The 115,343-nt window shown below is 32.5% G+C and carries 100 protein-coding genes and 1 pseudogene (1 of these 101 running past the window's edge); 71 read left to right on the plus strand and 30 right to left on the minus strand.

All coding sequences use genetic code 11. From position 1 onward, the window contains the following. The first annotated feature begins 714 nt into the window (after positions 1-714). From LB076_RS11980 to LB076_RS12075, 20 genes are all read left to right on the plus strand, one after another. Complete coding sequence (locus LB076_RS11980) at positions 715-1,269, plus strand: hypothetical protein (RefSeq protein WP_070786797.1); 555 nt, start codon at positions 715-717, stop codon at positions 1,267-1,269. A 204-nt stretch (positions 1,270-1,473) separates the two neighbouring features. Continuing rightward, complete coding sequence (locus LB076_RS11985; protein ID WP_070786798.1) at positions 1,474-1,773, plus strand: nucleotidyltransferase family protein; 300 nt, start codon at positions 1,474-1,476, stop codon at positions 1,771-1,773. After that, positions 1,766-2,113 (plus strand): HepT-like ribonuclease domain-containing protein, encoded by a 348-nt coding sequence (locus LB076_RS11990; protein WP_070786799.1) that lies wholly within the window; start codon positions 1,766-1,768, stop codon positions 2,111-2,113. Before LB076_RS11985 ends, LB076_RS11990 begins: the two co-directional genes overlap by 8 nt. Positions 2,114-2,347: 234 nt before the next feature. Beyond that, on the plus strand, positions 2,348-3,475 hold the full coding sequence (locus LB076_RS11995; RefSeq protein WP_070786800.1) for a hypothetical protein: 1,128 nt from the start codon (positions 2,348-2,350) through the stop codon (positions 3,473-3,475). Positions 3,476-3,806: 331 nt separating this feature from the next. After that, entirely contained in the window at positions 3,807-4,361 is a 555-nt protein-coding gene (locus tag LB076_RS12000; protein ID WP_070786797.1) for a hypothetical protein, read from the plus strand. A gap of 1,398 nt (positions 4,362-5,759) precedes the next feature. After that, positions 5,760-6,623 (plus strand): hypothetical protein, encoded by an 864-nt coding sequence (locus tag LB076_RS12005; RefSeq protein ID WP_070786801.1) that lies wholly within the window; start codon positions 5,760-5,762, stop codon positions 6,621-6,623. 766 nt (positions 6,624-7,389) lie between these two features. Then, on the plus strand, positions 7,390-8,709 hold the full coding sequence (locus LB076_RS12010; protein WP_066331823.1) for a S41 family peptidase: 1,320 nt from the start codon (positions 7,390-7,392) through the stop codon (positions 8,707-8,709). A gap of 792 nt (positions 8,710-9,501) precedes the next feature. Next, positions 9,502-10,158, plus strand: coding sequence for a hypothetical protein (locus LB076_RS12015; RefSeq protein ID WP_157776688.1), 657 nt, complete (start codon positions 9,502-9,504; stop codon positions 10,156-10,158). A gap of 2,627 nt (positions 10,159-12,785) precedes the next feature. Continuing rightward, a complete protein-coding gene (locus tag LB076_RS12020; RefSeq protein WP_066336511.1) occupies positions 12,786-13,448 on the plus strand; it encodes a hypothetical protein in 663 nt (220 codons plus the stop codon). 194 nt (positions 13,449-13,642) lie between these two features. After that, complete coding sequence (locus tag LB076_RS12025) at positions 13,643-14,569, plus strand: glycosyltransferase family 2 protein (protein ID WP_078055253.1); 927 nt, start codon at positions 13,643-13,645, stop codon at positions 14,567-14,569. A 2,617-nt stretch (positions 14,570-17,186) separates the two neighbouring features. Further along, positions 17,187-18,221 (plus strand): T9SS type A sorting domain-containing protein, encoded by a 1,035-nt coding sequence (locus LB076_RS12030; protein WP_157776689.1) that lies wholly within the window; start codon positions 17,187-17,189, stop codon positions 18,219-18,221. A 2,643-nt stretch (positions 18,222-20,864) separates the two neighbouring features. After that, a complete protein-coding gene (gene cmk / locus LB076_RS12035) occupies positions 20,865-21,488 on the plus strand; it encodes a (d)CMP kinase (RefSeq protein ID WP_066335159.1) in 624 nt (207 codons plus the stop codon). Next, positions 21,485-22,750 (plus strand): B12-binding domain-containing radical SAM protein, encoded by a 1,266-nt coding sequence (locus tag LB076_RS12040; protein WP_066335156.1) that lies wholly within the window; start codon positions 21,485-21,487, stop codon positions 22,748-22,750. The genes cmk and LB076_RS12040 overlap by 4 nt, the downstream gene beginning before the upstream one ends. A gap of 1,377 nt (positions 22,751-24,127) precedes the next feature. Beyond that, positions 24,128-24,850, plus strand: a complete 723-nt coding sequence (locus LB076_RS12050) for a hypothetical protein (RefSeq protein WP_070786804.1) — start codon at positions 24,128-24,130, stop codon at positions 24,848-24,850. A 756-nt stretch (positions 24,851-25,606) separates the two neighbouring features. Beyond that, positions 25,607-25,912 carry a hypothetical protein gene (locus tag LB076_RS14000; RefSeq protein ID WP_066337155.1) on the plus strand — a complete coding sequence of 102 codons (306 nt, stop codon included), beginning with the start codon at positions 25,607-25,609 and terminating at the stop codon, positions 25,910-25,912. After that, positions 25,909-27,102 (plus strand): S41 family peptidase, encoded by a 1,194-nt coding sequence (locus LB076_RS12055; RefSeq protein ID WP_198402044.1) that lies wholly within the window; start codon positions 25,909-25,911, stop codon positions 27,100-27,102. The genes LB076_RS14000 and LB076_RS12055 overlap by 4 nt, the downstream gene beginning before the upstream one ends. A gap of 174 nt (positions 27,103-27,276) precedes the next feature. Then, positions 27,277-27,933, plus strand: a complete 657-nt coding sequence (locus LB076_RS12060; protein WP_157776688.1) for a hypothetical protein — start codon at positions 27,277-27,279, stop codon at positions 27,931-27,933. Positions 27,934-28,147: 214 nt separating this feature from the next. After that, on the plus strand, positions 28,148-29,161 hold the full coding sequence (locus tag LB076_RS12065) for an IS30 family transposase (RefSeq protein ID WP_070786782.1): 1,014 nt from the start codon (positions 28,148-28,150) through the stop codon (positions 29,159-29,161). 258 nt (positions 29,162-29,419) lie between these two features. Then, on the plus strand, positions 29,420-29,602 hold the full coding sequence (locus tag LB076_RS14190) for a hypothetical protein (protein WP_425598072.1): 183 nt from the start codon (positions 29,420-29,422) through the stop codon (positions 29,600-29,602). 1,102 nt (positions 29,603-30,704) lie between these two features. After that, positions 30,705-31,265: a hypothetical protein gene (locus LB076_RS12075; RefSeq protein ID WP_070786806.1), complete on the plus strand. Its 561-nt coding sequence runs from the start codon at positions 30,705-30,707 to the stop codon at positions 31,263-31,265. Between the two features lie 1,461 nt (positions 31,266-32,726). Here the strand turns inward: LB076_RS12075 and LB076_RS12080 are convergent. After that, on the minus strand, positions 32,727-33,122 hold the full coding sequence (locus LB076_RS12080) for a rhodanese-like domain-containing protein (RefSeq protein WP_066337181.1): 396 nt from the start codon (positions 33,120-33,122) through the stop codon (positions 32,727-32,729). 146 nt (positions 33,123-33,268) lie between these two features. Here LB076_RS12080 and LB076_RS12085 point away from each other — a divergent pair, with 146 nt between their 5' ends. From LB076_RS12085 to LB076_RS12175, 19 genes are all read left to right on the plus strand, one after another. Continuing rightward, complete coding sequence (locus LB076_RS12085; RefSeq protein WP_066337170.1) at positions 33,269-34,168, plus strand: LysR family transcriptional regulator; 900 nt, start codon at positions 33,269-33,271, stop codon at positions 34,166-34,168. Beyond that, on the plus strand, positions 34,156-34,605 hold the full coding sequence (locus LB076_RS12090; RefSeq protein ID WP_066337172.1) for a GNAT family N-acetyltransferase: 450 nt from the start codon (positions 34,156-34,158) through the stop codon (positions 34,603-34,605). Before LB076_RS12085 ends, LB076_RS12090 begins: the two co-directional genes overlap by 13 nt. A 255-nt stretch (positions 34,606-34,860) precedes the next feature. Then, the gene (locus LB076_RS12095; protein ID WP_232505655.1) at positions 34,861-35,070 is read left to right on the plus strand and encodes a hypothetical protein; all 210 of its coding nucleotides are present in this window, start codon (positions 34,861-34,863) and stop codon (positions 35,068-35,070) included. Beyond that, positions 35,070-35,387 carry a type II toxin-antitoxin system RelE/ParE family toxin gene (locus tag LB076_RS12100; protein WP_070786807.1) on the plus strand — a complete coding sequence of 106 codons (318 nt, stop codon included), beginning with the start codon at positions 35,070-35,072 and terminating at the stop codon, positions 35,385-35,387. Before LB076_RS12095 ends, LB076_RS12100 begins: the two co-directional genes overlap by 1 nt. Before the next feature lie 167 nt (positions 35,388-35,554). Beyond that, positions 35,555-36,196: a hypothetical protein gene (locus LB076_RS12105; RefSeq protein WP_066337179.1), complete on the plus strand. Its 642-nt coding sequence runs from the start codon at positions 35,555-35,557 to the stop codon at positions 36,194-36,196. A gap of 1,396 nt (positions 36,197-37,592) precedes the next feature. Continuing rightward, entirely contained in the window at positions 37,593-38,318 is a 726-nt protein-coding gene (locus LB076_RS12110) for a leucine-rich repeat domain-containing protein (RefSeq protein WP_066337169.1), read from the plus strand. 178 nt (positions 38,319-38,496) lie between these two features. Then, a complete protein-coding gene (locus tag LB076_RS12115) occupies positions 38,497-39,531 on the plus strand; it encodes a hypothetical protein (RefSeq protein ID WP_066337166.1) in 1,035 nt (344 codons plus the stop codon). Between the two features lie 188 nt (positions 39,532-39,719). After that, positions 39,720-40,994: a hypothetical protein gene (locus LB076_RS12120; RefSeq protein ID WP_141672852.1), complete on the plus strand. Its 1,275-nt coding sequence runs from the start codon at positions 39,720-39,722 to the stop codon at positions 40,992-40,994. Beyond that, entirely contained in the window at positions 40,991-41,992 is a 1,002-nt protein-coding gene (locus LB076_RS12125; RefSeq protein WP_066337162.1) for a DNA-processing protein DprA, read from the plus strand. Before LB076_RS12120 ends, LB076_RS12125 begins: the two co-directional genes overlap by 4 nt. Before the next feature lie 210 nt (positions 41,993-42,202). Then, entirely contained in the window at positions 42,203-43,216 is a 1,014-nt protein-coding gene (locus LB076_RS12130) for an IS30 family transposase (RefSeq protein WP_070786808.1), read from the plus strand. Positions 43,217-43,378: 162 nt separating this feature from the next. Then, a complete protein-coding gene (locus LB076_RS12135) occupies positions 43,379-43,981 on the plus strand; it encodes an immunity protein Imm33 domain-containing protein (protein WP_066335181.1) in 603 nt (200 codons plus the stop codon). 231 nt (positions 43,982-44,212) lie between these two features. Next, complete coding sequence (locus tag LB076_RS12140) at positions 44,213-44,515, plus strand: nucleotidyltransferase family protein (protein WP_066335178.1); 303 nt, start codon at positions 44,213-44,215, stop codon at positions 44,513-44,515. After that, complete coding sequence (locus LB076_RS12145) at positions 44,505-44,843, plus strand: HepT-like ribonuclease domain-containing protein (protein WP_066335175.1); 339 nt, start codon at positions 44,505-44,507, stop codon at positions 44,841-44,843. Before LB076_RS12140 ends, LB076_RS12145 begins: the two co-directional genes overlap by 11 nt. Before the next feature lie 94 nt (positions 44,844-44,937). Continuing rightward, on the plus strand, positions 44,938-45,240 hold the full coding sequence (locus tag LB076_RS12150) for a hypothetical protein (RefSeq protein ID WP_066335172.1): 303 nt from the start codon (positions 44,938-44,940) through the stop codon (positions 45,238-45,240). 47 nt (positions 45,241-45,287) lie between these two features. Continuing rightward, entirely contained in the window at positions 45,288-45,689 is a 402-nt protein-coding gene (locus LB076_RS12155; RefSeq protein ID WP_066335167.1) for a DUF4288 domain-containing protein, read from the plus strand. A gap of 203 nt (positions 45,690-45,892) precedes the next feature. Beyond that, a complete protein-coding gene (locus tag LB076_RS12160; RefSeq protein ID WP_070786770.1) occupies positions 45,893-46,276 on the plus strand; it encodes a helix-turn-helix domain-containing protein in 384 nt (127 codons plus the stop codon). Further along, on the plus strand, positions 46,228-47,136 hold the full coding sequence (locus LB076_RS12165) for an IS3 family transposase (protein WP_083319333.1): 909 nt from the start codon (positions 46,228-46,230) through the stop codon (positions 47,134-47,136). Before LB076_RS12160 ends, LB076_RS12165 begins: the two co-directional genes overlap by 49 nt. 320 nt (positions 47,137-47,456) lie before the next feature. Continuing rightward, entirely contained in the window at positions 47,457-47,861 is a 405-nt protein-coding gene (locus LB076_RS12170) for a hypothetical protein (protein ID WP_066337115.1), read from the plus strand. Between the two features lie 380 nt (positions 47,862-48,241). After that, positions 48,242-48,478 carry a hypothetical protein gene (locus LB076_RS12175; RefSeq protein WP_066337116.1) on the plus strand — a complete coding sequence of 79 codons (237 nt, stop codon included), beginning with the start codon at positions 48,242-48,244 and terminating at the stop codon, positions 48,476-48,478. 226 nt (positions 48,479-48,704) lie between these two features. On the opposite strand, the gene LB076_RS12180 is transcribed toward LB076_RS12175, so the two are convergent. The 4 genes from LB076_RS12180 to LB076_RS12195 are packed head-to-tail and all read right to left on the minus strand — an operon-like array spanning position 48,705 to position 55,017. Then, positions 48,705-49,562, minus strand: coding sequence for a DUF7281 domain-containing protein (locus LB076_RS12180; RefSeq protein ID WP_066337122.1), 858 nt, complete (start codon positions 49,560-49,562; stop codon positions 48,705-48,707). Next, on the minus strand, positions 49,562-53,260 hold the full coding sequence (locus tag LB076_RS12185) for an ATP-binding protein (protein ID WP_066337125.1): 3,699 nt from the start codon (positions 53,258-53,260) through the stop codon (positions 49,562-49,564). The genes LB076_RS12180 and LB076_RS12185 overlap by 1 nt, the downstream gene beginning before the upstream one ends. Beyond that, complete coding sequence (locus LB076_RS12190) at positions 53,244-53,816, minus strand: condensin complex protein MksE (RefSeq protein ID WP_078055328.1); 573 nt, start codon at positions 53,814-53,816, stop codon at positions 53,244-53,246. The genes LB076_RS12185 and LB076_RS12190 overlap by 17 nt, the downstream gene beginning before the upstream one ends. A 4-nt stretch (positions 53,817-53,820) precedes the next feature. Then, positions 53,821-55,017: a hypothetical protein gene (locus tag LB076_RS12195; RefSeq protein ID WP_066337133.1), complete on the minus strand. Its 1,197-nt coding sequence runs from the start codon at positions 55,015-55,017 to the stop codon at positions 53,821-53,823. A 1,238-nt stretch (positions 55,018-56,255) separates the two neighbouring features. Here LB076_RS12195 and LB076_RS12200 point away from each other — a divergent pair. Continuing rightward, positions 56,256-57,185 (plus strand): dihydrodipicolinate synthase family protein, encoded by a 930-nt coding sequence (locus LB076_RS12200; protein ID WP_232505656.1) that lies wholly within the window; start codon positions 56,256-56,258, stop codon positions 57,183-57,185. A 108-nt stretch (positions 57,186-57,293) separates the two neighbouring features. On the opposite strand, the gene LB076_RS12205 is transcribed toward LB076_RS12200, so the two are convergent. Both LB076_RS12205 and LB076_RS12210 read right to left on the minus strand, forming a co-directional pair. Further along, the gene (locus LB076_RS12205) at positions 57,294-58,277 is read right to left on the minus strand and encodes an ISAon1 family transposase (protein ID WP_070786672.1); all 984 of its coding nucleotides are present in this window, start codon (positions 58,275-58,277) and stop codon (positions 57,294-57,296) included. After that, positions 58,258-58,623 (minus strand): ISAon1 family transposase N-terminal region protein, encoded by a 366-nt coding sequence (locus LB076_RS12210; RefSeq protein ID WP_066334588.1) that lies wholly within the window; start codon positions 58,621-58,623, stop codon positions 58,258-58,260. Before LB076_RS12210 ends, LB076_RS12205 begins: the two co-directional genes overlap by 20 nt. A 357-nt stretch (positions 58,624-58,980) precedes the next feature. Here LB076_RS12210 and LB076_RS13700 point away from each other — a divergent pair. From LB076_RS13700 to LB076_RS12225, 4 genes and pseudogenes are all read left to right on the plus strand, one after another. After that, positions 58,981-59,103 (plus strand): annotated as a pseudogene (locus LB076_RS13700) (transposase); the annotation flags it as partial. Positions 59,104-59,174: 71 nt separating this feature from the next. Beyond that, the gene (locus tag LB076_RS12215; RefSeq protein ID WP_070786662.1) at positions 59,175-59,537 is read left to right on the plus strand and encodes an ISAon1 family transposase N-terminal region protein; all 363 of its coding nucleotides are present in this window, start codon (positions 59,175-59,177) and stop codon (positions 59,535-59,537) included. Between the two features lie 13 nt (positions 59,538-59,550). After that, positions 59,551-60,504, plus strand: coding sequence for an ISAon1 family transposase (locus LB076_RS12220; RefSeq protein WP_198402045.1), 954 nt, complete (start codon positions 59,551-59,553; stop codon positions 60,502-60,504). Further along, a complete protein-coding gene (locus tag LB076_RS12225) occupies positions 60,497-60,778 on the plus strand; it encodes a transposase (protein ID WP_078055321.1) in 282 nt (93 codons plus the stop codon). The genes LB076_RS12220 and LB076_RS12225 overlap by 8 nt, the downstream gene beginning before the upstream one ends. Positions 60,779-61,267: 489 nt before the next feature. Here the strand turns inward: LB076_RS12225 and LB076_RS13705 are convergent, their stop codons facing one another. Together LB076_RS13705 and LB076_RS14195 are read right to left on the minus strand one after the other, a co-directional pair. Further along, positions 61,268-61,930, minus strand: a complete 663-nt coding sequence (locus LB076_RS13705) for a nucleotidyl transferase AbiEii/AbiGii toxin family protein (protein ID WP_078055320.1) — start codon at positions 61,928-61,930, stop codon at positions 61,268-61,270. A 3-nt stretch (positions 61,931-61,933) separates the two neighbouring features. Then, positions 61,934-62,167 carry a hypothetical protein gene (locus tag LB076_RS14195; protein ID WP_078055319.1) on the minus strand — a complete coding sequence of 78 codons (234 nt, stop codon included), beginning with the start codon at positions 62,165-62,167 and terminating at the stop codon, positions 61,934-61,936. A gap of 220 nt (positions 62,168-62,387) precedes the next feature. On the opposite strand from LB076_RS14195, the gene LB076_RS13715 reads away from it, so the two are divergent. Further along, positions 62,388-63,119: a cupin domain-containing protein gene (locus tag LB076_RS13715; RefSeq protein ID WP_078055318.1), complete on the plus strand. Its 732-nt coding sequence runs from the start codon at positions 62,388-62,390 to the stop codon at positions 63,117-63,119. A 450-nt stretch (positions 63,120-63,569) separates the two neighbouring features. Here LB076_RS13715 and LB076_RS14140 read toward each other — a convergent pair whose 3' ends face one another. Beyond that, positions 63,570-63,704, minus strand: a complete 135-nt coding sequence (locus LB076_RS14140; protein ID WP_257785934.1) for a hypothetical protein — start codon at positions 63,702-63,704, stop codon at positions 63,570-63,572. 201 nt (positions 63,705-63,905) lie between these two features. Between LB076_RS14140 and LB076_RS12255 the strand changes: the two genes are divergently transcribed. From LB076_RS12255 to LB076_RS12290, 8 genes are read left to right on the plus strand one after another with little or no spacing between them, the layout of a single operon-like run. Next, entirely contained in the window at positions 63,906-64,298 is a 393-nt protein-coding gene (locus tag LB076_RS12255) for a single-stranded DNA-binding protein (RefSeq protein ID WP_066336850.1), read from the plus strand. A gap of 44 nt (positions 64,299-64,342) precedes the next feature. Next, entirely contained in the window at positions 64,343-65,416 is a 1,074-nt protein-coding gene (locus LB076_RS12260) for a DUF932 domain-containing protein (protein ID WP_066336847.1), read from the plus strand. A 50-nt stretch (positions 65,417-65,466) separates the two neighbouring features. Beyond that, complete coding sequence (locus LB076_RS12265) at positions 65,467-65,661, plus strand: hypothetical protein (protein WP_066336844.1); 195 nt, start codon at positions 65,467-65,469, stop codon at positions 65,659-65,661. 11 nt (positions 65,662-65,672) lie between these two features. Further along, on the plus strand, positions 65,673-66,281 hold the full coding sequence (locus LB076_RS12270) for a PRTRC system protein E (RefSeq protein ID WP_066336841.1): 609 nt from the start codon (positions 65,673-65,675) through the stop codon (positions 66,279-66,281). A gap of 17 nt (positions 66,282-66,298) precedes the next feature. Then, positions 66,299-66,517, plus strand: a complete 219-nt coding sequence (locus LB076_RS12275) for a PRTRC system protein C (RefSeq protein ID WP_066336833.1) — start codon at positions 66,299-66,301, stop codon at positions 66,515-66,517. A gap of 16 nt (positions 66,518-66,533) precedes the next feature. Then, complete coding sequence (locus tag LB076_RS12280; RefSeq protein WP_066336830.1) at positions 66,534-67,709, plus strand: hypothetical protein; 1,176 nt, start codon at positions 66,534-66,536, stop codon at positions 67,707-67,709. Continuing rightward, complete coding sequence (locus LB076_RS12285; protein ID WP_066336827.1) at positions 67,706-68,428, plus strand: PRTRC system protein B; 723 nt, start codon at positions 67,706-67,708, stop codon at positions 68,426-68,428. Before LB076_RS12280 ends, LB076_RS12285 begins: the two co-directional genes overlap by 4 nt. Further along, the gene (locus LB076_RS12290) at positions 68,428-69,234 is read left to right on the plus strand and encodes a PRTRC system ThiF family protein (protein WP_066336825.1); all 807 of its coding nucleotides are present in this window, start codon (positions 68,428-68,430) and stop codon (positions 69,232-69,234) included. Before LB076_RS12285 ends, LB076_RS12290 begins: the two co-directional genes overlap by 1 nt. Before the next feature lie 341 nt (positions 69,235-69,575). On the opposite strand, the gene LB076_RS12295 is transcribed toward LB076_RS12290, so the two are convergent. The 14 genes from LB076_RS12295 to LB076_RS12360 form a co-directional block, all read right to left on the minus strand. Further along, positions 69,576-69,965 (minus strand): response regulator transcription factor, encoded by a 390-nt coding sequence (locus LB076_RS12295; RefSeq protein ID WP_066336822.1) that lies wholly within the window; start codon positions 69,963-69,965, stop codon positions 69,576-69,578. Between the two features lie 285 nt (positions 69,966-70,250). After that, positions 70,251-70,442, minus strand: coding sequence for a hypothetical protein (locus LB076_RS13925; RefSeq protein ID WP_066336820.1), 192 nt, complete (start codon positions 70,440-70,442; stop codon positions 70,251-70,253). A gap of 172 nt (positions 70,443-70,614) precedes the next feature. Then, positions 70,615-70,902: a molybdenum ABC transporter permease gene (locus LB076_RS12305; protein WP_066336818.1), complete on the minus strand. Its 288-nt coding sequence runs from the start codon at positions 70,900-70,902 to the stop codon at positions 70,615-70,617. Between the two features lie 128 nt (positions 70,903-71,030). Further along, positions 71,031-71,480, minus strand: coding sequence for a DUF3872 domain-containing protein (locus LB076_RS12310; RefSeq protein WP_066336816.1), 450 nt, complete (start codon positions 71,478-71,480; stop codon positions 71,031-71,033). 11 nt (positions 71,481-71,491) lie between these two features. Continuing rightward, positions 71,492-72,052 carry a conjugal transfer protein TraO gene (locus LB076_RS12315; RefSeq protein ID WP_066336814.1) on the minus strand — a complete coding sequence of 187 codons (561 nt, stop codon included), beginning with the start codon at positions 72,050-72,052 and terminating at the stop codon, positions 71,492-71,494. Between the two features lie 21 nt (positions 72,053-72,073). Continuing rightward, positions 72,074-72,970 carry a conjugative transposon protein TraN gene (gene traN / locus LB076_RS12320; RefSeq protein WP_066336808.1) on the minus strand — a complete coding sequence of 299 codons (897 nt, stop codon included), beginning with the start codon at positions 72,968-72,970 and terminating at the stop codon, positions 72,074-72,076. Between the two features lie 24 nt (positions 72,971-72,994). Further along, entirely contained in the window at positions 72,995-74,311 is a 1,317-nt protein-coding gene (gene traM / locus LB076_RS12325; RefSeq protein ID WP_066336803.1) for a conjugative transposon protein TraM, read from the minus strand. Beyond that, positions 74,298-74,585 (minus strand): nitrogen regulatory IIA protein, encoded by a 288-nt coding sequence (locus LB076_RS12330; RefSeq protein WP_066336801.1) that lies wholly within the window; start codon positions 74,583-74,585, stop codon positions 74,298-74,300. Before LB076_RS12330 ends, traM begins: the two co-directional genes overlap by 14 nt. An 11-nt stretch (positions 74,586-74,596) precedes the next feature. Beyond that, positions 74,597-75,220 (minus strand): conjugative transposon protein TraK, encoded by a 624-nt coding sequence (gene traK, locus LB076_RS12335; protein WP_066336799.1) that lies wholly within the window; start codon positions 75,218-75,220, stop codon positions 74,597-74,599. A gap of 21 nt (positions 75,221-75,241) precedes the next feature. After that, positions 75,242-76,237, minus strand: a complete 996-nt coding sequence (gene traJ / locus LB076_RS12340; RefSeq protein ID WP_066336797.1) for a conjugative transposon protein TraJ — start codon at positions 76,235-76,237, stop codon at positions 75,242-75,244. Positions 76,238-76,240: 3 nt separating this feature from the next. Continuing rightward, the gene (locus LB076_RS12345; protein WP_066336795.1) at positions 76,241-76,873 is read right to left on the minus strand and encodes a DUF4141 domain-containing protein; all 633 of its coding nucleotides are present in this window, start codon (positions 76,871-76,873) and stop codon (positions 76,241-76,243) included. 27 nt (positions 76,874-76,900) lie between these two features. Then, a complete protein-coding gene (locus LB076_RS12350) occupies positions 76,901-79,405 on the minus strand; it encodes a TraG family conjugative transposon ATPase (RefSeq protein WP_066336793.1) in 2,505 nt (834 codons plus the stop codon). Continuing rightward, entirely contained in the window at positions 79,402-79,734 is a 333-nt protein-coding gene (locus LB076_RS12355; protein ID WP_066336790.1) for a DUF4133 domain-containing protein, read from the minus strand. Before LB076_RS12355 ends, LB076_RS12350 begins: the two co-directional genes overlap by 4 nt. Positions 79,735-79,745: 11 nt before the next feature. Next, entirely contained in the window at positions 79,746-80,051 is a 306-nt protein-coding gene (locus LB076_RS12360) for a DUF4134 domain-containing protein (RefSeq protein ID WP_066336788.1), read from the minus strand. 271 nt (positions 80,052-80,322) lie between these two features. Here LB076_RS12360 and LB076_RS12365 point away from each other — a divergent pair, with 271 nt between their 5' ends. The 6 genes from LB076_RS12365 (at position 80,323) to LB076_RS12390 (ending at position 88,635) form a co-directional block, all read left to right on the plus strand. After that, a complete protein-coding gene (locus LB076_RS12365) occupies positions 80,323-80,844 on the plus strand; it encodes a hypothetical protein (RefSeq protein WP_066336786.1) in 522 nt (173 codons plus the stop codon). Positions 80,845-80,908: 64 nt separating this feature from the next. Beyond that, the gene (locus LB076_RS12370) at positions 80,909-81,526 is read left to right on the plus strand and encodes a hypothetical protein (RefSeq protein WP_157776691.1); all 618 of its coding nucleotides are present in this window, start codon (positions 80,909-80,911) and stop codon (positions 81,524-81,526) included. Positions 81,527-81,595: 69 nt separating this feature from the next. Further along, on the plus strand, positions 81,596-83,143 hold the full coding sequence (locus tag LB076_RS12375; RefSeq protein WP_066336782.1) for a type I restriction-modification system subunit M: 1,548 nt from the start codon (positions 81,596-81,598) through the stop codon (positions 83,141-83,143). Next, positions 83,140-84,330, plus strand: a complete 1,191-nt coding sequence (locus LB076_RS12380; RefSeq protein ID WP_066336780.1) for a restriction endonuclease subunit S — start codon at positions 83,140-83,142, stop codon at positions 84,328-84,330. The genes LB076_RS12375 and LB076_RS12380 overlap by 4 nt, the downstream gene beginning before the upstream one ends. A 1-nt stretch (position 84,331) precedes the next feature. Beyond that, positions 84,332-85,522 carry an AAA family ATPase gene (locus LB076_RS12385; protein WP_066336777.1) on the plus strand — a complete coding sequence of 397 codons (1,191 nt, stop codon included), beginning with the start codon at positions 84,332-84,334 and terminating at the stop codon, positions 85,520-85,522. An 8-nt stretch (positions 85,523-85,530) separates the two neighbouring features. Continuing rightward, a complete protein-coding gene (locus LB076_RS12390) occupies positions 85,531-88,635 on the plus strand; it encodes a type I restriction endonuclease subunit R (protein WP_066336776.1) in 3,105 nt (1,034 codons plus the stop codon). 145 nt (positions 88,636-88,780) lie between these two features. On the opposite strand, the gene LB076_RS12395 is transcribed toward LB076_RS12390, so the two are convergent. Genes LB076_RS12395 through LB076_RS12405 form a run of 3 tightly spaced genes read right to left on the minus strand, consistent with a single transcriptional unit; the run spans position 88,781 to position 90,632 of the window. Then, a complete protein-coding gene (locus LB076_RS12395; RefSeq protein ID WP_066336774.1) occupies positions 88,781-89,416 on the minus strand; it encodes a conjugal transfer protein TraD in 636 nt (211 codons plus the stop codon). Between the two features lie 3 nt (positions 89,417-89,419). Continuing rightward, positions 89,420-89,860 (minus strand): DUF3408 domain-containing protein, encoded by a 441-nt coding sequence (locus LB076_RS12400; RefSeq protein WP_066336772.1) that lies wholly within the window; start codon positions 89,858-89,860, stop codon positions 89,420-89,422. A 4-nt stretch (positions 89,861-89,864) separates the two neighbouring features. Beyond that, on the minus strand, positions 89,865-90,632 hold the full coding sequence (locus LB076_RS12405) for a ParA family protein (protein ID WP_066336769.1): 768 nt from the start codon (positions 90,630-90,632) through the stop codon (positions 89,865-89,867). Between the two features lie 698 nt (positions 90,633-91,330). On the opposite strand from LB076_RS12405, the gene mobA reads away from it, so the two are divergent. Together mobA and mobB are read left to right on the plus strand one after the other, a co-directional pair. Further along, positions 91,331-91,768 (plus strand): conjugal transfer protein MobA, encoded by a 438-nt coding sequence (gene mobA / locus LB076_RS12410; RefSeq protein ID WP_066336766.1) that lies wholly within the window; start codon positions 91,331-91,333, stop codon positions 91,766-91,768. Positions 91,769-91,770: 2 nt separating this feature from the next. Further along, positions 91,771-93,054, plus strand: a complete 1,284-nt coding sequence (mobB, locus tag LB076_RS12415) for a conjugal transfer protein MobB (RefSeq protein WP_066336763.1) — start codon at positions 91,771-91,773, stop codon at positions 93,052-93,054. A gap of 24 nt (positions 93,055-93,078) precedes the next feature. On the opposite strand, the gene LB076_RS12420 is transcribed toward mobB, so the two are convergent. Continuing rightward, positions 93,079-94,458, minus strand: a complete 1,380-nt coding sequence (locus LB076_RS12420) for a hypothetical protein (RefSeq protein ID WP_066336761.1) — start codon at positions 94,456-94,458, stop codon at positions 93,079-93,081. 183 nt (positions 94,459-94,641) lie between these two features. Here LB076_RS12420 and mobC point away from each other — a divergent pair, with 183 nt between their 5' ends. Further along, positions 94,642-96,642, plus strand: coding sequence for a conjugal transfer protein MobC (gene mobC, locus LB076_RS12425; protein WP_066336759.1), 2,001 nt, complete (start codon positions 94,642-94,644; stop codon positions 96,640-96,642). A 73-nt stretch (positions 96,643-96,715) separates the two neighbouring features. On the opposite strand, the gene LB076_RS12430 is transcribed toward mobC, so the two are convergent. Both LB076_RS12430 and LB076_RS12435 read right to left on the minus strand, forming a co-directional pair. Next, entirely contained in the window at positions 96,716-102,103 is a 5,388-nt protein-coding gene (locus tag LB076_RS12430; RefSeq protein ID WP_066336756.1) for an N-6 DNA methylase, read from the minus strand. Continuing rightward, positions 102,090-102,527 carry a DUF1896 domain-containing protein gene (locus tag LB076_RS12435; RefSeq protein WP_066336754.1) on the minus strand — a complete coding sequence of 146 codons (438 nt, stop codon included), beginning with the start codon at positions 102,525-102,527 and terminating at the stop codon, positions 102,090-102,092. The genes LB076_RS12430 and LB076_RS12435 overlap by 14 nt, the downstream gene beginning before the upstream one ends. A gap of 441 nt (positions 102,528-102,968) precedes the next feature. Between LB076_RS12435 and LB076_RS12440 the strand changes: the two genes are divergently transcribed. The 9 genes from LB076_RS12440 to LB076_RS12480 form a co-directional block, all read left to right on the plus strand. Continuing rightward, entirely contained in the window at positions 102,969-103,331 is a 363-nt protein-coding gene (locus tag LB076_RS12440; RefSeq protein ID WP_066336752.1) for a hypothetical protein, read from the plus strand. Between the two features lie 322 nt (positions 103,332-103,653). Then, positions 103,654-107,475 (plus strand): efflux RND transporter permease subunit, encoded by a 3,822-nt coding sequence (locus LB076_RS12445; RefSeq protein ID WP_066336744.1) that lies wholly within the window; start codon positions 103,654-103,656, stop codon positions 107,473-107,475. Further along, a complete protein-coding gene (locus LB076_RS12450) occupies positions 107,468-108,691 on the plus strand; it encodes a TolC family protein (protein WP_066336742.1) in 1,224 nt (407 codons plus the stop codon). Before LB076_RS12445 ends, LB076_RS12450 begins: the two co-directional genes overlap by 8 nt. 34 nt (positions 108,692-108,725) lie before the next feature. Then, on the plus strand, positions 108,726-110,435 hold the full coding sequence (locus LB076_RS12455) for an efflux RND transporter periplasmic adaptor subunit (RefSeq protein ID WP_066336740.1): 1,710 nt from the start codon (positions 108,726-108,728) through the stop codon (positions 110,433-110,435). A gap of 11 nt (positions 110,436-110,446) precedes the next feature. Next, positions 110,447-111,175, plus strand: coding sequence for a DUF3347 domain-containing protein (locus LB076_RS12460; protein WP_066336739.1), 729 nt, complete (start codon positions 110,447-110,449; stop codon positions 111,173-111,175). Continuing rightward, complete coding sequence (locus LB076_RS12465; RefSeq protein WP_066336735.1) at positions 111,176-111,628, plus strand: heme-binding domain-containing protein; 453 nt, start codon at positions 111,176-111,178, stop codon at positions 111,626-111,628. A 21-nt stretch (positions 111,629-111,649) separates the two neighbouring features. Then, positions 111,650-112,195 (plus strand): DUF3347 domain-containing protein, encoded by a 546-nt coding sequence (locus LB076_RS12470; RefSeq protein WP_066336733.1) that lies wholly within the window; start codon positions 111,650-111,652, stop codon positions 112,193-112,195. A 465-nt stretch (positions 112,196-112,660) separates the two neighbouring features. Continuing rightward, the gene (locus tag LB076_RS12475) at positions 112,661-113,140 is read left to right on the plus strand and encodes a DUF305 domain-containing protein (protein WP_066336864.1); all 480 of its coding nucleotides are present in this window, start codon (positions 112,661-112,663) and stop codon (positions 113,138-113,140) included. A gap of 79 nt (positions 113,141-113,219) precedes the next feature. Then, on the plus strand, positions 113,220-115,343 hold the 5' portion of the coding sequence (locus LB076_RS12480; protein ID WP_066336731.1) for a multicopper oxidase domain-containing protein. The gene runs 297 nt beyond the window's last position; only the first 2,124 of its 2,421 coding nucleotides appear in the window; its start codon is at positions 113,220-113,222; its stop codon lies beyond the right edge, outside the window.

A 115,343-nucleotide genomic window follows, 5' to 3' on the forward strand; every position in this document is an offset into this window, starting at 1 on the left:
TTAATTGTATATTCGTTATGAAGAAAAACATCCGTATCCAAAGCCTGCAAACTAGTTAAGGCGGGAACGTTATGGGCTAGTTTTGCCCATTTTGCGCAGATAAAGCCGTTTTTGCAAGAAAAAACTGTTTATAATTTTAAGGTTTAGAGTTCTAAATTCCTAAAAAAAAGCGCAAAAAAACTGGATTCTTAAAAGCCAAAAAAAATATTTTGTTGTTTAAAGAGTATTACTAAAAAACAGAAAATAACTCAAAACAAAATAATGACATAAAACAGCGTGATTTGTAGTTTAAAGAGTAAATCTGAAAATAAAAAAAATCCCAAGTTGAAGCGCAAACGGCATTTTATCAGCGTGACGGAAAAAATTAAATGAGTGTAATTTGTTCCTTACAAAGTGATTAACCAAATAAGAAAAATCTCGGATTTAAATCTTAAAAAAAAAGCGAAAATTAAAAAACTAAAATAGAGTGATTTGTTGTTTACAAAGTGAGTATCTAAATAAAAAAAATCTCGAATTTAAAGCCAAAAAATGTTTGCGTTTTTAGGTTTGTGAAGAAAAAACCAGCCCATAACAATCGTCTTAACTAATTTGCAGATTCTGTGGAATTACCGTTTTTAATTGTATATTCGTTATGAAGAAAAACATCCGTATCCAAAGCCTGCAAACTAGTTAAGGCGGGAACGTTGGCAGTAATACTAAAAATCCGAAATAGAAATGACGAAAGTAGTTTTTAAAGAAATTGAAATTAATAATTGGATTGAATATATCGAACTTAAATTTGCTGACAAAAATTACTTCGAAATTGAAAAAAACACAAAAGAAGAACAAGAAGAGTTTATAAAAATTAACAGTAAAACAAATAAAACGAAAATATGGTTTAATGGACTTCATGGTGAAAATTTAATACTTTATGATTGTCAATATTCAAGTGAAGAAACTCAAAGTTGGAGCGGAGAAAGTTGTGCTGCCGACCCAGAAAAGTATGGGGTTTTTAATCAAGAAAACTTAAATAAAATAAATGACATTTTAGAAATTCCAATTTACAAAGGTTGGTATTCCGAAGAATACTATTTATTTGGTGATTTTTACAAAGCAATTAGTTACAAAGACAAAACTAAAAAAGAAAAAATTCTAACTTATTATGGTTCAAATTATGGTTGTATATCAATAATCTTATTTCCTATTTTTATCCTTATTAACTTACTAACGAGATTTGGATTATTTGGAAATAAGATTGTGAAAAATATAAAACCAATAATTGAAATCTAAAAAGTACTACTGCCAACAGCCGTTTCTCGCAATTGCGAATTTTGTGGTAAGTTCACGTTTTCGTTTCGCAAGAATTTTTATCTTTAACAGAAAATATAAAGTTCCGAAGTTCGCAACTGACGAGAAGCGGCGGAACGTTGGCAGTAATTATAAAATAAACGAGGCGAATTCAGCAATATATCGAAACTTTTGCTAAATTTGAAGATGATTCTAATTGAAAAAAATATTGACCGCCTAAAAATGATTTGTTCAACATACAATGTGGACAAAATGTACTTATTTGGTTCTGCATTAAATTCAAATTTTAATGACAAAAGTGATATTGATTTTTTAGTGAAGTTCAAATCTTTTGAATTATCTCAATACTTTGAGAATTATATAAATTTAAAAGAAAATTTAAAAACCTTGTTTGGAAGAGAAGTCGACTTACTTGAAGAGCAAACACTTAAAAACCCAATTTTAATAAACTCAATAAATAAATCAAAAGAACTTATTTATGGATGAGAGAATATTAAAATGGTTGTTTGATGTTAAAATGGCTATTGATGAAATTGATAGTTATTTTATCGACGAAGAAAAAGACTTTTTTAAATATCGAAGCAACTTGATGTTAAAAAGGGCAGTTGAAAGAGATTTAGAAATTATTGGAGAAGCAATAAATCGAATTATTACTCGTGATAAATATTTTGAAATTAAAATAACAAATGCAAAAGCTATTATTAGTTTGAGAAATCAAGTAATTCACGCTTATGATAATATTTCAGATGAAAACATTTGGTCAATACTTACAAATCATCTTCCTAAACTAAAAAAGGAAATTGAATATCTAATTGACGAAAAATAACTACTGCCAACAGCCAGTTTGAACTAGCTGGAATTTAGTGGAATTACCGTTTCGTTTCAAGTTTTCGTTAAGCAGAAAATTGAGCAGTTACGAATTTCCAGCCATCTCAAACTGGCGAGACGTTAGCGGTCAGTTTAGTCTAGGATCGGAGAATATAATACTTTAAAAAAAAGAATTACAATTCATAAAATGATCCAAATAAAAAATAATTAAGTCTGCATAAAAATTTTAAATATGTATATCCCTAAATATTATCTACTCATAATTTTTATTGTGGTTTTTATAATTTTACTATTAAAATACAAGGTAAAACCCTACTTATCAATTTTAAGTGTTATTAAAAGATTTTTCGTAAATCACACTTATATTCTATTGTTATTTTTTCCATTACTTATCATACTTAATAAAAGTTTTATATCAGCTAGTGAATATGAAAATAATGAATTTGTAAAGTTTCTTCTTAATAACGAATTTCTTAAAAATTTATCTTATGCTTTTGTAATAACAGGTAGCGGTATTGGAGCTGCTAAGTATCTTGGAAATTTACATTATTTCAAAAATCAAATAGATAGTATCTTAAGTTCTGATAAATTTCAAAATATATTATTTGAAAAAATATCAGAAGCAAATTTTTCTCCAGAATATCTTTCAAATTTAAGCAATATTGATCAAAAATGGAAAGCATTAACTTTATGCAAATATCAGAAAAAATTCCCTGAATTAATGCCTAAAATTGAACCGCTATTAGAAAACGAATTATTTAAAGATAATAATCTTGTTTGTTATTATAATAATTTTAGAATATTAATCGAAATTGAATTATTAGAAAATAATATTGTAAAAATTATTGAAAAAAACTTTTTTTATGTAAAGCCAACTTCAAACGAAAAAGTGCCACTAACATTTTCAATAAGTTCAATACCAGATGATTTAAATAGTAAAACATACACAAAACTAGATGAAGAAAACACAAAGATTGACAACATTAGTTTAAAAGATTTAAAAGCTAAAGATAAAGACTGTTTACAAGAAATAATTAACAATACGATAAATAACAATAATCAAAATTATACGCTTTACCTCGGAGGAAAAGAGATTTACTATATTGAACGAGTAATTGAAATGAGACAAGATTTAAGTATAGACCGCCTATCTTCATTTTCAAGTAGTAAAATAATTGACCATTTGAATATCGAAATAAAAACTTGTGAAAAAACAGATGTTTTTTTTAGTGGAGCCGAAAAAAATCAATTTAAAAAAGATAATTTTCAGAATAATAAAAACCATTATATTAAAGACAGTCCTTCTTTGCCAGGAGATATATATAATATATTTATATTCAAAAAAGATGAGCGTATTTAAGTAATTATATATATATTTGTCAAATAACTTTTAAAATAAAAATTATGAAAACAACTAAATCATTTACACTAGGTAAAACAGGAGTTTAAATTAATTATTAATAAATAAAAAATGCCATTCTAGATAAGAGTGGCATTTTGCATTATAATTCTGTTCAAAAAATAAAAAAAGAAAACCGAACCGCCAACAACTGTTTTGAGATAGCCGGAGTTTAGTGGAATTACCGTTTCGCAATCATATTTTCGTTAAACCGAAAATTGAGCGGTAACGATTTTCCAGCCATCTCAAAGCAGCATTACGTTGGCAGTAATACTAAAAATCCGAAATAGAAATGACGAAAGTAGTTTTTAAAGAAATTGAAATTAATAATTGGATTGAATATATCGAACTTAAATTTGCTGACAAAAATTACTTCGAAATTGAAAAAAACACAAAAGAAGAACAAGAAGAGTTTATAAAAATTAACAGTAAAACAAATAAAACGAAAATATGGTTTAATGGACTTCATGGTGAAAATTTAATACTTTATGATTGTCAATATTCAAGTGAAGAAACTCAAAGTTGGAGCGGAGAAAGTTGTGCTGCCGACCCAGAAAAGTATGGGGTTTTTAATCAAGAAAACTTAAATAAAATAAATGACATTTTAGAAATTCCAATTTACAAAGGTTGGTATTCCGAAGAATACTATTTATTTGGTGATTTTTACAAAGCAATTAGTTACAAAGACAAAACTAAAAAAGAAAAAATTCTAACTTATTATGGTTCAAATTATGGTTGTATATCAATAATCTTATTTCCTATTTTTATCCTTATTAACTTACTAACGAGATTTGGATTATTTGGAAATAAGATTGTGAAAAATATAAAACCAATAATTGAAATCTAAAAAGTACTACTGCCAACAGCCGTTTCTCGCAATTGCGAATTTTGTGGTAAGTTCACGTTTTCGTTTCGCAAGAATTTTTATCTTTAACAGAAAATATAAAGTTCCGAAGTTCGCAACTGACGAGAAGCGGCGGAACGTTATGTGGCATAGCTCCGAAAATTCGTTTTTAAAATAGAAAATTAACGTTTTTAAGCATATATTTTTTAAAAGTAATGTAAGTTAAAACCTCCCTCCTATTCTCTTAGAAACGGCTTTTTATTGCCGAAAATCGGGCGAATTAGTATAATTTTTCACCAAATAATATTTAAGGAAAATAAAGTATAAAAGGAATAAATGTTGCGATTTAAAACCGAAAAAATCAATCAAAATAAGTTGCATAAAAGAGAGTGAACAGAAATTTAAGCCCAAAAGCGAAAAAGGTTTGATGGAATTGAAACGGATTTTTTTTGCGACGTCAAAAGTGTGTAATGATATTTTCAGAGTGTTTATTTTACAAAAGACAATCTTTAATTTTATAAGAAAAACTACTTAATAATGTGTTTTTTAAATGGAAAATGTTTCTGTTTTAAAGAGAATTCCAGCAAATAAAAACAAGATAGAAGTACTTTGTGGCTATTGCTACGCCACATAACACACGTCTCAAGCAATTTGCAGATTCTGTGGAATTGCCGTTTTTAATTGTATATTCGTTACGCAGAAAATAATCGCATCCAAAAGCTGCAAACTGCATGAGGCGCGAAGACGTTATGTGGCATAGCTCCGAAAATTCGTTTTTAAAATAGAAAATTAACGTTTTTAAGCATCTATTTTTTAAAAGTAATGTAAGTCAAAACTCCTCTCCTATTCTCTTAGAAACGGCTTTTTATTGCCGAAAATCGGGCGAATTAGTATAATTTTTCACTAAATAATATTTAAGGAAAATAAAGTATAAAAGGAATAAATGTTGCAATTTAAAACCGAAAAAATCAATCAAAATAAGTTGTATAAAAGAGAGTGACCAGAAATTTAAGCCCAAAAGAGAAAAAGGTTAGACGGAATTGAAACGGATTTTTTTTGCGACGTCAAAAGTGTGTAATGATATTTTCAGAGTGTTTATTTTATAAAAAATAATCTTTAATTTTATAAGAAAAACTACTCAATAATGTATTTTTTAAATGGAAAATGTTTCTCTTTTTAAAGAGAATTCCCGCCAAAAAAAGCAAGATAGAAGTACTTTGTGGCTATTGCTACGCCACATAACACACGTCTCAAGCAATTTGCAGATTCTGTGGAATTACCGTTTTTAATTGTATATTCGTAAAGAATAAAATAATCGCATCCAAAAGCTGCAAACTGCATGAGGCGCGAGGACGTTATAAGCAAGCGAACCAAAAAACGTTCGTAAATAAAACCCAAATTATGCTTGATATTGAAAATCCGAATGAATTATTGAAAGAGCTTCGGGAGAAATTTTTAAGATTACACAACAGGTTTTTAGCTGTTGCAATGGATTATAAATATTACATTAATCCAAACATTTCGGACAATGAAATTTATAAACTTAGAGATAATGTTATCTTCAGGTTACAAAGCGCAAGATTTCATTTTGAATTGCTTTTACAACATCATAACTATGTTGAATATAATATCAAAGAAATACACACTAGTCAAATTCCGATTTTAAATGGAGGAATTGAACTTCAAATGTATCAGATGCAAGCAACTGAGGAAATCTATTCTCTTTTTGACAGTTTAATTTATCATCTATGTTCGAATTTTGACTATCTATTTAGACTTATCAATTTTATTCACGGAGAAACAGAGCTTGCTCAACCAAAGTGGAATCTGTTTAAATCAGACAAGAATATAAAAAAAAATATTTATTGCAGTAAAGAACTTATAGATGCACTGGATATTCTCGACCAGAAATTTGTTTATCCACTTATAAAACATCGTTCATTTCTTATACACAACGAACACGCAGTTGGTGGTCATCAGATTTTCCTAAATGATTTGAAAACAAGATTTCTAGTCACTGAAACGCTTATAAATCACTTTCCTGAATTAACTATTGAATTCGGAGAAGAAGAAATGAGTATAAGTTTTGTAGCAAAATGGTTAATAGACAAAACCTTTGAAACAATTACAGAAGTTTTGTTTGAAGTCCGAGATGACATTATAAGAAACCGAAAACAAGTCCAACCAATATTCTTTTCATTAGGGCCTAACAACACGATGCAATCAACTTCTGTGCACTATTGGGGCGAAAGGAATCATATTTAGTGCCTGCTTATAACACACGCTACAAGCAATTTGGGTATTTGGCTTAATTTGAAATTGGTTTTGTATTTGGAAGATTTGGCAAATCCGAAAATAGGGCTTAATTTAGTCCCAAACTACTTGTAGCGCGGGAACGTTGTAGGCAAGTTGCGCCCAAATCGCGCATAATTAATCTTTTAATTAAGAAAAAACTGTTTATAATTTTAAAGTTTAGGGTTCTTAATTCCTAAAAAAACGCAAAAAAATGGATTCTTAAAAGCCAAAAAAAAGCGTTTTGTTGTTTAAAGAATATTATTTCCAACCTGAAAATAATCCAAAACAAAATAATGAAATAAAACAGCGTGATTTGTGGTTTAAAGAGTGATTTTTTAAAACAAGAAAATCCCAAAGTTGAAGCGCAAACGGCATTTTATCAGCTTTACGGAAAAAATTAAATGAGTGTAATTTGTTCCTTACAAAGTGATTATTCAAATAAGAAAAATCTCGGATTTAAATCTTAAAACAGGATTTTATCAGCGTTACGGGAAAAATTAAAAAAGAGTGATTTATTCTTTACAAAGTGAGAATCTAAATAAAAAAATCTCGAATTTAAAGTAGGAATTTGTTTGTGTTTTTAGGCTTATGAAGAAAACAACCAGCCTACAACAAACGTCTCAAGCAATTTGCAGATTCGGTGGAATTACCGTTTTTAATTGTATATTCGTTATAAAGAAAAACATCCGTATCCAAAGCCTGCAAACTAGTTAAGGCGGGAACGTTACCTACAATTATGAAAAAAATCAACATTCTAATAATCATTTTACTACTTTCTAACCTTTGTTTAGGACAAGAAAAATGGCTGATTAATAATCCTAATAGTTTTGACTATTATATTACAACAGAAATTAAAGATGGAGAAATTATTGGAAAAACAAGAAATAATGCACTAAAAGATATTGTAGGTGGTTTTAAGTTTACTATGGCGAAATTGGCGACTTCTGTTAAATATCCAGAAATTGTTTATTTTAAAGGTGCTTTTGAAGAAAATACTTTTAGTGGTAATTTTCAAATGATTTTTAGTCAAAGACATTTTAAAGGATTAATTAAAAACGATACTTTAAAAATTACTCTAACAAATAAAGACAGAACCGAAACAAAAATAAACGGAATCAGAATTAAAGAAATAAAACCTATTCGTGATTATAAAAGCACGTTTAATAAAATATTTGAAATAACTGAAAATAATATTTATAATCAATCCTTCTTAAAGTCAAAAAAATGGAGAAAGTTTAAAAAGAGAATGAATAATATTAGTGGAAGAATTAATGATAATTTAGAACTTCAAATTGCTTTTTCAGCATTTGCAAGAGAATTTCCTTTTTCTCATTATTATCTTTATAAATCAAGTTCAACAAATGGAATAGAAAGCAACAATGTTAATTTTGCAGAAATAAAAGAAATTAATAGTAAAACCTGTGTTCTAAAAGTTAAAAGTTTCTCTGGTTCAAGAAAGCAAATGGATAGTTTAATTTCTATTATTGAAAATAAAAAATACTCAAATTTAATTATTGACTTACGAAACAATCCTGGTGGAAATCATTTATCTGCTTTTCCTTTAGCCGAATACATCATTGACAAACCAATAATTGCTGGTGTTTTTCCTAATAAAAATTGGTATCAAGAATTTGAACGAATACCAAATAAAAAAGATTATTCTAAATTTATTGAATTTAGTGGAGGAACAATGAAGGAATGGTTTGTTAAAGCAAGTCAAAACTACGGAGCATATTTCAAAGTAAATCCATCAGAAAATCATTTTAAAGGCAAAGTATATGTTCTAACAAATAATAGAACTGGGAGCACCTGCGAACCATTTGTTTATGGACTTAAAAATGACAACTACGCAACAATAATTGGAGAACATACTGCGGGAGCGATGTTATCATCAAATGAGTTTAATTTAGGTAATGGAATTACATTAAGAATACCTTTAAATGACTATATAACATATTCAGGAGAACGAATTGACAAAAACGGAATCAAACCTAATATTGAAGTGGAATCTGAAAAAGCACTTAAATATACATTAGATAAAATAATGAACAATTGACTGTAGGTAACACCGTATATAATTTATTGCTGGCTTATTGCCTACTTGCGAAAGTCCTCGCGGACTTTCTTGGTCGGTAATTATTTACTAAATTAGTTGCTTGAAACACGCAACAAATCATATACAACAACCTTATGGGCTAGTTTTGCCCATTTTGCGCAGATAAAGTCGTTTTTATAAGAAAAAACTGTTTATAATTTTAAGGTTTAGAGTTCTAAATTCTTAAAAAAACGTAAAAAAACTGGATTCTTAAAAGCAAAAAAAAAAACATTTTGTTGTTTAAAGAATATAACTAAAAAACAGAAAATAATTCAAAACCAAAATAATGACATAAAATAGCGTGATTGGTGGTTTAAAGAGTGATTTTTCAAGCAAGAAAATCCCAAAGTTGAAGCGCAAACGGTATTTTATCAACGTGACGGAAAAATTAAATGAGTGTAATTTGTTCCTTACAAAGTGATTATCCAAATAAGAAAAATCTCGGATTTAAATCTTAAAAAAAATCAATAAGGAAAATTAAAAAACTGAAATAGAGTAATTTGTTCTTTAAATAGTGAGAATCTAAATAAAAAAATCTCGAATTTAAAGTAGGGATTTGTTTGTGTTCTTAGGTTTATAAAGAAAACAACCAGCCTACAACAATCGCCTTAACTAATTTGCAGATTCTGTGGAATTATCGTTTTTAATTGTATATTCGTTATAAAGAAAAACATCCGTATCCAAAGCCTGCAAACTAGTTAAGGCGGGAACGTTAGCGGTCAGGCAAAAAAAAACGGAACTAATCAACTGAAAATGAAGAGAATATTTATATCAATAATGGCAATTACACTATTTGCAAACTGCAATAATTCGAACAATAATACTGTTGATAAATCTGACCGATTTGAATTAGTTCCAGAAGCCGACAAAGATATAAGAGAAGAATATGAAAAACAGAAGGATTTAAAGCAGATTAATTGTTCCTTTTCTAATCCTGATACTTCAGTTATTGGAATTAAAATTCGTAATGTTGAAAGTACTATAAAAATTTTGGGAGAAAAGACGAAATTACAAGGTGACTCTTCTCATATTTTTATTTCTAGAGACAATAATCAAAAACTTAGTTTAACGGTACATCCTGGAGATTTACATAACCAAATAAGTATTTTTAAAATTTCTTATTTTAAAAACTCAAATCACAACTACAAAAAAATAAATTCAAAGGAATTTGAAACCGAAAAAGGAATTAAATTAGGAATAAACAAAAAAGAAATTATTGAAAAACTTGGAAATTGTTATGTAGCAAAAGACAGCGTACAAACTTCGATTACACTTAATTACAGACTTGAAAGTCCAGCTGACAGCAAAACAAAATTACTAAAAAGTAATAATATGCCAATTTATTACGCAACATATATGCTGAAAAATGATAAACTAGAAAGAATTGAATTTGGATTTGAGTATCCATAGAACGTAAAAGCCCGACCGCTAACACACGTCTTGCGCCATTTGCGAATTTAGTGGAATTATCGTTTTTTTATCGTATTTTCGTTCAGCCGAAAATACTCGTCTTCGTAAGTCGCAAACGGCGCAAGGCGCGAGAACGTTATGTGGCATAGCTCCGAAAATTCGTTTTTAAAATAGAAAATTAACGTTTTTAAGCATCTATTTTTTAAAAGTAATGTAAGTCAAAACTCCTCTCCTATTCTCTTAGAAACGGCTTTTTATTGCCGAAAATCGGGCGAATTAGTATAATTTTTCACTAAATAATATTTAAGGAAAATAAAGTATAAAAGGAATAAATGTTGCAATTTAAAACCGAAAAAATCAATCAAAATAAGTTGTATAAAAGAGAGTGACCAGAAATTTAAGCCCAAAAGAGAAAAAGGTTAGACGGAATTGAAACGGATTTTTTTTGCGACGTCAAAAGTGTGTAATGATATTTTCAGAGTGTTTATTTTATAAAAAATAATCTTTAATTTTATAAGAAAAACTACTCAATAATGTATTTTTTAAATGGAAAATGTTTCTCTTTTTAAAGAGAATTCCCGCCAAAAAAAGCAAGATAGAAGTACTTTGTGGCTATTGCTACGCCACATAACACACGTCTCAAGCAATTTGCAGATTCTGTGGAATTACCGTTTTTAATTGTATATTCGTAAAGAATAAAATAATCGCATCCAAAAGCTGCAAACTGCATGAGGCGCGAGGACGTTGTAGGCAAGTTGCGCCCAAATCGCGCATAATTAACCTTTTAATTAAGAAAAAACTGTTTATAATTTTAAAGTTTAGGGTTCTTAATTCCTAAAAAAACGCAAAAAACTGGATTCTTAAAAGCCAAAAAAAAACATTTTGTTGTTTAAAGAATATAACTAAAAAACAGAAAATAATCCAAAACAAAATAATGACATAAAACAGCGTGATTTGCGGTTTACAGAGTGATTTTTCAAGCAATAAAATTCCCAAGTTGAAGCGCAAACGGCATTTTATCACCGTAACGTAAAAAATTAAATGAGTGTGATTTGTGTTTTACAAAGTGATTATCCAAATAAGAAAAACCTCGGGTTTAAATCTTAAAAAAATCAATAAGGAAAATTAAAAAGCTGAAATAGAGTGATTTGTTTTTTAAAGAGTGAGAATCTAAATAAAAAAATCTCGAATTTAAAGTAGGAATTTGTTTGTGTTTTTAGGTTTATGAAGAAAACAACCAGCCTACAACAATCGCCTTAACTAATTTGCAGATTCTGTGGAATTATCGTTTTTAATTGTATATTCGTTATGAAGAAAAACATCCGTATCCAAAGCCTGCAAACTAGTTAAGGCGGGAACGACGTTATGTGGCATAGCTCCGAAAATTCGTTTTTAAAATAGAAAATTAACGTTTTTAAGCATATATTTTTTAAAAGTAATGTAAGTTAAAACCTCCCTCCTTTTCTCTTAGAAACGGCTTTTTATTGCCGAAAAATCGGGCGAATTAGTATAATTTTTCACCAAATAATATATTTAAGGAAAATAAAGTATAAAAGGAATAAATGTTGCGATTTAAAACCGAAAAAATCAATCAAAATAAGTTGCATAAAAGAGAGTGACCAGAAATTTAAGCCCAAAAGGGAAAAAGGTTTGATGGAATTGAAACGGATTTTTTTTGCGACTTCAAAAGTGTGTAATGATATTTTCAGAGTGTTTATTTTATAAAAGACAATCTTTAATTTTATAAGAAAAACTACTTAATAATGTGTTTTTTAAATGGAAAATGTTTCTGTTTTTAAAGAGAATTCGTGCCAAAAAAAGCAAGATAGAAGTACTTTGTGGCTATTGCTACGCCACATAACACACGTCTCAAGCAATTTGCAGATTCGGTGGAATTACCGTTTTTAATTGTATATTCGTTACGCAGAAAATAATCGCATCCAAAAGCTGCAAACTGCATGAGGCGCGAGGACGTTATGTGGCATAGCTCCAAAAATTCGTTTTTAAAATAGAAAATTAACGTTTTTAAGTATATATTTTTTAAAAGTAATGTAAGTCAAAACCTCCCTTCTTTTCTCTTAGAAACGGCTTTTTATCACCGAAAAATCGGGCGAATTAGTATAATTTTTCACCAAATAATATTTAAGGAAAATAAAGTATAAAAGGAATAAATGTTGCAATTTAAAACTGAAAAAATCAATCAAAATAAGTTGCATAAAAGAGAGTGAACAGAAATTTAAGTCCAAAAGCGAAAAAGGTTAAACGGAATTGAAACGGATTTTCTTTGCGACGTCAAAAGTGTGTAATTATATTTTCAGAGTGTTTATTTTACAAAATACAATCTTTAATTTATAAGAAAAACTACTCAATAATGTGTTTTTTAAATGGAAAATGTTTCTGTTTTTAAAGAGAATTCCCGCAAATAAAAACAAGATAGAAGTACTTTGTGGATATTGCTACGCCACATAACACACGTCTCAAGCAATTTGCAGATTCGATGGAATTACCGTTTTTAATTGTATATTCGTTATAAAGAAAATAATCACATCTAAAAGCTGCAAACTGCATGAGGCGCGAGGACGTTGGCGGTAATTATAAAAAAACGACGGAAATATTAAAATTAAACTATGAAAACAACAAAAGTAATTAGTATCTTTTTCTTGATTTTTTTTGTATCAACTTCTTCTTATGGGCAATCTTCGGAAAGAAATTTTTCAGAAATTTTACAAACATATTATCTATATAAAGACAAAGACTTAGTTGACAAAACAATCGATTTTGTAAATCATTCAACAATGAGTTATAAAAGATTAGAACCAATACTGACTGGTTTTTTTGGAGCACTCTTTTTAAATGATAAAAATGTAAAAAAATCTTTCGTAAAGAATATAGATAAAATTGAAAAGCCAGAAATTAAAGAATTAATTATGACTCTTAGTTCATCTGATATTGACATACTTTACTCAAAAGCAAAAATTACAACAGAATATAATGATATGAATTGGGCTTCTTATTTTGCGACAGGAAATGTAAAATATATTGACAACATAATTTCAAATTTACCTTATGAAAATGAAAGAGCAGACATTAATTTATTTTTGGCTGGAGCCTCGGCAAAATGGTCATTATGTTCAAATGCGAATCAAGACAAACTCGTAAAAAAGCATCTTGAATCACTAAAAGACAAAAATGAAAATATGAAAGAGATTTTAAATAAAGAACCTCAATATTTTAAAGATAAAATGGTAGAAATAATTAAAGTACAAAAATCGAAAGGGATTTGGAATTGAAAATAACTACCGCCAACACACGTTTCTAGACATTTGCGAATTTATTGGAATTACCGTTTTTTATCGTATTTTCGTTTAGCCGAAAATACTCGTCTTCGAAAGTCGCAAACGTCTAGAAGCGCGAGAACGTTGGCAGTAATCTTGCCTCGAAAACCGCAAAAAATTAAAATTTATAAAATTTATAGATTGGATTTATGACAATGATAAGTAGGTTGGGATTTAAACCAACCAAAACAAATAATATAAAATCTGAATTACTGAAATCAACAAATGAAATCACAATCGTAATTCCAGTTAAAAATAATCAAAATGGAATTGAATTATTTTTAGAACAATTTTTCAAAACTCATAAATCAGAAAATTATCCGAAAGAAATAATAATAGTCGACAATAATTCAAAACCAAGTTTGAAAATTGAAACTAAAAAATATCCTCTAACTATAAAAATTTTAAGTTGCTCTAAAATTGGACCTGCAAGTGCAAGAAATTTTGGCGTTGAAAGTGTGAAATCTGAATGGATACTTTTTACTGATAGTGATTGTATTCCTACTGCAAATTTACTAACTGGATATTTGAAAAACCAAAATTATTCTATCGGCTATGCTGGAAATATTATTTCTGAAAGTAAAGATTTAATTTCAAAGTATTACGAAGAGCAAGAAATATTAATTCCACCAGAAGTTTATCAAAACGGAAAGAAACCACGACCAGATTATTTAGTAACTGCAAATTGTTTAGTTTGGAAAAAAGCGTTTGAAATTGTCGGAGGATTTAATGAAGAAATCAAAATTGCTGGCGGTGAAGATATTGATTTGGGTTTTAAATTTCTAAATATAGGCGAACTTTCGTACGCTTTTGATAGCGTTTCAAAACATAATTTTGGTGGTGGAATTTCCGATTTTAAAAATAGATTTATTAGATATGGGCTTGGCAACAAAATAATAAGTGAAATTTATAATTTAGATTTAGAACCAAAATTATTTAAACCAAATAAAAAAACTATTGTAAATTATTTATTAGCATATTTGCAATATAAATGGTTGAAAAAAGGTTACAGAATGAAACAAAATATTAAAAAAAAGACTACTGCCAACAGCGGTTTGGCGCAATTGGGGTTTTAGGCAAACTCATAGGTTGGTTTTGTACTTGGAAGTTCGGTCTTAAATCGATACATTTGGCTAACCAAATCCCCAACTGACGCCAAGCCACGAGACGTTATGGGCTAGTTTTGCCCATTTTGCGCAGATAAAGCCGTTTTTATAAGAAAAAACTGTTTATAATTTTAAGGTTTAGAGTTCTTAATTCCTAAAAAAACGCAAAAAAATGGATTCTTAAAATCAAAAAAAAAAAGATTTTGTTGTTTAAAGAATATTATTTCCAACCTGAAAATAATTCAAAACAAAATAATGACATAAAACAGCGTGATTTGCGGTTTACAGAGTGATTTTTCAAACAAGAAAATCCCAAAAGTTGAAGCGCAAACGGCATTTTACCCACTTGACGAAAAATTAAATGAGTGTAATTTGTGTTTTACAAAGTGATTTTACAAATAAGAAAAATCTCGGATTTAAATCTTAAAACAGGATTTTACCAGCGTTACGTGAAAAATTAAAAAAGAGTGATTTGTTCTTTAGAAAGTGAAAATCTAAATAAAAAAATCTCGAATTTAAAGCCAAAAAATATTTGCGTTTTTAGGTTTGTGAAGAAAAAAACAGCCCATAACAATCGTCTTAACTAATTTGCAGATTCTGTGGAATTACCGTTTTTAATTGTATATTCGTTATGAAGAAAAACATCCGTATCCAAAGCCTGCAAACTAGTTAAGGCGGGAACGTTATGGGCTAGTTTTGCCCATTTTGCGCAGATAAAGCCGTTTTTATAAGAAAAAACTGTTTGTAATTTTAAGGTTTAGCGTTCTAAATTCTTAAAAAAACGCAAAAAAACTGGATTCTTAAAATCTAAAAAAAAAACATTTTGTTGTTTAAAGAATATAACTAAAAAACAGAAAATAACTCCAAAACAAAATAATGACATAAAACAGCGTGATTTGCGGTTTACAGAGTGATTTTTCAAACAAGAAAATCCCCAAGTTGAAGCGCAAACGGCATTTTATCATCGTGACGTAAAAAATTAAATGAGTGTAATTTGTGTTTTACAAAGTGATTTTGCAAATAAGAAAAATCTCAGATTTAAATCTTAAAACAGGATTTTACCAGCGTTACGTGAAAAATTAAAAAAGTGTGATTTGTTCTTTACAAAGTGAGTATCTAAATAAAAAAATCTCGAATTTAAAGCCGAAAAATATTTGCGTTTTTAGGTTTGTGAAGAAAAAACCAGCCCATAACAATCGTCTTAACTAATTTGCAGATTCTGTGGAATTATCGTTTTTAATTGTATATTCGTTATGAAGAAAAACATCCGTATCCAAAGCCTGCAAACTAGTTAAGGCGGGAACGTTATGGGCTAGTTTTGCCCATTTTGCGCAGATAAAGCCGTTTTTATAAGAAAAAACTGCTTATAATTTTAAGGTTTAGAGTTCTAAATTCTTTAAAAAACGCAAAAAAACTGGATTCTTAAAATCTAAAAAAAAACATTTTGTTGTTTAAAGAATATAACTAAAAAACAGAAAATAACTCCAAAACAAAATAATGACATAAAACAGCGTGATTTGCGGTTTACAGAGTGATTTTTCAAACAATAAAATCCCAAATTTGAAGCGCAAACGGAATTTTATCAGCGTGACGCAAAAAATTAAATGAGTGTAATTTGTTCCTTACAAAGTGATTATCCAAATAAGAAAAATCTCGGATTTAAATCTTAAAACAGGATTTTACCAGCGTTACGAGAAAAATTAAAAAAGAGTGATTTGTTCTTTAGAAAGTGAAAATCTAAATAAAAAAAATCTCGAATTTAAAGCCAAAAATATTTGCGTTTTTAGGTTTGTGAAGAAAAAACCAGCCCATAACAATCGTCTTAACTAATTTGCAGATTCTGTGGAATTACCGTTTTTAATTGTATATTGGTTATGAAGAAAAACATCCGAATCCAAAGCCTGCAAACTAGTTAAGGCGGGAACGTTATGTGGCATAGCTCCGAAAATTCGTTTTTTAAATAGAAAATTAACGTTTTTAAGTATATATTTTTTTAAAAGTAATGTAAGTCAAAACTCCCCTCCTTTTCTCTTAGAAACGGCTTTTTATCACCGAAAAATCGGGCGAATTAGTATAATTTTTCACCAAATAATATTTAAGGAAAATAAAGTATAAAAGGAATAAATGTTGCAATTTAAAACAGAAAAAATCAATCAAAATAAGTTGCATAAAAGAGAGTGAACAGAAATTTAAGCCCAAAAGCGAAAAAGGTTAAACGGAATTGAAACGGATTTTTTTTGCGACGTCAAAAGTGTGTAATGGTATTTTCAGAGTGTTTATTTTACAAAATAAAACCTTTAATTTTATAAGGAAAACCACTCAATAATGTATTTTTTAAATGGAAAATGTTTATCTTTTTAAAGAGAATTCCCGCCAAAAAAAGCAAGATAAGAAGTACTTTGTGGCTATTGCTACGCCACATAACACACGTCTCAAGCAATTTGCAGATTCTGTGGAATTACCGTTTTTAATTGTATATTCGTAAAGAATAAAATAATCGCATCCAAAAGCTGCAAACTGCATGAGGCGCGAGGACGTTGGCAGAAATAAAATCAAAAAACACAAAAACAAAATTAAAATCAAATTTATGAAACAAAAATTATTTATTCTATTAACATTACTGACAATTAATTTAAACGCTCAAGTAATTGATGTAGTAACAACTGGATTGACTGATCCTGCGGGTCTTGCTATTTCTGGAAACACATTATACATTGCAGAAGCTTTTGGGGCAAATAAAATTTCTAAAATAGATATTTCTTCTGCTTCGCCAACAAAAACAGACGTTGTTACAGGGCTTTCGGGACCAGACGGTTTAGCAATTAGTGGGAATACATTATATATTGCAGAAATTGATGCTGACAAAATTTCAAAAATCGACATTTCTTCTGCAACACCAATTGTTGAAACTGTTATTACAGGAGTACTAGAACCGACAGGAATTGTAATTGACGGCGACTATTTATATATTGCTGAATATAATGCTCAAAAAATTTCAAAATTAAACTTAACAACTTTAGTGAAGACAGATTATTTAATCGGTTTATCTGGACCAACAGGTTTAGTAATAAGCAATAATATTCTTTATTTTTCTGAATTTGACACAAATGTTATTTCAAAAGTTGACTTAACGGCAGCTGTACCTGTAGTTACTCAAATGGGCAGTGGATTTAATGAACCCGCGTTTTTGAATTTAGTGGGGTCTGAATTATATTTTGCTAATTATGGGTCAGGAAAATTATCAAAAATGAATATTACAAATCAAATAGTTAGTGACGTTGCTACTAGTTTAGGTGGTGTTTATGGTTTAGTAAACAACGGAGCATTTCTTTTTCTATCTCAACGAGACACAAATAAAATATCAAAAATAAGTTTAACAAATTTATCAACGGCAAATTTTGATATTGAAAATCAAGTTTCAATTTATCCAAATCCAACATCAAACTATTTAACTTTGCAAAATGTTTTGAAAAATAGTGAAATCACAATTTCTGATTTTAGCGGTAGAATTATCAAGCAATTTAAATATCAAAAACCTACTATTGACTTACAAAGCTTTGAAAAAGGTATTTACTTTTTGACAATAGATAAAAATAAAACAATAAAATTTATAAAGAACTAAAAATTTACTTCTGCCAACAGCAGTTTGGCAAAATGGCGGGTTCAGTGCTAAATTGAACATTCGGTTTTCAAATGAAGTTTTGTGCTAATTTGAAAGTAAGTGCTTCTAAATCCGCCACTTCGCCAAGCTGCAAATCGTTGTAGGCAAGTTGCGCCCAAATCGCGCATAATTAACCTTTTAATTAAGAAAAAACTGTTTATAATTTTAAGGTTTAGAGTTCTTAATTCCTAAAAAAGTGTATAAAAAACTGGATTCTTAAAATCCAAAAAAAAGGTTATATTGTTTAAAGAGTATTGCTTAAAAACAGAAAATAATCCAAAACAAAATAATGACCTAAAACAGCGTGATTTGTGGTTTACAGAGTGATTTTTTAAAACAATAAAATCCCCAAGTTGAAGCGCAAACGGCATTTTATCAGCTTTACGGAAAAAATTAAATGAGTATAATTTGTTCCTTACAAAGTGATTATTCAAATAAGAAAAACCTCGGATTTAAATCTTAAAAAAAATCAACAAGGAAAATTAAAAAGCTGAAATAGAGTGATTTGTTTTTTAAAGAGTGAGAATCTAAATAAAAAAATCTCGAATTTAAAGTAGGAATTTGTTTGTGTTTTTAGGTTTGTGAAGAAAAAACCAGCCCATAACAATCGTCTTAACTAATTTGCAGATTCTGTGGAATTACCGTTTTTAATTGTATATTCGTTATGAAGAAAAACATCCGTATCCAAAGCCTGCAAACTAGTTAAGGCGGGAACGTTATGGGCTAGTTTTGCCCATTTTGCGCAGATAATGCCGTTTTTATAAGAAAAAACTGTTTATAATTTTAAGGTTTGGAGTTCTAAATTCTTAAAAAAAGCGCAAAAAAATGGATTCTTAAAATCCAAAAAAAATATTTTGTTGTTTAAAGAGTGTTATTTAAAAATAGAAAATAATCCAAAACAAAATAATGACATAAAACAGCGTGATTTGTGGTTTGCAGAGTGATTTTTTCAAACAATAAAATCCCCAAGTTGAAGCGCAAACGGCATTTTATCAGCTTTACGGAAAAAATTAAATGAGTATAATTTGTTCCTTACAAAGTGATTATTCAAATAAGAAAAACCTCGGATTTAAATCTTAAAAAAAATCAACAAGGAAAATTAAAAAGCTGAAATAGAGTGATTTGTTTTTTAAAGAGTGAGAATCTAAATAAAAAAATCTCGAATTTAAAGTAGGAATTTGTTTGTGTTTTTAGGTTTGTGAAGAAAAAACCAGCCCATAACAATCGTCTTAACTAATTTGCAGATTCTGTGGAATTACCGTTTTTAATTGTATATTCGTTATGAAGAAAAACATCCGTATCCAAAGCCTGCAAACTAGTTAAGGCGGGAACGTTATGGGCTAGTTTTGCCCATTTTGCGCAGATAAAGCCGTTTTTATAAGAAAAAACTGTTTATAATTTTAAAGTTTAGGGTTCTTAATTCCTAAAAAAACGCAAAATAACTGGATTTTTAAAAGCCAAAAAAAAATATTTTGTTGTTTAAAGAATATTATTTCCAACCTGAAAATAATTCAAAACAAAATAATGACATAAAACAGCGTGATTTGCGGTTTACAGAGTGATTTTTCAAACAAGAAAATCCCAAAAGTTGAAGCGCAAACGGCATTTTATCCGCTTTACGAAAAAATTAAATGAGTGTAATTTGTGTTTTACAAAGTGATTTTACAAATAAGAAAAATCTCGGATTTAAATCTTAAAACAGGATTTTACCAGCGTTACGTGAAAAATTAAAAAAGTGTGATTTGTTCTTTACAAAGTGAGTATCTAAATAAAAAAATCTCGAATTTAAAGCCAAAAAATATTTGCGTTTTTAGGTTTGTGAAGAAAAAACCAGCCCATAACAATCGTCTTAACTAATTTGCAGATTCTGTGGAATTATCGTTTTTAATTGTATATTCGTTTCGAAGAAAAACATCCGTATCATAAGCCTGCAAACTAGTTAAGGCGGGAACGTTATGTGGCATAGCTCCGAAAATTCATTTTTAAAATAGAAAATTAACGTTTTTAAGTATATATTTTTTAAAAGTAATGTAAGTCAAAACTCCCCTCCTTTTCTCTTAGAAACGGTTTTTTATCACTGAAAAATCGGTCGAATTAGTATAATTTTTCACCAAATAATATTTAAGGAAAATAAAGTATAAAAGGAATAAATGTTGCGATTTAAAGCCGAAAAAATCAATCAAAATAAGTTGCATAAAAGAGAGTGACCAGAAATTTAAGCCCAAAAGCGAAAAAGGTTATACGGAATTGAAACGGATTTTTTTTGCGACGTCAAAAGTGTATAATGGTATTTTCAGAGTGTTTATTTTACAAAATAAAATCTTTAATTTTATAAGAAAAACTACTCAATAATGTGTTTTTTAAATGGAAAATGTTTCTGTTTTTAAAGATAATTCCCGCAAATAAAAACGAGATAGAAGTACTTTGTGGCTATTGCTACGCCACATAACACACGTCTCAAGCAATTTGCAGATTCTGTGGAATTACCGTTTTTAATTGTATATTCGTAATGAAGAAAATAATCGCATCCAAAAGCTGCAAACTGCATGAGGCGCGAAGACGTTAGCCGTCAGTTTACCCAAAATCACGCAAAAAAAGTCGAAAATGATAATTACAATTGATGGAAAATCTTGCACAGGTAAAAGTACAATAGCTCTTTTATTATCAAAAAAAATTAACTTTTCATATATAAATAGTGGACTTCTGTATAGAGCAATCACTCACGAAATTTTGAAAAATAAAATAGATTTAATTAATTTCAAAAATAAAGAAGAACAAATAAAATTATTAATAAATCACTATAATTTTGATCTACAAAAAATAAACGAAAATATTTCAATTTTTAAAACTATTGAAATCAGTAAGTTTGGAACAGAGATTGCAAAATTGCAATTTGTAAGAGACAAAGTGAATGATTATATTTCAGAAATAAATTCAAAATATAAAAATATCATAATTGAGGGTAGAGATATCGGAACAAAAGTTTTCCCAAATGCAGATTTTAAATTTTTCTTTATTGCAGATATAGATATACGAGCAAATAGATTGGCTTTAGAAAGAAATTCAAAAGAAATAAATAAAATTAAAATAGAAATCCAAAAAAGAGATCTTGAAGATGAAAATAGAAAAAATTCGCCTTTAAAAAAAGCAATTAGTGCAATATTAATTGATACATCTAAATTAACAATTGAAGAAACGGTAAATATATTAGAACAACATTTAAAATGAATAAACTGAACAATTTAGTAATTTTATTACAACCACCAAACTTATGTAAAACATTCACAAGGTCAGGTTCGGTTTATCCACCATTAGGGCTTTGTCAATTGGCAGCAGTAGACAAAAATGATGTAATAGAAGTATTTGATGCAGAAGGAGAAGGGTTAAACATTGAAGAAACTCAAACAAAATTAATACGAAAAAAACCTAAAATTATTGGTCTTTCAGCAACATCATTCACTCTTGTAATTGTTGAAAATTGGGCAAAGTTTGCTAAATCAATTGGTGCAATTGTTATAGTTGGTGGTCCACATCCAAGCTTAAGTCCAAGAGATACTTTTGACAAATGTCCAAGCGTAAAATATATTGTTAGAGGTGAAGGAGAAGTAATTATTAATGAATTGATTGAAAACCTCTTAAACAATAAAAATAATTTAAATTTAAGTGGAGTTTGTGAAAGATTAAATGATAAATATCATATTTCTGATGAAATTTTGAAAGTAGAAAATTTCGAAAATTTACCTTTTCCAAATCTTTCAAAAATGCCAATCAAAAATTATTGGTGTCCAGACTCTAAAAGTAGTCCGATGGTTACAATGATGACAACAAGAGGATGCCCATATAAATGTGGTTTTTGCAGTAGTCCAGCTGTAATGGGAAAAAAAATAAGAAGTTGGAGTGTTGATAAAGTAATAAAAGAACTGAAATATTTACACTTTGAATTAGGTGTAAATGAAATTTCATTTGTTGATGATGTATTTACAATTAATCGTAAAAGAACAATTAATTTATGTAAAGAGATAATAAAAAATAAAATAAAAATTACTTGGTTTTGTAATGCTCGAGCCGATCATATAGACGAGGAAATGGCAAAAGTTATGAGTGAAGCAGGTTGTCATCAAACTTATTTAGGTTTTGAAAGTGGGGCGCAAATAATTTTAGATAATGTCCAAAAAGGCACAACCATAGAAAAGTTAGTTAATGGCGCAAAAATATTGAAAGAAAACAACATATCAAGAAGTATAGGCTTTGTTTTAGGATTACCTGGTGAAACAGATGAAACAGTAATTCAAAGTATAGAACTAGCTAAAGTATTAAAACCTGAACGTCTACAATTCACTAGATTTACACCGCTAGTTGGCTCACCATTAGAAAACTACTCGTATGAACAGAATGGTTTTCATACAAAAGGAGAAGATATTGTAGGTAGATGGGTTAAATTTGCATACGAAAGTTGCGAGAATGATAATTGGGGTAAAGAAAGTTGGTAGAAAAAACCGAACGGCTAACAGCGGTTTCAAGAAATGGCGAAAAATGTGCTAAATTGATTTATTTCTTCCGCAAGAAATATTATCTTAGAAGAAAATATGCGGTTACGAAATTCCCCACTTCTTGAAGCCACGAAACGTTATGTGGCATAGCTCCGAAAATTCGTTTTTTAAATAGAAAATTAACGTTTTTAAGAATGTATTTTTTAAAAGTAATGTAAGTCAAAACTCCCCTCCTTTTCTCTTAGAAACGGCTTTTTATTGCCGAAAAATCGGGCGAATTAGTATAATTTTTCACCAAATAATATTTAAGGAAAATAAAGTATAAAAGGAATAAATGTTGCAATTTAAAACAGAAAAAATCAATCAAAATAAGTTGCATAAAAGAGAGTGAACAGGAATTTAAGCCCAAAAGAGAAAAAGGTTAGACGCAATTGAAACGGATTTTTTTTGCGACGTCAAAAGTGTGTGATGATATTTTCAGAGTGTTTATTTTACGAAAGAAAATCTTTAATTTTATAAGAAAAACCACTCAATAATGTGTTTTTTAAATGGAAAATGTTTCTGTTTTTAAAGAGAATTTCCGCAAAAAAAGCAAGATAGAAGTACTTTGTGGCTATTGCTACGCCACATAACACACGTCTCAAGCAATTTGCAGATTCGGTGGAATTACCGTTTTTAATTGTATATTCGTAATGAAGAAAATAATCGTATCCAAAATCTGCAAACTGCATGAGGCGCGAAGACGTTATGTGGCATAGCTCCGAAAATTCGTTTTTAAAATAGAAAATTAACGTTTTTAAGCATCTATTTTTTAAAAGTAATGTAAGTCAAAACTCCTCTCCTATTCTCTTAGAAACGGCTTTTTATTGCCGAAAATCGGGCGAATTAGTATAATTTTTCACTAAATAATATTTAAGGAAAATAAAGTATAAAAGGAATAAATGTTGCAATTTAAAACCGAAAAAATCAATCAAAATAAGTTGTATAAAAGAGAGTGACCAGAAATTTAAGCCCAAAAGAGAAAAAGGTTAGACGGAATTGAAACGGATTTTTTTTGCGACGTCAAAAGTGTGTAATGATATTTTCAGAGTGTTTATTTTATAAAAAATAATCTTTAATTTTATAAGAAAAACTACTCAATAATGTATTTTTTAAATGGAAAATGTTTCTCTTTTTAAAGAGAATTCCCGCCAAAAAAAGCAAGATAGAAGTACTTTGTGGCTATTGCTACGCCACATAACACACGTCTCAAGCAATTTGCAGATTCTGTGGAATTACCGTTTTTAATTGTATATTCGTAAAGAATAAAATAATCGCATCCAAAAGCTGCAAACTGCATGAGGCGCGAGGACGTTGGTAGCAATTAAACATAAAACAATGGAAATAAGCACTTTATCTGGACTCTTAATTGGAATTTTTGGAATTGTTTTGTCAATTATTTTTTACTTAAAAGGTTCGAGAAAGAAAAATCCTGCTTTTGAAATTTCTGGTCTAAATATCATATCCGAAAGTATAAACAACAAAGTAAATGATATAAAAATAATTTATAAAGACAGTGAAATTAAAAACCTTACAGTTACTAAAGTAGCTATTTGGAATGCAGGCAATGATACTATATGGGAAAAAGATATTCCTAACTCGAATAAATTTAGAATAAACCTAAGCCGAATTAATACAATATATGAAAGTGAAATAATTTTAAAAGATAAAGATTCAACTTTAGAATTACATAAAATTGATAATTCTATAATTTGCAACTTTAACTTTTTAGAAGCTAACTCAGGTTTTATTATAAAAATAATACATTCTGGAATTAATTCGGACTCTATAAGTGTTATGGGAAAAGTTATTGGTGGCGGAGAAATGAAAAGAATAAATGATTTTGGGCGTAAGTCAGAAAAAAGAGAAAAAGAATTTTGGAAATATATAGGAATTGGATTTTTCTCTATTTTTGGGTACTTCTCTTTTATTTCAACAATGCCATTTTTTTTGAAAATTATGGTTCTATTCACTTGTGGATTAATGTTAACACTTGTAATCACACAAATATTTCAAAAGAAAGTTCCAAACAGATTAAAAGAAAAGTTCTATCAAGATTAACTGCTACCAACAGCCGTTTGGCAAGATTGGGGCTTTAGTGGAATTAACGGTTTTTATCATATCTTCGTTTAGTCGAAAATACACGGTTTAAAAATCCCCAACCTCGCCAAGCGACGGGACGTTATGTGGCATAGCTCCGAAAATTCGTTTTTAAAATAGAAAATTAACGTTTTTAAGCATATATTTTTTAAAAGTAATGTAAGTTAAAACCTCCCTCCTATTCTCTTAGAAACGGCTTTTTATTGCCGAAAATCGGGCGAATTAGTATAATTTTTCACCAAATAATATTTAAGGAAAATAAAGTATAAAAGGAATAAATGTTGCGATTTAAAACCGAAAAAATCAATCAAAATAAGTTGCATAAAAGAGAGTGAACAGGAATTTAAGCCCAAAAGCGAAAAAGGTTTGATGGGATTGAAACGGATTTTTTTTGCGACGTCAAAAGTGTGTGATGATATTTTCAGAGTGTTTATTTTACAAAAGAAAATCTTTAATTTTATAAGAAAAACTACTCAATAATGTGTTTTTTAAATGGAAAATGTTTCTGTTTTTAAAGAGAATTCCTGTCAAAAAAAGCAAGATAGAAGTACTTTGTGGCTATTGCTACGCCACATAACACACGTCTCAAGCAATTTGCAGATTCTGTGGAATTACCGTTTTTAATTGTATATTCGTTACGCAGAAAATAATCGCATCCAAAAGCTGCAAACTGCATGAGGCGCGAAGACGTTAGCACCAATTTTAGAAAACCGAAAAATGACGAAAATAACAACACTTTTTTTAATATTTTTTATTTCATTTTGCACATTCGGACAATCAATTGATGAGCGGTTTACCCAGAAGAAAATGAAACAAGATTTTGAAATTTTTAAACAAATATCAAAGCAAACAAATTCAGGGCTTTATAAATACCGAACCAAACAACAGATTGATAGTATTTATAATTGGGGAAATCTTCAAATTGAAAAGTTAATAACTTACAGAGATTTTTATAATCTAATTTGCACAATTTCAAATTTTGAAGGAAGTGTACACAATAATGTTTCTTTGCCGAAAATTTGAAAAATGAAATTTACGGCTATTTTCCATATCCTATTAAATGGATTGATGACAAGTGGCTTATAAATATTGATAGTGAACAAATTCCTTTGGGTGCAGAAATTATTGAACTAAACGACACAAAAACAGAAAAAATTATTCCTGAACTTTATAAATATTATTCGACCGATGGAAATAATCTAACAGGTAAAAGAATAGGTTTAATGACTAGTTTTTCAAAGTATTACAGACTTCATTTTGGCTTAACTCAAAACTTCAAAATAAATTATGTAAATCCAATTTCAAAACAGTTAGAAACAAAAAATGTAGAAGGTGTTGATTACAAAACATATATAGAAAACTTTCGTAAAATGCATTCAATGTCTGTTGACCAATATTATTATGCAGATTTAAAAGAAAATCAAAAGTATAAATACAAACAGTTGGATTCAATTACTGGAATTCTAACTATTCAAACTTTCGATATGGGAAATGAAACAACAAAAGAACATTTAAAATACAATCAATTTTTAGACAGTATTTTTGCAGATATTAAAACAGAAGGATTGAAAAATTTAATCGTTGATGTTCGTAACAATGGTGGCGGAACAGACCCAAATGATTTGATAACATATTCATATTTAACAAATAGAAAATTTCAAGAAAATATTCAAGCGTGGATAAGCTTTAACAAAATTCCAATGTTAAAATACATCGACCATAAAGTTCCGAGTTTTATAAGACCTTTATTCATTGGTAAATTTAATAAAGAATTTCAACAAATTTTCCCACAAGAAAAAAATGGTAAGTTTTATCAAGATGAAAATTCGGACGACCATAAAATTAGAACCCCAAATCAAAATGCCTTTACAGGCAATGTTTATCTTTTAACAAGTCCAAAAATTGCATCAGCAGGAAGTCTTTTTGCAGCAATGCTAGCGGGTAATGAAAATACAACAACAATTGGAGAAGAAACAATGGGAGGTTATTACGGACACAACGGACATACATCATTAGAATATAAATTACCAAAATCTAAAATCATTATACAATTTTCAGTAGTAAATTTAGAACAAGATGTTCCGAAAAAAGAAAATCAAAAATACAACAGAGGTATTATTCCAGATTATAATATTACTCAAACTTTTAGTGACTTCCTAAATAATACAGACACGCAAATGAATTTTACTTTGAAACTAATTAAGAAAAAATAAAAACTGGTGCTAACAGCAGTTTGGCAAAATGGCGGGTTCGGTGCTATATTGAAGATTTGGTTTTCAAATAAACATTAGTGCTAAAATGAAAGTAACTGCTTCTAAATCCGCCACTTCGCCAAGCGGCAAAACGTTAGCGGTCAGGCAAAAAAAAACGGAACTAATCAACTGAAAATGAAGAGAATATTTATATCAATAATGGCAATTACACTATTTGCAAACTGCAATAATTCGAACAATAATACTGTTGATAAATCTGACCGATTTGAATTAGTTCCAGAAGCCGACAAAGATATAAGAGAAGAATATGAAAAACAGAAGGATTTAAAGCAGATTAATTGTTCCTTTTCTAATCCTGATACTTCAGTTATTGGAATTAAAATTCGTAATGTTGAAAGTACTATAAAAATTTTGGGAGAAAAGACGAAATTACAAGGTGACTCTTCTCATATTTTTATTTCTAGAGACAATAATCAAAAACTTAGTTTAACGGTACATCCTGGAGATTTACATAACCAAATAAGTATTTTTAAAATTTCTTATTTTAAAAACTCAAATCACAACTACAAAAAAATAAATTCAAAGGAATTTGAAACCGAAAAAGGAATTAAATTAGGAATAAACAAAAAAGAAATTATTGAAAAACTTGGAAATTGTTATGTAGCAAAAGACAGCGTACAAACTTCGATTACACTTAATTACAGACTTGAAAGTCCAGCTGACAGCAAAACAAAATTACTAAAAAGTAATAATATGCCAATTTATTACGCAACATATATGCTGAAAAATGATAAACTAGAAAGAATTGAATTTGGATTTGAGTATCCATAGAACGTAAAAGCCCGACCGCTAACACACGTCTTGCGCCATTTGCGAATTTAGTGGAATTATCGTTTTTTTATCGTATTTTCGTTCAGCCGAAAATACTCGTCTTCGTAAGTCGCAAACGGCGCAAGGCGCGAGAACGTTACAGGGCATAGCTACGCAGATTCGGAGAATTCAATAACCTAGCGCAACAAATGATAAATTTTATCTTTGTTGAATTATGGAAAAAAAGTACAAGCGATTATCCTTAGAAGAACGTATTATAATTGAGACATTACTTAAGGAAAACAGGACCGAAAACTACATTGGAAAGCAATTAAATCGAAATCGATCTACCATAACCCGAGAAGTAAATCTTTGGGTAAGAAACCCAACCGATATTTACAAGGCTGATTTAGCACATTGGTATGCTTTAGAAACCAATAAAAACAAAAGAACTCAAGACAAAATAAATTCATATCCTAAACTTAAGATATTCGTTTACAGAAGCTTATTAAAAGGAACGAGCCCTGAATTAATGGCTGGACAAATCAAGTTATTATATCCAAATGACCCTATCATGTCTATTTCTTATGAATCTATATATAAACATATTTATAGGTCTAGGCAGTCTACTTTAGGCAAAAAACTAATCAAACTCCTCCCCTATCATCATCACAAAAGACGAGACAAAAGAAAATTTGGTAAAAAAAGAACACGGATCAAAGACCAAGTCAGTATTGACCTAAGACCTATTGAAATTGAAAAACGTCTGGAAGCAGGGCACTTAGAAGGTGATTTGATGATTGGTGTCGGACACAAAAGTGCCATTGGAACCATCGTAGATAGAAAAACTAGATATGTTATTATTGTACCAATCAGCAACAGAAAATCAAAAACAGTAACTCATGAATTTGCAAAGCTGTTAAATAAACATCCTCAATACCTCAGAAAAACAATGACTTACGATAACGGAATGGAAATGGCTAATCATAAATGGCTCTCTGAAAAGACTGGAATGGATATTTATTTTGCACATCCTTACTCCTCATGGGAAAGAGGCACAAATGAAAATACTAATGGACTAATTAGAAGGTTTTTACCCAAAGGAACCGACTTTAACACAATAACTACTGAAGAGCTGAAACGAATAGAAAACAACCTAAATAACAGACCTAGAAAGGTTTTAGGTTTCAAAACACCTAATGAAATGAGGAACCAAGAAATTAATAAAATCAGTAACACACAGGCTTAATTTTGGAAATAACTTTTGGCTCCTTAAAAAGCCAAAAAAGTTATTCTAAAATTAAGCACATTATCTAAGAAAAATACTAAATTTGATTTATTAAAAATAACTAACGATGTTGCGCTAGACCCTTGAATCCGCCTTCAGGAGAATTCAAGAATCTAACACAATTTTTAACTTACATTATTTTATAATTTTATGGCAAACATATTTGAATATTATTTAGTTGACTGGCTCGGAATATCACTTAGTCTTTTATCAGTTTATATGTTAGGTAATAAAAATAAATGGGGGTTTATAATTTTTGCTATCTCAAATGTGGTATGGATGTTTCTAGGATTTGTTTTAATGAACAGTTTGGGAACAGCAATTGGAAATGCCGTATTTCTAGTAATAAATATTCGTGGATACATAAACTGGAAAAATGTACCCGAAGAAAAAAGTTGTTGATTATTAGACATAGATGATGAATTCGGATTTTAGTAGAAAATATTCTTTAATGAATTTTATCTAAAAGCTTCTCTACTATTTTGAAAGGTAGAAATCTCAAAATAAACATTGAGTTGAATTTACATTGCCGAAAAAAAGAAACTTTAACGGCACTATAGATGAAAAAAAGTTTTGTCAAAAATTAAACTTAACTTTGATAAAAGTCAAAAAAGAAGCTGTTTTAAAAGTAGATAACAATCAAATAAATCTTTGTCTAAATTAAAATATTGAGCGAAATTAACAGAAACTGACAAGTTTGACACATATTGCTACGCCCTGTAACACACGCTACAAGCAATTTGGGTATTAGGCTTAATTTGAAGTTGGTTTTGTATTTGGAAGATTTGGCAAATCCGAAGAATAGGCTTAATTTAGTCCCAAACTGCTTGTAGCGCGGGGACGTTACAGGGCATAGCTCCGAAAATTCGTTTTTAAAATAGAAAATTAACGTTTTTAAGCATATATATTTTAAAAGTAATGTAAGTCAAAACTCTCCCCTCCTTTTCTCTTAGAAACGGCTTTTTATTGCCGAAAAATGGGGCGAATTAGTATAATTTTTCACCAAATAATATTTAAGGAAAATAAAGTATAAAAGGAATAAATGTTGTAATTAAAAACAGAAAAACTCAATCAAAATAAGTTGCATAAAAGAGTGTGACCAGAAATTTAAGCCCAAAAGCGAAAAAGGTTAGACGGAATTGAAACGGATTTTTTTTGCGACTTCAAAAGTGTGTAATGATATTTTCAGAGTGTTTATTTTACGAAAGAAAATTTTTAATTTTATAAGAAAAACCACTCAATAATTTGTTTTTTAAATGGAAAATGTTTCTGTTTTAAAGAGAATTCCCGCCAAAAAAAGTAAGATTGAAGTGTTTTATGGCTATTGCTACGCCCTGTAACACACGTCTCAAGCAATTTGCAGATTCTGTGGAATTACCGTTTTTAATTGTATATTCGTTATAAAGAAAATAATCGCATCCAAAAGCTGCAAACTGCATGAGGCGCGAGGACGTTGTGCGTCAGTTTAGAACGACAGAAATCCGAAAGAAAATTGATTACCAAAATGAAATTTAAGATAAAATATATTTTACCGCTTTTTGTGGCTCTACTTTTTTTAAGTTTCAAAAACTTATCAAATCCAGTTTTCATAATTGGTCATTTAAAGCCAAAAAATGCAGAACTGAAAAATGATATAATTGGTCTGAAAATTTTTGTGAAAGCAGATGGAAAAATATTAGCAGAAAGTTATACTGACCAAAATGGAGATTTCAATTTGACATTTACACCCGAAAACGAAAAATCATTTGACTTTTTTTGTAGCGGTATTGGAATTGGAACAATTTTGCTAAAATCTGTAACTAATTTTGAAAGTGAAAATATAGAAATGAGTTTGGATTATACTGCAAAATATAAGAAAACTATTTTAGGTAAAGTTATTTGTCTAAAATGCAAAAAAGCCGACAAAGTATACGAAATACTATATTCAGATCCACCAATTGTAACCCGAAAAATCAATAAATTTGGAGACACAATTTACAGCAAAATTTATAAAAACAAATATAGAGAAGGTTGCATAGTTGAACCTGCAAAATATTATTGCGAAAGAGATGATGTTAAATTTTAATAAATAAAAAACCGAACGCACAACAGCTGTTTTGAGCTAGCTGGAGTTTAGTGGAATTACCGTTTCGCATCAATTTTCTGCAAAGCCGAAAATTGAGCGGTTACGAACTTCCAGCCATCTCAAAGCAGCGGGACGTTATGTGGCATAGCTCCGAAAATTCGTTTTTAAAATAGAAAATTAACGTTTTTAAGCATATATTTTTTAAAAGTAATGTAAGTTAAAACCTCCCTCCTATTCTCTTAGAAACGGCTTTTTATTGCCGAAAATCGGGCGAATTAGTATAATTTTTCACCAAATAATATTTAAGGAAAATAAAGTATAAAAGGAATAAATGTTGCGATTTAAAACCGAAAAAATCAATCAAAATAAGTTGCATAAAAGAGAGTGAACAGAAATTTAAGCCCAAAAGCGAAAAAGGTTTGATGGAATTGAAACGGATTTTTTTTGCGACGTCAAAAGTGTGTAATGATATTTTCAGAGTGTTTATTTTACAAAAGACAATCTTTAATTTTATAAGAAAAACTACTCAATAATGTGTTTTTTAAATGGAAAATGTTTGTGTTTTTAAAGAGAATTCCCGCCAAAAAAAGCAAGATAAGAAGTACTTTGTGGCTATTGCTACGCCACATAACACACGTCTCAAGCAATTTGCAGATTCTGTGGAATTACCGTTTTTAATTGTATATTCGTTACGCAGAAAATAATCGCATCCAAAAGCTGCAAACTGCATGAGGCGCGAAGACGTTATGGGCTAGTTTTGCCCATTTTGCGCAGATAAAGCCGTTTTTATAAGAAAAAACTGTTTATAATTTTAAGGTTTAGAGTTCTAAATTCTTTAAAAAAGCTCAAAAAAAATGGATTCTTAAAATCTAAAAAAACAGGTTTTGTTGTTTAAAGAGTATTACTAAAAAACTGAAAATAATCCAAAACAAAATAATGACTTAAAACAGCGTGATTTGTGGTTTTCAGAGTGATTTTTTTAAACAAGAAAATCCCCAAGTTGAAGCGCAAACGGCATTTTATCAGCGTGACGTAAAAAATTAAATGAGTGTAATTTGTTCCTTACAAAGTGATTATCCAAATAAGAAAAATCTCGGATTTAAATCTTAAAAAAAATCAATAAGGAAAATTAAAAAGCTGAAATAGAGTGATTTGTTTTTTAAAGAGTGAGTATCTAAATAAAAAAAATCTCGTATTTAAAGCCAAAAAATGTTTGCGTTTTTAGGTTTGGGGAGAAAAAACCAGCCCATAACAATCGTCTTAACTAATTTGCAGATTCTGTGGAATTACCGTTTTTAATTGTATATTCGTTATGAAGAAAAACATCCGTATCCAAAGCCTGCAAACTAGTTAAGGCGGGAACGTTGCCTGCAAGCGTAGAGCGACACAACTCTAAAAGACAGCGGACAAATATAGACAACAAAAACCTACATTTGTCCAACTTTCAAATACAATTAAGAATTAACAAGCACATTCAATTTTTTGACCACTTGGACTTGACTTTGTTCCTTCGGTAGCATAACCGTCAAATTTCCACCATTCAATACCGCCCATTAACTCTTTTACTTTGAAACCAAGTTTTGACATATTTAAAGCCCCTTTTGTAGAAGCATTACAGCCAATTCCATCGCAATAAGTTACGTACAAAATGTCTTTATCCAAATGTTTGGTACTTTCCTCATTCATTTCACGATGCGGAATATTTATTGCCATTAGAATATGTTCAGCTTCAAAACCAAATGCTTTTCTTGCATCAAGTGGAACAACTTTTTCATTGTTATTTAAGGCATCAAATAAATCAGACGGGTCCATTTCAAATGCTAACTTGTTTTCGTAATGTTTAATTTGTAAATCCATTTTTCTAAATTTTAAGATTAATAATGATGCAAAACTAAAACAACTTTGTAAGCCATAAAAACGAAAATAATTCATTATTTATAACGATTATTTTCATACAAATCTGACTGTTTAATTTCGTTTCTTTGTGAAAATTTAAAGTTAAAATGGAAATTCGACATTTACGCCTTATCAAAGCAATTGTAGAAGAAGGTAGCATTACAAAAGCTATCGACAAACTTCATTTGACACAATCCGCATTAAGTCATCAATTGAAAGAAGCCGAATATCAATTGGGAACAAAAATATTTTTGAGACAGAACAAAAAATTAATTTTAACCAAAGCTGGAGAAAAATTATATGCCACAGCCAACGAAATATTAGATAAACTTTCCGACACTGAAAAAGAAATTAAACAATTGATTTTTGGAGAAGTTGGCGAAATAAGAATTAGCACTGAATGTTATTCAAGTTACCATTGGTTGCCTTCTGTTTTAAAGCAATTTCATCTTTTATACCCAAACATTGAGTTTAAAATTGTGATGGAAGCTACTCATTATCCTTTACAAAAATTACAAGAAAATATTTTAGATATTGCCATTATTAGCGACCCAATAAAAGACGAAAATATTAAGTATGTAGAACTTTTTCAAGACGAGATGATGATGGTAGTTTCTGAAAATCACTCTTGGGCAAATAAAAAGTATGTCGTTGCTGAAGACTTTATAAATGAACATTTATTGATACATTCTTTGCCAATGGAAACCGTTACTATTCACCAGTTTTTATTAGCACCAGCAAAAGTTACCCCTAAAAAAATAACGCCATTACCACTTACAGAAGCATCAATTGAAATGGTAAAAGCCGATATGGGAATTATGGCAATGGCAAAATGGGCATTACAACCCTATTTAAAAAACAACTCAATAAAAGCAATAAAAATTGGCAAAAATGGATTAAAAAGAAAGCATTACATTGCCTATATGAACAATAAAACCTATCCCGATTATTTTCAGCATTTTATTGAATTTTTACAAACCGAAATCAACCAACAATGGACTATATAATCAGAAAGTTAGAGGAAAAAGATTTAGCAACTTTGGTAGAATTATGCCAAAACCACGCTGACTATGAACAAGCAACATATAAATCTATTGGTAAAGAAAAACAACTCAAAAATGCAATTTTTTCACAAAATCCGAAGTTGTATTGCTATGTAATTGATAGTGGAACTGAATTAGCAGGTTATTTTTCATTCACTTTTGACTTTTCGACTTGGGACGCACAGACATTTTTATATTTGGACTGCCTATATTTAGAACCAAATTTTAGAGGAATAAAAATTGGCGAACAAGTTTTTGAAAAATTAAAACAAATCGGACAGGAAAATAATTGTGTAAATATTCAATGGCAGACACCAAATTTTAACGAAAGAGCTATCAAATTTTACAACAAAATTGGTGCAGTAGGAAAAGACAAACGTAGATTTTTCATAGATTTGTAACGTGTAGAAAAAACGCCAGCAGGCAACACACGCTACAAGCAATTTGGGCATTTGGCTTAATTGAAAAATTGGTTTGTATTTGGAAGATTTGGCAAATCCGAAAGATAACGCTGATTTAATCCCAAACTGCTTGTAGCGCGAGAACGTTGGTAGCAAGCAAAAAAAAAACAGAGAAAAGAATGTCTTGTTTGAGATAATTCGTAATTTTGATAAAAATATTTTGTTATGGATATTCAAAGTAGAAAAATAGAATTTATGCAAGCTTTCCTTAAACTCCAAAGTGAAGAAGTAATTTCTCAATTAGAACATATTTTAAGAAAGAAATCTACTATTGATTTAGAACTAGATTCAGAATTTAAACCTATGTCAATAGAAGAATTTAACGACCGAATTGATAAGTCCGAGAATGATTTTAAAAACGGTAGATATAAAAGTACTTCTGAACTTTTTAAGAAGTATAATTAATGAGTTACTCAATAATTTGGTCAAACTTTGCTGAGAGGGAACTTGATAAAATTTTTCAATATTATATTGAAAAAGCAAATTTAAAAGTTGCTAAAAGCATACTTCAGAAAATTTTAGTCGAACCAGAAAGACTTATACAAAATTCAGAATTATTTCAAATCGAAGATTTGTTAATTGATAGAGTCTATAATTATAGATATATAGTTTGCGATAATTATAAAATAATATATTCAGTCGATATAGAATTAAAACTTATAAAAATTGCAGACGTATTTGATACTCGTCAAAATCCAATTAAAATTAAACGAATTAAATAGATTGCCAGCTACCAACAGCCATTTTGATATAGCTGGAATTTAGTGGAATTATCGTTTCGCATCAAGTTTTCGTTAGGCAGAAAATTTAGCGGTTACGAATTTCCAGCCATCTCAAACTGGCGAAACGTTGTGCAACATATAACCAAAAAACTGAAATTAAACTACAAATGAAAATTAAAGTATTAATTTTAAACTTATTATTTTTATCATTATTAATTTCTTGTAAACGAGCAGACGTCAGTTTTGGAGAAACACAACCTCAAAATGTTAAAGAAATCAAGGCGTTTCCTAATAAAATTATTGGAATATATTACAATTCAGAAAATAACGCTGAAATACAAATTTCCGAATATTTTATTTTTAAGAAAATAAAAATTGAAGATACTTTGAAAACAAGTGAATTACATAACTATGAAGTGATTGAAAACAATAATTTAATTAACTTGAAAACAAAAGAAAAATATAAAATCAGAAAAATAAATGACACATTATTCTCGGGTTATGTTTATTCTGACACTATTTTTGAAATTAGTAAGAAGAATGTTTTGAAGAAATTTAAAGGTTATTTTTTTTTAAATAAGCTTGTTGAAGAAACTGGATTTTGGGAAGTTGAAAAATTGTATCTATCAAATGGAATTTTACGGCTTAATGGAATAGAAACAGAAAATGAATTAGAATTGCTACAAAATATAACCGAAACTAAAAAGGATACGTTGAAACCGTTTAGAATCAATCCAACTAAAAAACAGTTTAAAGAGTTTATAAAAAAGAATGGATTTACTAACGGAGAAATTTATCTAAAAAAATAAAATACGTCGCACAACAGCCATTTTGAGCTAGCTGGAGTTTAGTGGAATTACCGTTTCGCATCAAGTTTTCGTTAAACCGAAAATTGAGCGGTTACGATTTTCCAGCCATCTCAAAGTGGCATAACGTTACAGGGCATAGCTCCGAAAAAATCGATTTTTAAATAGAAAATTAACGTTTTTAAGCATATATTTTTTAAAAGTAATGTAAGTCAAAACTCCCCTCCTTTTCTCTTAGAAACTGCTTTTTATTGCCGAAAAATGGGGCGAATTAGTATAATTTTTCACCAAATAATATTTAAGGAAAACAAAGTATAAAAGGAATAAATGTTGCGATTTAAAACAGAACAAATCAATCAAAATAAGTTGCATAAAAGAGAGTGACCAGAAATTTAAGCCCAAAAGGGAAAAAGGTTAGACGGAATTGAAACGGATTTTTTTTGCGACGTCAAAAGTGTATAATGGTATTTTCAGAAAGTTTATTTTACAAAAGAAAAACTTTAATTTTATAAAAAAAACCACTCAATAATGTGTTTTTTAAATGGAAAATGTTTCTATTTTTAAAGAGAATTCCCGCCAAAAAAAGCAAGATGGAAGTGTTTTGTGGCTATTGCTACGCCCTGTAACACACGTCTCAAGCAATTTGCAGATTCTGTGGAATTACCGTTTTTAATTGTATATTCGTTACGAAGAAAATAATCGCATCCAAAAGCTGCAAACTGCATGAGGCGCGAAGACGTTATGGGCTAGTTTTGCCCATTTTGCGCAGATAAAGCCATTTTTATAAGAAAAAACTGTCTATAATTTTAAGGTTTAGCGTTCTAAATTCTTAAAAAAGCGCAATAAAAATGGATTCTTAAAAGCCAAAAAAAAGCGTTTTGTTGTTTAAAGAATATTATTTCCAACCTGAAAATAATCCAAAACAAAATAATGACATAAAACAGCGTGATTTGTGGTTTAAAGAGTAAATCTGAAAATAAGAAAACTCCCAAGTTGAAGCGCAAACGGCATTTTATCAGCTTGACGGGTAAAAATAAATGAGTGTAATTTGTTCCTTACAAAGTGATTTTGCAAATAAGAAAAATCTCGGATTTAAATCTTAAAACGGGATTTTATCAGCGTTACGGGAAAAATTAAAAAAGAGTGATTTATTCTTTACAAAGTGAGAATCTAAATAAAAAAATCTCGAATTTAAAGCAGAAATTTGTTTGTGTTTTTAGGTTTGTGAAGAAAAAACCAGCCCATAACAATCGTCTTAACTAATTTGCAGATTCTCTGGAATTACCGTTTTTAATTGTATATTCGTTACAGCGAAAGTAATCGTATCCAAAGCCTGCAAACTAGTTAAGGCGGGAACGTTGTGAGAAATTTTAGAAAACCGAAAACCGAAAAAAAACATATGAAATATAAATTCCTAATTATAATTATTGCATTAATTTCCTTGAACGTTAATGCACAAAAAATAAAATTTAAAGATAAAAATTTGAAAAGTGCATTAATTGAACTTGGTTATGATTTTAATAAAAATAACGAAATCGAAATTAGCGAAATTGATACTGTAACTAAAATTAAAGTCAATAAACAAAACATAAAAAGTTTATATGACTTGAAATTCTTTAAAAGTTTAAAAATCTTAAACGTAATGACTAATGATATATCCGATTTAAAAGTTTTCTATGGAAATACAACAATTGAAGAACTTTATGTTGGAGAAAACAAATTAGGAGAAAAACTTGTAATTAAAGAAATGCCAAACTTACAAGGATTATACGCTTTTAGAAATGGATTAAAGGAGCTAGAGTTTATTGGCAAATATGATAAATTAAAATCCTTATACATTCAAGGAAATCCAGTTGAAAACCTTAATCTTCAAAATTTGCCGAATTTGGAAAATCTCCAACTTTTTGAATGTGATGATTTGAAAACTATTAATTTTTTCATAGGGACAAAACTCAAACAGTTTTTTTTACTTGATACGAAAGTTGTAAATGTTTTGAAAAAAGAAAGCACCACAACAGTTTACTTAGAAAAGAATTCAGACCCAAAAAATAGTCCGAAAATTGATAGTATTAAAACTGCTCCTGTTATCAAAATCACAAAAGATATGATTATTAAAGCTAATTAAAAACTTCTCACAACAGCCAGTTTGATATAGCTGGAGTTTAGTGGAATTACCGTATCGCATTAAGTTTTCGTTAAGCAGAAAATTGAGAGATTACGAACTTCCAGCCATCTCAAACTGGCGAAACGTTGGCAGTAATACGAAAGTGTAATCGAGAACTTAACGTAATTTTTAATTTAAAATGATAGATTTATTTAGAAATATTGTGAGTGATGATAAATTAAATCCAAAATTCAAACTACTTCAAACAGCAAAGCAATTAAATCCAGCTAAATTATTAATTGAAGAAATTGCAATTGAAATGGAAGACAATGACGGAAATTTTATCGAACAATTTCAGACAACAGGATTTCTATCAAGATTATGGGAAATATTTTTGTTCAAATTCTTCAAAGAGAATGGATTTAGTTTTGATACAACTAAAAATAGACCAGATTTCAATGTTAAAAAAAATGGTATTAATTTCTTTGTAGAGGCAAGTCTTTCAAACGAAATAGTTGAAGAAAAATTCACAAAAAAATATATTCACAACGCAGAAATAAATAATGATTTAAATGCTCAAGAAGAGTTAATCGAACATTATGTAATGCGAATGGGAAGTGTGCTTTACTCTAAACTAAAAAAAAGATATTGGGAATTGGAATGGGTTAAAGGAAAACCATTAGTTTTAGCAATTACACCTGCACATAATTATCTATCAAGTTTTTTACCAGATGCAAAAATAATCGAGTACTTATACGGAATAAGTTATGATTCTTTAGATAAAGAAAATGAACCCGTAAAAGTTGTTCGTACTGAAACTCATAAGCTTGGTGAAAAAGAAATACCACCTAATTTTTTTCAATTACCTGAAACAGAGAATATCAGTGCTGTAATATTTACCAACAATAGTGATATTCATAAGTTTAACCGAATGGGTTATCAAAGTGGTATATCCAAAGAATTTATTATAATGGAAAGGGCGGGGTTTGTTTTTGAAGCAAAACTAAGTGATTATCCTGCTGAATTTTCACAATCAATTATTCCAGGCGATATAAAAGAAGATTGGAATGAAGCAGTTTGCATTTTTCATAACCCAAAAGCATTAATTCCATTAAGTCGTGATTTAATCAAAAACGTTAGACAAACTTGGATAGATGAAAATGGAGATTTAGAAGGAACAATGCCTTCCTTTTATCCTTTTAACTCAAAAACCCTGTGTGCATCATTGATATAAAAAAGTACTACTGCCAACACACGCTACAAGCAATTTGGGTATTAGGCTCAATTTGAAATTGGTTTTGTATTTGGGAGATTTGGCTAATCCGAATAATGGGCTTAATTTAGTCCCAAACTGCTTGTAGCGCGGGGACGTTAGTGGCAAGCTCCCCCGAAATCGGAGAATTCAACAACCTAAATCAACAAATGATAATACTTTTAGACCTTGACGGAACATTGACAGACACGGCTCACGAAAAGTTCAAGCCATTTAAAGACGGTAAACAACAAACCGTTATTTCAGAAATTCCACTAATTCAAGGTGCTAAAGAGTTTATTTTAGATGTTCAAGCAAAAGGACATAAACCAATTATTATTTCGGACAGTCATCCTGATTATGTAAATATTATTGCAAAAGAGATTTTTCAAATTCCAGCAGTTAGTCTCACTGACAAGCCAAATATTGAAAAAACTTCAAATTATATACAATCAAATCAAGAACTAAATGACCTCTTCGTTAATAAAGACAATTATATAATGATTGGAGACAGTTGGCTTGACGTCGAACTTGGACGAAGATTAAATATTACTACAGTCTTGACAAAGTTTTATAAAGCTACAAGTATAGAAGAGCGTGATGGAATTGGACAAGAATTAAAACCAATAAAAATGGGAGCAACTTATTACGCAAAAACATTTGAAGATGTAATTCAAATAATAAGTAATCCAAAAAAAAACTTATTAGCATTAGAAGCTATTTTTCAAGGAGAAACTTCGGATAAAATGGTAAGGTTTATAACAAAACATTCTAATGGAAATTTTATCGCATTTCGATGTCTAGCAAGACAAGAAGATGGAGAGTGTGATAGATTCGCAAGAGCTGACAAATATTATCAAATAGACAATCCTCAAAGAAATCAAGATTTCATTTCAATGCTCGCTCAATCAGTTTCCAACTACTTGGATAGAGTAAGTAAATTTCCTGAATATAAATGGGATTATTTAACCTATGTTTCAGACAAGAAAACAACAAATCCTCCGAACAAAATGAAGGAGATTTTTGAGCTTATAAATTCAAATTTAAACAAAGTAAAGTTATTTGAGTGGTCACAAGATGTTGAAGGCAATTTAAGAAGTAGACCAAACTATCAAGCAAGAAGAGACTTTATTTCTAAATATTTAAAAACGATTGATGGAGTTGAAATTAAGGACAAAAATATCATTGTTATTGATGACCAATTCACATCTTCGGCAACTGCTCACGAAATAGCAAAACAGTTAAAAAACAAAGGAGCAAAAAACATATTGTTTATAGCATTATTCTATTTAATTTTACCAATAGAAAGTAAAATTTGCCCTAAATGTGGTAAACTTTTAAAAATCAAAATAAAAAAGGTAGATGGTACAAAATTTTATTCTTGTTTACTACCTAAATTTAGAGGAGATGGATGTGGATATATTGAAAATATTGCTAAACAATGAGAGATAATAACAAAATCGTCGGAATAATTGCATTGTCAGAATTAAAAGGCATTGGTCCTGCTTTTGTAAAAAAAGTAGTTTCAAATAACACTTTTGAAACTGGCGACATAATTCAAGAAATTAAAAAAATCACTTCTGCTAATAACAAGCAATTTGATGATGATATAATTTTCGAAGCAATAGAAAGCGCCAATGAAATTGTTTTCAAATGTAAAGATGAAGGGATTACAATAATTGAATTTACAAGTAAAGACTACCCTACTCTTTTAAAAGATATAAAAGACCCACCTTCAGTAATTTATTGTAAAGGTAATCTTGATTTACTTTACAATAAAACTGTTTGCATAATAGGCACAAGAGAACCTAATGAAAATGCTATAAAAATTTCCGAAAGAATTGGTTCTTTTTATTCTGATTTGAGTTGGGCAATTTGCAATGGACTTGCAGAAGGAGTTGATAATTTTTCTATTAAAGCAAACTATAAAATTCATAATAAAGTTATTGGTATTTTGGCAGGCGGATTAAACTACAATACAAAAAAAACATTGCTAAAAAAGACTGTTGAAAACGCTGAAAAAACTATTGAAGGTGGAGGGCTTTTGATTTCTGAAATGCCACCTGACAAAAAAGAAGATACATTTACCGTTGTAAAATCTTGTAGAATACAAGCGGGACTTTCTAACGGATTAATTTTAATTCAAAGTTCTTTGAATGGTGGTTCACGTTTTACAACAAAATCATTTTGCGAAACTCAAAGACCAATTGCCATAATAAATCCAGTCCCATCTGATTTTGAATTACCTACTTATAACGCCAACAAAGAAATTATTCAAAATAGTAAAAAAGGACTTTCTAAATTCACAGAATTAAAAGAAGACAAAATACAGACTTCAAAAATTTTTGTAATCAAATCAAAAGATAATTACAAAGAATTTGAAAATTTAATGTCATACAACGCAAAAAATATTGAACAATCTAACACAACATTATTCGGATAAAAAAAGAGCCAGCCACTAACACACGTCTTGCGCCATTTGCGAATTTAGTGGAATTATCGTTTTTTATCGTATTTTCGTTTAGCCGAAAATACTCGTCTTCGTAAGTCGCAAACGGCGCAAGGCGCGAGAACGTTAGCTGTTATTTTAGAAAACCGAGGGAGAATTCAATAACCTAGCGCAACAAATGATAAATTTTATCTTTGTTGAATTATGGAAAAAAAGTACAAGCGATTATCCTTAGAAGAACGTATTATAATTGAGACATTACTTAAGGAAAATAGGACCGAAAACTACATTGGAAAGCAATTAAATCGAAATCGATCTACCATAACCCGAGAAGTAAATCTTTGGGTAAGAAACCCAACCGATATTTACAAGGCTGATTTAGCACATTGGTATGCTTTAGAAACCAATAAAAACAAAAGAACTCAAGACAAAATAAATTCATATGCTAAACTTAAGATATTCGTTTACAGAAGCTTATTAAAAGGAACGAGCCCTGAATTAATGGCTGGCCAAATCAAGTTATTATATCCAAATGACCCTATCATGTCTATTTCTTATGAATCTATATATAAGCATATTTATAGGTCTAGGCAGTCTACTTTAGGCAAAAAACTAATCAAACTTCTCCCCTATCATCATCACAAAAGACGAGACAAAAGAAAATTTGGTAAAAAAAGAACACGGATCAAAGACCAAGTCAGTATTGACCTAAGACCTATTGAAATTGAAAAACGTCTGGAAGCAGGGCACTTAGAAGGTGATTTGATGATTGGTGTCGGACACAAAAGTGCCATTGGAACCATCGTAGATAGAAAAACTAGATATGTTATTATTGTACCAATCAGCAACAGAAAATCAAAAACAGTAACTCATGAATTTGCAAAGCTGTTAAATAAACATCCTCAATACCTCAGAAAAACAATGACTTACGATAACGGAATGGAAATGGCTAATCATAAATGGCTCTCTGAAAAGACTGGAATGGATATTTATTTTGCACATCCTTACTCCTCATGGGAAAGAGGCACAAATAAAAATACTAATGGACTAATTAGAAGGTTTTTACCCAAAGGAACCGACTTTAACACAATAACTACTGAAGAGCTGAAACGAATAGAAAACAACCTAAATAACAGACCTAGAAAGGTTTTAGGTTTCAAAACACCTAATGAAATGAGGAACCAAGAAATTAATAAAATCAGTAACACACAGGCTTAATTTTGGAAATAACTTTTGGCTCCTTAAAAAGCCAAAAAAGTTATTCTAAAATTAAGCACATTATCTAAGAAAAATACTAAATTTGATTTATTAAAAATAACTAACGATGTTGCGCTAGACCCTTGAATCCGCCCAGAAATCCGAATAAAAATTGATTACAAAATGAATATTGAAAGAAAAGAATTAATCGAACTTTGTGATAAATTTCTAAATAGGGAAATTACGAAATCCGAATTGGAATTCTACGCTTTTAATGCGATTATGTCTGACGAATTCGATTGGGACGATGACGATAATGTAATTTCTGAAACAATATTTGATTGGGATAACGAAATAATTAATTTTCCAATAAACGAAGTTAATATGAAACTTTGGAAAAAGCGATTAGAAACTAATGTTGACGAATTATTAGAACATAATAATTGGAATGTTCACATAGAAAAGCAGAAAGATATTTGTGAAAAGTACAAATCGAAATGGAAACCAATTAGCCGAAACTTGAAAGTTGGAATATCTGAAAACTTAAATCTTGAAAAACTGAACGGATTAAGACATAAAACAGAAAAAGGAAAAGTTTGTTGGTATATTTGGAGCGGAGATTATTCCGAAAACGACGATTTTTTTAAACCAATTTGTGCTGAACATTTACTGCAAAGAAATCCAAAAATAATAAAATATTTAGGATTAGATGATGGATTTAGATTCTTAATAACAGAAAGTGGATATGAAGATGTTTGGTTTGACGAAAATTTATTAAAATCATAAAAAAAGAAAAAGCGAACGCACAACAACCGTTTGGCAAGATTGCGAATTTTGTGGTAAATTCACGTTTACGTTTCGCAAGAAATTTTATCTTTAACAGAAAATAATCGGTTACGAAGTTCGCAACCTCGCCAAGCGGCAAAACGTTAGCAGAAATACGCTAAAAAATGAGGAAATTTAGAATAAATTATATAACTCAAATTTGTTTTTATTACTTTTATAAAAAATAGAAAAATGAATTTAATTGAAAGTCATATAAAAGACATTTTAAACTTATGTAAATCACATAAAGTAAAATCATTGTATGCTTTTGGTTCAGTTTTAACTGATAAATTTAATTCTGAAAGCGACGTTGATTTAATCGTTGATTTCCAACAATTAGATGTTCTCGATTATGGAGATAATTATTATGATTTAAAATTTTCTTTAGAGAATATTTTTAAACGAAGTGTTGATTTACTTGAAGAAAAAGCAATTAAAAATCCTTTTTTTAGAAAAACTATAAATCAAAAAAAACAGTTGATTTATGGACAATAATATTAAAACTTGGCTTTATGATATTTTGAGCTCAATCAATGAAATAGAAAGTTATTATATTGATACTCCTAAAATATTTGAGGGTTATCAAAACGATTTAAGAACAAAAAGAGCGGTTGAAAGAAATATCGAAATAATTGGAGAAGCTATGAATCGAATTCTGAAACTTGATAGCGAAATTGTAATCTCGAACTCAAGAAAAATTGTCGATGTAAGAAATAGAATTATTCACGGTTATGATTCAGTTTCTGACGATGTAATTTGGGGAATAGTGATTAGAAATTTACCTGTTTTACAAAAAGAGGTAGAAGAATTACTGGGTGAATAATAGTACTTCTGCTAACAGCCATTTTGATATAGCTGGAATTTAGTGGAATTACCGTTTCGAATCAAGTTTTCGTTAAGCAGAAAATTTAGCGTTTATGAACTTCCAGCCATCTCAAACTGGCGACACGTTAGCAGTAATACGCCAAAAAATGGAGAAAAACACATTAATTAAATTAAAAACTTTTCACGGAACTTTAAAACCGACAAATAAAGTAAAAATTGGGGAAAATTATTGGAGATTAATTGGTGAAAAAGGCATAGTAGTTGAAATTGCTGATTTCAATCCGGAGAAAATTTTGGTAATATTTGAAAAAAATCTTGATGATTTTGATTTAGTAAACCATAATCCAATTAAGAATTCTTTATATATCGATAAAAAAGATCTGGACTTATATTAATTTGCTAGCAGTAATGCGTTCGTAGAATCAGAAATTTAACGATCAAAATGAAAGAAATTGAGAAAATATCTAACGAAAAAGGAAATTGGTTTATTGTAGAAATTATTGAAAAACGTGAACCTGTTGAACGTAAAAAAGATAATGATTTACGCCGAGTTGTCACTTGGGGAAATTTTCATTTAATAAAAGCTGAAAATCCAAAGCTAGCCTATGAAAAAGCGGTTAAAATTGGAAAAGATGCAGAAATTAAATTTACTAACTCCGACAATATTGAAATGGAATATACTTTTGTTGGAATTGCAGATTTAATTCCAATCTATGACGATAATATTGAAGATGGATGCGAAATAATGTGGACAGATTATGGATCGATAAGTAATCAAAAAGCTGAAAAATTCGCACGTACTGAAAAAGAAATTTTAGCAAATATTAAACTGAAAAACAAATAAGTACTACTGCTAACAGCCATTTAGCAATATTGCGATTTTTGTGGTAAATTCACATTTACGTTTCGCAAAAAGTTTTATCTTTAACGGAAAATAAACGGTCACGAAGTTCCCAACATCGCTAAGTGGCAAAACGTTACAGGGCATAGCTCCGAATGTCGAGTCCTAAAATAGGTTGACTAAAACTTAAACACCTTTAGCAACCAATGGAAACACCCGAAAATCAGCCCGTCCGAAGAAGAAACGGAAAACAAGTAAGTTTTGAATACAAACTTTCTGTAATTCAACAAATCAATAATGGACAAATTTCTTTAAATTACGCTTCTAAAAAATACGCTATTTCAAAAAGCACAATCGAATACTGGATGAAGAAACTAACCAATTACGAGCAAACCAATAAATCTATAAGTAAAGACGATGAAATTCGTTTGCTAAAAAATAAAATAGAAGATTTAGAGGGAATTAAAGCATTTCAACAAGAGGTAATCATTGAATTTGAGTCTGTTACTGGGGAGGAACTTTCAAAAAAGTACTTGCCCGATTGGTTAGCAAACGAAATTCAGAAAAAGAAGAAAAAGCTTTTAAAATAAAATGGATTTACGAATCAATCGGGATTAGTAAACAAGCTTATTATCAAAGAATTGAATCCTATAAAATCAAAGAAATACGCAATAACATTGTGATTGATTTGGTCTTGGAAATACGCGAAAGAATGCCAGGAACAGGAACAAGAAAACTCTTAGATCATTTAAAAGAAAAGTTTGTTCAACATAACATAAAAATGGGCAGAGATGCGCTGTTTGATTTGCTCAGAGTTAGAGGTTTATTCATAAAGAGAACCAAACGTTTTCACATCACAACGGACTCTAAACACTATTTTTACAAGTCTCCTAACCTACTCTATAACTTAGCAATAACACACGCTGAACAAGTTTTTGTTGCAGATATAACTTATGTAAAAACCGATGCAGGACACGCTTATTTAGCCTTGGTAACAGATGCCTATTCTCGAAAAATAATGGGTTGGTCATTAGAGAACAATATGCGGGTAGAAATGGTTAAAAACGCACTTAATATGGCTTATAAAAATTGTATTTTTAACCATAAAAACATAATTCATCATAGCGATAGAGGCATACAATATTGCTGTCCAGACCATAGTGAATTTGCTGAAAACAAGGGGTTTATATTAAGTACAACGCAAAAATATGACCCTTACGAAAATGCAATTGCAGAGCGTATTAACGGAATTTTAAAATATGAATTTGGACTAAAAAAAACAATTAAATCCATTCAAATAGCAAAAGCAATGACCAAAGAAGCTGTAGAAATTTACAATAACGAAAGAACTCATTGGAGTTTAGACTTAAAAACACCACAATCTGTTCATTTACAATACAATAAACAGAAAAATAAATCTTATAAAAAGACAAAAAAAATTGCTATTTAAACACCGATTTACTACTATTGTAATGCTATGTGAGGATGGAAACGAGCAATACTGAGGAGCAACTCGAAGAGTGCTAAAATCATAGTCAAAGAAAATGAAGATGGCATTTTCAAAATGCCACTTCTTTAATCTTCATTTTTTTTGAAGAAAAAACTAAAAAAACCTAAACCAAAATTGGCAAACGGATTTGGTCATTTTTAACCTAATTTTTAACAAAAAAAAAGGTCAACATAGGCTAGGACAAGACGGGTTATTTTTAAATTGAAAAACACAGGAATTTTAACACGCTACTAACCATACACAAACCGTTAGCAACAATTATGAAGAACTATAGTATTATAATAATTATTTTATTTTGGTTACAGACAAATGCACAAGGTGATCTTTCATCTAAACACTTTAAGTTCAAAGGCAAATTAGAAAAAAACACATTGTTGGAAACTTGTGGTAGTGAATACTCTAAAGAAATAGCAATAGTTTTAGAAATTACCATAACAAGTCCTGAAGATATTAAAAGATTTGGAGAAAAAATTTATGTCGCTCAAATTTGTTATGAAATACCGGGAGAAGGTGTTTTTAACGGCAAAGAACATGACATAGAAATACGTGATAAACAAATGTGGCAATGGAAAATTTCAATATTAAACCCTCAACTTTTTGAAAAAAATCGTGATAAAAAAGAATATTGGCTGGAAGATGTAAGTAGAAAAGTTACTATACATTAACAATAATAACTGTTGCAAACAGTCGTTTATCGCAATTGCGCATTTTGTGATAAGTTCACGTTCACATTTCGCAAGAAATTTATCTTTAACGGAAAATAACCGTCTCCAAAGCCTGCAAACTGCTTGAGGCGCAAGAAAGTTAGTACCATGGAATACTTCTTGGTTTTTCATCCTTACTTTTGACTACATCTGTTTTTTCACAAAGTGAAAAGTCAAAAACTGAAATTGTTGAAAAGAAATCCAATAATAATCTAAATCAAAAAAGCTCTATAGAATTTATCGAGTTCAATAGAAAAATATTGGAAAAACTAAAAAATAATGATTAGAAAAGCTATCCTATTCTAGGAATTAATATTGTTCAAAAAGGCACGAAAAACAATGTGCAATCAAATATTGATGGAGACTTTTTAATCAAAATACCTATTGAGGATTTCAAAGATAGCGTTGTTCTCATATTTAGTTATATTGTTATGGAAACAAAAGAAGTTGAAGTTTATAAAACTAAAAGCGACCTAAAAATAGAAATGATTTTAAGTGATGCATTATTGGGTTCGATAATAATTCTCAAAACCAAGAAAAAAAATATTTTTACAAGAGTTGGAAATCTATTCCAATAAATAGTACCAGCCGCAAACAGCAACTATAACAGATTTGGACATTGGGCTTAATGGAAAGATTGTTTTGTATTTGGGGAAATTGGCTAAATTCATCTAACTGTAAATTAAAAAAATGAATTCATGTTATCTTTTATTTTTTTTCTCTGTTTGTTGCCTTAGTAAAGACATACACATTTGTAATTTTGGTCTGCGTAATGGCTTGTACAAATTGTAGGTTTATCGGTCTTTATGCTTTGGATTTTATATAATATTCTTGATCTAGTCCTTTTTTTTCTGAATTTATTATCAATATCAAATCTAAGATTTTTTTCTCTTGTATCTTTTTAAGATCAAAGTTTGCTTTTTGGTTGTCAAATCGTGCTCTATTACCGTATTTACAAATATCCATTTTAATATTTTTAGGTATATAAAATGAGGCTTTATTTAATAAATGACATTTGTATTCATTAAGATATATTCCAATTCCTGCCATATCAAAGTCTCCAAAATGCAGGTAATTATTTGGTATAGACTGCATCCATTTTATAAAATCCTTGTTTTGGTTTTGTGGATAACGGGATATGAACAAAGGTTTAATGTTTTTAAAAAGGTACTCTTGTTCTTGAATACAACTAAAGTTTTTAGCATTTTCGACACCAACTATAGTTATATCTGTTGGAATTTTAAAGGTTTCATAATCATAGATAAAAGTAAAGCTTCCAAATACTGGATAAATAGTTAGGTTTTCATTATTCAATTTGGCGTTTATTACGATATAACTGTTTATCAAAAAACCTTTAAATGCTCTTTCCTTTGAATATTTGGAATCTGTGGTAATTTTTACGAATTCTGCACGAGTAGAATCATGATTTTCTAACGCAAATATATACTCGTTCAGGTTGTTAATTTGTAATTGATTAGATAAGTATATTCGTAAGCTTTTTTCATTAATGAGTTCTAAAGATTTTTTGTGTTTTCCTTTCCTGAATAGAATGTTTTCAGCAATTAAGTCTTCAATAAGCTTACTTTTAGCTGTACTATTAGAGATGGTCTCCCCATTGATTAATCGAGCTAGTACTTTTGCTATATTTAAGGATAACTTCATTAATTAAGAACTTTAGCGTTTACTTTTACCAATTTATTGATTTTTGTAATATATTTTTTTGTGTCTATTTTAGATGGTTCTTTTGCTAACTTATAGGTATATTTATAATCCGTAGCATTTTGACTAGTTGGCGAACCATTAATCAATAATATATTTCTTTCGTTTGCAAACCTTAAAATACCACTAACGTTATTCGGATGAAGCCTTCCTATTTCATCCATCATACAATGCAATTTGAAGTCTTTGAAGTTTCTGGAAGCATTATCTTTAAATACATTTAAAAGCAGAATGTTAATCATTGCCTTTACCAAAACATCTGTTCCTTCACTACCCACATTTGAAAGTTTTTCAACCCAACCTGAATCATTATCATTTTCAACTATTCTAAATTGTAAATCAAAAGATTCGGATAAGGTTAATGTGGAACTTTTTGTTTTCTCAATTTCTTCTATCAATTTTTTTAATAAATCTATTGCTTTTTGATTCTTTGAATTTCTATCTGATGTTGTAAATAGGTTTGTTTCGCCCATTACCAAGCTATTCTCATCATTAAAATCTTTTATTTGGACTAACAATTTTACTATTGGATTAGAACTCTCCTTTGTTCGCATTTCCATTTCCTTAATGGCTTGAACAAAATTCTTAGTAACAAAATCATTATTTATTTTTCGGATTATTTTTTCAATTTCGGCTTCTTTAGAATTTAGTTCGGTGGTTTCTCTTCCTATTAAGTGAATAATATTTGCAAAGCGTTCGTTAACTCTTTTTTCAAATTCGACTATTTTGTCTTCTTCAATAAATTCTTTGAGGTCGGACGCAAAGTTTAAATAATCGTCATCTTCATTAAGTTTCACTCTAAAACTAAAGATATTTTGTTCGCCAAAATTTCCTATAAAAGTATTAGTGGCTTGCTGCAATTCTTTAAAAGTATCCATCTCTCTATAGTAATTACTATTTATTTCTGCAATAACTGAAACCGCAGTTTTGGTGTATTCTAACTCTTTTACTTCAGCTAACAAATATTTTTGAATACTAGAAAAAGTATCTGATATTTTGAATGCTTCATACTTATCTAGGTCTGAATCAAATTCAGCAATATCAGATTTTATTATTTTTACAGCATCCTCTTGTTTGGAACACTTATGATTCATTTTGTTCATTTCAATTTTATGCTCGTCTGTAATTATTTCCTGTTTCTTTTCTTCGCTAACTTTGTTTGCTTTTAACTTTGGTACACTATCAAAAAGTTCTCTTTTGTCTTTTTCATATTCAATTACAAGGCGTTCGTTTTCTTTAATAAACGCTAAGCCTTTTTGAATTTCTTCTAATCTACCATCAATTACAGAAAGTCTTTTCGTATCAGCACCTTTATGATCCAGTTCTTTAGTTTGCTTTTCTTTTAATTCTTGAATACGTTTGGCTGTTGCTGTATTGTTTGCTAAAATGGAAGCTTTCAAAACAGTAACCTTATCATTTTTAACTTTTTCCAAGTTTTCTAATTCGGCATTTCTCTCGTTTTCTTTTAAAGTTATTTTCCTTTTTATTCCATTTTTAATACTGTCGAGATTAATTTGCTCTTTCAATTTTTCAGAAGCAAATTCTTCTAAATTATTTTCTAATTGCCGTAACAGGGCGTCTTTCTCCTGTTCGGATTTTTCAATCCATTGGTCTAATTCGACTTTATTTTTCTTAAGTTTATTTTCGTTTTGCGATATAATATATTCGTTTTCTGAGATAGCATCTTGGTATATATTGATTTTTTTACCGAATTTTATTTTTAGCTTTTGTAGGTTATGGTCCTTTTCCGAACTTAATTGATGGATCTTATTTTGAATTGCTGCAATCTGTTTTTTATAATCGGATACTTCTTGGTTATATTCTTTAACAGTTTTAACACGACTGCTTAATGAGTTTAAATTGAGTTCAATACCAAAAAGAGAGGTCGTTTTTAAATCCACTAATTTTGGATTTAATTCGGTGTTAAAAAGTACATTTTCTTCATCTATCACTTTTCCTACACTGTTTTCCCAATTTGGATACTTATCGTTTAACCATCCATAGAGTGATACTTTACTTTGGTTAATTTTGTTTTCTATTTTTTGGATTTTTTCTGATAGCTTTTGATTTTTTTCTGTTTGCTGGTCTAATACCATTTGAAAATCTCTTTGGACTTCCTTAGCCTCAAACTCCCCTTCTTTGCGAGTGGTTGTGATTTGATTTTTAGAATCTAAAATCGTGCTTTTAGACTTTGCAATATTCACTTCAAACTTTTTCTTAGCATCCTTGCAATTCTCAATATCTTGAATAAAAAAAGTTTGGTGTTTTAATTCCGATTTTTTGTTTTTGACCTTGTTTTCATTATCCGAAATTGTGTTTAAAGTATGTATTGCCTTTTCTTTTTCAGCCTTATTGTCTTTATTAATTTGGTTAATTATTTCTTGATAATTGCTAAGGATTGTAGTTTTAGTATCTGCAAAGCTACTATTGAGATTATTGATTTCAGCAGTTTTTTGATTTGCAAATTCTTGATTTTGATTTTGGGATTGTGCAATTAAAGCCTCATATTTTTGGTTAAGTTCTGAAAATTTAGAAGTAAGCAGTTGCTTTTCTTCTTCTAAGGCTTTGAGTTCATTGGTTAAAGCGTCTTTTCGATACACTTTTTGAATAATTTGATCAATATCCAAATTGCTATATTCCGCTTGCTTATCCTTTGCTTTTGAGAGTTCTTTTTTAATATAATCTATTTCCGAAATTAATTTTTGTTCTCTTTTTTTATGAATTTCATTTAATTTTTCTCTTTGATTCCAAAATTTGATTAAGACTTCGTTTTTGCGTATATGGTCAGAATCTAAAATTGGTTTTTTTCTACGTATAAATTCAATTCTGGATGCCAATTCAATTGCAAGCACCTTTTTTTCTCGTCTAAGTAAGTTCCGTATTCTGTATTTATCAATTACTTTATGCGCTTGATCTCTTATGATTATTTGTCCTTTTTTGTTCTCTTTAAACCATATCCTAATATCATTTATTTGAGTTTCAAAATCACGTAAGTGGTTTTTGGAATAATTCTCAATATCAATAATAAATTCATCTTCATTTAAGGATTTTATAATGGTGTCTTTGATGAATTTAGCTTCCAAATTTGTATTTAAAAACACATTCTGAATCGTTCTTGGGATATTTTGGAATTGTTTACTTTCAATTAGTGCGTATTTTCTAAAATCGGGCTTTAGCCCTTTATTATCTCCATATATTATCTTTCTAAATTCTTCATAACTAGTTACCAAAGAGCTGTAATGAACCTCCCTACCAAATGCATTCCTTATTTTCTCCCAACTTTCAAAAGCTCTATTATTTTCATCAATGAATAGTTCTCTTTTGTATGCAGAATTGAAAAATCTAAAAGCGACTTTGCCATTGAATTTATATGCTAACACGCAATAAGGAATAGTGTCTTTTATGATTTCATAAATAATGTACGAGTTTTGAAATTCAAAATAATAATCATCAAAACCTTTCTTCTCTCTTGGAATACCGAGTTTGGTTTTGTTTGTATTGTAAAAAAATAAAATAGCACGAAGCAATGTGCTTTTTCCCACACCTTGTGTGCCAATCAAATGCACATTACCATCCAATTCAATCTCAGTATATTTTACCGAAGCACTATTTATAAATATTATTTTATTCAGGTATCTCATTTTCTATTTCTTCAGGGATATTTATAATTGAAATAACATCTTTAAGGTAATTGAATGAAGTTAGTACTTTATACGTTTCGGACATTTCGTTTTCCAAAGTTATAAAGTTGTCTTTTTCTAACTTTTCAATTATTTTTTTTATTCTATCGGTATAATTCTTTTTATCGGTACCTATTTTTTTGAAATTATCCAATTTAGACTTCAAATCCGCATTGTTTTTCAACTGATTAACAACATCCGAAGGGGAAAATCTATAGCCAACATCAAATGAAGAATCAAACGTTTTGAAAAAATCTAACATATCGATCCAACCAAATGCTTTATCCAATTTTCTGTCTAAATCTACATTTCTTTCATTTCGGGTAAAATAAAAATATTCGTTGCCTTGTTCTAAAATATAATTAATTTGATAGAAATAGTGGTATAAATCCTCAAAAGTATCGCTATCTTCTAAAATTTTATAGAGTGTTTGGATGTGTTCGTTCGGACTGTTTGAACAGATAAATTGTCCTTTACGAAGCACATCAAATATATCTGAAGTGTATTTAGTTATCATAAATCTATTTTGCCATTACAATTGCATATTCTATATCATTGGTTGTTTGAAAATTGTTTTTTATGTCTAAATCTTGCTCGTAAAGTGAAATGACATGGCAGAAGATGGTAACCCGCTCATTAAACTCAACATTTTTTGAAAAGTCATAATTCAAAATAAAATGGAATAAGTTATCGCTAGTTGCAATAAAACTATTTTTGATTTCCTCATAATTTATCATTATTTCTTCTACAGTACTATTTTCGAGAAATTCATTAGAAATACTATCCGCCAATTCTGTCTTAAAGAGTTTTCGGTCTTTATGGTTTTTTGCATTTCTTTTAATTAGTTCAAAAGCTTTTTCATCTTCTCTTAAAAAATCTAAGGATAGATTTAAAGGTTCACTAGTTCTGGTTTCAAAAATTACGTGATTTTTATTGGATACAATTTGTTTAATATCGGTTTCGGCTTCAATTAAGAAATGGTCTTTTAGGTATTTTAATTTTCGTAACTTTTCTAAGAATTTGCCGTGGATTTTTATTTGATTCAGATAATCAATTATCTGTTTTTCTATCTCTATTAAATTGTGTGAACATTCTCCTAGTTGAAGTTTTAGGTCAATAATGATTATATTTAATTCTTCATCTAACGCTCTGTTAAAAAAGGTGACTTCCTCTTGGTTTACAATCTTTAATGTTTGCCTTATCAAATTTTTGATTCCTGTTCGTTTTTCATCTAGGCTTTCTAGTTTTAATTGTTTGTTTTTGTAATTCGATTCGTTTTTAAAAGTGTTATCCGTATTTCGTCTTAAATCCACAACGCTTCTTAGTGTAACGAGCCCAATTTTTCGAAACGCCTTTTTTATAAACCGTAGATACCCATATTTGGTGTTTTCATTATTTTCATTTAGGAAATAATGAATATTTTCTTTTATGTTTTTAATATTTTCATCAATATATGATAAATTGATTTCCTCATTAACATCTAAAACCTGTTCAAAAAACTCTAAAAATAGGTCGTCAAGTTCTAATATTGCTCCATTTTCTCTTATTACAGACCTTTGTATTAAGAAGTCTATTCTATTTTCGTCATAATCAACCAACTCTATTGCATCACTCAATTTATAATCAATAGATTTTCTTTTGCTAAACATTTCAGAAATCAGTTTTGACTCCCTATTCAAAGCGAAAACCAGTTCTTTTATGTCATTAAATGTATTCATTCTCTTGTTTTTTTTAACGTGGGCAAAAAATAGCTTTTTTTTAGCCTTGGGTTGTGTTTCGGCAATACCAAATATGCTGTTTGTGCGGCTGGTTTTTTGGTATGTAATACAACATTTCGCCACCTTGAGTTGTGGCGGATTAAAAAAGTCTAAACTTTCGTTTAAATACTAACTTCAAATTAAGTCCGAAAGTCAATTTTAATAATTTTACATTTGTTTTAATTAATATTTAAGTTTGTTTTAATTTAGGGTTTCTTTTTCTGTTTTCCATTTTTTACGTCCAATGTCTGCCAACGCTCCCGCCTTAACTAGTTTGCAAGTTTTAGATACGATTATTTTTGGTCTAACGAATATACAATTAAAAACGATAATTTCACAGAATCTGCAAATTGGTTAAGACGATTGTCATGTGTTTCGAACCCTAGATAACAAGAGCATTATTGTAAATCTCCAAAACGTTGCTCTAAATCAAATTGCTCTTCGATCCAAAATTATATTTCCCTGTGCATAAATCGCAATAACATTTTAATTCTTGAGTAAAAACGGACGTATCTTTTTTTATCGCTCGTACTATTTCGCTTTCGCTGAAATGCTGCTCTACTAGTATATCTTTGGTCACGGGTCTAAATAGCTCATTATCTAGAACTTTGATCCACAATAACTGAAACAATTTACTTCTTTAGAAAGAGACGAATTTTAGGGCCTTTCTGTCCAAAAAATAGCATATCTCTTTTTTGGAAAATTGTATTAATTAATTGAATCTAGTATTCTAACGCATAACATATACGAAAAATCAATAAAATCAATAAAATCAATGGAATAAAAACGCTGGCTTAAAAAGCTGTTTGGATATAGTGGGTTTTAGCGGTATTACTACTTCGCAACCACATTCTACAAAGCAGAAATTTGAGAGATTACCAAGTCCGCAACAGCCACAAACACTAGAGCATTGTGGTGCCGTATAAAAAAATTTTCCTTATTTTTAAACTTCTTGAAATAATAATTCCAATTCAGAACAATGTTTCTTAAAATAAGCCCCTATTTGATAAGCATAACAGATCAATTACCTACAGGGATAAAGATTTAAACCTGACAAGTGACATATTTCATTTCTTCTCTGGCGGATTTGAAGCTTTTTGAATAATTTTGCATATTTTTGTAAAAAAATTTATTGACATAATTTTACATTAAGAATTAATATGAAAGAAACAAATAATTTAGACTGGAGATATAGCGTTATGCCGGCTGTTTTTACATGGCTGAAAGAGTCCGAATCCGGTGCTCTTGAAATTGACCTAGAAGCAACAAAAAAATTCGCTTCAGATATTTTAAAAGTTCAAGGAAAAGGAGGAAGTAGAATGGGCGGACTTGTTGGTTCTGGTACTCTAGGTGAGAATAGCTACCTAAGCTCAGAACAACGTCTTTCGTTACTTAAAGCCCTTTCTGAAGTTGCTAAAGAGTACAATGTACCATTGATCAGTGGAGCTGCAGCAGAAACCAAAGAAGAGCTAGCCAAAATCGTTGCAGATCTTGCAACCGTTGGAGTGGATACTGTTATGGTAATGCCACCAAAAACTACAGCGGTTCCTTCTGAAGAAGAAATGTATGCGTACTATGAACTTGCTGAAGTAACAGCAAGAGGTGCAGGCATAACCATCATGCCTTATAACAATCCTGATGCAGCCGGATACCATGCACTTTCAACAGATATTCTTAGAAGAATTTCTGTTCTTCCTAATGTAACTGCTCTTAAAATATCAACTATAGATGTTTCTGTTATTGAAACACTAATGTTAGAGAACAAAGATTTAAAGGTATTAGCAGGAGTTGACACCGTAACGGTACACGCAGGACTTGCTGGAGCATGTGGTGGCATTACAGGTGTAGGTTGTATCTTCCCAAAAGCTAGTGTTACTATGCAAGAGTATGTAGTAAATGGAGAATGGGCTAAAGCAAACCAAATTTCTCAGGCTATGAATTCTATTTCATACCTAGATGCGCAGCCATTACTTATGGAATATCTTAAATATGCCTTTGGAATTCATCATAATGATGCCACAGGTGGACTTCGTACCCTTGGTAAAAAATTAACGCCAGAACAAATTGAGGATGTTCGTGCGAGATATATTTTAGCAAAAGAACGACTTGAAGTTTTAGACTTAATATAGACTAATTCTTTTACTTATTAAAAAAGAAAAAGCTCCGTTTTTACGGGGCTTTTTTTGTGCCCAACATTATTGTATGGATCAATCCCAAAACCTGTGGAGCAGCAAAAATTAGGCATAAATAGTAGTTAGCCTAAAAAGAAAGAATTCTACATTTCGAACCCCTCTAAATTGAGATCTAAATGCTTTTATTTTTGCATTGAACGATTCTGCTGATGCATTAGTACTTCTGTTATCAAAATAGTTTAATATGCTTTGATAATGATTCATTATCGATCTTGAGATTGTATTGAAAGACTTAAATCCAGATTGATTTACTTTTTCATGCCATTTAGCTAGTCTGGCAAAACCAATGATTTTATCGGTTGTGTTTTCAAAAATGTTCCGTAATTCTTGAGATAGATTGTAAGCTTCTTTTATGTCGGGATATAATTCAAACAACAATAATGCTCGTTGTAATTGATTCGCCGTCCATTTTGATTTATTCTTGTATAAGAAATACCTACTTCTAGCAAGTAACTGCTTAATAGTATCTCCATTAGTCAATACTTCAGGCTCAAATCTTTTCTTGTTTTTCTTCGCTTTTTCTATTGCCTGATTTTCTTGGTCTATAGCTTGCCAACGGTATTTAATTCTTATTTCCTGTAAAGCTTCTGTAGCCAATTTTTGAACGTGGAACCGGTCGATTACGCGAGTTGCATTAGGAAAGGATTTCTTGGCAATGAGCCCCATATTTCCTGCCATATCTAGGGTTATCTCGGTGACTAGATTTCGTTGTTTAAGAGGGATTCTTTCAATGATAGCGATTACCGTTTCAGCTTTGGTTCCTGCAATCATAGCCACTATAGTTCCTTTCTTTCCCTTTCCAGCTTTGTTGGTCAAAATAGTATAGAGTTCGCCATTGGACAAGGAGGTTTCGTCAATTGATAAGCGTTTGCCTATGTTTTCTGGAAATATAAGCCATTGTTTTGCGTGTAGTTTTTGATCCCATATTTTGAAATCACTTAGAAAATCTTTGTATTGATGTTGTAGATTTTTACCGCTAACGCCATAGAAAGAGGCGATAGCATTACAATCATTTGGGCTGGAATCTATGGATCTCTTTTAAAAAAGACGCAAACTCCTGGGTTACACGAGTTCCGTCTGCTACTAAATTCCAATCTCTAAAAACTACTTTTCCAGTATCTTCATTCAGCCATCTTCTTCGAGTGATATGAAGATATACCTGATGCCCACGGATAGGGAAATCCTGAACTGTTATTTCATCAAAGAACCCTTTTGAACTTAATTTAGATTGTCGATGTTCTTTAGGAATTGAATTAATCTCCTTTAAGTAAAGATGAAGTATCTCTTCCTCTTTTTTATAGGAAGTCAGTTCAAAGTATTCAACTATGATTTCAGGAAGTAACAACTTGAGAAGGTCGACAAAAGAATCTTGCATTTGTATCTGATTTGGAAATACAAATATCTCTATTTTTATATTTCCCCACAACTTTTAGACTTGATCCTATTGTATCTAAACTAAAAAAACACCTATTTATTAGTTTAAGTATTTGATCGTGATTTTTGTTTTGGTATGAAGCAAATACTAAAGAGGTATATGCTATTTTATAACAATACTAGGTTACATATTCTTTTAAGACGCATTATCCCAATGCAGAAATGGAACTAGGACAAGCATCTAATTTTAATAAAAAATTAAGCGCATAAATAAGAATCAAAATTTACAATAATACGCTTGTTTTATTGGGCTAGAAAACAATTATTTGCTTATTCTCCAACTTTTATTCCTGATCCTAATACAAGTACGAATGCTTCAGCGGAATCCTTTAATGCTAAAATAAAAGCTTTTAGATCGCAATTTAGAGGTGTTCGAAATGTAGAATTCTTTCTTTTTAGGCTAACTACTATTTATGCCTAATTCTTGGATCAAGTCTAAATGTTGTGGGGAAATATTAAATTTAGATATTTGCATTTTAAAATTTAATACAAATGCAAGATTCTTTTGTCGACCTTCTCAAGTTGTTACTTCCTGAAATTATAGTTGAATACTTTGAACTGACTTCCTATAAAAAAGAGGAAGAGATACTTCATCTTTACTTAAAGGAGATTAATTCAATTCCTAAAGAACATCGACAATCAAAATTGAGCTCAAAAGGATTCTTTGATGAAATAACAGTTCAGGATTTCCCTATTCGTGGGCATCAGGTATATCTTCATATCACTCGAAGAAGATGGCTGAATGAAGATACTGGAAAAGTAGTTTTTAGAGATTGGAATTTAGTAGCAGACGGAACTCGGGTGACACAGGAGTTTGCGTCTTTTTTAAAAGAGATCCATAGATTCCAAGCCTAATGATTGCAATGCTATCGCCTCTTTCTATGGCGTTAGCGGTAAGAATCTACAACATCAATACAAAGATTTCTTAAGTGATTTCAAAATATGGGATCAAAAACTACACGCAAAACAATGGCTTATATTTCCAGAAAACATAGGCAAACGCTTATCAATTGACGAAACCTCCTTGTCCAATGGCGAACTCTATACTATTTTGACCAACAAAGCTGGAAAGGGAAAGAAAGGAACTATAGTCGCTATGATTGCTGGAACCAAAGCAGAAACAGTAATTGCTATTATCGAAAAAATACCGCTTAAACTACGAAATTCTGTTACCGAAATAACTCTTGACATGGCAGCAAACATGGGATTGATTGCTAAAAAATGTTTCCCTAATGCTACTCGCGTCATCGACCGGTTCCATGTTCAAAAATTGGCTACAGAAGCTTTACAGGAAATAAGAATTAAATACCGTTGGCAAGCTATAGACCAAGAAAATCAGGCAATAGAAAAAGCGAAGAAAAACAAGAAAAGGTTTGAGCCTGAAGTATTGACTAATGGAGATACTATTAAGCAGTTACTTGCTAGAAGTAGGTATTTCTTATACAAGAATAAATCAAAATGGACGGCGAATCAATTACAACGAGCATTATTGTTGTTTGAATTATATCCCGACATAAAAGAAGCTTACAATCTATCTCAAGAATTACGGAACATTTTTGAAAACACAACGGATAAAATCATTGGTTTTGCCAGACTAGCTAAATGGCATGAAAAAGTAAATCAATCTGGTTTTAAGTCTTTCAATACAATCTCAAGATCGATAATGAATCATTATCAAAGCATATTAAACTATTTTGATAACAGAAGTACTAATGCATCAGCAGAATCCTTTAACGCCAAAATAAAAGCTTTTAGATCTCAGTTTAGAGGTGTTCGAAATGTAGAATTCTTTCTTTTTAGGCTAACTACTATTTATGCCTAATTCTTGTCGCTCCACAGGTTTTGGGATTGATCCAATTCTTGTCGCTCCACAGGTTTTGGGATTGATCCTAAATCAATCTGGTTTTAAGTCTTTCAATACAATCTCAAGATCGATAATGAATCATTATCAAAGCATATTAAACTATTTTGATAACAGAAGTACTAATGCATCAGCAGAATCCTTTAACGCCAAAATAAAAGCTTTTAGATCTCAGTTTAGAGGTGTTCGAAATGTAGAATTCTTTCTTTTTAGGCTAACTACTATTTATGCCTAATTCTTGTCGCTCCACAGGTTTTGGGATTGATCCTAATTCTTGTCGCTCCACAGGTTTTGGGATTGATCCCATTAATAATTAATGGTTAACCAAATTTACTTAATAGTGATAAGCTTTACAACAAAATATTTTTATAAAAAACATGGGGATATTCATCAAACAAAAAACCCTAACTAATTGACAATCAATCGTTAGGGTTTTAATTCTGCGGAGAAAGAGGCTCCACAGTATATTTTATAAACCCCAGTAAATACTGGACTTTTCAGTGTTTAATTAGAACTTGCGTACTTAAAAGTGTACTTCAAAATTTTTGTAAAAAATACTGTGTAAATGTACTATAATTTTATATAAATTATGATTGTTTAAATTGAATTTTAAGATAAATGCAACTTTGTTGGTTATTTGATTTTTATTCCTTTTGGCCCAGGGAAATCTTTGCCTAAATGGCTGTAAAGGCGTCTTACTTTTGAACGCCAACTTATTTTTGCTTCAATCCAAGTTTTGCTTCCCTCTATGATTTGTATGTGATGGAAACTTTGAATAATCGGAATTATTATCAAACTTTAATAATAATTCCGGATTGTCAATTGGTGTTTTGTTTTTGCTTAAATCAAATATAGTTTTATCTTCTTCTTTGTTGAATTTAAGTGTTTTGACTTTTAAGTCTTCATATAAATCGATTAATGAAACTGTATCGGTTATGAAGTCTAAATCATAAATATCTTTTTTGGTAGAACGGTTTGATGTACTGATTAATTTGAACAGACCAATGTCTTTTTTTGAAAGTAATCTTATTCCTTGATTTACTTCTACATCGAATAAATTCTTCATATTTTGAAGTATTTCCACTTTTATGGTTACCCCATCTTCTAAATCAAGAAAGAAACGCAGAAAGCAATATTGGTCGTTTATATCACAAGGATCGTCAAAGCTTTTTGCTTTTGTACCAAAGTAGTTTTTAACTTCATTTTCGATATTTTTAAATTCCTCTTTGCCAATTATTCCATCGAAAAAGAAATCTACATCATCAGAAACTCTATGATTGAATTGTAATGCCAGATTTGTGCCACCCCCTAAAGTAAATTTTGATACTGTTGGTAATGTTTGTAATTCTATGATGGCTAAAATTATTGCTGGAGTAACTGCCTTAATAAATTATAGCGAAAAACGAAGAAATGGCTTTACATTGTATCTTTTTGCTACACTTATACAAACTTTGTTACTGATATTCTCTGTTGTTAATTTTAGGTATTTAACAATGTCTTTAGTGGAATATAGTGCTTCTAATTTTAGAATGTCTGCTTCAAATGTTTCTGGAGTTGTTGCATACAAAGCCCTTGGTATAATAATAGCCTTGTCTTTGGAAAGACTAAGTTTAGTATAATCCATATCCCAAAACAAGTGTTTGGGAAAAATTGTCGCTATGTTTACTGAATGTTTCACTATGCAAAATTACTGAATTTAGTGATAAATAGTGCACTGATATATAAAATATTAACCTTAAGTTTAACTATATTTGTAAGGATTGGAATGTTTCTACATCAAATTTATCCGCATAATTCCTCTCTTCCTTTTCCATTATTTAATAACAAAAAAACACCCGTAAAAGATGAATGAGATTAATTTGAATGAAAGTTTTGGAACATTATCTGAAACTATAAATGGTTTAGCCAAGTTAGGTTACAGTCATGATTTTAATATTCATGAAGAATGTATTGTATGTCGACAAACCAATGTTACTTTATCACCAGATGATTTTCAAATTGACAAAATTTATAGATTCGAAGGCACTTCTGATCCCGATTATCAGTCTATATTATATGCTATTTCTTCAGAAAAATTTGCAGTAAAAGGACTTTTAGTCAATGGTTACGGCATTTCGTCGGACGATGTGACTTCAACCTTAATTGAAAAATTACAACTTAACACTAATAATAAAAATATGGAAAATAAATCAAATGAATCGACCTCTCAACGCCCAGAAGGCGACAGAGTTTTGAATGCTCAATTAGTAGAGATGGATTTGAATATATTTATTGAACAAATAAAAAATGAACCAACATGGAAAACGAACGACCGTAATTCTGTTACTGTTTTCAAATCAGAAACTATGCGAATCGTTTTAATGGGATTGCACGAAAATGCAGAATTAAAATCGCATAAAGCAAATGGAGTTATCAGTATTCAAACCTTAGAAGGGAAAATAAATTTTGTTACTGAAATGCAAAGTGTAATTCTAGAAAAAGGGCAAATGATAGCATTAGAAGAAAACATTATCCATAGTGTAATGGCTCTAAAAGAAAGTTTCTTTTTATTAACACTTTCTATGAATAAAAAATAATTGCTCTTTAATTTGTATAAAATAATACAATGAAAGAAAAAAATTATGCCAAGATAACCAGTCAGAAGATTAATAAAGACATGGATTTAATATCGCATAAATTTAAGTCAATGGAAAAAGCCTTTACTTAAACCATTTGATATTTAGAATAACAATGATAGTAAGCAGAACTTAACGGTTCTGCTTTTTTTATGCCCACACTTTTTATCCCCAAAACACATTTATTTCCTTTCCTCACCCCCTTCGCATAAAAGAGCTTTGGTTGGATATACTGAAAAACATATTCAAAAATTTAGAAAAAACCCCAGTCAAAATTTTCCAATATCTTTTTAGTGGCTTTCATAGCCACCAACACTTAAAAATAGTTAAAAATTCTGCCAGATAAATGCTGGTTTTGTAATCACATAGACCAGTTCTTAATGCCTTTTCCATTGGCTTCCACACAGGTTTTTATCCAAGAGCCAGTATGCTGTTTTGTCCCATTTCAAGAGCAAAGGTATTTCCGTGTTCTTTACGCAACAGCAAGGTCAAGCCCTGCGGGTTTGCCAAAAAATCTCCACCCATTCGGGTCGTATTTTTTGTCAAAACCTTGCTGTTGCTAAACACGAACCTTTTATGCTCGTGAAACGAAACAAAGCATACTCCGGCTCTTTAGACGAATAAAAAAAATGTCAGAAATGAAAAAATACAGCATTAGAAATGGTAAAAGAGAAACGAAACTTCAGCACCTCCTCTCATTACCGAATAAATTAAAAAAAAAATTAATAACTCAAAAAAGTAGAAATCATGAACATCACAGGACGATTGACGAGAGATGCGGAAGTACGCACAACGTCACAGCAAAAACAAGTAGTAAACTTTTCAGTAGCAATCAACGACAGCTACCGTAACAAACAGGGCGAACGCATAGAACAGACGACTTATTTCGACTGCTCCTATTGGATAAGCCCAAACGTAGCCTTGCTACTCACAAAAGGCACTTTGGTAGAACTATCGGGAAGAGTAAGTACAAGAGCGTGGACAGGTAATGACGGAGAATTAAGAGCAGGACTGAATTTTCATACCTCACAAATCAAACTACACGGAGGCAGTAGAAAAACTGATACCGTACAAGCTACTGTGCAAACTGAAAGTAACAAAACTACAAAACAAGGTACGGAAGACGACCTCCCATTTTAACAACGAGTATTTAATCATTTTTCAAACTATAAATTTTAAGCATTATGGCACATAATATCAATTTCAACGAGAGAACAGGACGTTATTCATTCTTTAGCGTTCAACAAAAAGCGTGGCACGGTTTAGGGCAAATCGTAGAGCAGTACCCAACGAGCGAGGAAGCTATAAAACACGCAGGGTTAGATTACGAAGTGGTAAAAAGACCTTTATATACTAATGGCTCAGGAATTATTCAAATAACCGAGGGTATTGTTATGCAAGATACTGAAATTGAAGTTCCTAACTATTTTGCAAACATCCGTAACGATAACAACGCAGTATTGGGCGTGGTGGGTAAAGATTACCACATCGTACAAAACCGTGAAGCATTCAATTTCTTTGATGCTATTGTAGGAGGTGGCGAGGGTATTCTGTATGAAACCGCAGGAGCGTTAGGCAACGGAGAGCGCATATTTATCACAGCCAAATTGCCCGACTATATCCGTGTAGGTAATGGCGATGATGTAACAGAAAAGTACATTTTCTTAACTACTTCGCACGATGGTAGCGGAAGTATCACAGCCGCATTTACACCTGTTAGAATAGTTTGCCAAAATACGCTGAATGCTTCGCTACGTAGTATGACCAATGTAGTTCGTATCAAACATACTTCGGGAGCAAAACAACGTATCGAAAACGCCCATAAAATTATGGGACTAGCGAACACTTTGAGCAACCAATTAGAGAATATTTTTAATGAGTGGGCAAGCGTAAAAGTTACAGACCGAGAAGTAAGAAAGCTAATCCAATTGGCACTTTGCCCGAATAAAGAAACGCTTGAGTTAATTAAAAAAGGTGCAGAAGATGAAATTTCAACCTTATTTAAAAACACCGTTGACGATGCTTTTTCTTACGCAATGATGAGCGACACGCAACAAATGGACACTACAAAAGGAACATTGTTCGGAGCATACAATGCCGTTACAGGATACTATCAGAATGTACGCAATTACAAAAATGATGAAGCCAAGTTGCAGAGTATTGTATTGGGTGGAACAGCTCAACTCAAATCTCAAAAAGCATTTGAATTGTGTACTGCCTTTGCATTGGACGGTGCGGAAATCTTAAACCTCAATTAAATAACTATAGGCTACCGCCTTAAGCGGTGATAGCCTACCATAAAACAGCTATGAACGTAACAGACATAAATGGTTGCCAAATCGAAGTAACAGATTTAAAGGAAGCTATAAAAATAGCAAGGCGATACAAAGAATATAACCACGAGGACAGCAATTTTTCGGAGTTTGACAAAAGACAAAAAACCTATTGGTCAGATATGTACGAAAAACTAAGAGCAATCAATACGCAATTAACAACATCTTAAATTTTATAGCAATGAATACTAATTTTTTCAATCAGATAGCACAGTTGGACTTTACAGGAGTATTACAACTGAATATTTCAAAAGGAGCAGAAAACAACCTAATTGTTTCGGTTATCCTCAACAACGAACAATGCGGAGATAACGCCAAAAACTTAATTCCGCCATTGACATTTAATGCAACGCCACAAGAGTTTGACGATGGATTTTTTGATCAAATAACCGCACCTATCCAAACCGTTTCGGGTTTAATGATGGATATGGAGAAATTTCTAAAACAAATGGAAGAAGTCAAAAAACAATCGGCTATGGAGAAAGAAAAAGCCGATAAACAGAAGAAAGAACAAGAAGCCAAAGACAAGAAATTTAAAGATGGAATGGCAAAGGCGGAAGAACTAGAAAAAGAAGGCAAATTCCGTGAAGCGTGGATGAAAGTACCCGAGATAACAGAGTTTCCCGAAAAAGGGGACGAGATACGCAAACGTAAAAACGCATTGTCTGAAAAGTTTGCAACACCGAGCCTTTTTGGAGCAATGGAAGAAGTAAAACCCGAACTGCAACAAGAGGAAGAAGTTGCAGTAAATTATCCTACCGATGAAACGGACGAAAAACAAGAATATTAATCCAAAAAATCAGAGTTATGTTAGTAGCAACGCAATTAAAGCGAGTTTTTATACTCAAAGATAAAGGACAGGACATTAGACTGACCGACCCCGAACCACGTTGGAGCGTGGAAGCCGTAATGAATTTTTACGCCAATTTGTATCCGATACTTACAACGGCAAAAGTATCTGCACCGCTAATAAAAGACGATGCAATTGAGTACAAATTTGAAAGCGTAATGGGTACAAAAGGTTAAACCAAAAATCAAAACGATGAATTATGCAATCACATATCCTATCGGGAATTATCAGCATACCCGAACAGAAAAGACAACGGCAATTGCACCGACAATTGGGCGAGTTCGCACAATGGATGCAAAGACCAAAAGATGCAAACCAAGTACAAAAAGACAAGCGGAAAGCCGTACCAATAGCAATGTTGCCAATGGTTTTCTAAAGTGTGTATTCCTGCCTAAACTGAAAACGGAACAATCCGTACAGGCTTGTAAGGAAACTGCAAAAACAGAGAGGGATTTTTATCAATCCCTTTCCAAACTTGCCGAGCATTATGGCATAGAACCGATGCAAACCCAAATTTACGGCTATCCTTACAATATCGCTTTGGCGATTTGTGATATAGAAAGCAAGTTAAAACGAACCAATGCAAATTTGGATAGTTTGCTATTGGTACAGGACAGTAAGAAAACATTTTTTATTAGTGAAGAACGATACGATACAAAAACGACCTTGTATTATATTCCTATCGTTCCGCTCTTTAAAATGCTCAAAGACAAAAGGCGTAAAAAGACCGCTCAATTAGTGGTTTCCGTATGTAGTTATCTGTATCACATTGCTGATATTCCGTATTACAGACAAGAAAATAGTTATCTGTATTGGATGTATGAAATGATGACCGATTGGGTGGAACAGGACAATGAAACGGACGAAACGGAGAAATATAAAAGTGAGTTAAGGCAAGCCGAACAAATTGGCGACAAAATAGAACAGAAAATATTCAACCGTATCAATTTACAACTATTTGAAGAGCGTTTAAAAAACTTCAAAAAACTTGATGAATTTGACCAAGAATGTTGGCAAGTAGCTTGTAAAGTTTTTGAACTTTTTACGGAATATCCAATAGCAAGTATTTTTAAAAATGCACCCATTTCCGAACAAGACCCTTACGACAATGATTACGACAATGAAATCCTTGGAATGGAAAAGTACATTTCATTTGTAGCAGATACCAAAGGTTGGCTGTATGAACGTCTTTCAGATAGCATTAACAATGAATTTAATGAGTATGGAGCAATGGCAGAACCAACGATTAGCAAACCCTTTGACGAAAGCGAGAAAACATATACTAACCTTGATTTTGAAAACCGCTTGTTTCCCATATTAAACGATTTATGCGGATTGCTTTATGAATATAAAACAACAGAAAAATGAAAAATCTAACTGACATAACCGAGAATTTTGGCACATTATACCACCCGAAATCTGCTTTGGTTTTTTATGAAACCAAAGGTATAAATACAAATATGTATGTAGAGCATTTTGATATGGATAGAAACGGAAACCCTATCAATGCACACCCTTTGACCGTAAAAGAAGCCAATGTGTTAGCAAAATCATTACAGACCGATGAAGAAAAGAACACAGCCTTTTTAAAACCAAAGGGAATTTTTCCGACTAACATTCTACATATCAATCCAAGTGAAAAAGGTACGGTACTTTGGTACACCAAAGCACAGCAACGGCAACTATATTTTGTAAACGGTTTGGGCGTACCCAACGGCAAAGCACAAGTACCTCCAATGCTTTGGTTAGCGAGTAAAAGTAGTCTTATGGTATTTGCTTTGACAAACGACAGAAGACCCACCGAGAAAACGCTACTGCATTACGCACCTTTCTTCAATATTTACGAAAAGGGCAATGTATGTATGGGAACAGTAAATATTGATATTCAAAATTCGGCTTCGGTGGAAGAATTTATACAAGCGTGGGAAAGCTATTTTTTCAACAGTTATTTCAGCCATTTATTGGGGAATTACAATCCGATAAAAGGAAATTGTGTAACCATTTGGAAAGACCTAATTGGTACAGACACCCCCTTTCCAAAAGAAGTATTGAAACCAAATAACAAAACACTTAAAAACCTATTGTGATGAATACAGCTAAACAAAAAATACATTTTACAGACAGAGATTTAATCAATCCTACCAATCCGATTTTGATAAATGTAATCGGTGCAGGTGGAACAGGTTCAAAGGTTTTGACCGCCTTAATGGAAATGAACCACAGTTTAACTGAGTTGGGACACGCAGGACTACAAATCCGCCTTTGGGATGATGATGTAATTACCCAAGCAAATTTGGGCAGACAGCGTTTTGCAGAATGTGAAATTGGATTGTACAAATCCGTTGCACTAATTAACAGAGCCAACCGATTTTCGGGAACAAATTGGAAAGCCGAAACGGTAAAATTTGAAAAAGACCGTTTGGATAAATTGCCCGAAAATGCAGGAGCAAGTATTTATATTTCTTGCGTGGACAGCGTAAAAGCAAGGTTTGGGATTGCGGATATTTTGAATATTCTGAACAACGGTAAAGCCTATTCCAACCGCCCACGGTATTGGTTAGATTTCGGTAACAGCCAGCACACAGGACAAGTGCTACTATCTACAATAGGAAGAATTAAACAACCCAATTCCGAGAAATACGAAACGGTGGCAAGCCTGCCATTGGTTACCGATGAATTTGGCGAACTTTTAAAACAGTCTGAAGAGCAGGACGACACGCCAAGTTGCAGTTTAGCTGAAGCATTGGAAAAACAGGATTTATTTATTAATTCGTCATTGGCGCAAATGGGTTGTTCTTTGCTTTGGAATTTGTTTCGTTATGGAATGACGGAATACAGAGGATTTTTTCATAATCTGAAAGACTTCCGCACCCACCCGATAAAAGTCCCTTGACACGAAAAATCGGGTGGCAAAAATGCAATTCCTCGCTACGGTCGGAAACGCATTTTTGCATATAATAAGGTGCAACCACTTTGTCAAAAATCTTCCATTTCATTCTTTCATTTCCCTATTTTTCCCAAACAGGTTGCGAGATATTTTCGTGGGATATTCAGTATCCCATTATTGATTTTAACGGACTTCTTTTCTTTTCACATCTGCGACCAAAGAAAAGAAGCAAAAGAACGTCGCTTAATTATGTTTGGTTTTTGACTTAGTACTTTTTAATTAATATTTTTAATTCATTAAATTTGTTGCTATTTCGATGGCTAGAAATCATTTAATATACCATGTCCCTAATTGATAACCCCTTCAATGACTTTTCTAAAATCATCTTTACCACTTCCGATAAGCAAATAACTCGAAAAACCAATATCTAACAAATCTTTACCGACTTTCTGATCATCAATATCACTATGAGCAATAAGTTTTATTGTTGGATATTGTGTTTTCAATTCTTGAAGTTGCGACAGCACATTCCTGTCGTAAAAATCAAGATCAATGATACAGATTTGAGGAAGTTCTTTTAATGCTGATAATTGAAATAATCCGTCTTCGATATTTTCTGAGCGGAATATAATCTCCATTCCTGAAGCAACGAGGTCGTTGCAAGTTATATCCAAAATTGGACTTTTGTCATTTATAAAAGCTAAGGTAATTTTTTCTTGTGTTGTACCAGTTTCCATATCATCATACTTTTGTGAAGTTGATGTAGCCCTGCACAAAAAATAAGGCGCAGACCACTACACTTAACGCACATTGAGGTACTGGTATACCCGACAACGAATAAGCGAGCACCTACGCCTATGGCATAGGTGTTCTTTCTTATTGTCCCGTTGTCTAAAAATTACCAGTTTTCAATGTGGGACTTAAAGTAAAAACACTTTAAGATTTTCTATATTTCGTTACAAAGATACTAAACTGCTTTAGATACTCATCATATCTTTAAAACCAATTGGGGCAAAAACCTATTAGTTACTGGCTTTATTCTTTAAATAATTATGCTCTAGTTCAGTGAGTATATTTGTTTGTTTAAAAATGATTTTGCCCCCTATTTGGATGTAGGGCAGTAATTTATCTTCTCTTTTCGCCATTTCTAAAGGCTCCTTCAGTTCATTTTTATTTCCATCCAATGAAGATTTCTGTATTGCGATTACTTCCATTTCTGCTCAATTTTGGTATGAAATCTAATTTATTAAAGGCTTTTAAAAGGATTGATAAAGTTTGAATTGGTTGGAATTTAAACGAAATATGTGGCTTTTACTAACCGGAACAAAAAAAATCGGATAACCTTTTGGGTTATCCGATTTTCTTAGAACCGTATTTTAAAAATCACTATCTGCGTTGGTCGCTTGGTTCAGTTTCTATCTCCACTTTCTGTTTTTCCTTATCATTTTTCTCCCGGGAATAAACCCATAATGACAATAGTCCGAAGATAATCAAGGCATAAGCTATCCATTTACCAACTCTTTCAATAAATTTAATGCCAATCGATTTTTCGTAAGAAGAAAAACTTTCTGCGCCCATAGGACTTCGCCTGTAAAACTTTCTACGATTAATCCAGTAGCGAAGCGCCAAACCTAAAACCAAAAATAGTATTCCTATAACTAATGATGCAACCATAATAATAGCTATTACATTTATAAATATGAATTTACAAAAAAAATATTTTTATTTCACTACATCACAAAAATATAAAATGTATGCGTGATAGCATAAAAAAAACCTGTCTTGTGGACAGGTTTTATTTGTTAATCGCTACTATTGAATTGGAAAGTGAGTTTCTTCTCATTACCAAAACTATCAGAAATCCATACATCAAATGATTGCGACACAGTGGATGAAGAAGTGTAATACAATCGGAACTGCTTTGTTGGTAAAGGATATAAATCGTTTGGTAAGTACGCAGATTCATTAGAATATCTTAAAGTTCCCTGCCCGTCAAACTGAAAGTAACGGATAAAATATTGCGTATCGCTGTAATTACCGCTTCGCTTTATTGCCATCCTTATTTCAACGGTTTGCCCATTCAATACATCTTTTGGAATTGGCATAACCTGCACTTCAAAAGGAAAATCGTTCTGTACTTCGAGTTTGTCATCTTTGCTACAAGATACCAAAGTAACCGAACTTGTGAGGATTGCCAGCAATACATATGCTGGCAGTAATCCTCTTTTGAATTGTTTGAAAAATATTGTCATTATTATACGTTTTAAAAATTAAACCTTAATCCCACACCTGCGGACGGTCGGAATTGTTTCATATCCGTACCCCATAAAACCTTTGTACGTCCTTGCAGGACTAATACAAATCGGTCGGATAGATACGTTTCAAAAGTCAGCCGACCGCCAGCTCCGTAAATGAAATTGTCTTCACTCACTATTTTCGCTCCGTCATCCAACATTGCTTCGCCACGGTTGATGCTTTCATAACCGAGTACGCCAGTTATTCCGGCATTTAGCGTTATGTTTTTTCGGGCGTCACCCAAGAGGAATAAACTGTAACCGCCTTCGGCTGTGTAAGTTTCTTGCGGGATACGCAGTCCTTTATAAGAATGGTATTGGTGCGTATATTCCAACGCCCAAAATTGGTAATTGCCGTTTTTGCCATTTACGGTCATTGCTAAATTGATATAATAATCGTTTCCGATTTTATCGCCAGATAACACACCAGCACTTACTTCCAAGCCTTTTTGCTTAGGTAACATTCGTTGTGCTTGTGCAAACGTAATGCCTATTAATACGAACATTACGGTATAGATATACTTTCTCATATTATTACTTTAAAAGGGTTATTAAAATTTCAGGTGCATATCATTATTAATCAAGCGAGCCTTGATTAAATCCGAATTTTCTACCTGAAGCGTTTGGTGTCGGCCACCGTTTTTCTCAAAGATTTCAATCAACAAAACCTTGTCATTGGCAATGGTAAACTGGTCTAAAAGGAATACGTTTTGTTCGATGGAATTTCCACCAATTTTACCCAACGGTTTATAAGTACGTAGCGGTATCATTGGTCTTTCCTGCACCACGGTACGTTTGGCTACCTTTTTATCTACTACTTTGAAATTGATAAAATCAATTCCAAAAGGCACATTGGTACGGTTTCTCAATTCGGTATGGAAATAGTATTTGCCGTTGTGAATGTAAATTCCTTTTAGAACAAACTGAATACCAAAACTTTTAGCACCGATATGCTTTACAATTCGATTATTGTTCTTGTAAATCGTTTCCAAAAGCAAGCCCGCCAATGATGGCGAATTGTTACCCAATTCTTCAAAAAGCACATCGTTTCCGTTCTTTTTATCTACTGCTTTTTGCATTGTGATTAGGTCGTAACTCAACGCTTCCGGACAGGTACTGTAATATACATTGAAGCTGTAAAAGCGACCGTCATTTGTAATGACCGAAAAATTGGTTTCTGTTTCAAAATCTTTTACCGATGCTTTTACACGAAGTACATTTTCTGCATCGTCTGCCTTTCCTGCAATCAGGTATTCGCTACCCAAATCCACATATCGTATAGCGGTTGGGAAAATCAAATGAGTAGTCTTGTCATAGGTTACTTGCATTTGGTACGGTTCTATCTTGCCTAAATTTAGTTTTGCTTTTATACTTTCTTGTGCAAAAGTGTTTACGGCAAAGCCGATGACAAGGGCAAAAGCCCATAAAAATTTTATATGATTTTTCATCTTTTTAATTATTTGAGTTCAATATTATTTTTTAGAAACAAGGAAAACTTGATGTCCTGCTTTTAGCGTAACCTTTGATGTTCGTATTTTTTTTGCGAAATAACCCGAAATGCCTTGTACCGCACTTTTACTAAGGTCGGAACCAATCTGTTGACCTGTTGATGAGTTCATACTAAAACTTGAACCTGTGGAGTTTCCCATATTGGCTACAATATCGGTAACAGCATTACGTTCTGGCGAATAGGGAACGAACAAACCTTGTTGTCCGTCGAGGTCGTAGATGGTTATATCTACAGGGACAATATTACCCTCCAATTCTATGGAAGTAACTTTTAGCTGTAACCTGCCACCTTGAAATTTTCCGATTGCCGTTAAAATTGTTCCCTTAGGAATGGTGCGGTTAGGCGTTTGAGCAGGTTCTAATAAACGCAGTCGTACACCGCTTTCGCCAATTATGGTCTGTGTTTCTTGTACACTGGCTTTTACGCTATTTTTTGGCTGAGCCACTTGTTCTATAGCTCCTGGAGTATAGAAACCTCGGTTCTTGTTTTCGCTCCTTTCTGCTATAAAAGTACTATCCGTAGGTTCTCTGTACAAAGCTGATACAGCATTCTTTTTTGTTGGTGTGAATGACGTAAAATATTCATTCTGCGACTTTGAAGTAGATCCTCGAATATTACCGTCGGTGCTTAGAGGTTCTTCGGTATTGCCGCCTGAAGGCAGATACTTTGAAGCCATCTGAAACGACTTTTCCATCAATACCAATTGGTCATTTACAGTTGCAGATTTAGGAATATCTTTTTCTGCCAATTGTTCTTTTAATTCGTCCAATTGTTTGCGTAGTTCTTGTGTTTCGCTGTTATTATCCTGATAAAATGAACCTAATGTACTTTGTGCATTTCGGTAACTATTTAATGTAGAAGTGCCTGATTTTCCGGTTATCATACCATTGTTTTGGTCTTCTTCGGTCAATTCTTCTTTACTTTGCTGTATGCTATCGATATTCCAATAATCGGATAAAGTAGTTAGCGCATTTCGCTTTTCCTGGTCTTTCTGTTCCAGCATATCTAGCTCATAAGCTTTTTGTTTATCATCCTGCATCTCTTCTTCAGTAGCCTGTGGGAAAGCACCGTTTAGTCCGATATTTTCCATTTCCTTTTTGTCTTCCGAGGGTTTAAATATAAGGTATAAACAACCGATAAAAACGACCCCTATTAAACCAAAAATGAGTGGTTTTTTAAATCGCTCTATAGCACTCTTTTTATCCTCCGTACCGTTGGAAGCTTTGTTTTGGTCGCCTTCTTCAACCAGAATGCTGACCCTTTTTTCATTTTCTTTCATAAAATTTATTTTTAAAAATTGTTGTTAATGTATCCTGCAACTTTTTAGGATTTACTTTCTTTTTGAGGACAGGATTTTCGATATGCTCGATGTCCAAACTGCTATCAGCTTTACCTGCATCAGACCATACTTTTAAAATAACTCCTGCGGTAAGCAGGAGATAGCCTATAAAAAAGTACAAGGTGTATTTATGCTGTTTGCCAACAGGTAATACCCGCCATTGTTCGTCCAACTTGTTAAAATACCCTTCCATGTTTACTCTTAATTTTTTCATACTGTTGGTTTTTAGCGCTGAACAACTTCAATATCCTTATTCTCTAACACGGCAAATTTTTCAATGTTGAAACCTTGCGGATTATTGTCTGAACGGACAGAGTTTACAAGGAAACAGGACGTTATCAAGCTTCGCCTTGTCACATTGCTGGAACGGATGATGAATTGCTTAGCGTAAGTACGCACTGCATAAGGATGATTATCGAAATTGCAGACTACACTATCCACCTCGATACGTTGCTGTACATTTCCCGATATGATGCGGTTGTAATACCCTTTTTCCGAAAGGTCTTTGTAATAATCAAAGGCACTTTTATCGGCTAGATTGAATGCCCGTTTCATATTACTTTCAATAGCGTTTTTATCGGGTGCAAGTGTAAAAAAGAGTTCGTGAAAACGTCTGACGTGTTCCCTTGCCTCCACTGGACGGTTGATGGATGCATCTTGCGACAGCGCCAACATCAATGATTTTCCATTGTCCAGTAAATAAATTTTTTGGCGTTGTTCGGTTGCAAAACTGTAGGATTTCCATACAGCATACCCGACAACGCTAATGCAGAGAACGGCAAATACAATGGCGTACAGCCTTATCTGTTTAAAGCTGTTTTCTATATTTCTGAGTGTTTTAAATTCCATTTCTTAAGTGATTAATGTTGTTTACTTATTGATTAACCTGCCACCAATATTACCTGCAACAGATCCAGCTCCAGCACCAGCAAGATTTCCTGATTTCATTGCCGTTTGGTTAACATTTCGGGTAAAGTTTCCTGCACCGCCAGCCTGAATAATCCAGCCTGTCACTGTTGGTATAGTAAAATATCCTACGATTCCGATAATCATAAAGATGATATACACGGTATTTGAGGTATCAGGTATATAGGTTGGGTCATTCAGCATTTCGATGTCCCGTTCTAATATCAGCGATTGTATTCTTGCCAACATCGAACTGAACAAATCGGATACGGGAAGCCATAGATAAACGCTCACATATCTTGTGAACCATTGGGTAAGCGTAGATTGAAAACCATCCCATACTGATATAGCAAAAGCAATTGGACCTAGTATGGACAAAACGATTAAAAAAAATGTTCGGATTGTGTCAATAACCAGTGCTGACGCCTGAAAAAGTATTTCAAGTAAATTGCGAAACCATTCTTTTATTGCCTTCTCAATCTTGTAAGATTGCCTATCCATATACATTCCTGCCATTGTTCCCACATCAGATGGCGACCAACCCAATTCATCCAATTTCTTGTCGAATTCTTCATCCGATGCCATATAAGCGGTTTCAGGATTTCTTACTATTGCTTCATATTCCAATTGGTCTTTCTGCTGTTGTAACTTGTTGAGATCAAGTACCTGGTCTTCGAGAATAGAATGGGTTCCAGTTACTATTGGAGTGAGTACGGCATTGATAGTTCCCAACACGATTGTAGGGAAAAACATAATGCAAAGTCCCAAGGCAAACGGACGTAACAACGGAAACATATCGATTGGTTCGGCTCGGCTCAAAGCCTGCCAAACCTTTAATGCCACATAGAACAAAGCGCCTAATCCGGCCACACCTTTAGCTACTCCTACCATATCTCCAGCAATTGGCATCATATCATCGTACAGCGAACGCAGTACTTCGTGAAGATTATTCCATTCCATTTTTTACCAGTATTTTTGGTTAGCAGTTCCATAAAGTTCAAGCACTCTTTTGGCATCATTTTTCTTTTTCGCTCTCAAATAGCTGACAGAAATATTTTTGTTGGTGTAATAGCGAACAAGGCTGTGATAGTCTTTTACCTCTTTAAAAACACGGTCGATAACATCCATTCGCTCTTTGTCATTTAGCGAAAGACTTGATGAGGTGATGATCTGCTTCAATTCTTTTAGCAGTTCCGTACTTTCATTTAGCAATGCTGAATAACCGTTGCCGATGGCTACCAATTCTTGTGGCGAAAAATTGGGGTCATTCATCATCTTGCCAAAATTCTGCACATATATTTCCGAAACATCGCCTACCAGCAAAACAGTCAGTTGCACTTTACGAGCATCTTTTACAAGGTTGTTTATAGCCTGTAGTTTGTCGTAATATTCTTTGCCTTGCTTATATACTTTTTCTACTTCTTTGAAATTCTTAATCACATTACTCACAGTAGAAGAAGTCTGTATGATTTCGTTGGCACTGTTAAGAATACCTGAAGCTAGGTTCGTGGGGTCTGTAACTACCCATTGGGCTTTTGCAGACGGTGCTACTGCAAGTGTTAATACAGTACATACCATAAAAAATATTTTTTTCATTTTCTTGAATTTTAAATTATTAATGAACTATTGATTTGCACTATCACGCCGTTGCATAGCGATGTGTTTTATAGCAAATTCTACATTACCCTCCAGTTCTGATGCGAGTTGCATCACTTCGAGTTTTTCGGTTTCTTCGGTGGTGTATGCGAGATATTCCTCCAAACTAACTTCTGTGGCATATACCGCAGAGTGTGTTCCGCCCAAGCCAATCCATACTTCCTTATAAAGCCGTGATGGGTCGTTATTCATATTGATAGAAAGTACCTGCGCTTTTTCTTTATCAGTCAAACCTAACATTGCCTGTATATCATCGAACTTGTTCATATACTTTCGCTGGTCGAGCAGGATTTTACAATCACTATTATTGATGATACTTTCCTTTACGATGGGCGATTGAATAATGTCGTCCACTTCTTGGGTTACCACGATGGCTTCGCCAAAAAACTTTCTGACAGTTTTGAATAAGTATTTGATGTATTCAGCCATTCCCTCTTTGGCGATGGCTTTCCAAGCTTCTTCAATCAGTATCAGTTTTCTGATACCTTTTAGTCTTCTCATTTTGTTGATGAAGACCTCCATAATGATGATGGTCACGATTGGAAAGAGGATTTTGTGGTCTTTAATAGCATCAATCTCAAACACAATAAAGCGTTTGGAAAGAAGGTCTAATTGTTTATCAGAGTTCAATAAATAATCATATTCGCCACCTTTATAATAAGGTTCCAAAACATTGAGGAAATTGGCAATGTCAAAGTCTTTTTCCCTTACCTTTTTTTCTTCCAATACTTTACGATAATCGCCTTTCACATATTCATAGAAACCATTGAAAGATGGAAAAATAACATCTTGTTTGATTCGTTCGATATAACCGCTTACGGCATTTGATAAAGCCACTTCTTCCGAACGGGTCGGTGGTTCATCATCACGTTTCCAAAGGGTAAGTATCAAGGTTTTGACACTCTCTCTTTTTTCAATATCAAACACACCATCATCAGTGTAAAAAGGATTAAAAGCAATGGGATTGTCTTCGGTATACGTAAAGTAAACACCGTCTTCTCCTTTGGTTTTGCCTTTGATGAGTTCGCATAAACCCTGATAAGAATTACCGGTATCAACCAACAAAACGTGAGCACCTTGCTCATAATATTGGCGAACCATATGGTTAGTGAAAAACGATTTTCCACTTCCCGAAGGACCAAGTATAAACTTGTTCCGGTTCGTGATGATACCCCGTTTCATCGGTAAATCGGATATATCCAAGTGAATAGGCTTTCCGGTCAATCGGTCAGCCATCTTAATGCCAAATGGCGATGGCGAATTGTGGTAATTGGTTTCTTCAGTAAAAAAACACAAAGCAGGTTCAATGAACGTGTAAAAACTTTCCTCACTCGGAAAATCGCCTGCATTACCCGGCATTCCTGCCCAATATAGTGTTGCTACATCCGTAGTGTTGTGGCGTGGTTTGCATTCCATTAATGCCAAAGCGCTACCACTATCATTTTTTATTTGTTTGAGTTCGTTGGCATCATCTGACCAAGCCATAATATTGAAATGCGCTCTGATGGATGACAGTCCAAAACTATGTGCCTCATTCAGGTATTTTTCTATCCACTCTTTGTTGATTTGATTTGCCCGACTGTAGCGAGCCAACGAGTGCATATTTCTTGCTGACTTTTCAAACTTTTGCAGATTGGCTTCGCTGTTATCCAAAAACAAATACTGGTTGTAAATATGATTACAGCTTAACAGCAATCCCACAGGTGCAGCGAACGACAAACGGCAGTCGCTTCGGTCGGTCGATAATTTTTCAAAACGGGTATCAGCAGATACTGTTCCAGGTAAATCGTCGGTATCGGATAAAGTGTGCAGGCACAACCTTTTATTTCCGATACGGACTTCTTCACCACCCATTGCAATGTCTTGCATCGGTGTTCCAGCTTCCTTTGATAATGTTAGGTATTGTTCCAATAAACCCTGTTTCTCCTCTGTACCGATAATTTCGTCTTCTGTAAGGCGTTGCATTTTGATAAACCCGCTATCGTTTACAATGCGTTCAAATTGTGCAATGGCTTCCATAAAGCGATGTATCACTTCCTTATCTCTGATTTCCTTCGGTATCAGTGTTCCTTTGCAAAGCGAACTAAAATTACTCTGCATTCGCATCCGCTCTTTGCTCGTTTTGGTTAGAAACAGATAACAATAATGGTTCAGAAACGGACGTTCATTGAAATGGCGTTGGTAGGATTTTGCCAAAAAACTTTGATCCTCTTTTGCCAAATCGGGTGCATAATTTTCTTTGATGTACCAATCCTGTTTATGGACTATCGTGAAATCTGGCAAGGTTTTAATAGCCTTATGCCAAGCGGAATGGATGGCTTCATATTCAGCTGAAGCCACGGTAAAGAGCTCCGGCAGATGTACTTCAAAGCAGGCAGTAATTTCCGCATCCTTTGATATAATACAATTGTTTTCTACCGCCAATAATGGAAACTTGCTTTCCAAAGTTGTGGATTTTGCTGTGTTTATCATCGTACATCAGGTTTAGTAGTAAACTTTAAATAGCGATGTACAGCCTTGCGACAAATGATATATCGGGGATGTCTTTTTCTTGCGCCCACTTTCATTAGTCCGTGTTCGCCGTACTTTCTATTCAGTGAAAAGGTCTGCCACACAATCAACGAAGCACAGCCTGAACCAAGAAACAAGCAGATATAAGAATTAACCCCGATGATATATAGAATCATCACGAGAATTAGTGTACCGAGCAGTCCACCTGCGAAAATGAACAAGTATTGTGCTTTCAACCCTTTAAATTCCACCGTTCTTCCAATACCCTTATTGATGTTATAATTACTCATAAGGCAAGGGATTAAAGAAAGAATGAACGTAGAACAGTGGCCGCAACGATCAAGAAGATACACGCACCGAACCACGAAGCCGCCGTTTTGCTTGTATCAGGATCACCTGAACTAAATTTGTTGTACACCTTAACTCCTCCGATGAGACCTACTACGGCACCAATGGCGTAAATGAGCTGTGTGGCGGGGTCGAAATAAGACGTTACCATTTGGGTTGCTTCAGTGATTCCAGCAGTACCATTTCCCTGTGCGAAAACACCAATTCCTGATAGCAATGTAATGACTGCCACCAAAATTTTTTTACTTTGTTTTTTCATAATTGAAACACATTAAATTGTTGTTCTTTCCCACACCTTGTGGGCTTTCGTGACAAAGGTGTTTCAGAAATTGAGGCGAGATAACAATTTGGCAGTGAGTGGAATTACTTGGCGGTGGGTGGCATTTACTTTAGGATTATAATAATCACTAAATTTCAGGAATCACATATTTGTATATCGAAAATCGCAATATGCAATATGAAGAATTAAAAAAATTTGCTTATACTATATTTTATAGTTAATATTGCATATCGCAATATGAAATATTAGAATGGCACAAGCAAAAAATAATCTCAAACCGCAAGACATTGTAATTTTGTTGAAAATAATTGCACTAGGTGAAAAATCTTGGTTTCATCATACTATTGCTCAGGAATTAGGCATGAGTCAATCGGAAGTAAGCCAGTCGTTAAATCGTTCCAAATATGCAGGACTAATTGATGATGCCCGAAAAAAAGTGAATAAAATTGCTTTTAACGAATTTTTAATTCATGGTGTAGCCTATACATTTCCGCAACAACCAGGAGCTTTGGTTAGGGGAATGCTAACAGCTCATTCAGCGGAACCTTTAAATAAAATCATTCAAGCAACGGATAACTATGTTTGGCCATATGCAAAAGGATTAGACCGTGGTCAAGCAATAGAACCTTTATATCCCACTATGGTGGAAGCTTCATTAAAAGACACTGATTTATACGAATTGTTAACTTTAGTGGATGCCATTAGAGTGGGAAGAGTAAGAGAAAAAGAAATGGCAAAACGAGAATTAGAAAAAAGGATACTGAATGCATAATAAAATAATCAATCTGGCATTAGTAGCTCAAGTGGCGAAAGGTTTAAAGGAATTAAATGAAAAGATGGTCTTCATTGGAGGAGCAGTAATTAGCTTATATACAGATGATCCTGCTGCAGAAGAAATTCGTCCCACTTCTGATATAGACATGACCATTAACTTAGCTAATTATTATGAATGGACTCAAATGCAAGAACGATTAGCGGAACTTAATTTCTATCCAGATCCTCAAGGACAATCCATCTGTTCTTATCAGTTTGAAAATATTGCAATAGACATTATGCCTGCTGACGACAGTAGTATTGGCATATCTAATAAATGGTACAAGCCTGGATTCAAATACTTGCAACAAATAGAATTGCCCGAAGGAATTACAATCAACGTATTGCCATCTCCTTATTTTCTAGCTACTAAATTAGAAGCATTCAAAGACCGAGGGCAAAATGACTTTTATGGAAGCCATGACTACGAAGATATCATCTATCTTATTGACAATAGAACAACAATAGTAGAAGAAATCCTAGCGAGTGAAGATGACTTGAAACAATACATCAAGCAAGAACTTACAGCCATTAAAAAACATCCACAAGCTAACGAAATTTTAGCCATGCACATCCATCCGTTAATTAGAGAGGAACGATTTCAGATGTTGATGGAGAAAATAGAAATAATTACACTTTGAAAGTCAATGAAGAATAATACTTTTTTAAGATAGAATAGTTAAAAATAAAGATTTACAAAAATAAAAAGAATGACAAGTACAATACAAAGAGCAGAATTATTAGCTAAAATTTGGAAAATTGCCAACGAGGTTCGTGGGGCTGTAGATGGATGGGATTTCAAACAATTTGTATTGGGAACACTTTTCTATCGCTACATTAGTGAGAACTTTACGAATTATATAGAGGCTGGTGATGATAGCATTGACTACTCCAGCTTATCGGATGATGTAATTACACCAGAAATAAAAGATGATGCAATTAAAACAAAAGGATATTTTATCTATCCTAGTCAACTTTATGTAAATATTGCTAAAACGGCTAATACTAATCCAAATCTTAATACAGATTTAAAGGCTATTTTTACAGCAATTGAAAGTTCTGCAAATGGGTATCCATCGGAAGAAGCTATAAAAGGTTTATTTGCCGATTTTGACACTACGAGTACACGATTAGGAAATACCGTTGAAAATAAAAATAGCCGTTTAGCTTCTGTATTAAAAGGTGTTGAGGAACTAAATTTCGGTAATTTTGAAGACAACCATATAGACCTTTTTGGCGATGCCTATGAAATTCTTATTGGCAATTATGCAGCCAATGCGGGAAAATCAGGCGGAGAGTTTTTTACACCTGTGCACGTGTCTAAGCTCATTGCACAATTGGCAATGCACAAACAAGAAAAAGTAAATAAAATTTATGATCCTGCAGCAGGTTCAGGTTCCTTACTGCTTCAAGCAAAAAAACACTTTGATGACCATATCATTGAAGAAGGTTTCTATGGACAAGAAATAAACCATACTACATATAACTTGGCTCGTATGAACATGTTCTTGCATAACGTCAACTACGACAAGTTTAATATTGCTTTAGGCGATACACTTCATCACCCTCACTTTATTGATGACAAACCTTTTGATGCTATTGTCTCAAATCCTCCTTACTCCATAAAATGGATTGGAGATGATGACCCAACACTTATAAATGATGACCGTTTTGCTCCTGCTGGAGTGCTTGCTCCTAAATCAAAAGCCGATTTTGCATTTGTACTGCATGCACTGAGTTATCTTTCAAGTAAAGGACGTGCAGCCTTAGTTTGTTTTCCTGGTATTTTTTACCGTGGTGGTGCCGAACAAAAAATTAGAAAGTACTTAGTTGATAATAATTTTGTAGAAACCATCATCTCCGTAGCTCCTAATTTGTTTTATGGAACTTCTATAGCGGTAACAATTCTGGTACTTTCAAAACATAAGACAGAAAATACAACGCAATTTATTGACGCAAGCGGTGAAGATTTCTTCAAGAAGGTTACCAATAACAATATGATGACCGATAAACATATTGATAAAATAATGGAGTTATTTGATAGTAAAGTTGATGTAGAACATGTTGCAAAATCTATCGACAATACTAAAATTGCTGAAAACGATTATAATTTATCGGTAAGTTCCTATGTAGAACCAAAAGACAATCGAGTGAAAACTAACATCGTTGAATTGAACGCAGCAGTTACCAAAACAGTAATCAAAATAGATAAACTCCGTGCTGATATTGATACAATTATAAACGAAATTGAAGCATGAGTTATTTAGAAAAATTATTAGAAGGCGTTGAGGTGGAGTGGAAGATTTTGGGTGAGGTTGCAAAAGTAGGAACTGGCAGTAGTAACGGAAATGAAGCAGATCAAAATGGTGAATATCCTTTTTTTGTACGTTCGCAAAAAATAAAAACCAAAGATACTTTCGAGTACGATGAGGAAGCAATAATAATTCCAGGAGAAGGAGGAATAGGAGATATTTATCACTATATAAACGGAAAATACGCGTTACATCAAAGGGTATATCGTATTCATTTTAACATTGATTTTGTAGATACTCGCTTCATATATTATTATATGTGCACAAATTTCAAACGTTTTATTATGACTAAGGCAGTAAGTGCTACCGTTACGTCTATTCGTAAACCAATGATAGAAAATTTTCCTATCCCAATTCCCAGCCCTGATAATCCAAAAAAATCACTCGAAATACAACAAAAAATTGTTGGAATTCTCGATTCATTTACGGAGCTTACAGCGGAGCTTACAGCGGAGCTTACAACACGTAAAATGCAATATAGTTATTATAGAGAGAAGTTGTATTCCTTAGATAAAATTAAAGTACAACATTTACCTTTGGGTGATGAAAATATCGGCAAATTTATTCGTGGCGGTGGTTTACAGAAAAAAGACTTTACTGAAACAGGAGTTGGTTGTATTCACTATGGACAAATCTATACTTACTATGGAACATACGCTAATAAGACTAAATCATTTGTTTCAGAAGAATTTGCGAAGAAAGCAAGAATGGCAAAATACGGAGATTTGGTCATAGCAACCACAAGTGAAACTGATGAAGATGTATGTAAAGCAGTAGCTTGGTTGGGAGATAAAGAAATAGCAGTAAGTAGTGATGCTTGTTTTTATCGTCATAATTTAAATCCAAAATATGTGTCTTACTTTTTTCAAACAGAACAATTTCAAAAACAGAAAAGACCTTTTATAACAGGTACAAAAGTCAGACGTGTAAATGCAGATGATTTGGCTAAAATTAAAATTCCGGTTCCTTCCAAGGAAGAACAAGAACGCATAGTTACAATTTTAGATAATTTCGACACGCTTACTAATTCAATAAGCGAAGGCTTACCAAAAGAAATAGAGTTAAGAAAAAAACAATATGAGTATTATAGAGATTTGTTACTAACATTTCCTCAGGATAATTTAGAATTATAATATGGCAGAGTCATTAAAAAATATAGCACAATCGCTTAAAGATGCTAATAAAAAAGTACAATTGATTTATGCTTTCAATGGCACAGGTAAAACAAGGCTTTCACGTGAGTTTAAAGAATTAATTGCTCCTAAAAATCATGAGGCTGAGGAAAACGAAGAGGAATCAGGTGTCAAAATACTTTATTATAATGCATTCACTGAAGACTTATTTTTTTGGGATAATGATTTAGATTACGATGTAGATAGAAAATTGAAAATTCAATCTAATAATTATACCACTTGGGTATTAGTTAAACAAGGACAGGAACCTAATATATCGAAACATTTTCAACGCTATACAAACGATAAATTAACACCACGGTTTAATGAACAATATGTTGTTAAGGATAAGGAAGATAGGGATATAACGATTCCAGCTTATTCTGAAGTTCGTTTCTCATTTGAGCGTGGAAATGAAGAGCCTTCTGAGTTTGTTAAAATTTCCAAAGGAGAAGAAAGCTGTTTTATTTGGAGTGTTTTTTACAGTTTATTAGAGCAAACAATAAGTGTATTAAATGTAGTAGAGAAAGGTGAACGAGAAACAGATCAATTTAATGATTTAGAATATATTTTTATTGATGACCCAGTAAGTTCATTAGATGACAATCACTTAATTGAGCTTGCTGTTAATATCGCTGAAATGATAAAGTCGAGTCAATCTAATTTAAAATTTATTATAACAACACACAATCCTTTGTTTTACAATGTGCTATTTAATGAAACTGGCAATAAGGCTTGCTATATGCTAAATAAGTTTGAAGATAGTACCTATGACTTAGTTTTAAAAAATGGAGACTCGAATAAAAGTTTTTCATATCACCTTTTTCTCAAACAAACCATAGAAGAAGCAATTGAGACAAATAATATTCAAAAATATCACTTTACACTACTTCGAAACCTTTATGAGAAAACAGCAAATTTTCTAGGATACCCAAAATGGTCGGAGTTACTACCTAATGATAAGCACACCTATTATAACAGAGTAATTCAATTTACGAGTCACTCAACATTATCAAATGAAGCAGTACCTGAACCTACAGAACCAGAAAAACAAATCGTAAAGTTTTTACTAGATCATTTAGTTAATAGTAAATATTGGAAAGAAGAAATAGCAGCTGCTGCACCAGAAGTAGCTGAAATCGCAACAACATAAACTGAATTATGACGCAGTATAAAACCATAGCAGAATCAAACAATTTCATTGTTTTAGATAAATACACCAAGTATTCAGAGTTAAATGAGCCTCCTGCAGTTTATCAAACGGAAGCCGCTTTGGAGAAGGAATTTATCCAAGACTTAATCAATCAAGGTTATGAGAATCCGAACCTAAATACTATCGAGTCCATGATGGCTAATGTACGAGTACAATTGCAAGCGCTCAACAATATGGTATTTTCAGATAGTGAATGGGCTAGATTTATGGAGGAATATTTAGACAAACCAAGTGACAACCTTGTTGAAAAAACAAGAAAAATTCATGAAAATTATATCTACGATTTTGTTTTTGATGATGGCCATATCCAAAACATTTACTTAGTAGATAAAAAAAATATTGCTCGTAATAAAGTACAGGTAATTAAGCAGTTTGAACAAAAGGGAACGCATACCAATCGTTATGATGTTACAATTTTAGTCAATGGCTTGCCTTTAGTACAAGTAGAACTAAAAAAGCGTGGTGTAGCCATTCGTGAAGCATTTAATCAAGTGCATCGCTATACAAAAGAGAGCCTTAACAGTACAAATTCTCTTTTTAAATACTTACAGATTTTTGTAATCTCCAACGGAACAGACAGCCGCTATTTTGCTAACACCGTGGAACGAAACAAAAACAGTTTCGACTTTACTATGAATTGGGCAAAAGCCGACAATACACTGATTAAAGACCTTAAAGATTTTACGACAACCTTTTTTGAAAAACGTACCTTGTTAAATGTGTTGCTTACGTATTCAGTTTTTGACACAAGTGATACCTTGCTTATTATGCGACCGTATCAAATTGCAGCAACAGAAAGAATGTTATGGAAAATTTCAAGTTCATTTCAATCCAAAATTTGGTCTAAAGTAGAAAGTGGTGGTTATATTTGGCACACCACAGGTTCAGGTAAAACGCTGACCAGTTTTAAAGCGGCTCGTTTAGCTACTGATTTATATTTCATTGACAAAGTTTTCTTTGTAGTAGATCGTAAAGATTTGGACTTTCAAACCATGAAAGAATACCAAAGATTTTCGCCAGATAGCGTAAACGGTTCCGACAGTACCGCAGGTTTGAAGAGAAATATTGAAAAAGAGGACAATAAGATAATTGTCACAACCATTCAGAAGCTAAATCATCTAATGAAAAGCGAGAATGATTTAGCCATTTATCAAAAGCAAGTGGTATTTATTTTTGATGAAGCTCACCGTTCTCAATTTGGTGAAGCACAAAAGAACCTGAATAAGAAATTTAAAAAATTCTATCAATTTGGTTTTACAGGTACACCAATATTTCCTCAAAATGCTTTAGGTGCAGAAACAACAGCCAGTGTTTTCGGTCGAGAATTGCACTCTTATGTAATTACTGATGCCATTAGAGATGAAAAAGTACTAAAATTTAAAGTAGATTACAATAATGTTCGTCCAAAGTTTAAGGGTATCGAAACAGAACAAGATGAGAAAAAATTAACTGCTGCAGAAAACAAAAAAGCATTTTTACATCCTGGGCGTATCAAAGAAATTTCGCAATACATTCTCAATAATTATGGAATAAAAACACACAGAAATCAAGGAGGAAAACAGGGTTTCAATGCCATGTTTGCCGTAAGTAGTGTCGATGCAGCTAAATGTTATTATGAGGAATTAAACCGACTACAAAAAGATATTGAAAAGCCTTTAAAAATTGCAACGATATTCTCCTTTGCTGCCAACGAAGAACAGAGTGCCATCGGTGAAATAGTCGACGAAAACTTTGAACCATCGGCATTGGATAGCAGTGCCAAAGAATTTTTAACGGCTGCGATAAGCGACTATAACGCAATGTTTAAAACCAGTTTTGGAGTGGAAAGCAAAGAATTCCAAAACTACTATCGTGATCTTGCAAAACGTGTGAAAAGTAAAGAAATTGATCTAATCATCGTAGTGGGTATGTTTCTTACTGGTTTTGATGCACCAACATTGAATACCTTATTTGTAGATAAAAATTTACGCTATCATGGATTAATGCAAGCTTTTTCACGTACTAATCGTATTTATGATGCCACAAAAACCTTTGGAAACATTATTACTTTCAGAGATTTAGAAACAGCTACGGTTGATGCTATAACCTTATTTGGAGATAAAAACACCAAAAACGTAGTACTTGAAAAAAGCTACAAAGAATATTTAAAAGGTTTTACAGACATTGCAACAGGACATGCACGTAGAGGTTTCATAGATGTGGTAAATGACTTAAATGAAAAGTTCCCAAATCCAGATGAAATAGTAACAGAAAAAGACAAAAAAGAGTTTTCAAAACTATTCGGAGAGTATTTACGAGTAGAAAACATACTACAGAATTACGATGAGTTCACCAACCTCAAAGCACTTCAAACAATAGATATAAAAGATACTGCAGCCCTTGAATCATTTAAAGAAGCTCACTTTGTAACAGACGAGGAATTAGCTACAATGCAAGAGATAAGCTTGTTACCTGAAAGAACAATTCAAGATTATCGCTCAACTTATAATGACATTCGTGATTGGTTTAGACGTGAGAAAAATGGCAAAGAAGCAGAACAATCAGATATTGATTGGGATGATGTAGTATTTGAGATAGACTTGCTTAAATCTCAAGAAATAAATTTGGATTATATTCTTGAATTAATTTTTGAGCATAATAAAAAGAACAAAGACAAAGCCACTTTAATAGAAGAAATCCGTAGAGTGATTCGTGCAAGTATAGGCAATAGAGCAAAAGAAAGTTTAGTAGTCGATTTCATTAACGAAACAGACCTTGAAATTATTCAAGATAAAGCGAATGTTATAGACTCATTCTTCAAATATGCTCAGGAAAAACAGAAAAAAGAGGTTTCAGAATTAATTTTAGAGGAAAATTTAAATGAGGATGCAGCAAAACGATATATTACAGCATCTTTAAAGCGTGAATTTGCGAATGAAAACGGTACTGAACTCAATAGTATTTTACCAAAAATGAGTCCTTTAAATCCTCAATATTTGACTAAAAAGCAAAGTGTTTTTCAAAAAATAGCCACTTTCGTAGAAAAATTTAAAGGTGTTGGTGGTCAGTTATAATCAAATTTTTGAAAGAACAGATTGAACGAAACATTTTGACAAGTATGTGTGTTCTAACTGAATTTAATACTGATTGAATGTTTACAGTTATAATTAGGTACTTTTTGATTTTGAAAAGTGGGTAGAGAAAATGATATTGGGTTGCTTACACAAACTCCCCAATGTCAAAATCCTCGAAATCATTTTTCCGCAAAATGGAAGAACCAGTTTCCGTTTCAGAAGAAAGGCTGTTGTCCAATAGCTCGGCTATTTTACGTGAAGCACCTTCCATAGAATTTTCCAGTAGGCTGAATAATTCGGTTCCTTGTATTTTCTGTACAATGGCAACCGCTGTTTCCTTTTGGATTGGCTCCCATTTGTCTTTCTGAAGCAGCTCCCCCACAGAATTTAGTTCTTCAAAAGTAACACCTTGGGCAAAACCGTTACCACCATCGGATAATTTATACCTGTTCCATTCTTCTTCCTCTTCTTCAAAATCAGGCCTATTTCTGAAAATTTCGTCCAGCTCTTCCTGCGGAATTTGAATGGCGACGTTTTCATTTTCGTCGTATTCTATGTCAAAATTATCAGGATTAATTTCCAGTTCTTCAACTTGGTTTTCAGTGGCATTGTTTGGCATCGAAAGGCTTTTCCTAGGTCTAGGTTGCCCCATAATATCGGGCAGTTTAGGGTTGCTTTTTTCCTGTATCGACTTTCTTTCTGAACTTTTTTTGATTACAATCTTATCCTGCAAAAGTAGGGCAATGATTATCAGCAGGCATATCACAATTACTATTTCCATAACTTATAAAATAGGTTTGTATTTATCATTAAAACTCTTGGTAATCTGCTCTCCAAATTCCTGAAAATGGTAGTCCAGCAAATTGTCTAAATAGCCGTAAATGGTTATTTTGTCTTCACCGATTACTTGTGCAATGCGTGACAATTTTTCGTGAAAATCTGGTCGGATATAAACCGTTTTTCCATCTCGGGCATTCGTGTCTGTTCTTTTGAAAAAGAGGCTTTCGTAATCTGTTTCGTTTGTTTTTTTAATTTTGGTCTTTTCCTTCGCAGCAGGTTTCTCCAATGGCAATTTTTCTGGCGCAACATTTTCCTTTTTGGGTGTTTCAATAAGTGGCTCCACAGGTAATTGTAATCCCTCTTTTTTTACGCCATCTACCATCAGGCTCATCATCAGTTCCTCGTTAATATCAGGCGTACTTTTTTTCTTATTTTCTTTTTCCATTGGGCTATAATTCAATGATTTTTAAAAACTCATTTATAAATTGATCTAACTGACTGGCTTTCATCAAGCGTTCGTCGGGTGGCATTACGGTAGAGCGGAAAACGGCTTTGCTGTTTACTTCGCTTTCTTTGCGAAAACGCGTGCTGTTTTTGATTTGGCTCTGCATCAGGCTTAATCCCAACTGGTCAATGAGTTGGTTATAAATGGCATATAAAGGGGTGCTTTCCCTACCATCAACCTGGTTCCAAAACAGGTTAATGGTTTCTATGGAAGTTTCGCCTTTTTTCATAATTACATCCTGCAAGAGTTGTGTAAAAATGAGCGTACTTTCCATTACCACACGGTCTGCCGTAATAGGTGTAAAAATATGGTGCATTCCTGCCAGTGCATTCAAAATACCAGGCGTGTTAACCGTTCCGGGCAGGTCAAAAAAGACCACATCAATTGGTATTGAAGAACTACTTAAAAATTCGTGAGCAGTTTCCAATACGCTATCAGCTCTGGCTTGCATAATTGGGTAAGCTTTTTTGTTTATCGTGGTAAATTGTTTGTACGCAAGCTTTTTCAAAGATTCGTTTTCCATTACCATCGCCAAATCTCTTGACTTCATTTTCATTAGACTGTGCTGTGGAAAATCGGCATCAAATACGGCTACATTATAGCCTAATCGATAGTGCATTGTACTTGCAACCAATGTTGTAAATGTACTCTTACCAACACCGCCTTTTTGAGATGAAAAGGCGATAAATACTGTTTTGTGTTTTGCATTCATATTTCAACTGTTTTTTTAATTACTTATATCCTCAATTACTTAGGTATGCATATAGGTTTGTATCTCTATACAGAATTATATACCTAGGTACATAATTATTCACCAAGCTATTTATGTACTTGAATACATTTTTATGGCTATAAGCGGATAGTTTCGTACAACCATAAATACTTATTTATATACCTGTTTTTTTGCATACACATTTGCATATTTAAGTATTTCAATAGGTACTTTTTTACATCTTCACATCTGTATTTATTTACATTGGTAATGATGTACTTACGTTGTTACCTGCATAGCTAATTACATCCCTATATGTGTTTGTAAGTACAAATAAATGCAGATAAATAGGTGTTTACATTATCGTGGTAGTGTTTGGCTTCCAAAGGCAGAGTTTGACCAAGTATAACATTGCAATACTCTTATCAACAGGTGTTTACTTTGTAAAATGAATTTTAATAACGGATTTATGCAAAGCATCTTGATAAAATGGAGACTAAGCAGAACGGCATCGAGCCGTTTTTCCCTGCTACATTTAATCCGTCCCGCAGGGCGGATTTTTGTGTTCATCAGAACACGGCAAGTTGTGTTTTGAGCATCTCGAAACGATTTCGGATGCTCAAAACAACTTGCCCTGCCGGGGGCTGAAAAACACCTTCCGAAGTCAGGGTTTTGTGTAAATTATAAATGAATTTGTGATGAACGAAAACAATAGAAAACAATTAAAAAAGACCGGACGCCGACTTAAAGAAGATCCGGCGAAGTTTAGATATACAATTTCCTTCAATGATGAAGAGCACAGCCGATTTCTTGCTCTTTTTGAACAATCGGGAATGCTAGTAAAGGCACATTTTATCACTTCCTGCATATTTGAAAAAACAATAAAGACCATTCAAATTGACAAAGGCACAGTGGATTTCTATATGCGATTGACCTCGTTTCACAGTCAATTTAGATCGGTCGGTGTAAATTACAATCAGATTGTAAAGCTGTTGTACAAGAATTTTTCAGAGAAAAAAGCATCCGCTTACCTCTATAAATTGGAAAAGCAGACGGTTGAAATGGTTATATTATGCCAAAATATCATTCAGTTAATGGAAGAATTTGAAGCAAAACATCTAAAAAAACAAGATTAAAAATGATAGCAAAGATTGGCAGAAGCAGTAATTTATACGGTGCGTTGGCGTACAATAATCTTAAGGTAGAAAAGGAAAACGGACAAATTCTGTTTGCCAATAAGATAATTGAAACATCAAGCGGTCATTATTCCGTAGCACAATTAAGCCAATCTTTTGCCCCTTATCTTACTGCAAATCGAAATACCGAAAAACATACGTTGCATATTTCGCTCAATCCCGATCCGAAAGATAATGTCAGTGATGAAAAATTCAGAGATTTGGCAGAGCAATATATGCGTGAAATGGGTTACGGCGAACAGCCTTTTGTGGTGTTCAAGCATACTGATATTGACAGAACGCACATCCATATAGTTTCGGTTTGTGTGAATGAAGAAGGCAAAAAGATTTCAGATAAATTTGAGAAAATGCGGTCTATGAATGTGTGCCGAGAACTCGAAAGGCAACACGGGTTAATATCTGCAACAGAAAAAGAGCATCGAAGAAACGACAAGATTTTTAGTCCTGTAAATTACAAAGCTGGAGATGTGAAAAGTCAGATAGCTTCGGTAGTTCGCCATTTGCCAAATTATTACAAATACCAGACTTTGGGCGAATACAACGCACTGCTTTCGTTATTCAATATTACTACTGAAAAAATGGAAGGTGAATTGCAAGGAAAACCTCAGAAGGGTTTATTGTATATTCCTTTAAATGAAAAAGGAGAAAGAGCGGGACATCCGTTCAAGGCTTCTCTTTTCGGAAAAAATGCGGGACTTCAATCTTTAGAATTACATTTTGAGAACTGTAAAACAGCTTTGAAAAACCATCCAAGCCAAAAAACTTTGAAATCAGCAGTTACTATTGCACTGCAATCAACAAATGATGAAGTGAGTTTTAGTAAACAATTATTAGAACAAGGAATTAATGTAGTGGTTCGTAGGAATGATGCAAAACGGATTTATGGGATAACTTTTATTGACCATAATACCAAATCGGTCTGGAATGGTTCCCGATTATCAAAAGAACTTTCTGCCAATACTTTTAATGATTATTGGAACAGTAACATCAAACCCGCAATCAAAGAAACTGATGAGCCAAGAACTAAGGTATCTAAATCAAACAATATAGCGGATTTACCTGTGGAAAAACCTCATCATTTATTCGATTTCTTGAATACTGAAAAACGCGAAGACGGTTTGATTGAAGCATTAGGAGGTTTATTGCCCGAAACACAGGGCGAAGATTACGAGGAAAGGGATTTTGCTAATAGAATGAAGAGGAAACGGAAACGAAGTGCAAATTAAATATTTACAGCTATTGATTAAAAATTATGGTAATTCTTTGTCCCAGTGTGAAGCGTCTTCTATCATTACCTCATCTTCAGGAATAATCAAAAAAGTATTTTTAATAGGAAGAACAGGGTTGATAAATGATGTAGCTGTACTCACAGTTTCATCAAAGTACCAGTCCATATAAGATCTTGTATAAGACTGAAAATAGTGGTAAAAAATCCAACCCAGTTTATTGCTTTTAGGATCAATATTAGACATTGTATTTATGAGCTTTTCAGTTCTAGCCATTTCAACTTCGGGACCATCAAAAGTTTCCATCCCAATATGAATAATAGAATTGGCCTCGGGATTAAATTGAGAAATAGCACTTTTTATTTGGCGTCTAACATCCCGGGCTTTTGCATTAAGCGCATTTTCGGAATCACAATAACAATGCACACCGAACGCTTTTGCAATTTCATTAATGTAAAGGTTGTTTGCTTCTCCATCTCCCACATAATAGAAAGTACCTAAAAAACCAGATGTAAACGCTGAATGATCTACTTCTTTTTTAGCTATTAACTCGAATAATTGCGGCGAGTTATTTTTTACTAAATACTGTTTTAAGTGGTTTTGAATAAGTTCAATATCCACAAATGAAAGTTCAATATCCACGCTCTCGTTAGATATAATTTTACACGGAATTTTAGTTGTAGATATGATATCATTCAACAGATCAAATAAATAGCTATCAGGAAGGGAAACCAACTCTACGTGAAATTTTATGTCAAGCAGTATATTAAATTGAAGTAGTAGTTTGCTGATTTGAGATATCATTATTTGACGTTTCTTGGTTTCCTTATAAGTATAATCGGCGGTTTTCATTTGACGTTTACATTCGACTTGCCATTTTTCTGTTCCTTTGACTACTTCAAAGTCAGGAGTTTTTGGCCCTTTTCCTTCTTCAATTATCTTAACTTCCCAACCATTCCTAACCCATAATAGAGCTGTAAGAACCTCGAAAAGTATTGCATCAGCTTCGGATGTTCTTTTCTTAAACATTTCCCGCATCTTTTTATTTATTCCCTCAATTTTTGCAACGAGATTGACATCCATGCCAATTCTTTTAAATATAGGAATAACTCTTGCTCCTTGAAAGTATTCATACTTATGGGGTTCAAACAAATAAACATGAACTAAATATAGATACCATCCTATCTGATCTTTTTTAACTACAAGGAGAGTTCCTTCACTAATAGGTTCTGAAAATGGTTCGCTGGATCTAACAATATTACTTAAATAGTTCTCTATTTCATTTTTTCTTTTTAGCCAATCCTTATCAGAGATAAAAGATTTAAACCAGTTGTATGCGTTTTCAATATCTATATCCTTCACTGGATTTATTGGGAACTGAGAAAGTGGAATTGTTGGTATCATGCTATTTTTATTTTTGAGTTGTAAATAGTCATACAAATTACTGTTTATTATAATTGTAGGCAAACAGAATAATTACTTCATTTAATCAGACAAATACCGACACTTAAAGCCAAAGAATACCACATTGTCACAACTACTCTTTAGAGCCTTTAAATTCACGCCCGAACATTAAAAATTAAAATAATGCAGGGAGAAGACGATTTAAGAGGACTTGCCAAGATTATGGCGTTTATGAGAGCAGTGAGCATTCTTTTGGTACTGATGCACCTTTATTGGTTTTGCTACGGTTTCTTTATAGAGCGTGGCTGGACACTAGAACTCATCAACAAAGTATTAGGCAATTTTCAACGGACGGCAGGCTTGTTTTCGCATACCCTGTATACCAAAATATTTGCCATAGTTCTATTAGCATTAAGCTGTTTAGGAACTAAAGGCGTAAAGAATGAAAAGATAACTTGGACAAAAATTTATATTGCTTTGGGATTTGGTTTTTTTCTGTTTTTTCTCAATACATTTCTGCTGAAATCAACAATCAACAGCTCTACATTTCTGTATATCCTTACCACAGGTTTAGGCTACATCGCTTTGATGGTAGCTGGGGTTTGGATGAGCCGTTTACTTCACACTAACCTGATGGAAGATGTTTTCAATAATGAAAACGAAAGTTTTATGCAGGAAACCAAATTAATGGAAAACGAATATTCTGTCAATCTCCCCACAAAATTTTATTACAAAAACAAATGGAATAACGGCTGGATAAACATCGTCAATCCTTTTAGGGCAACTATTGTTTTAGGAACTCCAGGTTCCGGAAAATCCTATGCCATTGTAAACAGTTACATCAAGCAACAGATTGAGAAAGGTTTCAGTATGTATATCTACGATTTCAAGTTTGATGATCTTTCTACCATTGCTTACAACCATCTTTTGAAGCACGGCGATAAATACAAAGTTAAACCCAAATTTTACGTCATCAACTTTGATGATCCTAGAAAGAGCCACCGATGCAATCCACTCAATCCAGATTTTATGACGGATATATCAGATGCTTACGAAGCGGCTTATACTATAATGCTAAACCTCAACCGAAGCTGGATACAAAAGCAGGGCGATTTCTTTGTAGAAAGTCCGATTATATTATTGGCAGCCATTATTTGGTATCTCAAAATTTATGACAATGGGAAATACTGCACCTTTCCACACGCCATTGAATTATTGAACAAGAAATATTCGGATGTATTTACCATTCTGACTTCATATCCTGATTTGGAAAATTATCTTTCGCCTTTTATGGATGCTTGGCAAGGCGGAGCTCAAGACCAATTGCAAGGGCAAATTGCATCGGCGAAAATTCCTTTGTCAAGAATGATTAGCCCGCAATTGTACTGGGTAATGACAGGCGATGATTTTTCACTGGACATTAACAATCCTAAAGAACCAAAGATTTTGTGCGTTGGTAACAATCCCGATCGTCAAAATATCTATTCCGCAGCATTGGGTTTGTATAATTCAAGAATTGTAAAACTCATCAATAAAAAAGGGCAATTAAAGAGTTCTGTAATTATAGACGAGTTGCCTACGATTTATTTTAGGGGGCTTGATAATCTGATTGCTACAGCAAGATCTAACAAAGTTGCTGTTTGTTTGGGCTTTCAGGATTATTCGCAATTGATAAGGGACTATGGAGATAAGGAAGCAAAGGTTATCCAAAATACTGTTGGTAATATTTTCTCTGGTCAAGTTGTGGGCGAAACGGCAAAAAGTTTATCGGAACGTTTCGGGAAAGTTTTGCAGAAACGTCAGAGTTTATCAATCAACAGAAACGACACTTCAACTTCAATATCGACACAATTAGATAGTCTAATTCCAGCTTCTAAAATCTCAACTTTAACACAAGGTATGTTTGTAGGTGCTGTTTCGGATAATTTTGATGAACGTATTGAGCAAAAGATTTTCCACGCTGAAATTGTTGTGAATAACGAAAAAGTGGCTTCCGAAACAAAAATTTATCAAAAAATACCTCAGATTTTATCCTTTATAAATGAGCAAGGTGAAGACCAAATGAAACAAGAAATCGAAAGCAATTATCGCCAGATAAAAAAAGACATCGTTCTAATTATTGCAACGGAATTGAAGCGGATTAAAAATGATCCTGATCTGCAACATTTGGTACAAAAAGAATAATTAAATATAAAAAAAACTGTTCATCATCTTCTAGCCCTTATTTTTACAATAGTTACAGTACAACTCACAATAATCATCTGGATAAATTATAACATTTTGTCACTGCTATTGTTTCGGAAGTATTGGAAACCGACGATTGTTCTTTTACTGCTTCTGTTTGCTGTTCTTTATTTTCGTTAGTAATCGACAATTGTATTTTTCTGTCGATAGAAGCCAATTCTGTTTTCAATTCGCTCAATCTACTTTCCTTTGTCCACGTACCTTTAACTATTTCATGAAGTATCGGTAAATCTTTTTTTAGTTCCGTAATTTTCTTTTGTTCCTGCTCAATATAGCCAGAGACCTTTTCCAGTGCATTGAGAAAGTTCATAGATGCCAATTTTGCATCGCTGGCAATAATACCATTATTATAAGTGTATTTAATATTGCCTTCGCCCTGCACCAAAAAGCGATTTACTCTTATATCCACACCCTCTTTTTCAGACATTTCGGTTTTAACCAACAACGTAAATCCGTATAATGCACCTATTTCTTCATACTGACCTCCTGTGCGGGATTTGTCTGCAATCTGGTTGAGTTTGGCACCAATCTGTTTGATATCCGCATTGGGCGACAAATCATACAATAAAATAGGATTTGCAATAGTATCGTCTGAATTTTTCTGTATGCGTTGTTGCAGGTTATTCCAATCGAGGCTCATCCGTTCCAATCGTGATTGAGCGCTTTCCAACATAGAAGTAACATCCTCCAATTTGTATTTAGAACTGACTTTAGAGCGGTTGAAAGCCTGTTTTTCGCTTTCCAGTCCTGCAACTTGTTTTTCAATTTTTGCTTTATCCAAAAGGTCGGTATTTCCCGAAAGTATAGCTACATATTCCGAAAAGTTCATACCCGACTTTTCATCCATACTGCCTTCATCAATGGTACGTTTGCCAAGGTTATTAGTTTTAAGTTGGTCTATAAAAAGTTGCTTGTTGTACAAGAGATTGAACTTATAGCTATCCAACGATTTTTCGGTAGCATAAATAATTACATCCACTTTATTGTTTGCAAAATGTTTCGCAATTTCATTACCCTTTCGTATTGCTCTTCCATCCCTTTGAGTAAGGTCGCTTGGGCGCCAAGGCGTATCTAAATGATGAACTGCAACAGCTTTTTTCTGTGCATTCACGCCAGTTCCGAGCATACTTGTAGAGCCAAATATTACACGGATTTTGCCTTCGTTCATATCTTTGATTAGTCCTTTACGTTGGTTATCGTTTTTGGCTTCCTGTATAAAACGAATTTCGTGTGCTGGAATGCCGTGATTTTCCACCAATTTGCGTTTGATCTCAGAATACACATTCCACTCGCCAGGCTTGTAGGTGCCAAGATCGGAAAAGATAAACTGTGTACCTTTCTGTGCATTGAATTTGTTGTAATATTTCGAAATGTTTGCCGCACAATGAGATGCTTTATTGTCAGGATGGTCATCATATCTACCACCAACCATTCGCATATCTAAAGACATCTTTCGGGCATAGTCGGTAGCGATAAGCATTTTAGCTTTTTCTTCTCGTTGCGATAAAGGTGCTCTTCCCAACAAAGTAGCATTGCCCGATTTTGCAAAATCCATCAGATTTTGGATAAATGCTGTCTGGTCGGGTGTTGGTGGAATGTTATACAGTATTTCGTTCTTTTCAGGGCGGTCAATGCCAATATCTTTTGCTGTTCTGTAATCTGTAATTTCAGAATAAAACTGTGCTAGTTCAGGCACTTTGATAAAGTAGCGGAAACGTTCTTTTGCTACGATATTGTTGGCTACAGAAAATTCGTAATCCGTAGTTTTTCTAGCATAAATAGCCGACCAAGCATCGAAACAATTAATGCCTTGTTTTTCTAAAGCTCTTGGTCGTAGGTATTTGAATAAAAGGTATAATTCCGTAAGCGAGTTACTAATTGTTGTGCCCGAAAGGAAAGTCGCACCCATATCCGCTTGTATTTTGTCTTGAATGGTTCGGATGGCAAAGAGCAGGTTCATTGCTTTTTGGCTTCCATCTACATTTCCCAATCCAGCAACCCTTGTGTGCCGTGTGTTGAACATCAGATTTTTGAACTGATGGCTTTCATCTACAAATAGATGGTCGATGCCCATCATTTTAAAGTCCACAATATCATCCTTTCGGTTATCAATATCGTGTTGCAGGGTTTTAAGTTTTACTTCAAGGTTTTCTTTACGTTTGATAGCACCAGCAAGCATTCCACGGGTAACTTCGCTACCTTCTGATTTTAGAGCATCGAGATTTCGTTCTACACTGTCTAATTCATTTTCGAGAATTTCCTTTTGCATTTCGGGCGATTGCGGTATCATACCGAACTGGTCGTGGGTTAATATCACACAATCCCAATCGTTATTTTTGATATCCCCGAAAATTCGCAATCGTTTTTTTGGCGTAAAATCTTCTTTGCCAGGATAGAGAATTTTTGCGTGTGGATAGGCGGTTCTGTAAGCTTCTGCAATTTCGTGAACATTACTTTTTAGTCCGATAATCATCGGTTTGTGTGCCAAACCTAAACGCTTCATTTCTTGTGAAGCCGTACACATTACCAATGTTTTCCCTGCACCGACTTCGTGGTCACAAATTGCACCGTTGTTAAGCTTTATCATCCAAACAGTATCTTTTTGGCTCGAATACAAGTCATCAATACCTAAAGATTTTCTATCCAAACCCGGAAATTCCTGATGGCTTCCATCATAATTCGGTCGTACAAAACAGTTGAATGTGTTGTTATATTGGTCAGTCAACCTATTTTTAAATTCATCGTTTTGAGCGTGAAGCCAATCGGTAAAGGCGGTGCGGATTTCGTCAATCTTGGTGTTCGCCATCTGTACGGCTTCCATATCCCTGACCTTGACTTCTTGGTCACCAACCTTGATTTTTTTAGTAATGTCTGGTGTGGTGTTTACGAGTGCGTGTTTAAGCAAAGCAATCCCATCAAAGGTTCTACTCTCTGATTTTACGGCATATTTATCCCATATATGCACATTCTTTTGATTGCACTTTACCGAAAAATCATCCGAACTTTCGGAATAATGGATATTGACTTCCGTATCAAACAAGTGCGAAGCAAAACGGGCATAAATCCCTGTGGGTATCCAGCGTTCGCCGAGATTGAAATCCAGTTCTTCAAACTCAATGCGTCTTGGTTTGGCTTCTTCCAAAACCGTAAGACTTACTTTGGCTTCTGCATCATCGGGACTACTTTCAAGATAGGCTTTGACCTCTTCAGATTTCTCTACTATATTTCCAGCAATCCATCGCTCGGCTATATCATATTCCTTTTGTAGAGGATTATAGAAAATACGACCGTGTAGAGCCTCTTTCAAAGCATCGGCAGGCATACTGCTGATTTCGGACATATAATACAAATCCACCTTGCCGTATTTGTTCAGTGATGATGCTAAAGCTTCATCAGGATTGTCTGTTGCTAAAGTGGTAGTAGAAAAAGTAACGGGACGACTGAATATATCCGCCTTATGCACCACACCACCAACTACACGTTCCAGATAAGGAATTTCTTTCCCTGCACTGTCTGTTTTAATCAATTTGATATTTTCGGCACTGTTCAAATTGCCATATCTTTTTACAAAAACATCATACAAATTATTCAGCGTTTCCCTTTCTACTGTATGTTCGTTTTGCTTTTCGGCTTCCTTTTGATACAAATCGAGATAGCTATCTCTTACTGAAATGTAGGCTTCGGCTCTTACTTTCTGCAATGATGGTAATTGCAAGGGATGGAACATTGCCGTTGCTCCATTTTTATCAACATCTTGCAAATGACCAACACAACCATTATCTATAACAAGACAATCACTTCGATGAAATGATTGTAATCCTTTGCTGTATAGAGCAGGTTCGGGAATGGTACTGACAACGGTTTGCTTTTGAGCCTGACCATTTCCGTTTAAGTCCGAAAACAGGTCGCCGATAACTTCCTCTTTTTTGCTGACAGCTGAAGTATTTCCATTGGTATTTCCATTTGAAATTGGAGGGATATAAGGTGGCTGTATCGCCGAACTGAACAAGTCTGCTTGGCGAACAATATTGGCTCTTCGCTTCGTGGAAGTTTGCCTTTGAGTTTGAGTACCTTTTTTTGGTGGAGCAATAACCGCTACTGGTTCGTCCACATTTTCAAACAAGTCGAAAATGCTTAATTGTTTTAATTCATTTGGATTTTCCTGAATGGTTACAGGTGTTGGTTTAATCGTTATAGGCTCTACAATGGGAGCTGTAACAGTTGTTGTAATTGGAATTTGTATGTTCGGCTCGCCTTTGTATAAACTCAAATTCAGATGATTTTCAAAATCTTCTGAAAGCATTTTTTTAAGGTCTTTGGTAATGCCGGTAACGCCATCTTTATGCGTATAAATTAAGGCTGGTTTTCCATAAGGGTCGGTGTCTAATTTTCTATCGGTATGAACAATTCTTGTGCTATCCTGAAAAAAAGCATTGTTTGGTGTATTATATTCTGTTGTATTACTTTGGCAAAACAGTTCTTCCACTTCGGTCAGACTTTGTTTTGCCGTATTTTTTTGCAGGATAATCAGGTCGCTTCCAACTTCTGTACCTGCATATTCAGTAAACAGATTATTTGGCAATCTAACAACCGAAACCAGATTACTATTCTGCATCAACGCCCTGCGTATCGGTTCGTTTTTTGGGCTATTTAGAATACCCTGCGAGGTAACAAATGCCAACAAGCCACCGTCACGGAGCATATCCGTTCCTTTTAAAAAAAAATAATTGTGGATGCTTCGGGATGCCTGTATTTTTGCTTCGTCCTTACTTCGGGAATATGAAAGGTCAAATATGGAAGTATCGCCAAAAGGGATATTACTTGCAATTACATCATAAGTGTTTTGTTCCTTTTTGGGTATTTCCTCAAAACCACTTATACGGATATTGCTTTCGGGATAAAGCTGTTTTAAAATCTTGCCTGTCAGCAAATCCTTTTCATAAGCCGTTACATTGGGTTGCTGGTTTTCGGAAAAGGATTGTATGAAAGAGCCGATACCTGCGGAAGGTTCAAGGAATTTTTGAATGTTCAAACCGCTATCACTCAATGTTGAAGAAATTGCATCTATAACCTGTGGCGGTGTATAAAAAGCCGTCAGCACCGAACTTTTCATACTGTCCACATACCTGCGGTATTGCTTTTCGTCTTCGGAATTTTCTCTTAATAGTTGGTGGAGCTCCTGTGTAAGTGGAAATAAATCATGTTCAGTTTTTCGCCAATTATTGATGTCTATTTCATTTTCTATGGGGTTTAATACGAATTTAAGACCGCCAAATCCGCTGTATTGCATCATTAGCAGTCTTTCGCCTATGGTAGTTTGTCGGTTCTCCTTTTCAATTTTGAAAGCAATTCGTAAGGCATCAATGTTCTGTTGGAGATGTTGCTTTTTACTGAAGCCCATTTTCCGCTATCCATATTGCGATGGTTCCGGTTATTTCGGTGTAGAGCTGGTCATACTCATAACCATAAGCGAAGTCATCAGTTAGTTCATAGTTGGAGAAAATAGGTTCACAAACACGGAACATTTTTAAAGCAAATGGTCGCAATTCTTCATCTGCCATTATGGTGTCGAACTCATTACAAACCACCTGAAACACGGTATCGAACTTAGAAAAATGTAAACCATCGAAAAGAATATAATTGGCTATTTCGTTACATTTGTCAATATCGTTACCAGATTGAAAAGCACCCTCGTAAGCAGTGCTTGCCCACGAGGAACGTTGATTGATGAATTTTTTATCGTTTGCTTTTTCGGGGAAACTGGTGTTTAATAATTCTTGTAGTCGTAACCTGAAATACGATAGGTCTTTCTGTTGCGTATCCATACTATAATTTTGTTTAAAATTTTTCTTGAAATTTAAAATTAGAGCAGGAAGTGAAAGAATTTAAAGATGTGGTAGGGTTTGGCTTTAAAAGGTAGGGTTTGACCTAAAAAGTAAAACCTCTTTTTTAAGACCTTTTAAAACTCACAATACCATAATGAGTATTTCTAAATTCTCTATCTTGTGTTATTCATTATATTTAACACTGTAAATTTAATCAGGCACTGAATGAATCGAATTAAAGCAGTTCTGAAAGAAAAATGACTCTAATGCTTGACTTGCTAAATAGTTAGACAAAAGTTATAATACTATAAATGAGTTAATTTTTCAGATTATAATCCTATCACTAGTTTTTAATAAAAAACACAACTGATTTGTTTTTTTTATATTGATTAAGAAAAAATAGATATAATTTAACTACTTTTGTTTCAAATTATAGTCTAAATGAAAAGCATTTACATTCTAGCGTTAGTCCTTTTTGGCTTCTTACTGATGCCAAATAGTACTTTTGCGTGTAAAAGTCATTTAGAAAAAACGGCTTGTCACAAAGAAACTTCATCAAGTAGTGATAAGATGGAATGTTGTAAAAAAAATAGCCAGTCAAAAAAAATGAATTGCAATGGTAAATGTGGTCATACAAATTGTGTTACTACTACTGCTAGTCAATTTAGTGCTGTTTTTTTAGAAATTGAGTTCCGTAAAAATAATAATATTGATTTCTTCGAGAAAAAACAAAGTTTTTTCTATTCACAAAACAAGATCTCTACTGGTTTTACTTCGATTTGGCTTATTCCTAAAATAGGCTAAACATAATTTTGATAGCCATAAGTGCGTCTATTCTCTAACAATTTACATTCCTTTTTTTATTAGTTGCTAAACTATTTTAGTAATTGATATCGGTAATTTGTCATACAATCACGCTTTACTTCACTATCAAACTTGAATTTATTTACAATTAAACATCGATAACCTCTATCAATGTAATTGCACTAATAAATTTTATTTCCAAAAATTAGAATTTCTTTTTCTTCGAGTTACACTATTCAAAATGGCATAATGTAGTATCGTATGATTGATTCTTTTTTTTAAATAATGTATTCAAAGAAAACCATATAATATTACATGGGTTATGTTAGAAAAAATCATTAAATATTTCCTTGAGAATAAACTTGTTACAGGACTTATTTTTTTCATTATTATTGTTTGGGGAATAGCAACATCTCCATTTGATTGGCAAGTTCCATTTATTCCATCAAGCCCAGTTGCCGTTGATGCAATACCTGATATTGGGGAAAACCAACAAATTGTATTTACACAATGGCCTGGTCGTTCACCTCAAGACATTGAGGATCAAATCTCGTATCCATTAACGACTTATTTACTAGGAATCCCTGGCGTTAAATCTATTAGGAGCAATTCTATTTTTGGTTTCTCAAGTATCTACATCATTTTTGATGATGATGTTGAGTTTTACTGGTCTAGATCTAGAATTTTAGAGAAACTAAATTCACTACCTTCAAATTTACTACCTGAAAATGTAAACCCTGCTTTAGGTCCAGATGCAACAGCATTGGGTCAAGTATATTGGTATACTATTGAAGGTCGGGATAAAAACGGTAACCCAACAGGTGGCTGGGATTTAGACGAAATCCGTTCAACACAAGACTTTTATGTAAAATATGGACTAAATGCCGTTAAAGGAGTTTCAGAAGTTGCATCCATTGGTGGTTTTGTTAAAGAATATCAAATCGATGTAAATCCAGATGCTTTGAAAGCATTCAATATTTCCCTTGCAAAGGTGATGTCGGCAGTACAAAAATCGAACAAAGATGTTGGTGCTAAAACCATAGAGATCAATCAAGCAGAGTATTTAGTTAGAGGTCTTGGTTACATCAAAAATGTATCTGATATCGAATTAGCCGTAGTTGCAGTACAAAACAATGTACCCATTCGCATAAAAGATATTGGTATTGTCAGTTTAGGACCGGCAATTCGAAGAGGTGCTTTAGACAAAGGTGGTACCGAAGCAGTTGGTGGTGTAATTATTGCGCGCTACGGTTCTAATCCGCTTGAGGTAATAAACGGAGTAAAAGCCAAAATAAAAACAATTTCATCAGGATTACCTAAAAAAACTCTTGCAAATGGTGTTGTTAGTCAGTTGACTATTGTTCCCTTTTACGATCGTACCCAATTAATACACGAAACAATTGGAACCCTAGAAATGGCACTTTCACACGAAGTTTTAATTAGTGTTATTGTCGTTTTAATTTTACTTTTTAACCTTAGAGCATCTTTAATAATATCAAGTTTATTACCCGTTGGCGTACTGTTGACGTTTATAATCATGCGTTATACTGGCGTCGATGCCAATGTCGTAGCGCTTTCTGGTATTGCTATCGCTATTGGTGTAATGGTTGATATTGGTGTGGTTTTTACAGAAAATATTATTCGACATCTTGACTTACCCGAAAATGCAGGAGTAAAAGGCAAACAACTCATGAATGTAATTTATGAAGCAACAATAGAAGTCGCATCTGCCATTACTACCGCACTTGCCACAACTATTGTCAGTTTTATTCCAGTATTTACTATGGAATCTGCTGAAGGAAAACTTTTTAGACCATTAGCATTTACCAAAACATTTGCGCTTGTGGGAGCTTTTATACTTGGGCTAATTATATTACCCGCTTTAGCACATCTTGTTTTCGGAATTGATTATGATAAAAAAAGAGTCAAAAGATTTTGGTCTTATGTACTTATTGCAGTAGGTATTTTATTAAGTGTTTATTTTAAAATAATATTTCCCTTATCTCTTTGTTTAATCGGATTATACGATTTATTCAATTATAAAATTCCACCCAAGTACAAAGTTTATCTCAAACATTTTAATATTATATTAGTTTTGCTTGTTGTTTCCTATTTTCTTACAGTTGAGTGGATGCCACTTGGCCCACAAATTAGCGTAATTGGTAATTATTTATTTGTAATTGTACTATTAGGATTAATTCTGGGAGCCTTACTTACTATTGTCCATTATTATGAAGCAGTACTGCGTTGGTGTTTGGCCAATAAGGGGAAATTCATGCTATTACCGCTAGTTACTTTATTATTTGGGTTACTTGCTTGGATTGGCTTTAATTCAACGTTTGGTTTTGTAGCCAATGGTTTTACTAAATTAGGTTGGGATATTAGAAGTTCAAAAATATGGTCTGTTCCATCTCATGCCTTCCCTGGAACTGGGTCAGAATTCATGCCATCACTTAATGAAGGTAGTTATCTTTTAATGCCTACGTCAATGCCACATGCAGGTATTGAACAAAACAGAAAAGTAGTTGGTCAACTTGATATGATTTTAAATCATATTCCCGAAGTAGATGTTGCAGTGGGTAAATTGGGACGCGTAGAAAGTGCACTTGATCCTGCTCCTATTTCAATGTATGAAAATACGATCAATTATAAACCCGAATATATTTTATCAGAAAAAGGACATCGACTTCGTTTTAAAGTAGACCGTGAAAATCGATATTTTACACTTAAAGGTGATACTCTTACCCATGCCGATGCCTTAAAAAAAGGAATTAAACTAAAAGATTTAATACTTGATGATAACGGAGAGTTTTACAGAAACTGGCGTGATCACATAAAATCTCCAAATGATATTTGGGATGAAATTATAAAAGCATCCAAAATACCAGGTGTCACCTCTGCTCCAAAATTACAGCCTATTGAAACGCGTTTGGTAATGTTACAAACAGGAATGCGTGCACCAATGGGTATAAAAGTTTTTGGTCCAGATTTAAAAACAATCGGTGATTTTGGATTAGAGTTAGAAAGTATTCTTAAAGAAGTGCCTTCAGTTAAAAAAGAGGCTGTTTTTGCCGATAGAATTGTAGGTAAACCATACTTAAATATAAAAATTAATAGAGAAAAAATTTCGCGTTATGGCTTAAATGTAGAAGACATTCAACAAACGATAGAAACTGCAGTTGGTGGAATGACAATATCTACTACTGTCGAAGGACGTGAGCGATACCCTATTAGAGTTCGCTATCCGAGAGAATTAAGAGACAGTCCCGAGACCATTGCTAAAATTTTAGTTGCCACACCAACAGGAAGCCAAATTCCTCTGGGGCAAATGGTAGATTTTGAATATACGAAAGGGCCTCAAGCCATAAAAAGTGAAGATACTTTTTTAGTAGGTTTTGTTCTTTTTGATAAAAATGACGGTTATGCAGAAGTTGACGTAGTGAATAATGCACAGAAAGCCATTCAAGATAAAGTGGATTCAGGAGCATTAATAATCCCTCAAGGAATTAGTTATAAGTTTTCTGGAAACTATGAAAATCAAGTGAGAGCTATAAAAAGATTGGCCATCGTAATACCATTATGTTTGATTGTTATTTTCTTGTTATTGTATTTTCAGTTTAAAACTGTAATTGCATCTTCCATCCACTTCTCGGGTGTATTTGTGGCTTTTGCTGGTGGCTTTATTTTAATATGGTTATTTGGTCAAGATTGGTTTTTGAATTTTTCCATTGCAGATTTAAACATGCGTGATTTGTTTCAATTGCATCCCATAAACCTTAGTGTTGCAGTTTGGGTCGGATTCATTGCTTTGTTTGGTATTGCTACCGATGATGGCGTAATTATGGGAACTTATATTCACCAAGTTTTTGAAGAAAGAAACCCTCAAACAGTAACCGAAGTTAGAGAAGCGGTAGTTGAAGCAGGAAAGAAAAGAGTAAGACCTGCAATGATGACTGCTGCCGTTGCCATTATTGCTTTACTGCCAGTGCTTACCTCAACTGGTAAAGGAGCAGATATTATGATTCCGATGGCCATACCTACTTTTGGTGGTATGACGATACAAATTATGACCATGTTTATTGTTCCTGTTTTACAGGCGTACTGGAGAGAAAGTGTAATTAAAAAAAATAATAAAAATGCGTAAACTAATTCTAATAACATTGATATTGATTTCTGTTTACAGTCTCAAGGCACAATCAATAAACGATTATTATAAAATAGCCGCCGAAAACAATCCTGAACTCAAGTCAAAACACAAAGAGTTCGAGGCTGCTTTACAAAAGTTGCCACAAGTTAGTTCCTTGGCTGACCCTAATTTTGCTGTAGGATACTTTGTATCTCCAGTTGAAACAAGATTGGGACCACAAAACATGAAACTATCACTTACTCAAATGTTCCCTTGGTTTGGTACTTTAAAAGCACAAAAAGACGTTGCAGCCTTACTTGCCGAAAGTAAATACCAATCTTTCTTAAACAGTAAAAATGCTTTGAACGTACAAGTTGCTACGGCTTATTATGCAATATATGAAGTAAAAAAGATGAAAATCATTGAAGAGGATAATATCAAAATTTTAGAATCCTATTACAATATTTCCAATGCAAAATTAGCCAATGGGAATGGTAGTGTTGTTGATGTGCTTCGTGTGGATATTTTAATTAAAGATGCACAAACAAATTTGAGCATACTTGATAAAAAAGAAACTTCTTTAATAGCATGGTTTAACAGTATTCTCAATAGGAAATATGATGAAAAAGTTACGATCGAAAAAGAGATTCTGGTAGAAGAAGTAGCAATTGCAAGTAGCAGAGATTCTATCGCAAACAACCCATTGCTTCAAGAAATTGAATTAAAAAAACAGGCTTCAGAAGCAAATACTATCGCCGCAAGAAAACAAGGGCTTCCTAAAATTGGCGTTGGTGTAGATTATATTTTTGTTGGTGAGGGTATGAATAATTCTCCCGATTCAGGTAAAAATGCCTTTATGCCGATGGTTTCTTTAAGTTTGCCAATATTCAGGAAAAAATACAATGCTGCTATCGAAGAATCCAAGTTAATGCAGGAAAGTTATGAATATCAAATGCAAGCAACTCAAAATAAACTCAACGGTAATTATTACCAAATCGCATTTGAATTAGAGAAACAACAAGACCTATTAAAATTGTATGATACGCAAGTTACCATTTTAGGAAAAAGTTTGAACCTACTTTTCTCTTATTATAGTAATGCCAATAAAGATTTTGAGGAAGTACTTAGAATGCAACAAGAGTTACTAAAATATCAAAGACTTAAAGTAACAAGTCAAAGTGCTTATTACACAAAATTAGCAGAACTCAATTACTTAACAGCAAAGCAATTTTAGAAATAATTAAACAATAGGACTAAAAAATTAATTTATGAACACAAATAAAAAAAATAAGATACGCTTAATCGCTGCCTTAGTAGTTGGACTAATTTTAGGGGCTCTCTTTTTTGGAGGTCCTACCGAAAAAGATCCACAAATAGTGACTACAGATAAAAAAGTAGAAACTTGGACTTGCTCTATGCATCCACAAATCAGACAGCCAGAACCTGGTCAATGTCCAATCTGTGGTATGGATTTAATACCACTTGAGTCTAATGACCTAGAAATAGATCCAAACGCTATAAGCCTTTCTGAGTCGGCGATGATAATAGCGGGAGTTTCTACATACATCGTAGGAAATACTTCAAGAGACAAAGAAATTTCATTAAATGGAAAAGTAGAAATAAACGAAAAAAAATCCTACGGTCAAGCCTCACATATTCCAGGAAGAATTGAAAAAATCATGGTTACGTTTACAGGTGAATATGTCAAAAAAGGACAAGTTGTAGCCTATGTTTATTCTCCCGAATTATCCAGCACACAGCAGGAACTACTTGAAGCCTATTCTATAAAAGACATTCAGCCACAGTTGTTTGAATCGGTAAAGATGAAACTTAAAAACTGGAAAGTTTCTGATGCCACTATTAATAGTATTATTAAGTCAGGTAAAACCCAATCTAGTTTTGCTATTACAGCTGATGTTTCTGGATACATAATAAAAAAGAATGTTGAACTTGGTGATTACGTACAAAGAGGTCAAACTCTATATGAAGTAGCAGATTTATCAAATGTTTGGATACTTTTTGAAGTATATGAAACTGATATTGATTGGGTTAAAGTTGGCAACAAAATAGACTATACAATTGCCTCCTTTCCTGGAGAAACTTTTTCAGGTACTGTGAATTATATAGATCCTTTCATTAATCCTTCTACCCGTATTGCCACTGCAAGAATAGAAGTCAATAATGCAAGTGGCAAATTAAAACCTGAAATGTTCGTTACGGGTACTATAAAATCAACCCACAGCAAAAATAAAAACACATTGAGTATACCCAAAACCGCTGTGATGTGGACAGGAAAACGATCGATTGTATATGTAAAATCACCTGATGATGAAAACCTCAGTTTTAAATTAAGAGAAGTAACCCTAGGTCCTTTATTGGGCGATTCTTATAGTATTGTAGACGGCTTGAAAGTTGGCGAAGAAATTGTTAAAAACGGTACATTTAACGTAGATGCTGCAGCGCAATTAGCCGGAAAACCGAGCATGATGAGCTACGAACATGAAGAAGATAAAAACAAAGAGGTTGGAAACGTCAAAGCAGTAGCGAGTTTAAAACTATTATTTACAAGTTATTTTAAAATGAAAGATGCCTTGGTTAAAGATGATTTTACGACTGCAAAAAGCAAAGCAGAAAATTTCAAAAACGATTTATCCAAAATCGACATGAAACTATTCGAAGGAGATTCACATAAAGTTTGGATGTCATACGCAAATCCTTTAAATAAAAGTGTGCAATATATTGACCATGCCAAAAATATCGAAGAATTAAGAACGCTATTCGCTCCAATTTCTGAAGTAATGATAAAAATGTCAAAATCGTTTAATCCTTTAGATCAAATGCTATACAGTCAATTTTGTCCAATGGCTATTAATGATCAAGGGGCTTATTGGTTAAGCAAAGATGCCAAAGTTTTAAACCCTTATTTTGGTAAAGCAATGATAAAATGTGGAGAAGTAAAAGAAACTATAAATAAATAAATTTTAAAATCATGAAAAAAGTAATCGGAATTTCAGTAATAGCTTTATTAAGCTTAACTATCTCTTGTAAAGACAACAAGCAAGAAGAACAAAAAGATGTAATGCATAATGAAATGGGGAACCACGAAACTGTGTATGCTTGTCCAATGCATCCAGAAATTACAGGAAAAGAAGGAGACAAATGTTCCAAATGCGGAATGGATTTAGAAGCAGTTAAAGGTCATGACCATTCAGAAATGAATCAGGAAGATGGACATGACCATAGTAATAGCGAAAGCACAGAAAGAGAAATTACTCAAAGCAACAATAAAAATGGAGAAACCGCAGCGATACTAAACGCTTATTTTGAAATCAAAAATGGTCTAGTGACAGACAGTAAAGAGAATACGGCCAAAGGAGGAACTGCCCTTTTAGCTGCATTTTCAAAGTTTGATATGACAAAAGTACCAGAAAACGCGCATAAAGAATATATGGAAATTCAAGAAAGTGCGAATGAACACGCAGCACATATTGTAAAAAGTCCAATTGACCATCAAAGAGAACATTTTGAAGCATTAAGTACTGACATCACAGATTTAATAGCACTACTTGGTACAGTTAAAGTAATTTATCAAGATTACTGCCCAATGGCTAACAACAATAAGGGGGCGAATTGGTTAAGCGAAGTGAAAGAAATTAAAAACCCCTATTTTGGTTCAAAGATGTTAACATGTGGAAGTGTAAAAAAGAAAATTAACTAAATGAAAAATTTTAAAATCATCTTACTGATTTTACTGGTTGTGTTTGTGGGAATTCAATTTATTCCCACAAAATCCAATCAAAGCAATATTGTGACAAAATCTGATTTTATGATAGTTAACAATATACCTGGAGACATTAAAAACAAATTAGAGGTTTCCTGTTATGACTGTCATAGTAATAATACTGCTTATCCATGGTATAACAAAATACAACCTGTAGCATTATTTTTGGAAGGTCATATTGATGAAGGTAAAGCAGAACTTAACTTTAGTGAGTGGGGTTCCTATTCTGACAGAAGGAAAAAAAGTAAATTAAAATCTATAACTAGTCAAATTAAAGGCAATAAAATGCCATTAACATCGTACACAATGATTCATAGAAATGCCATATTTTCTGATGCTGAAAAAGAACAAATAATACAATATTTAACGGAATTGCAAAATAATTTTTAAATAATTTTAAATAATTAAAAAATGAAAAATTTAAAAACGAGTATAGCAGCTATGCTACTGTTTATATTTTCTTTAACCAATGCACAAGAAAAAGAAAAAATGAACCACGACCATGGAAACATGAAAATGGATAAGATGAATAACACTAAAGCAGAAGCAGTTCTAGCTGATTATTTTATACTAAAAGACGCATTGGTAGGCGATGATTCAAAAAAAGCGGCACAGTCTGGAAGTAAACTAATGGCTTCCTTAAAAGCTCTTGATGTGACCAATTACAACAAAAAACAGCAAAAGGAGCTAGTGGAAATTATAGAAGATGCTACAGAACATGCCGAACACATTTCAAAAAGTCCTATTGATCATCAACGCGAGCACTTTAAAACCCTAAGCACTGATATTACCGATATGGTCGCTATCACCGGAACTAAAAACAAGTTGTACCAGCAGTTTTGCCCAATGTACGATAAAGGGAGTGCTTGGTTAAGTACAAGTAACGAAGTAAAAAATCCATATTATGGTAGTAAAATGCTTAAATGTGGAAAAGTGCAAAAGGTAATTAACAATTAAACTTTTCGTTTAACGTAAAGAATTTAGATATCTAATTCATAAAAGGAATAATAAGGTTTTTATTATTGATTCACATTTTTATAAAACATTCCATTTATAGTTTAGAAAAGTCCTAGTTAAGTTACTTCATTAGGTTTTGAAGTAACTTCAGCTAGTACTGACAAAGGCAAATCATTTAGCGAACAAAGTTGTTCATTTATTTTCTCAATATCCAGAGCTTCCTTGTGATAAAAAAACACAAAATACGAATAAACCTATTGATTTGCTATGTTTAAAAAGGGAACAAATAGTAAAGTTTGAGCATTTGAAGTAGAAAAAAGTACGAGTGTCTATTCTGAAATTTAAGTTTCCATTATGGAAAAATTTCAAAGCCAGTTTAAATTAAGTTATAAAATTTTCATAAAATCTTATAACATAATTCACTTCTATAACGCTAATTTTAAAAAAAATCAAAAAAATTATATCATGGAAAATCAAAATAACCACACAAAGAAAAATCCTTATGTAAAATTTGCCATCATTATGGCAGTTTCATTTGTTATAATGTATATAATCATGTTTTTGAATGTCGCCGAGTTTGCCCATATTTATAATAGCTTAACACGCTTTTATATGACTACTTTAATGATTGCAATAATGGCTATTAACATGTTGCTTTTTATGTGGAAAATGTATCCCAATCGTCAAATCAATATGGGAATTATCGCTTTTGCAACTATTTCATTTTTCGGCACCTTGTATTTATTAAGAACGCAAACGCCAATAAATGATGTGCAATATATGAAGGCAATGATTCCGCATCATTCTTCAGCAATTATGACCAGTAGTAATGTGGATTTTAAAGATCCAGAAGTAAAAAAATTGGCAGACGATATAATAGTTGCTCAAGAGAAGGAAATTGCACAAATGAAAGAAATGATTTACCGATTAGAAAACAAAAAATAAAAATTTTAATTTTTAATAAAAACAAAAATTGAATTGCATTTTAGGGCTAGAAAGAGAAGAATAATTATAAAAAATTGAAATGAAAAAAAAGCTATATTATATTATTGTAATACTCCTAAGTTGTCAAATTGGTTTTGCCCAATTTGGAGATGGAAACAAAGAAAATTTGCCAGTTCGTGAATACACTTTGACCATTAAAAAGGAAATGGTAAACAAAGCAGGAAAGGAAGTTCCAGCAATGACGGTCAACGGGAGTATTCCAGGTCCTACTTTAGAATTTACTGAAGGAGATTATGCGGTTATTTATGTAAAAAACGAAATGGATGTCGAAACGTCTGTGCACTGGCATGGATTTCTACTGCCAAATTATTTTGATGGTGTTCCTTATTTGTCCACACCACCCATTCGACCAGGAAAAACGCTTAAATATGAATTTCCAATTCGGCAATCGGGTACCTATTGGTATCATTCCCACACTATGCTTCAAGAGCAAAGTGGTGTTTTTGGGTCAATAATAATCAATCCTAAAGTAAAAACTTTAGATTATGATAAAGACTTGGTTATCATGCTGTCTGATTGGACCAATGAAAAACCAATAAATGTTTTGAGAAATCTAAAAAGGGGCAACGAGTGGTACCAAATGAAAAAAGGAACGGCCACACCACTTAATCAAGTGATTGCACAAGGCGCTTTTGGAGCGCAACTTAATTTTTTTAAACAACGCATGGAAGGTGCCGATATTGCCGATATTTATTATCCTGCTTTTTTAACAAATGGAAAACAATCCGCAGAATATCCTGAATTTAAACCGGGCGACAAAGTGCGTTTGCGCATTATAAATGGTTCCGCCTCTTCGCAATTTTGGATGACTTTTGGTGGTGAAACTTCAATGTTAGTGTCTGCCGATGGCATGGATGTAGTGCCAATTGCGCATAATAAAACATTTATTGCTATTGCTGAAACCTACGATTTTATTGTTACAATACCACAAAATGGAAAAATTGAGTTAAGAGCCATGGCGCAAGACGGTTCAGGGATAACAACTGCATATTTTGGAAATGGCACTGTACTTCCAGCCGAAGTGCTACCCAAACCAAACAAAATTGCTATGATGAAGAAAATGGTAAAAATGGATATGAAAATGGGTGCGCCCGCCTTAAAATTTAATCCAAAAAAAGACGAGCGCTATGAAATGAAAGAGAAATACGGAATGAAAATGGATCATTCTAAAATGGATATGGAAAAGGATTCATCTGAAAATAAAGAGACGATGAAAATGGACCACTCTAAAATGGATATGAATAAAAATTCATCTGAAAATAAAGAGATGGTAAAAATGGATCATTCTAAAATGGATATGAAAAAAGATTCATCTGAAAATAAAGAGATGATGAAAATGGACCACTCAAAAATGGACGCATCTTCTAGCAAAGATGAAATGAAAAAAGATGGAATGAAAATGGACGATATGAATATGGATATGTTTGCTGAATATAATTATGATTATCTGAAATCGCCTGAAAACACTTCATATGATTCAAAACTTCCAGTGAAAGAAATATTGCTAAATCTTACTGGAAACATGCAACGTTACATTTGGAGTTTAAATGGAGTACCTTTAAATGAAGCCGACAAAATAGCCATTAAAAAAGATGAAGTTACTCGAATTACTTTTAATAATTTAACAATGATGCACCACCCCATGCATTTACATGGACATTTTTTTAGAGTTATTAATAAAAATGGCGAATATTCTCCATTAAAACATACCGTCAATGTGCCGCCAATGCAACAAGTAACGATAGAGTTCCACGGAAATGATGGCGATGAATATGGCGATTGGTTTTTTCATTGCCATATTTTATACCACATGATGAGTGGTATGGCACGCGTGGTCAGTTATGAAACACCTCGTGATCCTAGAATGGCAGACTATCCCGAGAAAAATATTATCGAAGAAGCAGATCGGTTTTATGCTTGGTCTATGTTAGATGTCGCGTTAAATATGACAGCATTTAATTTTGTTGCATCTGATATTCGAAATCAATTCAATGTTAATGCTGAGTTTGGATGGAATAAAAATATGGAAGCAGAAGTAACTTATGAAAGATATTTGTATGATTATTTCAGGGTTTTTGGTGGTGTGAATTTTGAGAATGAAATCGATAAAAGTTTAGATGAAATTACAACAACAGCAATTGTA

It is taken from the genome of Flavobacterium crassostreae (assembly GCF_001831475.1).
Lineage (GTDB): Bacteria > Bacteroidota > Bacteroidia > Flavobacteriales > Flavobacteriaceae > Flavobacterium > Flavobacterium crassostreae.

Excerpts from the sequence above, each read along its gene's own strand:
- LB076_RS11980 (WP_070786797.1), top strand. The coding sequence starts at position 715 with ATGACGAAAGTAGTTTTTAAAGAAATTGAAATTAATAATTGGATTGAA.
- LB076_RS11985 (WP_070786798.1), top strand. The coding sequence starts at position 1,474 with ATGATTCTAATTGAAAAAAATATTGACCGCCTAAAAATGATTTGTTCA.
- LB076_RS11990 (WP_070786799.1), top strand. The coding sequence starts at position 1,766 with ATGGATGAGAGAATATTAAAATGGTTGTTTGATGTTAAAATGGCTATT.
- LB076_RS11995 (WP_070786800.1), top strand. The coding sequence starts at position 2,348 with ATGTATATCCCTAAATATTATCTACTCATAATTTTTATTGTGGTTTTT.
- LB076_RS12000 (WP_070786797.1), top strand. The coding sequence starts at position 3,807 with ATGACGAAAGTAGTTTTTAAAGAAATTGAAATTAATAATTGGATTGAA.
- LB076_RS12005 (WP_070786801.1), top strand. The coding sequence starts at position 5,760 with ATGCTTGATATTGAAAATCCGAATGAATTATTGAAAGAGCTTCGGGAG.
- LB076_RS12010 (WP_066331823.1), top strand. The coding sequence starts at position 7,390 with ATGAAAAAAATCAACATTCTAATAATCATTTTACTACTTTCTAACCTT.
- LB076_RS12015 (WP_157776688.1), top strand. The coding sequence starts at position 9,502 with ATGAAGAGAATATTTATATCAATAATGGCAATTACACTATTTGCAAAC.
- LB076_RS12020 (WP_066336511.1), top strand. The coding sequence starts at position 12,786 with ATGAAAACAACAAAAGTAATTAGTATCTTTTTCTTGATTTTTTTTGTA.
- LB076_RS12025 (WP_078055253.1), top strand. The coding sequence starts at position 13,643 with ATGACAATGATAAGTAGGTTGGGATTTAAACCAACCAAAACAAATAAT.
- LB076_RS12030 (WP_157776689.1), top strand. The coding sequence starts at position 17,187 with ATGAAACAAAAATTATTTATTCTATTAACATTACTGACAATTAATTTA.
- cmk (WP_066335159.1), top strand. The coding sequence starts at position 20,865 with ATGATAATTACAATTGATGGAAAATCTTGCACAGGTAAAAGTACAATA.
- LB076_RS12040 (WP_066335156.1), top strand. The coding sequence starts at position 21,485 with ATGAATAAACTGAACAATTTAGTAATTTTATTACAACCACCAAACTTA.
- LB076_RS12050 (WP_070786804.1), top strand. The coding sequence starts at position 24,128 with ATGGAAATAAGCACTTTATCTGGACTCTTAATTGGAATTTTTGGAATT.
- LB076_RS14000 (WP_066337155.1), top strand. The coding sequence starts at position 25,607 with ATGACGAAAATAACAACACTTTTTTTAATATTTTTTATTTCATTTTGC.
- LB076_RS12060 (WP_157776688.1), top strand. The coding sequence starts at position 27,277 with ATGAAGAGAATATTTATATCAATAATGGCAATTACACTATTTGCAAAC.
- LB076_RS12065 (WP_070786782.1), top strand. The coding sequence starts at position 28,148 with ATGGAAAAAAAGTACAAGCGATTATCCTTAGAAGAACGTATTATAATT.
- LB076_RS14190 (WP_425598072.1), top strand. The coding sequence starts at position 29,420 with ATGTTAGGTAATAAAAATAAATGGGGGTTTATAATTTTTGCTATCTCA.
- LB076_RS12075 (WP_070786806.1), top strand. The coding sequence starts at position 30,705 with ATGAAATTTAAGATAAAATATATTTTACCGCTTTTTGTGGCTCTACTT.
- LB076_RS12080 (WP_066337181.1), bottom strand. The coding sequence starts at position 33,122 with ATGGATTTACAAATTAAACATTACGAAAACAAGTTAGCATTTGAAATG.
- LB076_RS12085 (WP_066337170.1), top strand. The coding sequence starts at position 33,269 with ATGGAAATTCGACATTTACGCCTTATCAAAGCAATTGTAGAAGAAGGT.
- LB076_RS12090 (WP_066337172.1), top strand. The coding sequence starts at position 34,156 with ATGGACTATATAATCAGAAAGTTAGAGGAAAAAGATTTAGCAACTTTG.
- LB076_RS12095 (WP_232505655.1), top strand. The coding sequence starts at position 34,861 with ATGCAAGCTTTCCTTAAACTCCAAAGTGAAGAAGTAATTTCTCAATTA.
- LB076_RS12100 (WP_070786807.1), top strand. The coding sequence starts at position 35,070 with ATGAGTTACTCAATAATTTGGTCAAACTTTGCTGAGAGGGAACTTGAT.
- LB076_RS12105 (WP_066337179.1), top strand. The coding sequence starts at position 35,555 with ATGAAAATTAAAGTATTAATTTTAAACTTATTATTTTTATCATTATTA.
- LB076_RS12110 (WP_066337169.1), top strand. The coding sequence starts at position 37,593 with ATGAAATATAAATTCCTAATTATAATTATTGCATTAATTTCCTTGAAC.
- LB076_RS12115 (WP_066337166.1), top strand. The coding sequence starts at position 38,497 with ATGATAGATTTATTTAGAAATATTGTGAGTGATGATAAATTAAATCCA.
- LB076_RS12120 (WP_141672852.1), top strand. The coding sequence starts at position 39,720 with ATGATAATACTTTTAGACCTTGACGGAACATTGACAGACACGGCTCAC.
- LB076_RS12125 (WP_066337162.1), top strand. The coding sequence starts at position 40,991 with ATGAGAGATAATAACAAAATCGTCGGAATAATTGCATTGTCAGAATTA.
- LB076_RS12130 (WP_070786808.1), top strand. The coding sequence starts at position 42,203 with ATGGAAAAAAAGTACAAGCGATTATCCTTAGAAGAACGTATTATAATT.
- LB076_RS12135 (WP_066335181.1), top strand. The coding sequence starts at position 43,379 with ATGAATATTGAAAGAAAAGAATTAATCGAACTTTGTGATAAATTTCTA.
- LB076_RS12140 (WP_066335178.1), top strand. The coding sequence starts at position 44,213 with ATGAATTTAATTGAAAGTCATATAAAAGACATTTTAAACTTATGTAAA.
- LB076_RS12145 (WP_066335175.1), top strand. The coding sequence starts at position 44,505 with ATGGACAATAATATTAAAACTTGGCTTTATGATATTTTGAGCTCAATC.
- LB076_RS12150 (WP_066335172.1), top strand. The coding sequence starts at position 44,938 with ATGAACTTCCAGCCATCTCAAACTGGCGACACGTTAGCAGTAATACGC.
- LB076_RS12155 (WP_066335167.1), top strand. The coding sequence starts at position 45,288 with ATGAAAGAAATTGAGAAAATATCTAACGAAAAAGGAAATTGGTTTATT.
- LB076_RS12160 (WP_070786770.1), top strand. The coding sequence starts at position 45,893 with ATGGAAACACCCGAAAATCAGCCCGTCCGAAGAAGAAACGGAAAACAA.
- LB076_RS12170 (WP_066337115.1), top strand. The coding sequence starts at position 47,457 with ATGAAGAACTATAGTATTATAATAATTATTTTATTTTGGTTACAGACA.
- LB076_RS12180 (WP_066337122.1), bottom strand. The coding sequence starts at position 49,562 with ATGAAGTTATCCTTAAATATAGCAAAAGTACTAGCTCGATTAATCAAT.
- LB076_RS12185 (WP_066337125.1), bottom strand. The coding sequence starts at position 53,260 with ATGAGATACCTGAATAAAATAATATTTATAAATAGTGCTTCGGTAAAA.
- LB076_RS12190 (WP_078055328.1), bottom strand. The coding sequence starts at position 53,816 with ATGATAACTAAATACACTTCAGATATATTTGATGTGCTTCGTAAAGGA.
- LB076_RS12195 (WP_066337133.1), bottom strand. The coding sequence starts at position 55,017 with ATGAATACATTTAATGACATAAAAGAACTGGTTTTCGCTTTGAATAGG.
- LB076_RS12200 (WP_232505656.1), top strand. The coding sequence starts at position 56,256 with ATGCCGGCTGTTTTTACATGGCTGAAAGAGTCCGAATCCGGTGCTCTT.
- LB076_RS12210 (WP_066334588.1), bottom strand. The coding sequence starts at position 58,623 with ATGCAAGATTCTTTTGTCGACCTTCTCAAGTTGTTACTTCCTGAAATC.
- LB076_RS12215 (WP_070786662.1), top strand. The coding sequence starts at position 59,175 with ATGCAAGATTCTTTTGTCGACCTTCTCAAGTTGTTACTTCCTGAAATT.
- LB076_RS12225 (WP_078055321.1), top strand. The coding sequence starts at position 60,497 with ATGCCTAATTCTTGTCGCTCCACAGGTTTTGGGATTGATCCAATTCTT.
- LB076_RS14195 (WP_078055319.1), bottom strand. The coding sequence starts at position 62,167 with ATGGATTATACTAAACTTAGTCTTTCCAAAGACAAGGCTATTATTATA.
- LB076_RS13715 (WP_078055318.1), top strand. The coding sequence starts at position 62,388 with ATGAATGAGATTAATTTGAATGAAAGTTTTGGAACATTATCTGAAACT.
- LB076_RS12255 (WP_066336850.1), top strand. The coding sequence starts at position 63,906 with ATGAACATCACAGGACGATTGACGAGAGATGCGGAAGTACGCACAACG.
- LB076_RS12260 (WP_066336847.1), top strand. The coding sequence starts at position 64,343 with ATGGCACATAATATCAATTTCAACGAGAGAACAGGACGTTATTCATTC.
- LB076_RS12265 (WP_066336844.1), top strand. The coding sequence starts at position 65,467 with ATGAACGTAACAGACATAAATGGTTGCCAAATCGAAGTAACAGATTTA.
- LB076_RS12270 (WP_066336841.1), top strand. The coding sequence starts at position 65,673 with ATGAATACTAATTTTTTCAATCAGATAGCACAGTTGGACTTTACAGGA.
- LB076_RS12275 (WP_066336833.1), top strand. The coding sequence starts at position 66,299 with ATGTTAGTAGCAACGCAATTAAAGCGAGTTTTTATACTCAAAGATAAA.
- LB076_RS12280 (WP_066336830.1), top strand. The coding sequence starts at position 66,534 with ATGAATTATGCAATCACATATCCTATCGGGAATTATCAGCATACCCGA.
- LB076_RS12285 (WP_066336827.1), top strand. The coding sequence starts at position 67,706 with ATGAAAAATCTAACTGACATAACCGAGAATTTTGGCACATTATACCAC.
- LB076_RS12290 (WP_066336825.1), top strand. The coding sequence starts at position 68,428 with ATGAATACAGCTAAACAAAAAATACATTTTACAGACAGAGATTTAATC.
- LB076_RS12295 (WP_066336822.1), bottom strand. The coding sequence starts at position 69,965 with ATGGAAACTGGTACAACACAAGAAAAAATTACCTTAGCTTTTATAAAT.
- LB076_RS13925 (WP_066336820.1), bottom strand. The coding sequence starts at position 70,442 with ATGGAAGTAATCGCAATACAGAAATCTTCATTGGATGGAAATAAAAAT.
- LB076_RS12305 (WP_066336818.1), bottom strand. The coding sequence starts at position 70,902 with ATGGTTGCATCATTAGTTATAGGAATACTATTTTTGGTTTTAGGTTTG.
- LB076_RS12310 (WP_066336816.1), bottom strand. The coding sequence starts at position 71,480 with ATGACAATATTTTTCAAACAATTCAAAAGAGGATTACTGCCAGCATAT.
- LB076_RS12315 (WP_066336814.1), bottom strand. The coding sequence starts at position 72,052 with ATGAGAAAGTATATCTATACCGTAATGTTCGTATTAATAGGCATTACG.
- traN (WP_066336808.1), bottom strand. The coding sequence starts at position 72,970 with ATGAAAAATCATATAAAATTTTTATGGGCTTTTGCCCTTGTCATCGGC.
- traM (WP_066336803.1), bottom strand. The coding sequence starts at position 74,311 with ATGAAAGAAAATGAAAAAAGGGTCAGCATTCTGGTTGAAGAAGGCGAC.
- LB076_RS12330 (WP_066336801.1), bottom strand. The coding sequence starts at position 74,585 with ATGAAAAAATTAAGAGTAAACATGGAAGGGTATTTTAACAAGTTGGAC.
- traK (WP_066336799.1), bottom strand. The coding sequence starts at position 75,220 with ATGGAATTTAAAACACTCAGAAATATAGAAAACAGCTTTAAACAGATA.
- traJ (WP_066336797.1), bottom strand. The coding sequence starts at position 76,237 with ATGGAATGGAATAATCTTCACGAAGTACTGCGTTCGCTGTACGATGAT.
- LB076_RS12345 (WP_066336795.1), bottom strand. The coding sequence starts at position 76,873 with ATGAAAAAAATATTTTTTATGGTATGTACTGTATTAACACTTGCAGTA.
- LB076_RS12350 (WP_066336793.1), bottom strand. The coding sequence starts at position 79,405 with ATGATAAACACAGCAAAATCCACAACTTTGGAAAGCAAGTTTCCATTA.
- LB076_RS12355 (WP_066336790.1), bottom strand. The coding sequence starts at position 79,734 with ATGAGTAATTATAACATCAATAAGGGTATTGGAAGAACGGTGGAATTT.
- LB076_RS12360 (WP_066336788.1), bottom strand. The coding sequence starts at position 80,051 with ATGAAAAAACAAAGTAAAAAAATTTTGGTGGCAGTCATTACATTGCTA.
- LB076_RS12365 (WP_066336786.1), top strand. The coding sequence starts at position 80,323 with ATGGCACAAGCAAAAAATAATCTCAAACCGCAAGACATTGTAATTTTG.
- LB076_RS12370 (WP_157776691.1), top strand. The coding sequence starts at position 80,909 with ATGGTCTTCATTGGAGGAGCAGTAATTAGCTTATATACAGATGATCCT.
- LB076_RS12375 (WP_066336782.1), top strand. The coding sequence starts at position 81,596 with ATGACAAGTACAATACAAAGAGCAGAATTATTAGCTAAAATTTGGAAA.
- LB076_RS12380 (WP_066336780.1), top strand. The coding sequence starts at position 83,140 with ATGAGTTATTTAGAAAAATTATTAGAAGGCGTTGAGGTGGAGTGGAAG.
- LB076_RS12385 (WP_066336777.1), top strand. The coding sequence starts at position 84,332 with ATGGCAGAGTCATTAAAAAATATAGCACAATCGCTTAAAGATGCTAAT.
- LB076_RS12390 (WP_066336776.1), top strand. The coding sequence starts at position 85,531 with ATGACGCAGTATAAAACCATAGCAGAATCAAACAATTTCATTGTTTTA.
- LB076_RS12395 (WP_066336774.1), bottom strand. The coding sequence starts at position 89,416 with ATGGAAATAGTAATTGTGATATGCCTGCTGATAATCATTGCCCTACTT.
- LB076_RS12400 (WP_066336772.1), bottom strand. The coding sequence starts at position 89,860 with ATGGAAAAAGAAAATAAGAAAAAAAGTACGCCTGATATTAACGAGGAA.
- LB076_RS12405 (WP_066336769.1), bottom strand. The coding sequence starts at position 90,632 with ATGAATGCAAAACACAAAACAGTATTTATCGCCTTTTCATCTCAAAAA.
- mobA (WP_066336766.1), top strand. The coding sequence starts at position 91,331 with ATGAACGAAAACAATAGAAAACAATTAAAAAAGACCGGACGCCGACTT.
- mobB (WP_066336763.1), top strand. The coding sequence starts at position 91,771 with ATGATAGCAAAGATTGGCAGAAGCAGTAATTTATACGGTGCGTTGGCG.
- LB076_RS12420 (WP_066336761.1), bottom strand. The coding sequence starts at position 94,458 with ATGATACCAACAATTCCACTTTCTCAGTTCCCAATAAATCCAGTGAAG.
- mobC (WP_066336759.1), top strand. The coding sequence starts at position 94,642 with ATGCAGGGAGAAGACGATTTAAGAGGACTTGCCAAGATTATGGCGTTT.
- LB076_RS12430 (WP_066336756.1), bottom strand. The coding sequence starts at position 102,103 with ATGGGCTTCAGTAAAAAGCAACATCTCCAACAGAACATTGATGCCTTA.
- LB076_RS12435 (WP_066336754.1), bottom strand. The coding sequence starts at position 102,527 with ATGGATACGCAACAGAAAGACCTATCGTATTTCAGGTTACGACTACAA.
- LB076_RS12440 (WP_066336752.1), top strand. The coding sequence starts at position 102,969 with ATGAAAAGCATTTACATTCTAGCGTTAGTCCTTTTTGGCTTCTTACTG.
- LB076_RS12445 (WP_066336744.1), top strand. The coding sequence starts at position 103,654 with ATGTTAGAAAAAATCATTAAATATTTCCTTGAGAATAAACTTGTTACA.
- LB076_RS12450 (WP_066336742.1), top strand. The coding sequence starts at position 107,468 with ATGCGTAAACTAATTCTAATAACATTGATATTGATTTCTGTTTACAGT.
- LB076_RS12455 (WP_066336740.1), top strand. The coding sequence starts at position 108,726 with ATGAACACAAATAAAAAAAATAAGATACGCTTAATCGCTGCCTTAGTA.
- LB076_RS12460 (WP_066336739.1), top strand. The coding sequence starts at position 110,447 with ATGAAAAAAGTAATCGGAATTTCAGTAATAGCTTTATTAAGCTTAACT.
- LB076_RS12465 (WP_066336735.1), top strand. The coding sequence starts at position 111,176 with ATGAAAAATTTTAAAATCATCTTACTGATTTTACTGGTTGTGTTTGTG.
- LB076_RS12470 (WP_066336733.1), top strand. The coding sequence starts at position 111,650 with ATGAAAAATTTAAAAACGAGTATAGCAGCTATGCTACTGTTTATATTT.
- LB076_RS12475 (WP_066336864.1), top strand. The coding sequence starts at position 112,661 with ATGGAAAATCAAAATAACCACACAAAGAAAAATCCTTATGTAAAATTT.